Genomic DNA, 113,347 nt, shown 5'->3' on the forward strand with positions numbered 1-113,347 from the left:
CTTTTATAACCGCCAGCGACGTCACTCGCGTCTTGGCAATATATCGCCAGCCTTGTTTGCTGAAAATTTTAATCGGCAGTCACAGGCAGCTTAGAACATGAGTGTCCGCTATTGACAGTACACCTCAAACATTCTCATCAAATAATTTTTTTCCGCTGACAAGACGTTCAAAATCGCTTGCAACCTTTTGGAATTCATATCCTGCAGGTAGCAAGTAGGTGTGCATTATCTTCTTCAATCGCATGTTGATGCTATTGAAAAATTCTTCTCCAAAACCATCTAATGTAGGTTGCTTATAACCAATGTCATGCTCCATCTCGGACCACGCATGATTCAAGATAGTTTGAATTTGCAGTTCGAACCGCATATTACTAAAATGCGCATACTCAATTAAAGCAAGTCGTTCAGGTCTAAACTTAAGTACAAAATGCTGCGATATATACAGCGACCCATCGTTACTTTCATCATTCTTCGGATAATGCAATCTTGCTTCAAGCACTTCAAAATTATCTTGAATCAATCCAGAATGCACAAAACGCGTTACATCGGAATTCGTATAAAAAATTGCTCGGCATCCAGCAAGATCTTTTATTTCGTTTTCTAAATTCAGCGTATCGAAATTTTTTTTCGCAAGCAATTTCTTCTTCAAAGATTTCGAGCTCTTTGCGCGAGCCTGCACTTGCTGAAGTCTCAGACTTGGATCTGACGCAATTCCAACAGTAAGAATCTTAGATGCCATTTCTGCAAATTCAGCATACTTAAAGATCGCTTTCCGCTCATAAGTGTCAAAATCCATACGCTCCCCAGCTTTACAAAAAAAACCCACAAAAAAACCCCTGCAAGCTACTCACTTGTCAGGGGTTTTATCAATCCAATTTAAGCATTTTAAAACGGAATATCATCATCCATATCCGAGAAATTCGGTGCCGGGCGTGAGGCTGGGGCCTGGCGTTGTTGTGATGGGGCTGCCTGTGGACGTGGTGCTGGTGCACCTCCACCGCCGCCACCACCGTAGCCTCCACCATCATCCATCCCTGCGCCGCCGCCCATGCCCTGGCGGCTGCCCAGCATTTGCATGCTGTCGGCTTTGATATCGGTTGCGTATTTTTCTACGCCGTCTTTGTCGGTGTACTTGCGGGTGCGCAGGCTGCCTTCAACGTAGACTTGCGAACCTTTTTTCAGGTATTGACCGGCGATTTCTGCCAGTTTGCCGAAAAAGGTGATGCGGTGCCATTCTGTCTGTTCTTTCTTTTCACCGCTGGACTTGTCTTTCCAGCTATCGGTGGTTGCCACGGTGATGCTGGTCATTGCATCGCCTGATGGCATGTAACGGGTTTCCGGGTCTCTCCCAAGGTTGCCGACGATAATGACCTTGTTCACTGATGCCATGTAATTCTCCTCATTTTTCCTGATACAAATTAATTTATGCCTTGACCGTAGCCGCAGTTTTGCTGCGCTTGGGTATGTTGGGCATATTGATAGCGATTATAAGCCAGACCGCTGTCAGCACTGCACTTACGATGAACACCGAGTTCGATGCCATATTCTGTTTAATCCATCCGCCCAGCAAACCGCCACAGAACAGGCCCAGGGCCTGCAAGGTGTTATACACACCCAGTGCTGCACCTTTGGCGGCAGGTGGGGCGATACGCGATACCAGGGATGGCTGGCATGCCTCCAGGATATTGAAGGCGATAAAAAATGCAAACAGCAAGCCTACCAGCATGGCTGGAGATTGCAAGTATTGCCACAAACCAAGCTCTACCACCAGCAAGAGGGCGATGGCGGCAACAAAGACTTGTTTCATCTTGCCAAATTTTTCACCGATGAAAATCGCTGGCAACATGGCGATGAAAGAGGCGAACATGACTGGCAGGTAGACTTTCCAGTGCGCGGCCACGGGCAGGTCGGCATATTGCACCAGCGCCGCTGGCACGACGACGAACATGGCCATCTGTGTCAGGTGGAGGGCAAACACGCCGTAATTGAGGCGCATGAGTTCAGTATTCTTCAAGACCACCGACAGGGGCACGGGTGCGTGGCGTATGGCGGGTGCTTCTGGCGTGATGAACAAGACAACGGCGATGCCCAGCAGTGACAAGACGCCAGTCATGGCGAAAATGCCACTCATGCCTATGCTTTGATACAGCAAGGGGGCTGCCACTAGTGAAAACGCAAAAGTCAGGCCGATGGAGCCGCCGACCATGGCCATGGCCTTGGTGCGGTGCTCTTCTCTTGTTGTATCGGCAATCAGGGCGGTGATGGCGGCAGAGATCGCGCCTGCGCCCTGTATGCCGCGGCCAATGATGACGCCCACCACCGTGGTTGCGGAAGCTGCAACAAAAGCGCCGATAGCGAACAGCAGCAGACCAATGACGATGATACGCTTGCGCCCAAACTTGTCAGATGCTATCCCAAACGGGATTTGCCCAAACGCCTGGCTCAGGCCATACATACCCATGGCCAGGCCAACCAGCATGGCATTATCACCATCAGGCAGGGTCTTGGCATGAATAGCGAATACCGGCAGGATGAGGAACAGACCCAGCATGCGCAAGGCAAAGATGGAAGCAAGAGACGCGCTGGAGCTAATCTCCTCGCGGCTCATGCCAGCAGGCTCTTGCTCACTCAGTGGGGATGCATCGGAAGATGTTGCAATAGTCATATTCAAAAAACTCGTCTGATCAGTTTAGTTTGCGCAAAGCAAAGACGAGCCCGCGATAATTTTCAAAACCCGTTATAGTATCAGGTTGCACGCCTACTTCCCCCAATTCGGCCCAAATTCAGCACAGAGATTATGACCACACGCACAAAAGCAGCAAAAGCGCCCAAACCGGCAGAAATCGACTTTGATGCCAGTGATGTTCAATTGGCACAAAAGCGTGATTTGATACGCGTACGTGGCGCACGCACCCACAACCTCAAAAATATCAGCATTGATTTGCCGCGCAATAAGCTGGTGGTCATCACTGGGTTGTCTGGTTCTGGCAAGTCTTCACTGGCTTTTGATACCCTGTATGCAGAAGGCCAGCGCCGCTATGTAGAATCGCTGTCGGCCTATGCGCGCCAGTTTTTGCAGTTGATGGAAAAGCCGGATGTGGATTTGATCGAGGGTCTGTCACCTGCCATCTCCATCGAACAAAAAGCCACCTCGCACAATCCGCGTTCCACTGTTGGTACGGTCACCGAGATTCATGATTACCTGCGTTTGTTATATGCACGTGTGGGAACACCGTATTGCCCTGATCACCCGGAAAACCCACTGGCAGCGCAATCGGTATCGCAAATGGTGGATGCCGTGCTGGCCATGCCTGACGACACCAAGCTGATGATACTTGCGCCTGTGGTGGCCAACCGCAAGGGTGAGCACATGGATTTGTTTGAGCAGATGCAGGCCCAGGGCTTTATTCGCTTTCGCGTGCAGAGCGGCACGCATGAAGCAAAAATCTATGAAGTCGATGATCTGCCGAAGTTGAAGAAGACTGAAAAGCATACAATTGACGTGGTGGTAGACCGCGTCAAGGTCAAGGCTGACATCAAGCAGCGTCTGGCAGAATCATTCGAGACTTGCTTGCGTCTGGCCAATGGCCGCGCTCTGGTTGTGGACATGGATAGCAATCATGAGCAATTATTTTCGAACAAATTTGCCTGCCCTACTTGTGGCTATTCATTGCAAGAGCTGGAACCGCGCCTGTTCTCTTTCAATAACCCCATGGGTGCCTGCCCAGAATGTGATGGGCTAGGGCATATAGAATTTTTTGATCCCAAGCGCATTGTCGCCTTCCCCAACTTGTCGCTGGCCAGTGGTGCCGTCAAGGGTTGGGACAGGCGTAATCAATTCTACTTCCAGATGCTGTCCAACCTGGCGGCATTCTATGAATTTGATATTGATATGCCTTATGAACAATTACCGGAATCGGCACAGCAAATCATTTTGTATGGTTCAGGCAAACAGCAAATACCGTTTACCTATATTAATGAAAAAGGCCGTACTGTCATCAAGGAACACAGCTTTGAAGGCGTGGTCACCAACCTGCAACGCCGTTATCGCGAAACTGATTCCATGGCCGTCAAGGAAGAGCTGGCCAAGTTCATCAATGAAAAGCAATGCCCTTCTTGCAACGGCGCACGCCTGCGCATAGAAGCGCGTTATGTCAAGGTGGGCACAGGCAAGCAAGAGAAGGCGATTTACGATATCAGCGCCATGCCGCTGCGCGAAACCCTGCATTTCTTTGAGCACCTGAAACTGACAGGTTCCAAGCGCGATATCGCGGACCGCATCATCAAGGAAATCACGGCACGCCTGACTTTCCTGAACAATGTCGGCCTGGATTATCTGTCGCTGGAACGCAGTGCCGACACCCTGTCTGGTGGCGAAGCCCAGCGAATACGCCTGGCATCGCAAATCGGTTCTGGCCTGACTGGTGTCATGTATGTACTGGATGAACCATCTATCGGCCTGCACCAGCGCGACAATGACAGGCTGATCGATACGCTCAAGCATTTGCGCGATATCGGCAACAGCGTGCTGGTGGTTGAGCATGATGAAGATGCGATACGCTGTGCCGACTTTGTGGTCGACATGGGGATAGGTGCGGGTGTGCATGGTGGTGAAATTATTGCCCAGGGTACGCTGGAAGATATCATGAGCAACAAGCGCTCACTGACGGCTCAATACCTGAGTGGCGCACTGGAAATTGCAGTCCCAAAAACACGTACCAAGTTTGACCCGGCCAGGCAATTATTGATTGCTGGTGCGCGTGGCAACAACCTGAAAAAAGTGTCGATGAAATTGCCAGTAGGCTTGCTGACTTGCGTGACGGGTGTATCCGGTTCAGGCAAATCGACGCTGGTGAATGACACGCTGTACCACGTCGCTGCGCGCCACTTGTATGGTTCACAAACCGAACCGGCAACGTTTGACCATGTCAGTGGGCTTGAGCATTTTGATAAAGTCATTTCTGTCGACCAGGCACCTATCGGTCGCACACCACGCTCCAACCCGGCGACTTATACAGGCTTGTTCACGCCTATACGTGACCTGTTCGCCACCGTGCCTACAGCCAAGGAACGTGGCTATAGCGCAGGCCGTTTCTCTTTCAATGTGAAAGGTGGTCGTTGCGAAGCCTGCCAGGGTGATGGCGTGATCAAGGTGGAGATGCACTTTTTGCCCGACGTCTATGTGCCATGCGATGTCTGCCACGGCAAGCGTTATAACCGCGAAACCCTGGAAGTGCATTACAAGGGCAAGAACATCAATGAAGTGCTGGGCATGACGGTGGAAGATGCGTTTGAATTCTTCAAGGTCGTCCCTATCATTGCGCGCAAACTGCAAACCCTGCTGGACGTGGGCCTGGGCTATATACGTCTGGGGCAAAGTGCCACTACCCTGTCGGGTGGTGAAGCGCAACGCGTCAAGCTGTCGCTGGAATTATCCAAACGCGACACTGGCCGCACCCTGTACATCCTGGATGAACCTACCACTGGCTTGCATTTCCATGATATCGCGCTGTTGTTGAAGGTGATACACAGGCTGCGTGACCAGGGCAACACCCTGGTCATCATCGAGCATAATCTGGATGTGATCAAGACTGCCGACTGGTTGATTGATCTTGGCCCAGAAGGTGGCGCTGGTGGCGGCAAGATAATTGCGACTGGCACACCGGAAGAAGTGGCAGCCAATCCTGAAAGTGTGACGGGCAAGTATCTCGCACCGTTGCTGAAGAAATCCAAATAAGCCTTTGAAATAATTGGAGCGCTATTTCCTTCTTGGGAGTAGCGCTTTTTTATTTACGTTGTATAGGACATTGTTGATTTTCATGACAGCACTTTCGGCTTGGTTATAATAGCCTTCAATCCGCAGAACAGTGGTTCTGCAAAAATATCAAGATATACACTTAGCAATGACCATACGCCTGATCGTTGGCCTGGGTAACCCCGGCCCTGAATATGAACAAACCCGCCACAATGCTGGCTTCTGGCTGGTAGACCAATTGCCAGCCAGCCTGCAAAGAGATAAGAATTTTAATGCTCTGGTTGGCAAGACCCGTATAGCCAACCAAGAGGTGTGGCTGCTGGAGCCACAAACTTTCATGAACCGCTCCGGGCAATCAGTCGGGGCGATCTGCCGCTTCTACAAGATCACGCCGGATCAGGTGCTGGTGGTGCATGATGAACTTGATATCATGCCTGGAATTGCCAAGCTCAAACTGGGTGGCTCATCTGGCGGGCATAATGGTCTCAAGGATATTACTGCTGCGCTGGGCACCCAGGATTACTGGCGTTTGCGTATAGGCATAGGCCACCCGCGTAGCCTGAATTTAAACCAGGGTGTTGCCGACTTTGTCTTGCACAGACCACGCAAGGAGGAACAGGGGCCGATAGACGAGGCCATCGCCAATAGCCTGGCCGTGTTACCCTTGCTGGTTGAAGGTAAATTCCCTGAAGCGATGATGCAACTCCACACAACAAAATGAGTTCAGCCATACAAATCCATGCTGGTCGCAAAGCCTATGCGCATCTGCGCGAGCATGGCTTGCGTGCGCAGGATGTGGCCATCATCCCGGCAGCGGCTGGTGGCCCCAAGGGTTTGATATTGCAGGCGCTGGATCAATGGATATTTGGTGAATGGTTGCCAACAGCACCGCGTGAACGCACGCTGATCGGTGCCTCTATCGGTGCCTGGCGCATGGCGGCTGCCAGCCATGCCGACCCGGTTGCAGCCTTCCAGCGGCTGGGTGATTTGTATTGTGAACAGCGCTACCCTGAAAAACCTTCTGCTCTATATGTCACGCGGGAGATCCAGAATCTCTTGCATGATTTCATCGGTGGGCATGAAGCAGAGATCGTGAACCAGCCTTTGCACAGGCTGCATTTATTGGCTGTGCGTGGCCGTGGCTTGTTGAGCGCGCCAAAATCCGTGAGCAAGGCCAAGGCTGGTTTTGTGGCTGCGACATTTGCCAACCTGGCTTCGCGTTCGCGCCTGGCGAAACATATGGACCGTGTGGTGGTTGGCGATGCACGTGACCCGCTGTTCTGGCTGAAAGCCAAGTTCGATGGTTTTGATACCCACTTTTGCCCGTTGAAAACAGATAACCTGGGCTGGTCCTTGCTGGCATCTGGCACCTTGCCATTGATCATGGAACCAGTCGCGCATATCCCGCATACGCCCTCAGGCACTTACTGGGATGGCGGCATCATTGATTATCACCTGGCCCTGCCCTATTCACGCGTGGCCGGCAGCAAGGATGGCGACCTGGTGCTGTACCCACATTTTACCGATCACATCGTACCGGGCTGGCTGGACAAGCCCCTGCCCTGGCGCAGGGCTGGCATGGGTGTCAATCGTGAGTGGCTGGACAATGTCGTCATGGTGTCACCGTCGCCGTCTTTTCTGAAGACGCTAAGCCGTGGCAAGCTGCCTGACCGTAAAGACTTTTTTTACTACGGCACGAATCATGACTTTCGCATCCAGAACTGGAAGCTGGCGATCAGCGAAAGCGGGCGCATGCGTGACGATTTTGCGGCGTTTGTTGAAAAACCAAATCTTGATCTGGTGCAGGCACTAAATTTCTGAGTTGGCTAGCCTGGCATTTGCCTGCGTTGCTCAGCAACGTAGTGTATGAGTTCTGGAAAAAATTCCTGAAATCCCTCTGACAAAGCCACATAGTTACTTTGCAAATCATCCAGACCTGAGCGCAACAAATCACCATTCTTTGACAGCCTTTGCGAAGTGCGCTCTACCGCAATTCTAACGCCATCAAATTCATGATAAGACCCCAGCCAGTCCTGGCTGAGCATGCGTGGCAAGGCGGCCTGCAGATTGTCGGGCAAGACTATTTTTGATTGTTCTTGCAGGGCGGCATAAAAGCGCGCTATCAATTCCTGGCGATGAGCCGTGCTATGTTGTGGCCAATGCTGACTCAGGACATGATCATAGAAAATATCCAGCAAGATACCTGAATAACGGCGATGCTGATCCTGGAATAAAGCCTTCGCCTGCAACACGATGGGGTGGCTGTCGGTATAGCTATCCACCAGTCTGTGCATGTGGATATCGGCCTGGATTTCAGGATGGTAGAGTGCGGTGTCTTTCAGTTTGACAAAGTCACCGAGCAAGGCACCCAGCATGGCTTTATCGCTATGCTGGGCCAGGTAAATGTGGGCAAGGTAATTCATAAGTAAGGCCAGTATAGCTGGCTTTGTAATGGCTTGCTGCCAGCTTCAAATTCCCTTAGCTTTGCCCGTCTGGCAAAATGTCGTCCTTAATTTCGGCATCTGCAACTGACTTTGCCGGTGGCACATGCCGCCCTTGCTGCTTCAATGCCTGCCTGAGCAGGTATTCTACCTGGGCATTGGCACTGCGCAGCTCTTGTGCCGCCATGCGTTCGATCTCGTTCCATAGCAAAGGATCGATGCGCAACGGGAAGGATTTTTTTCCTGGGCTGGCCATTATCTGGCATTCAAACGTGGAGTGATGTAACTGAGCAAACGCTGCGGTTCTTGCGAGCCCAGACGCAAAGTTTGGCCATTGCGCAGCGTGAGACGTATAGCTCCATAACCATGCACGTTATACAGCATGCCTTGTGCAGAACTCTTGATACCCCATCCATCAATAAAACGAGTTCTTACTACTTCGCCAGTCTGGATATCCGTCAGTGCGAACTTCCACGCAGGCCAGCCCAGCCATCCAAAACTCCAGGACAGATGGGTAGCATCAATACGTATGGTAAGGCTGCCAAGGAAGACCAGGACCAGAGTATTCACCGTCAGTATGAGGAGTGCAACCCAGGATGCCAGTGGCACACCTCCAAAAAACTGCGCTCCAAAGGAAAAGATAGTCACCAGCGGCATGAATATCCACAAAAACTTGAACCACTGCTTTTCTATATAGACTGGATGTTCCATTTTCTTGTCTCACTACACAATCAATTATACAAAGTGCCAGCATTGATGACAGGCTGGGTTTCCTTGTCTGAACACAGCACCACCAGCAAATTGCTGACCATGGCCGCTTTTCTTTCGTCATCGAGCTCACATATCTTGCGTTCGGACAAACCTTGCAAGGCAGCTTCCACCATGCTGACTGCGCCATGCACGATTTTCTTGCGGGCGCTGATGATGGCTTCTGCCTGCTGGCGACGCAACATGACCTGTGCAATTTCCGCGGCATAGGCCAGATGCGTGAGCTTGGCGTCTTCAACATCAATACCGGCAGCGGTAAAGCGATTGTGCAATTCATCACGCATGGCACAGGCGACCACATCCATGCCTGCCCGCAAGGTAGTCTCACCTTCCCCCAGGTCTTCACCATCGTCATAAGCATACTGGGTTGCCAGATGACGTATCGCGGCTTCTGCCTGGATGTGCACAAAACGTTCAAAATCATCGACATTGTAAATTGCCAGGGCCGTGTCCTGCACACGCCAGACAATGGCAGCCCCAATTTCTACAGGGTTACCGCGCTTGTCATTGACTTTCAGTGCTGCTGTATTGAGGGTGCGCGCGCGCAGGCTGAGCTTGCGCTTGGCATACAGGGGATTTACCCAGCGCAAACCTTCACTGCGGTCGGTGCCCTTGTATTGACCAAACAGGGACAACAAGGCGGCCTCGTTCGGTTGCAGCATGTACAAACCCGTCAGGAGAAAAATGCCCAGCGCAACAATCGCCAGACGCACCAGCACTGCTAGCAGGCTTGGCTGACCTGAACCTACCAGATCGATAAAGCTATAGGCTCCGCCTGCTACAAACAGCAGGCCAACAATAATCATGAAATAACCGTCCAGCGACGTAAGTGAACGTTCTTGTATTAATTTTTTGCCAGTCGCCGACACTGAGGTAGTACTCATACTTTCTCCTGATAGATGTCACTTTGAAATCAAAGTGATATCACTTTAGGATGAGCAGAGTAAAATGTCAAGAAAGATTGAAAATCAATGCTGATGGACGGAAACGACCCAAGAATGTCAAACAGCTTGCCCACGCTGGGCAAGCTTTGCAAGGCAAGATGAGGCCAGTATAAGGTCAGTAAAAGGGATACAAATTCTTCACGCGGTTACCAGCAAACTGCTTGCTGGCAGCTAACACTGAAAGACAAGTCTGCGGTTTGCAAACTGCAGGCACAGGTTCAGTCTCACTCGCCTCACTTACATGCTCCTCTGCAGGCTTGCTGCGCGTGCCTGCAAAATACAAGAGTACCCCCAACAAGGCTGCCGAGATCAAAACCCAGAACATGACATCGCTATGAAAATGCACCAACAGGTAACCGCAGATAACGGGGTTCAGTGCGGCACCAAACATGGCCAGGCTTTGCGCCCCATAGTAACTGCCGCGCTTGTCAGCCGGTGCAATCATGTCGATGAACATGTATTCGCAGGGGATCACGATGACCTCCCCCACAGTGAAGACCAGCGTAGCCACTACCCAGCTCACGGCGCTGCTGGCATGCATGAAGCCCAGCAGACCTGCGGCATATAACATGGCACCCAGACTCACCCAGCGAAACAGGTATTTTTGTTGCATGAGTTTGCCAACAGGATATTGCAAGACCACCACGGTCACCGCATTGGTGATGAGGATGAATGGCAGCAATTGCGCTGTGGCTTGCGTGCCCTGGCTGACGATCAGGTATTGCGATAAATAGCCAGAGACAAAACGGCCAAACACGAAAGAAGTCAACACGCTGCCCAAGGTAAACAAGATCAGCCGGCTGTCACTTCTGAGCACGCGCATGGTTGCCATGAAACCGGCGGGACTGGATTTAATTTCTGATGTCGCCGCCTTGACTATCGCTGCGGGCCTGCCCAGCACCTGCGATGCCAATAGCGAGAAACCCGCAGCCAGCCATAATGGGCCAGAAACCTTAATGGCAAACAACCATGCGCCCAACACCGGCCCAAGGGCAAATGCCACATTGATCAATGTATAGTTGAGAGAGAAGGCTTTTGGCCTCTGCTCAGGCGGCAACAGATCAGCCAGAGTGGCCTTCAACGAAATGCCGCGCAAGGTCAACGCAGATTCTATACACATCAGGGCCAGCAAAGCTGTCCATGCATTCGGTGCTATCGTCAGTGACACCGTGCAGACAGCAACCACGACGCCCGCCAGTTTCATCAGCAGATTTTTGCTGAGCCGGTCTGCCAGGTAACCGGCATACAAACTGAACAGGGTAGAAAAGAAAATACTGCCGCCGAGAACCCAGCCTATGGTTTGCTGGTTGATACCCAGATGTTCATGCAGATACAGTGCCATGAAAGGCAGGGCAACTGCGCGCCCCATGACAAAAACAAAAGAACTGAATAAAAGTCGTATCACGGGTGCGGGAAAGCGGGACATCATCTTCCTTTTTTTGGTCCATTCAATGCAGGCAGGTACTGATGTCTGACAGTATGGTAAAAAAAGCAGAAAGGAAAAATGGATATAATTTAAAAAAATTTTTCCCCTTTTATCGATTTGATAGGCGAGTAGACTCTCCACCATGAAACTGCTTGATCACTACCGCAAACTATATACTTTCCTTCAGCATCAAGAGCAGCAGCCAGGCCTGCCTGCACTGGCGCTCGCCATGCATTGCAGCGAACGAAATATGCGCAACCTGTTGGCGAAAATGCAGCAACATGGCTGGTTGAACTGGCAGGCAGGACGCGGACGCGGCAATCATTCGCAGCTGGAGTTTTTGCAAACCCCAGATAGCCTGGCGCTTGATCACCTGTCGCAATTTTTAGCGCGCGGCGATCTGGAACAGGCCTTTGCCAGCCTGGATGATCACCAGCGCCAGCAACTGGCAAGCCGCCTGCCTGATTATCTGGGCATGCCGGACAGTGCCTGCCGCAGCTTGCGTATGCCCCTGTTTCGCACCGTAGAAAGCCTGGATCCCTTGAAGGTCTATGGCCGCCTAGAAGCACATCTTGTGCGGCAGATTTTTTCTCGCCTGACAACTTTTGACCATCAGCAAAATGCCTTGCGCCCGGCAATTGCCCATCACTGGGAAAGCGAAAAGAATGGCAGTGTCTGGCATTTCTGGCTGCGTCCCGGATTAAGTTTTCATGATGGCACTGAGCTTGGTGTAGAAGATGTCAAAGCCAGCTTCTTGCGCCTGCGCGATGAATCTGCCATTTACCAGCGACTGTACCGCCACTTGCAATATGTAGAGACCGGGCCTAGCCAGCGCGTGAGTTTTTATCTGGAGCATTCTGATCAATTATGGCCCAATTGCCTTGCTACGGCCAACTCTTCCATCGTACCGCGCCAGCGTGCGGCAGACTTTGAGCGCTTCCCGGTTGGCAGCGGTGCATTTCGCGTGATACGCAACAATACGTATCAACTGACCTTGCAGGCCTTCAAGGATTATTACCGAGAACGCCCTTTACTTGATGAGATAGATTTGTGGATGTTGCCGCCACCATCCGGCCCTTCAGGCTTTGATTTGCAGTTTGGTTATGCCAACCAGGATTGCTCGAAAAAACAAACTATTGCGGGTGCAGAATCTGGCTGCACTTACATCATCTGTAATTCTTCGCGCATTTTTTTTAAAACTGCAGAACAAAGACTGGCATTGGCCGACTGGCTGGCACCGGAGACCCTTTTTGATCCGCAAGAGCGCAGCAGGAAACCGGCCTCTGGCTTGCTGGCGATCTGGAAACACCGCGTCGCAAAAAAACCGAAATGCTGCAGCTTTAAGGCTGGCAGCAAATTACGCATGGTCAGTGGCCAGACAACGGAAATGTTGAGCCTGGCGCAAGCGGTCAAGCAAAGACTGGAAGCAGGTGGCATCACCGTCCAATGGACCAGCCTGCCCTATGACCAACTGCTGGCACGCGAATGGATGAAAGATGCCGACCTCGTCGTCACCCGTGAAGTCATGCATGATGACCAGGATTTTGGTTGTTATGAATGGTTCGTGGCCGACAGCGTATTCCGCCGCTGGATGCCTGCAAGTGCACTGAAAGCCCTGGATACAGACTTAATGAAAATCAAGGAACTGGCAGATAGCAAGCGCCGCATGCTGGCTTATGCGCGCATAGGAAAACGCCTGGTGCAAGAAGGCTGGCTGATTCCCATTTCGCATGAAAACCAGCAAGTCAGCATAGCCCCGCATGTGGCAGGTGTGAGGATGACGCCGTTTGGTTTTGTGTCGTTCAACGAGCTATGGTTGAAGCGATAAATAAAAACCAAATTTTGGTGATAGCAGGAAATTTACTTTCTACGGTAAGATGCTGGTCCACTCCCTCTTTGTTTGCCCTGCATGAAAACCCGTATCCGCACTGAAGCCGCCATTCTCTGGACCATTGCCTGGCCTGTCTTAATTGGTCAGCTTGCCACAGTAGGCATGAGTGTGGCCGACGTCGCCATGACCGGCCACCTGAGTGCCGACGACCTTGCCTCTGTATCACTGGGCGCGAATGTCTGGGTGATCATCCTGGTCAGCGTGATGGGCATCATGATGGCAGTCAATACCATGATAGCCCATGAAGTTGGTGCAGAAAATCATCAACGTGTGCCGCATATGGTGCGCCAGTCCTTGTGGCTGGGCCTGGGCGTGGGTTTGATAGGCTGCCTGCTATTGAATATCTCCACCCTGATCTTCAATTACCTGCAACTTGACCCCGCCATCAATGCCAAGGCTTCAGAGTTCGTGCATGTCATCAGCCTGGGCATGCCCGCCTTTGCCATGTATCGCGCCCTGTATGGTTACACCACCAGCCTGAACCAGACCAAGCCCGTCATGATGATCGCACTGGGTGGCTTGCTGTTCAATATCGTGATGAACTGGTTATTCATTTATGGCCACCTGGGCTTTCCCAAACTGGGATCAACCGGCTGCGCGCTGGCAACAGGCTCCGGATTGTGGCTGATGCTGGGTGCAATGATATTCTGGATACGTCGTGCTGAGGCCTATCGCGAAACTTTCCCCTTCCATCAATATGAAGGACCGAACTGGGCCGAAATCCGCTCCACCCTGCGTCTTGGCTTACCGATAGGCGTCACTTATTTTGCTGAAGTCTCAGCCTTTGGTGCAGTTGGATTGCTGATTGCACGCTTTGGCGTAATACCGGTAGCAGCAAACCAGATCGCCTTGAATTTTTCCTCACTGGTGTTCATGGTGCCCCTGAGCCTGGGCATCGCCCTGACCACACGCGTAGGGCAAACCCTGGGCGAAGGCGATGCAGAGCGAGCGCGCTTTATTTCCTGGACGGGCTATGCGCTGTCCACCAGCTTTGCGGTGATATCAGCGCTGGGCATCATGATCTTTCGTGACCTGGTGGCAGCGGCCTATACCTCCGACCCGGCTGTGCAGGCCATGGCGTCTGAGTTGCTGTTGTATGCGGCGATCTTCCAGTTATCTGATGCGGCCCAGGTAACCGCATCCTGTGCCATACGCGGCTACAAAGTCACACGTACGCCAATGCTGATACACCTGATGGCCTTTTATGGCTTTGCCTTGCCGATAGGTTGCTTATTGGGCCTGGCTCCCTCATGGATGCCGTGGCATCCAGAGCAAGCCATGGAAGCGCGTGGTTTCTGGATAGGGCTGGTGCTGGGACTCACTGTCGCCGGGATCATGTTGACAGGCTTGCTGCATAAACTCAGCAAGGGCAGGATCAAGCAAGCTGGAGGCTTGAGCAATGCCACTGCCTGAACCAGACAAACCGGGAAAGTGCCATAAACGCAAGATGACAATATCAAATTAACCAGTTAATGGGCATTATTTTGTCATTGTCTGCTGTATTTATCGGCAAGATTTACTGCAATTCAGACCAGAAACGGTCTGGAGGGCAGGCTTTCCGGTAAAATAGCGGGTTAATCAAATCCAACTGGCAAAACATCATGAGTCTCAAATGCGGCATCGTCGGCCTGCCTAACGTCGGCAAATCCACTCTGTTCAATGCGCTGACCAAAGCGGGCATCCCGGCAGAAAATTATCCTTTCTGCACGATAGAGCCGAATGTGGGCGTGGTTGAAGTGCCTGATCCACGACTGAAGCAATTGTCTGACATCGTCAAGCCTGAGCGTATCCAGAACGCCATCGTTGAATTTGTTGATATCGCCGGTCTGGTTGCCGGTGCCTCCAAAGGTGAGGGTCTGGGCAACCAGTTCCTCGCTCACATTCGCGAAACTGACGCCATCGTCAACGTCGTGCGTTGCTTTGAAGATGACAATGTGATCCACGTGGCTGGCAAAGTCAGCCCGCTGGATGATATCGAAGTCATCCAGACAGAACTGGCACTGGCCGACATGGGCACAGTAGAAAAAGCCATCCATCGCGAAAACAAGAAAGCCCGTTCTGGCGACAAAGACGCAGCCAAGCTGGTCGCCGTGCTGGAACGCATCATGCCTGCGTTGAATGATGCCAAACCTGTGCGTGCACTGGGCCTGGACGCTGAAGAAATGCTGCTGATCAAGCCGCTGTGCCTGATCACTGCCAAGCCAGCCATGTATGTTGCCAACGTCTCAGACAGCGGCTTCACCAACAACCCCTTGCTGGACCAACTGACCTCGTATGCAGCATCCCAGAATGCACCTATCGTCGCGATCTGCGCCTCGATAGAATCTGAAATCGCTGACCTCGACGATGCTGACAAAGCCGAGTTCCTGGCCGACATGGGCATGCAGGAGCCTGGCCTGGACCGCCTGATACGCGCCGGTTTCAAACTACTGGGCCTGCAAACCTACTTCACCGCAGGCGTCAAAGAAGTACGCGCCTGGACTATCCATGTAGGTGATACAGCACCGCAAGCAGCAGGCGTGATCCACACCGACTTCGAACGCGGCTTCATCCGCGCCCAGACCATCGCATTTGATGACTACATCAATTTCAAAGGTGAATCCGGTGCCAAGGAAGCAGGCAAGATGCGCGCCGAAGGCAAGGAATATGTGGTTAAGGATGGCGATGTGTTGAATTTCTTGTTTAACGTCTAAGTACTGGTCAGTTTCAACAAAGAGCCGCAAATTGAGCGGCTCTTTTGCTTTGCGGTTCCTATCTTCCCTGCCTGAGTCTGCCAGTTAATTTCACCTTTGGCATATGTGGTGAAAATACCGACATTACTCAGTGGCGGATTCCATGCTAACTGCCCAGGGCATTTGCCTGCGATATAATGCCTTGCAGCCCAACATTCCATCCAGCAACACTCACCCACCTTGCGGAGAGCATTTGGCTTATCAGTATTTCCCCCCTGTCATTCGAGCGAGTCAGTCATGAATCTTGATGTCCGCACCATCATGCTGATATGGAGCGGTATAAATCTGCTGGGTGCTGGCATGATGGCGCTCATCAGTTTTCATGCGGACAATGTCAGGGGTGCGCGTCAGTGGGCGCTGGGGCATTGCTGTATGGGCATAGGTATTTTTACCAGCACCCAGATGTCCCCCGAATGGCCTCTGTGGATTATTGCCAGTGTGCCTTTCATCGCGGGTTGTGGCTTTGGTCTTCTCTTTAACGGGATTGAAGCTTTTAAGGGGAAACGCTGCCATTACTGGGTCCCGGTGTGGGTAGGCGGGCAAATGATGCTGCAAAGTCTGTGGCTGGGCATGGTGCATGACAATATCCGCATGGTGGTCGCCACCAATTCCCTGCTGGTCAGCGCCATATTTGCTGCCTGCGCACTGAGCCTGATCGTCAAAGCCACGCAACCACTGAAAACTGCCTACAACCTGGCTGCAGCATCCTTCTCATTTATTGCCTTGATGAGTTTGCTCAGGGCTTTGAATATCTTGCTGAAACCGGCTGAAGAGATTTCTCTGTTTGCGCAAGGCAATGTCAATCCGGTGCTCCTGGTGCTCGGTGGTTTGTCACAATTATCCATCTCACTGGCGCTGGTGCTGCTGATCACTTTTCGCCTGGTTAGTGATTTGCGTGAACAAGCCACGCATGACAGCCTGACTGGCGCGCTGAACCGGCGCAGCTTTGAAGATGAATCGCGGCGTTTACTGGCACGCGCGACCCGCACAGGCGATGCCATGTCCATCATCATGATTGATGTGGATTTCTTTAAACGTGTCAATGACATGTACGGTCACCAGGCTGGTGATGAAGTGCTGCGCCGCCTTGCTGCTTTGTTACAAACTATCATCCGCAGTGAGGATTACCTGGCCCGCTACGGTGGTGAAGAATTTTGTATTTTACTCACCGGCACCAATGAGCAGGGCGCAGCCCTGCTGGCTGAGCGCGTGCGCCTGCTATATGCAGATCTGCGCGTAGACTGGAAAGGCGACAGCTTGCAATGCACGCTCAGTGCAGGCGTGGCAGATTCATCGAGCGTGGGGACAGAGCTGGCTGCGCTGATTGACGCTGCCGACCAGGCACTCTACCGCGCCAAAAATGCAGGGCGCAATTGCATCGCCCTGCATTCTGACTCGGTTTGAGCTATTGACTCAGACAACCTTGCGCTGGCGTCCTGCCAGATGCGATTCCAGCACATTGCTGACTGGCAGTGCCACACCATCTCTTACCGCAGCCAACCAGTTGTCGGTAGAAGCGACAGCCGCGAAATTGGAATGAAATACTACGCTGTAGGCACGATGGATTTCTTCTGCACTGACATAGCCTGCCGCGTTGGCATATGGCAGCGAACCTGTGGCATCGCTCAGGGTTTCGACTTGATAGCCATTATGCGCAGCTTCGTAGATGGTGCTGGCATTGCAGTTATGCGTCATATAACCAACGATGCTGAGGGTATTGATTTCATTTTTTTGCAACCAGGCAGCTGCATCAGTGCCTGTGAATACGCTGGCCATGTTTTTTTCTATACTGTGATCAGCATGGCGGCTGGCGACCACATCATGTAATTCCCAGGATTTGGAACCGCGCGCAAAAATCGGCGAGCTTTCTGATGCCGAATGCTGCACCACCAGAACAGGGATGCCAGCAGCTTTTGCGGCATCCATGGCGCGCCCGATATTGTGCAGGGATACTTTTGGGTCAGGATATTCAATCAGCATATTGCCGATGAAGTATTCATTTTGTACATCGATAACGATGAGGGCGCGTTTGACAGTGTTGGTGGTCGTGTTGCTCATGGCAGTTTCCTTTTGTGTGGATGATCGAATCAACAGTTTGAATTAGCTTTTGCTCTGTTCATGGACTGTATGATGGGCCATCTGGTACAGGAATATAAGTGACCCGATTGCCAATATTCGATACAATCAGGCCATGCAGATATCCATACCTGAAAAGATAGTCAATATTGCGGTGCTGGCCTTTGACGGCATCAGCCCCTTTCATTTGTCCGTGCCTTGCATGGTGTTTGGTGAGCATCATGGCGGGCTGGCGATGCCGGAATTTGATCTCAAGGTTTGTCTGGATCAAACCGGAAAAATTCACAAAGAGGTGCGCACCAATGCTGGCTTTGGCATACTGGTACGGCATGGTCTGACTACGCTTGCCAGGGCCGACATGGTGGTCGTGCCTTCCTGGCATGATGACTTGCGCCCTGCCCCACCTGCCTTGCTGAAAGCCCTGCGTCAGGCCCACCAGCGGGGAGCCAGGTTAATAGGATTGTGCCTGGGCGCTTTTGTGCTGGCTGAGGCTGGCTTGCTGGATGGCCGCAGTGCCACGACGCACTGGGCTTTGGCGAAAGCATTCTCTGAACGTTATCCGCAAATCAGCCTGGACCCGAATGTCTTGTATGTCGATCATGGTGATGTGATTACTTCGGCGGGTACGGCTGCTGGCATCGATTGTTGCTTGCATGTCTTGCGCACCGGCTATGGCGCTGATGTCGCGGCCCATGTGGCCAGGCGCCTAGTAGTGGCACCACACAGACAGGGTGGGCAGGCGCAGTATATTGAGCAACCTCTGGCTGTGCTGGCCACTGATGAGCGCCTGGTCAAAGTGCTTGAATGGATGCTGGCGCACCTGGCGGAGCCTCAGCAACTGGATCACCTGGCGCAAAGAGCCCTGATGAGCAGGCGCAGTTTTACCCGCCACTTCCAGCAACAAACTGGCACAACGGTAGGTAAATGGCTCTTGAACCAGCGACTGGCACTGGCGCAACGGCAACTGGAAACCAGCAAGCGTGGCATTGATGATATTGCTGCGGATACTGGTTTTGGTACGGGTTTATTACTGCGGCGTTACTTCGCCCGGGAATTTGGCATATCACCATCAGCTTATCGACGTGAATTCCAGGGCAATGCCTGAAAGCTCAGCGTGAATGCATGATAGCCATTAAAATAGCTGATACTGAATTTGCTCACTTATTTTGCACCATGCCCAGCATACTTTCTATCACTCTCTATCCCATCAAATCCTGTGCCGGTATCGCACTGGAAGCGGCTACCCTGAATGAAACCGGCCTCAGCTTTGAAGGCGTACATGACAGGGAGTGGATGCTGGTAGACCATCAGGGCCTGTTCCTGACGCAAAGAGAATTCCCACGGATGGCCTTGATACGCCCCGAACTCCGCAGCGATGGCCTGTACATCCATGCCCCCAACATGCCTGTATTGTCCCTGAACCCGCAAGAAGATACCAGCACAGCCAGCGTTACCATCTGGGAAGAAAGTTTCAGCGCCCTGGATTGCGGGCAAGCAATGGCTGACTGGTTCAGCAAGGCACTGGACACTCCCTGCCGTCTGGTACGCAGTACAGCACAAACCCAACGTTTTGCAAATCAGAAATGGACAGGCGACAGACTGGTGGCCACACGTTTTTCTGATGGCTACCCGATTTTACTGACGGCTACTGCCTCGCTTGATGATCTCAATCAGCGCCTGGAAAAGCAGGGACGCAGTGGCCTGCCCATGAACCGCTTCCGCCCGAATATCGTGCTGGCTGGCATAGAGGCTTTTGAAGAAGACTATGCCGCAAATTTTGAAGTGGGCAGCAAGATAAAGTTACGCCCGGTAAAACCTTGTCCGCGCTGCCCCATGCCGTCGATAGACCAGAGTACCGGTGAATTTGGCCCAGACCCGATGGATATTTTGCAGACTTATCGTGCCAATCCACTGGTCGATGGCGGCATCACTTTTGGCATGAATGTCATCGTCGAACAAGGTGTGGGACAGTTATTACGTGTCGGTGATGTCATGGATATGAATATTGCCTTTTAACGCAAAAAATACAGACAGATACCAACAGCAATGGAAAGCATGATGCCAGCACCTATAGATGAAGAGCCAGACCAGGCTCAGTCTGCGTTGCTGGAATTGCAAATCGAAAACCAAGCTTTGCGGGCCAGACTCGATAGCTTGCTGGAACTGGCGCACCGCAATCAAAACATCATGGCGCGCCACCAGAGTTTCGATTTGAAGATTATTGGTGCGAATAGCTTTCGTGAACTGATCACGAATATTTTCAGCGCCCTGGCCGTCACTTCTGAACTGGATGTAGTGTCGCTGGTGCTGTTTGACAAACTGGGCGACTTGCAACAAATGCTGGCTGACCTGAAGATAGATTTGAGTGAATTTCCACATCTGATTTTCTTGCGGCATGAAGTCGAACTCAGCCAACCAGAAACTGCCTTGCGCAAGCCGCAACTGGGTCTCTATCAAAGCCTGGCATATGCCTCTTATTTCAGCAGTTTCAACAAGAAGCCTGCCAGTATCGCCATCATCCCTATGCGCAGGCAAGGCCGCCTGATAGGTTGTCTGAATCTGGGCAGTTTCAAGGCCGACCGTTTCCAGCCCAACATGGCGACTGATTTTATTGAGCGTCTGGGCTCCATCATTGCAATCTGTCTGGAAAACGTCATTAACAATGAGCGCCTGACTTATATAGGCCTGACTGATCCCTTGACGAATGTCAGCAACCGGCGCTACGTAGAGCAGCGCATGCTGGAAGAAATTGCCCGCGCGCGCAGGCAGAGATACAGCATTGCCTGTATGTATCTGGACATCGATTTCTTCAAGCAAATCAATGACCGCTACGGGCATCAGGGTGGTGACGATGTGTTGAAGGAAGTAGCAAAACGCATCAAGGATGAACTGCGTCTCAGCGATACCCTGGGCCGTTTTGGTGGTGAGGAATTTGTGGTGGTGCTGGTCAACACCAATTTGCATGATGCAATACAGGTGGCGGAACGCATACGCAAAAGTATCGCCAGCCATGAATTCATCTTGAGTGAGTCTGGCACTTGCCAGGCGACAATATCAATCGGCCTCACGACCATAGATGAGAACAGCAATTGCGAAGACGCCAGCAGTATCGCCCGCGATCTGGTGTTGCGCGCCGACCGGGCCTTGTACCAGGCCAAGAACGGCGGACGCAACCAGGTACGCTGTTTTTAGACTGGTCTTATTGTTGCGCAGGCTTTTTGTCTGCCTGCAATTGCTCGTATTTGGCGTTCAACTGTTCTGGCGTTTCGCGCCATTCAGGATTGAAAGGAATGCAGCTGACAGGGCAAACCTGCTGGCATTGCGGTTCCTTGTAATGGCCCACGCACTCGGTGCATTTATGCGGGTCTATCTCATAAATTTCCGGCCCCATGTAAATCGCATCATTGGGGCATTCGGGTTCGCAGACATCACAATTGATGCAATCGTCTGTAATCATCAGGGCCATGTTGTCGCTTTCATGTGCTGCTCAGTCACTACATCAGCAGCACCTACTTATATAGGGCTTACGCAAATTGTCCCAGCAAGGCGCAGCGCCAAAGACAGTACTTTAGTACGGTTAGGAGCTGCGACGCAGCTGAGGGCGTTTTTGCGTAAGTACTATTATATTTACTTTAAGACTTGTTCTCAGCCAGCAAAGCAACTTTCTTCTTCAACCAGCGGTCTACCGACGGGAACACAAATTTTGACACATCACCGCCAAACATGGCGATCTCACGCACGATAGTGCCTGAAATAAATTGATATTGATCAGAAGGGGTCAGGAACAGGGTTTCTACATCTGGCAACAAATAACGGTTCATACCTGCCATCTGGAATTCATATTCAAAATCAGACACCGCACGCAAACCGCGCACGATGACGCGCGCGTCATTTTTGCGCACAAAGTCTTTCAGCAGTCCCGAAAAACTTTCTACTTTGACATTCGGATAATGTCCCAGCACTTCATTGGCAATTTCCAGTCGCTCATCCAGGGAAAAAAATGGATTCTTGCTTTTGCTATCCGCCACACCCACCACCAAAGTATCAAAAAGACCGGATGCGCGACGCACCAGATCTTCATGACCGCGTGTTAGCGGATCAAATGTTCCCGGATAAACGGCTGTGACCATCTTCACTCCCTTTTTTCGCAATCTGCATAAGGATATGCACCAAGTTGAGCAGGCATTATGCCTGATTTTCGTGCGCCTCATGCGGTAAAATGTTGCGTTGCAGTATGTGGAAAAAGACACTACCAGCTTTATCGGCGCGGATAAGCTGCCATCCGCTTAATAATTTAGCTATTTTTTCATTTGCAGCTTCATCACTTGCTGATTCAGCCAAAGAAAACTCGGATTCTACGTAGATACAGCCTTTTGGGCTGAGCAATTGCGCGCAGGCTGGCAAAATGCGGTCCAGCCAGTCCTGTTCAAACGGTGGGTCTAGGAAGATCACGTCCATTTTTTGTGGCTGGGCAGCCAAACTTTCAAGTGCCTTGAGTGCATCTGCCCTGAGCAGCTTGCACTGGCTGGCTTGCAATTTGTCCTTTACTTGCTCCAGTTGCTTGTAAGCCGGGGTATGCGCCTCCACCATGATGACTTGCGCCGCGCCACGACTGGCTGCTTCAAAACCCAGGGCACCACTACCGGCGAACAGGTCCAGGCAATGCACGCCAGTCCAGTTGCTGTGAAGCAAATGGTTGAGCCAGTTGAACAGGGTTTCCCTGACACGGTCTGGCGTAGGGCGCAAACCCTCTGCATCGACCACGCTGAGGAGGCTGCGCTTCCAGACTCCGCCTATGATGCGGACTTGATGGCTTTGACGTTTTACGACTGTCGTTTTTACTGGCTTTTTTTTACTATTTGTTTTCATTGCATGCTTGCTACGGCTAAATCTGTTTACATTGCGCTGTCTGTTAAAATGGCAGCATTCTAATATCAGGGCTGGCATTTTTTGCCGCCCGCACTCCGAAATATATCCCGATGTTTAGTTTTTTCAAAAAAAAGCCCAAAGAAGAGGCGCCAGTTGTTGTGGCTGAGCCGGCATCCGTTATTACGGAGCCAGCCAGCCCTGCACCTGTCGCGCCTGCCACTATAGCAGCCACTGTCGCTGCGGCTCCCGTGGCGGAAGTTGTCGCTCCCAAGGCGGCGGAACCTGAGCAAAAACGCTCTTGGTTAAGCCGCCTGAAAGCCGGGCTCGCCAAAACTTCCTCGAATCTTACCACCCTCTTCATCGGCGCCCGCATTGATGATGATCTGTATGAAGAGCTGGAAGCTGCCCTGCTGACCTCGGATGCCGGTGTGGAAGCTACCCAATTCCTGCTGGATGGTCTAAAGAAAAAGGTCAAGGAAGACAAGCTGACGGATGCCGAGCAAGTCAAGGCTGCATTGAAAGTCTTGCTACTGGAACTGCTGACGCCTTTGCAAAAACCACTGGAACTGGGTCGTTATCAACCTTTGGTCATGATGATCACAGGCGTGAATGGTGCCGGCAAAACAACGACCATAGGCAAGCTGGCCAAACATATGCAGACCCACCAGCAGTCTGTTTTGCTGGCAGCTGGTGATACTTTCCGTGCAGCAGCGCGTGAGCAATTGACGATCTGGGGTGAGCGTAATAATGTCACGGTCATTTCACAAGAATCAGGTGACCCTGCCGCTGTGGCTTTTGATGCAGTCGCGTCGGCCCGTGCCCGTGGCACCGATGTGGTGATGGTGGATACTGCCGGTCGCCTGCCTACCCAGCTGCATTTGATGGAAGAACTCAAGAAAATCAAGCGCGTCATTGGCAAGGGCATGGATGGTGCACCACAAGAAGTCTTGCTCATTATCGACGGCAACACTGGTCAGAATGCGCTGACACAGGTCAAGGCCTTTGATGATGCCCTGCAATTGACTGGCCTGGTCATCACCAAGCTGGATGGCACGGCTAAAGGCGGTGTGCTGGCAGCGATTGCCAAGAACCGCCCTGTGCCTGTCTACTTCATCGGCATAGGCGAACAGATTGAAGATTTACAACCATTTAATGCCCAGGAATTTGTTGACGCCCTGCTTAGCTAAGTTTGGCCAAGGGCGGCACAGTAACCAGCACACAATGAAGCTCACAAAGACCAGACGCGACCATGATTGAATTTGAACACGTCAGCAAACAATATTCGCAAGATGCCTACGCGCTCAACGATGTTTCCTTGTCGATTGCCGCTGGTGAACTGATCTTCCTGGCCGGCCCCTCAGGCGCGGGCAAATCCACCTTGCTGAAAATGATCGCAGGCATAGAAAAACCGACTGCTGGCCAGGTAAAGGTGAATGGCCAGGACATAGGCAAACTGAAAAGTAGCAGCCTGCCCTATCTGCGCCGCAAGCTGGGCCTGATCTTGCAGGATCAAAAACTCCTGACTGACCGCCATGTGCTGGCCAATGTCATGCTGCCTATCATCGTCACTGGTGCCTCGCAGGCAGAAGCCGAAACTCGCGCACGCATTGCGTTGGAAAAAGTCGGCTTGCCAGACAAGACATACTCAATGCCGTTGGCTTTGTCAGGTGGTGAACAACAGCGCGTGGCGATTGCTCGTGCCATCGTCAACCGGCCTCAGATCATTCTGGCGGATGAACCGACTGCATTTCTCGACCGCGATAATGCCAACAAAGTTATCACTGCACTCAAGGCTTTCCAGAGTGCTGGTGTGACCTGCATTATTTCCAGCCATGATGAACAATTTCTCGATCAGGCAAGCCGCGTGATATATCTGAGCCACGGCCGTTTAGTCGATACCTGGAAATCCTCGCTGGCAGCCTGATCCTGCATCATTAAATATCAAGGACAAATTCATGACCAACTGGTTACGCCAGCACTTGTTTGCCATCAAGACTGCGCTCACCCATGTGCGCGGCAGTCCCGGCAATTTCCTGTTCAATGTACTGGTAGTCGCAATTGCGCTGGCCTTGCCCATCGCTGGCCTGACCCTGATAGAAAACATACGTCCAATTTCCTCGCAACTGTCGATAGAACCGGAAATCAGCATCTTTGTCAGCCCTGACACCCCCAGGGCGACTGCCACGGCCTTGTCGATACCGCTGAAGAAATTGCTGAAAGAGAAAAGCATTACGGCAAATTTGAGTTTTATCCCCAAAGACAAGGCACTCGCCAGTCTGGAGCAATCATCCAATCTGGCCGAGGTTTTGTCCACCCTGGGCGGTAATCCTCTGCCAGACGCTTATATATTAGCAATGTCGAACAATGATGCTGGCAAGATAGAGGCGCTGGTAGAAGAAATCAAACAGATGCCGGATGTCGATGTGGTGCAGCTTGACTCTGCCTGGGTCAAGCGCCTGGCTGCACTGGTGCAGATCATGCAATTGGGTCTGTTATTCCTTGCCACGACGCTGGGAGTCGTTGTCGTGGTTGTAGTGTTTAATGCCACCCGCCTGCAAGTTATTTCGCACAGAGCGGAAATTTCCCTCACCCGCTTGCTGGGTGCCACCAATAGCTTTATTCACAAGCCGTATTACTATACCGGTGCGTTGTTAGGATTGCTGGCGGGCGCATTGGCACTGGGCATGATCGCAGCCTCCCTGCAGCCTTTGAACAAGGCGATTGCCGAATTTGCTAAATTATATGCTTCTGAGTTCCACCTGGCTCCGTTGGGTATCGCACAGAGCGCCATCCTGTTAGCTGTTAGCATGTTGCTTGGACTGGTGGGAGTTTTTCTCTCGGTCAGAAGGCAGTTGGCAAAAGCCAGCTAATAGCAATTTCATAAGGCCAATGTGGTTTTGCAACAGCCTCTTACAATTTGCATCGATTTGACTGCAACTTTCAGACTCAGCCAGCGTCTAAGAAATATAAAAACCTTCAATGAATGCTTGTTTTTCAATAGATTTATTTGATGAAGTTCATAGAATCTGAGTATTAGCACTCTTCTCAAGAGAGTGCTAATATAGGAACTTGATAGTGCCGAAAAGAGTAATTGATACTCTTAAGGCAGCAATAAGGAGGAAAAATGGCAACTACATCGACACAATTGATCCCTGCAACTGACAGCACAGCTCTGGCCTTGGGCTTTAGTGGCACGCTGGGTAATATTGATGCCTATATCTCTGCAGTTAATCGCCTGCCTATGCTTACGCATCAGGAAGAGATCGACTTTGCAAACAAATTGCGCAATGAAAATGATCTGGCTGCTGCGCAGCAACTGGTTATGTCGCATCTGCGTCTGGTCGTGTCCATCGCCCGTGGTTACCTCGGCTATGGCTTGCCACATGCCGACTTGATTCAAGAAGGCAATATTGGCCTGATGAAAGCCGTTAAACGTTTCGACCCTGACCAGGGCGTGCGTCTGGTGTCCTATGCCATGCACTGGATCAAGGCTGAAATGCATGAGTACATCCTGAAAAACTGGCGTTTGGTCAAAGTAGCAACGACCAAAGCTCAGCGCAAATTGTTCTTTAATCTGCGCAGCCATAAAGAAGGCCTGGACGCGATGACACCCAAGCAAATTGATGCCCTGGCATCAACGCTGGATGTCAAACGCGAAGAAGTCATCGAAATGGAAATGCGTTTGTCCGGCCACGATATCGCCCTGGATGCACCGACGGATGATGACGATGAAAAATTCGCTCCCATCGCTTATCTGAAAACTGAGTCCGACGAGCCTACCCGTGTTCTGGAAACACGCCAGTATGACCGTCTGCAAAGCGAAGGGCTGGAATCGGCACTTGCCAAGCTGGATGCGCGTTCACGCCACATCATAGAGTCACGCTGGTTGAAAAACGATGATGGTACAGGTGCAACCCTGCACGAACTGGCGGATGAGTATGGCGTTTCTGCCGAACGCATACGCCAGATCGAAAGCGCAGCCCTGAAAAAAATGAAGGGCAGCCTCAGCAGTTTTGCTTAATCAAAATATGCTGCAGTAATGACAAAGGCACTCGCGAGAGTGCCTTTTGTTTTTGCTGATCCACCTACCGTTAATGCTCCAGAATGTATTGCCAGCATGAAAATCCACGCAGAAACCTGATTTTCCATATTAAATTGCCGAAAATAAATAGTGTCACTTAACTAATTTCTCTGGCGGTGCTACATTGATCCTGCGCAGCTAACAAACTATTTTCGATGAACAGCAGGAAAGATCATCTCACAGATGCTGCGCATCTTCATGCTCATGCAAACCAGTAGAACTTAGCGTAGCAAGGCTCATCACCTGCTTTGCTCACACTGAGAGTCTGGCTATTTTATACACGATACAGACCATGGATTCTCACCAAGGAGAAAACTTATGCTGACGTTCAAACAGCTTTCAATGCAAGGCAAAGTGATGAAAAAGAAAACATCAATTTTACTGATTACTATCCTCATGTCATTTAACTGCGGAGCGCAAGTAAAAACACTCCCGGCCAATGTCAGTTTTGTGGGCGACTGGAGTGCCAAGACCGAGCGGCCTGGCCGTGGCGTATGGCGTGATTTACAGGCATGGGAAAAAGATCGCATTGTGCCTCGTGACAATGAACGGTTTTCACCTGATATTGCTGTGGCACAAATTCAGGTCAAGCCCGGTGATCAGGTCGGGGGATGGTCCGGCGAGCGTGCTGAAGTATCGACCATGCAATCACTCAATGCTTCGCCATTATCAGTCAATACAGGTTCCGGGAAAGAGTTTTATGGAATTTCTGTCAAATTACCAGCTGACTGGCAACCTCCGGTTGCCACTTCTGTTGATCCTTATCCCTGGGGCATTATTTTCCAGTTGCACGGCCCGGATAACTTGGGAACCAATCCGGCATTTGCCTTATGTGCAGAAAGCGACTTTCATATTAACCTGCAAACAGGAGATATCCTCGAAGGCGGAACACGTACCAAGCCCAAAAATGCAGTTCGCGCCCAGTTCAGTAATGGGCAATTGAGCAAGGGTAAATGGGTCAAGTTCATGATAGAAGTCACATGGGCAGCAGATAGCAGTGGTTATCTGGCCATTTCCAGACTTGACGAAGACCCGTCAGCTCAGTGGACCAAAGTCTATGAAGGCAAGAATATACCTACGCTGCAATATGCTTATGGCCGGGCTGTTGGCGACCACTATTGGAAAACGGGCTATTATCGCAACCGTGGTTTGACATTTACCAGCAAGCTGTTGCTGGGGCCCGCGGTGCGGGGAACAAGTTTCGCTGATGTTGCGAAGGCAGCGTTTGGCAGTTAATGCAAGAACTCGATATTCATAACGAGGTCCGCGCTGCACTCAGGCAGCTGGCACCATGAATACTTCCCGGCCTGGAGGTCTCAGGCTGGCCGGGAATTGCCTTCACTTCAGGAGTATCTTCAGATCATGTGCAACTGGCTCAGGCCCCTGGCCATGGCGCAAGAATAAACGTATGCGTCCCTGGGGATCAAATACATAACTGCCAGCAGTATGGTCTACGGTATAACTGCCTGGCGTTTTACCAGCCACCTTTTGATAAAACACCTTGAATTCCTTGGCGACCTTGGCAGTTGCCTCTGCATTGCCATACAGGCCCAGGAAGCGTTTGTCGAAGTTGGGCACATAATTGGACAATAAAGCCTGGGTATCACGCTCAGGATCGAGCGTCACGAACAAGACTTGCACCTTGTCGGCATCGGCTCCCAGCAATTTCATGACCCCTGCCATTTCCACCATGGTGGTCGGGCAAACATCAGGACACTGGGTATAACCAAAGAAGATCACCACAGCCTTGCCCTTGAAGTCAGCCAGGGTGCGCGGCTTGCCATTGTGATCGGTCAGGGAAAAATCCTTGGCATAATCCAGGCCGGTCAGATCCGTGTTGTTGAATTTTTCTTGCGCAGGCATGCAGCCAGATAAGCCCAGCAAACTCAGCGCCATTAACAGACTGGCCAGATGCCTCAAAATTTTCATAGCTTGATATAGTGATCAATCAACAAGGCTGCGAATAGCAGGGAGAGGTAGATGATGGAAAATGTAAAGGTCTTGCGCGCCAGCACGTCATCGTAGTGCTTATAAATACGCCATGCATACCAGAGGAAGATCAGGCCGAGGATGATGGCACTGACCAGGTAAATCAGCCCGCTCATATGTACCGCGTAAGGCAGCATGGTGGTTGCAAACAAGGCGATCGTATAGAGCCAGATATGGAAGCGGGTAAATTCCAGGCCATGGGTGATTGGTAACATCGGCAGGCCAGAACGGGCATAGTCATCCCGTCTGTACATCGCCAGCGCCCAGAAATGCGGCGGCGTCCAGACAAAGATAATCAGGACTAGCAACCATGCCTGCATTGGCACATCATTTGCCACGGCTGCCCAGCCCAGCGCCGGTGGCATGGCACCAGACAAACCACCGATGACGATATTTTGCGGTGTCGCCGGTTTCAGGATGATGGTGTATACCACGGCATAGCCGACGAAGGTAATGAAAGTCAGCCACATGGTCAGGGGATTGACCATGGTATACAAGATCCACATACCCATGCCGCCAATGACACCTGAAAACACCAGGGTTTGCGGTACCGTGATTTCACCCTGGGCCGTCGCGCGGCGCGCGGTTCTTGCCATGCGTGAATCAATTTCTTTTTCCACCAGGCAATTTACGGCAAAAGCTGCGCCAGCCAGCAGCCAGATACCCGCAGTAGCGGCCACCACGACACGCCAGTCAGGCAAATCTGGCGTCGCCAGAAACATGCCAATAACGGCGCAAAACACGGCGAGCTGGGTAACACGGGGCTTGGTCAACGCCCAGTACTGAGCCAGTCGGTTGGAAGGCAAACTTAAAGTGGTCATGATCTATCTTTGGCAGCGGCAAGGCTCACATGCCTTATGCGGTAGTTTAACATGGTCAGCAAGAGCACGAGCATGGCGGCCATCCCATTATGCAAAACTGCCAGCAACAAGGGCCAGGAAAAAAATACGGTAGAAACACCGATGATGAATTGGACAACGATGGCCAGCAAGAGCTGGCTACCCAGCTTTTCCAATCCGGCAATCTTGCGTGCTCTCAACGCCGCCCACAGGCAGACAGCAACCACCAGCAGGGCGAAGTTCCTGTGCACCCAGTGTATGGCAACCAGGGCATTGAATGGCAGGTAATTGCCATCGACGGTCTGGCCTAGCTGACGCCAGAGGCTGAAACCATGCTCAAAGTCCATCGCTGGCATCAGCTTGCCGTTGCACATGGGGTAGTCATGACAAGCCAGTGCAGCATAGTTAGTGCTTACCCAACCGCCCAGTGCAATCTGCAAGAAAACTAGCAGCAAAGCCAGGCTGGCTGGCCACAACATGCGCCTGGCATCAGTAGCGGCGATATTTACAGTTATCAAAGAAGAACTTTGTTGTTCCAGACTTGCACTCAGTAGTGAAAGCAAGCCCATGCCCAGTATCAAATGGATGGTGACGATGATGGGTTGCAGCTTGAGAGTCACTGTCCAGGCACCAAAAGCACCTTGCAGGCAAACAAAAAACAGGAGAAAGGTCGACAGCCAGGGGCTGGCATTGAGTTGATGGCGACGCGACCAGGCGATGACCATCTGGGCAATAATAAGTATGCCTACACCCATGGCCATGTAACGATGCACCATTTCTATCCAGGCTTTTTGCAAAGTCACGGGGCCAGTAGGCATGGCGATTTCTGCTGCCTTTATAGCTGCGTGGGACTGCAGCGGGTTGGCCTGGCCATAACAACCAGGCCAGTCAGGACAGCCCAGACCAGAATCTGTCAGGCGCGTGAATGCACCAAACATGATGAGTTCAAAAGTCAGTGTCACGGTAACTGCGATAAGTTTGCGGTATTTATTCTTTTCTTTGGACAAGAAAATAATACTCGCTGGTATCACCGCGACCATTAGTGCTGTTAACGCAAGCTGCAACCACATGACGATTAACCTATCGCAGACGCACGCAATAATTTGCTGAGGTCTTTTTTAATCTTGTTGGCATCCGCATCTTTTGGAAAGCGCATCATTAGATTGCCGAGCGGGTCTATCAGGTAAATATGGTCAGTGATCTGGCTATCGCTTTCTGTCGGCAACCAGGCTTTCAATGCCGCAGCATCCACTTTCAGCATGCGCACTCCGTCATGCTGGCGTATCAGCGAGGTATCTATTGGGGTATCATCAGTAATCAACCAGACGCGTTCTATCCTGTCCATTGCCTTGCCCTGGGCAGTGCGCAACTGACGGATGTCATACATCCTCTTTTGGCAAACTTCGGCGCAAGCGCCGCTATCTATCTGCACCATCAGCCACTTGCCTGCATAGGCTTCCAGGCCGATCGCCGGATCGGTGGCAGCAGCTCCCAGCAAATGACCTTGCAGTTTAGGCATGGGGTAATTGCGTGGGTCAAGTATGGTCCCGTAATTGGTGCGGCCGCTGGGCTTGACAACATAATAGGTAAAGTAGGAAAAAATCATGGGAGCAGCACAAACTGCCACCACCAATAGTAGTTTCCAGCGACCACGCAAAGTTTGCTTATCAGTTTTTTCCACGACGAATTCCAGTAACAACAAAAAATAAGAAGGCCATCAAGGCGAGCGCATACCATTGAAAAGCATAGCCCCTGTGCTTGTCAGCTCCCAGTGAGGGCTGGGGCCAGTCACGCAACAAGCCATCTTCAAAAACCGATGTCTGCTCAAGTACAAAGGGGTAAAAGTCCCAGCCCGTCTGTTTTGCAAGTGCTTCTACATCAACATTTTGCAAGAGGCTGCCAGGCTTGACTATTTCAGCCTGGCCAAGTTGCATTACCCTGTCGAGCTTGTCCCGCATCATACCCTGCAGCACGATCTGACCTGCGGGCACAGGGACATCCGGCATCTGCATCCTGTCACGTCCATTACGTGGATGCCAGCCACGCGCAATCAATACATATTTACTGCTGCCAGCCAGCTTGAATGGCATCAGCACATATAAACCTGCCTTGCCTTGCAATGGGCGGTTATCCACATACAAAGGCCATTCGCGTATCAATTGCCCGGTGAGCTGCAATTTTCGAAATGGTAGTATCTGCTCTGGCAAAGTCTGCGCATTCAAGGCCAGGGCAGGCATCTGCTGGCGCTCAGTCAATTGCGCTGCCAGACTTTCTTTTACCTGCGCACGGTTAGTCTGCCATTGCGCCAAAGCAATACCCAGGCTGATCAACAGCAGGCTGGCGATAAATGGAATCAGACGGAAGCGGAAGGAAATAGGCATTCAAGTAGTAAGGTATTACAATGCAGAAATCGATCAATCAAAAGCACCAACAATAAACAGCATGAAAATTCTTGTCGCTATCGCTTTTTTCCTTATTATCTTCAGCATGGGATCAGCCTTGGTCTACTTAATGAAAGACAAGGGAAAAAGCAATCGCACGGTGAAAGCCCTGGCGTTCCGGGTCGGTTTTTCCATTACCCTGTTTTTGCTGATCTTGCTGGCCAATCATTATGGCCTGATTCAGCCTACCGGCATCAGATAGATTTACTGGTAGCGCAATATCTGCAGGGCCAGCCATCCACACACTTTCATATATGTAAAAAAGCCGCACTAACTGTGCGGCTTTTTTCATGCTACTGAAGCTTGCTATTACAGCCAGTAGACAACAACGTACAGACCCAGCCAGACCACGTCAACAAAGTGCCAGTACCAGGCAGCGCCTTCAAATGCGAAGTGATGCTCTGCGGTGAAATGGCCTTTCATGAGACGATACAAAACAACCGACAACATGATCGCACCCATGGTCACATGGAAACCATGGAAACCGGTCAGCATGAAGAAAGTCGAACCATAGATACCAGAAGTCAGTTTCAGGTTCAATTCGCTGTAGGCATGCATGTATTCATAGACCTGGAAGCCCATGAACACGGCACCCAGCAAGACTGTAGCAAACAACCAGAATGCGGTCTTGGCACGATGACCTTCACGCAGAGCGTGATGAGAAATCGTCAGCGTCACACCAGAAGTCAGCAACAAGGCAGTATTGATGGTAGGGATAGGGAAAGGACCCATGGTTCTGAAGGCTTCCACTGTACCAGCCGGGCCTACGTTACCCCAGGTGGCAGCAAAATCAGGCCACAAGACTTTGTGATCCAGATCAGCCAGCCAGGGCATGCTGATGGCGCGTGCATAGAACAATGCACCAAAGAAAGCAGCAAAGAACATCACTTCAGAGAAGATGAACCAGCTCATGCTCCAACGGAAAGAGACGTCGATACGGGCGCTGTACTTGCCACCTTCAGACTCTGCAATGGCGTCACCAAACCATTTATACAAAACCACCAGGGTCAGGATGATACCGGCAAAATTCAGGTAGGAACCCCAGGCCAGTCCATTCACCCAGGCAGAAGCGCCTATCATGGTCAGCAATAAGGTGGTGCCACCGAGTACCGGCCATTTGGATGGGCCAGGCACAAAATAGTATGGCGCATTAGCGTGTTGAGAACTCATTTCCATCTCCCGATGCAATTTAATGTACTACTTGAATTATTATTTCGCGACTACATGTTTGACTATCATGATCAGCACGGAGATGAAAATCAGTGCGCCTATGATGCCAGCAATAATCACATGAACAGGATTCAACTGTGCTGCATCCTGCTCGTAATCATTTTTCTTGCGTATTCCCAAAAATGACCAGAATACGGCTTTCATTGTTGCCAAAAACGAAGCCTTACGCTTACTTGCTTCTTTCAAATCTGTCATGACTTACCCGGCTCTTTACTGGCAGCAGCTTGAGACTTGCCACCCACTTCAAAGAAAGTATAAGACAAAGTAATCGTCTTAACGTCTTTCGGCAAGGCCGGATCCAGATAAAACATCACTGGCATTTGGCGTGCTTCATTCGGTTCCAGTGTCTGTTGCTTGAAACAAAAGCATTCCATTTTCTTGAAGTAGCTGGCAGCCTGTTGTGGAGCATAGCTAGGAATCGCCTGCGCATCCATTTTATAAGACTGCTTGTTGACTACTTCATAAACGATTTGTGTCATTTCACCGGGATGCACTTTCATGCTCGCCACAGTAGGACGAAAACGCCACGGGCCTTGCGTGTTTGCATCAAATTCAACCGTCACTACACGACTTCTGTCGATCTGGGAGTTGGATAGCTCTTCGACTGAAATATCCTTGGGTGTCAGAATATTCACACCTGTCAACTCACATATCTGTTTGTAGATGGGTACCAAGGCGTAACCGAATCCAAACATCAAAACAGTGATCACCAGCAACTTGCCCATCATGTTCGCGTTCAGTTTGCGCTTATTGCCTGCACCCTGCTCTTCTTGCGACATTTTTTACACCTTTTCAGCGTAACCAGGTTTGCTTGATGAAGACACCAGCAAAAAACACCAGTGCGACAGAAAACAAGATAATGGCTGTTTTGAAGTTATTCGGTTTGTTTTGCTTACTCATTTTTTGTCTTGCCCCGGCAAAACCGGGGCGAGCCTAAGCCGTACTACTATTATTTGAATACTGGTGGTTCTTCAAAAGTATGGAAAGGAGCAGGGCTAGGCACTGTCCATTCCAGGCCTTCAGCACCATCCCATGGTTTTGCAGGTGCTGGCTTGCCGCCTTTGATGGACGGGATCACCACAGCCAGGATGAAGTACACCTGCATCAAACCAAAACCAAACGCACCGATCGTGGCAATCTGATTAAAATCAGTAAACTGCGCAGGGTAGTCGGCATAACGACGTGGCATGCCAGCCAGACCCAGGAAGTGCATAGGGAAGAAGGTGATGTTAAACAAAATCAGCGAACCCCAGAAGTGAATCTGGCCGCGTGTTTCGTTGTACATGAAACCTGTCCATTTTGGACCCCAGTAGTAGAAACCGGCGAACAGTGCAAACAGGGAACCTGCCACCAATACATAGTGGAAGTGAGCAACCACGTAGTAAGTATCCTGCAACTGGATATCAATTGGTGTTACCGCCAGGATCAGGCCTGTGAAACCACCCATGGTGAACACGAAGATAAAGCCAACTGCAAACAACATAGGCGTCTCGAAAGTCATCGAGCCTTTCCACATTGTCGCTACCCAGTTAAACACTTTCACGCCGGTAGGTACCGAGATCAGCATGGTGGCATACATGAAGAACAACTGTGCCGTGACTGGCATACCGGTTGTAAACATGTGATGTGCCCAAACGATGAAGGAAAGGATCGCGATGGATGCTGTTGCATACACCATCGATGCATAACCAAACAAGGGCTTGCGGGAGAACGCAGGAACAATCTGGGAAACAATACCAAACGCTGGCAAAATCATGATGTACACCTCTGGATGTCCGAAGAACCAGAAAATGTGTTGATACATGACAGGGTCACCACCACCTGCAGCATTGAAGAAGGAAGTACCAAAGTGACGGTCAGTCAGCGTCATGGTGATCGCACCAGCCAGAACCGGCATAACAGCGATCAGTAGGTAAGCGGTAATCAGCCAGGTCCAGCAGAACATCGGCATCTTCATCAAAGTCATGCCAGGAGCGCGCATGTTCAGGATGGTCGTGATGATGTTGATGGAACCCATGATGGATGACGCACCCATGATGTGGACAGCGAAAATCGCCATATCCATACCAGGGCCCATTTGCGTGGACAATGGTGCATACAGTGTCCAGCCAGCAGCAGTGGCGCCGCCAGGTACCCAGAAGGAACCCATCAGCAACAGCGCTGCCGGAGGCATCAGCCAGAACGAGAAGTTGTTCATGCGGGCAAATGCCATATCGGATGCACCGATTTGCAGAGGAACCATCCAGTTAGCAAAGCCAACGAAAGCCGGCATGATGGCGCCGAAAACCATGATCAGACCATGCATGGTCGTCAACTGGTTGAAAAACTCCGGTTGCATGAGTTGCAGACCAGGCTGGAACAATTCACTACGAATGCCCAGAGCCATGACACCACCGGCCAGCAACATCGTGAATGCGAACCACAGATACAGACTACCAATATCTTTATGGTTGGTGGCAAATAACCAGCGCTGCCAACCATGTGGATGGTCATGCGCGTGGTCGTGAGAGTGATCGTGAGCGTGATCAGCTGAGGTAGTGCTCATCTTTTCTCCTGTTCTTCCTGTTTATTACTTGCGCGCAGCCAAAACTTCAGCCGGTTGGACGATGTTTTCAGCAGCCTTGTTAGACCAGCTATTGCGTGTGTAGGTAATGACTGCCGCAATTTCTGTGTCAGACAAAACACCTTTCCATGCAGGCATGCCTGGTGCTTTACCATTCAACAAGATATTGATCTGAGGTGCTTTTGGACCAGTTACCATGGCAGAAGCATCCAGCGCAGGGAATGCACCGGGCACACCCTTACCAGTTGCCTGGTGACAGGCTACGCAGTGTTGAGTGTAAACTTTTTCACCGCGTTGTTTCAACTCATCCACAGTCCAGACCTTGCTAGGATCGTCTGCCTTGGCAGCCATTTCCCTCTTCTTGCCATCTACCCATTTTTTGTAGTCTGCATCAGAGACGACAGTAACAACGATAGGCATGAAGGCATGTTCTTTACCGCACAGCTCTACGCACTGACCACGGTAAGTACCGATTTTCTCAGCCTTGAACCAGGTATCGCGTACGAAACCAGGAATCGCATCCTGTTTCACGCCGAAAGCCGGAACAGTCCAGCCATGGATAACGTCATTGGCAGTCGTGATCACGCGGATTTTCTTGTTGACCGGAACCACAACTTCATTGTCAACTTCAATCAGGTAGTTATCGCCGCGTTTTTCTGTTGGCTCTACACCAGGCGCACCAACTTGTGTGCGTGGTGTGGAAAGGGTGGACAGGAAGGAAATGCCTTCGCCCTCACCCTTGAGGTAATCGTAGCCCCATTTCCATTGCATGCCAGTGGCTTTAATGGTGATGTCGGCGTTCGAGGTATCTTTCATCGCCACAACAGTTTTTGTTGCTGGCAAGGCCATGACGATAACAATGATAAACGGTACGACTGTCCATGCGATTTCTACCGCTGTACTTTCATGGAACGTCGCAGGTTTGTGACCTACAGATTTGCGGTGTTTCAGTATGGAGTAAAACATCACACCGAAAACTGCCACAAAAATGACCAGACAGATAACCAGCATCAGGTTATGAATGGAATAAATTTGCTCCGCAATTTGTGTAACAGGTGGTTGCAGATTCAACTGCTTTATCGCCGGACCGCCCTTCATATCTACCGCTGGTCCATTGACCACCGCCCACGTTGGCAAACTTGCAGCCAAGAGCGAGGCACCCAGCATGAACGACTTTAATCGCTTAGCATGTTTCATGTCTTTCCCCAAAACCCGATTAGAATTCTTTTAACAGAGCGCCAGGGACACATATCTAAAAATCACAAATGCGTACCGGCAACGTCCACAACTGCGAGAGTATAAGGCGTAAAGCTGGGTGATATCAAGCAGAATACATTTCTTCCAGCCATGATCTGGCTCAAATGTCACAAAGATTTATGCGGTGATTTTGCAGTTTTTGCGCATTTTTTGATTCGGGCTTGATCTGGATTAAGAAGACTTTTTAGGCAAATCAAAGCGAACTATGGATTCACCAGCCGCAGTTTTTCGGTTAACCGGACGGAAGGCATGACCATAAACCACTTCCAGAGTCAGTGTCAGGCGACCATCTGCATTTCTGTTTTTCTCGAGTGCCACCAGCAATCGCTCATAGGCTTTGCGGCCCAGCAAACCTTGTTGGCGTGTCATCAGGGGGTTACCACCGAGTGCACGTACATCTTCCAGTAGTTTTTCAGGCTCGCCATAGGTCAGGGTGATTTTTTCCATATCCATAACGGGTGTTGAAAAGCCTGCATTAACCAGCATATCGCCAAAATCATGCATATCGACAAAGGGCAACACATGCGGCAAATCATCGACATCAGCAAAGGCTTGCCGCAATTCCATCATGGTATCAGGGCCAAAGCAGGAAAACATCAGCAAGCCCTCAGTGCGTAACACCCTGCGCCATTCAGCAAACACCAGGTCGGGCTGGGGATGCCAGTGCAGGGCCAGATTTGACCAGATCAGATCGACAGATGAATTCGCCATGGGCAAACGGGCAAAATCGGCACATAGCAAATGCTGCCCACCATCCTGGCGCAAGGCTGCGGGCGTCCACTTTGCCAACAAGCGTCCCATAGCACTTTTTGCTGCCAGTTGCTTGTCCCTGCCTGCCGTCAACATGGACAAAGAGGCATCAACACCGTAAGCCTGGGCTGAAGGATAGTTTTTTTGCAACTCTGCTATATCATCCGTCTCGCCGCAACCAGCATCCAGAAAGCCAGTGGGCTCGATTTTGACCAGTTCCAGCTTTTCACGCATGCGCGTGGCAATTTCACGACGCAAAAAGTCGGAAGCACGGATTTTTTCAGCGTCGGCAAACAGGCGGCGTACCAATTGCAAACTGATGGGGGCACTCAACATAGGCAAAATTGCAATAAACTGCGATTATAAGTTAAGCTGGCAGTTTACACTGATGTGCCCACGCTTTAGCCAATGATCACAGATAAACTCAAACAAGCCTGGCAAAATTCTATTGCGGCCCTGATACCCAATTCGTGTGCCCTCTGCCATCTTGACAGCAGCGATGTGGTTTGTAGCGCGTGTCAACTAGCCTATTTCCAGACTGAGCAACATAGGTGTCTGCAATGCGCCCTGCCCTTGCCGCCTGCCAGCGCCAGCCCGCGTTGTGGTGATTGCCTGAGTAATCCGCCTGCTTTTGACAGAACCGTGACTGTTTGTGATTACGCAGCGCCACAAGACCAACTGGTGCTGTCTCTCAAGTTTGGCCATCAACTGGCCCTGGCACCGTGGTTTGCCCGTATGCTCAGGGATAGCATCTTGCAGCAGCAAGGCAGTGAACTACCGGATTTGCTTTGTGCCGTGCCTCTGGGGGCCAAGCGATTGGCTGAGCGCGGTTTTAACCAGGCCTGGGAAATCACTCGCACGCTCTCCAAACACCTGGGCGTTCCTGGCGATGTACACATTTTGCAACGCAGTCGGGAAACCGCCATGCAAAGTGGCCTGCCAACGGCAGCCAGGGCCCGCAATGTCAAGCACGCCTTCTGCCTTTGTCAACATGACATGGACAGTGTCAGAGATTTGAACCTGGGCATCGTTGACGATGTGATGACTACTGGCATGACCATGCATGAAATCGCTACAATGCTGAAGCGACACGGCGCAGCCAAAGTGACTGCTTATGTTTTCGCCCGCACTCTCCCCCACATTCATTAAGGAATCACCTTGTTTCACGTTGTTTTGGTCGAACCAGAAATACCGCCAAATACTGGCAATATCATCCGTCTGTGTGCCAATACGGGTGTACAACTGCACCTGATAGAACCCTTGGGCTTTCCACTGGACGACTCCAAAATGAAGCGCGCGGGTCTTGATTATCATGACTATGCGAGCATGAAGGTGCATAAAAACTGGGCAGTTTTTTGTGCCAGTGAGCAACCCGATACCGGCCGCATGTTTGCCATGACCACTCATGGCTCCACGCCTTTTGCGTCTATGGCTTTTCAGCCTGGGGACTACTTTGTATTTGGTGCAGAAACCCGCGGCCTGGCACCTGAATTGCGTGAATCCTTCCCCGCCAGCCAGCGCATACGCCTGCCAATGAGGCCAGACAACCGCAGCCTGAACTTGTCGAATACCGTTGCCGTCGTCGTCTATGAGGCCTGGCGGCAACATGGTTACGCAGGCGGCAACTGAAGTGCGGCATTGACATTTTCATTGCCGCACAGCAATTATCCTATTTACCACAAGGTATTTGAAAATTTGCTGCACTTTATGAAAAATCCTTTAGCATGGTCACTTGAGACAATATCCAGACAGCCGCTACTACTGTGATTGCCCCCAGGCCAGGACCAGAACGTGCAAAACCCAGTAATTGAGCAATTCGAAGATGACCTTCAGCAGCTACGGCATCTGATAGATGCTTTACCTGTCTGCATTTCTTATGTAGATGCAGACTACCGCTATCAATTCATTAACCAGATGTATCACCACTGGTTTGGTATCCCCAGTTCTGCCATTATCAATAAGCATATGGCTGAAGTGATAGGCGATGCAGCTTTTCAACATATCCGCCCCAAAGTCGAGCTAGCCCTGAGTGGAAAATCCGTGACTTATGAAGCCACGGTCCCCTATCTGCATGGTGGCACTCGCCATATTTCTGCTCAGCTATTACCCGTCTTTGACCTCAATGGCAAAGTCAGGGGCTGCTATGCAATGATCGTTGATATCAGCCACAACAAACAAAGTGAAGAACAACTGCATCTGCACGAAGAACGGTGGCAACTGGCGCTGGAAGGTGCGGGCGATGGTGTCTGGGACTGGTATCCACAAACTGGCATAGAAATATTGTCAGACCGCCTGCGCGAAATCTATGGTTACGAAAAGGATGAGATAGAAGACTTGTCTGAAGAACTCGACAAGCGCACTCATCCAGACGACCTGAAGCAGATGTATCAGGACAGGCAAGACCATTTTGATGGCAAGACGGCGATCTACATCAATGAGCATCGAGTGCAATGCAAGGATGGCCGCTGGAAATGGATACTGACACGCGGCACCGTCATACAACGCGATGCCGAGGGCAGACCAACCCGCGTGGTCGGCACCCACACTGACATTTCAGAAAGAAAGCAGGCTGAAAGTGCGTTGCGTGAAAGTGAAGAGCGCCTGCGCATGGCGCTGTCTGCTACCCATCAGGGTTTGTATGATTTGAATGTACAAACCGGAGATGCCATCGTCAATCCGGAATATGCGCTTATGCTGGGCTATGCACATGACAGTTTTCAAGAGAATAAAAAGAACTGGGCAGCCAGGGTACATCCTGACGATTTCCCCATAGCTGCCCGCGCTTTCACGGAGCATCTGGAAGGCAAGACCAATGAATATCGCGTCGAATTCCGGCAAAAAAAAGCCAGTGGAGAATGGGGCTGGATACTATCTGTCGGTGCTGTCGTCGAATGGGATAGAGATGGTCGCCCACAACGCATGCTCGGTACAGTACTCGACATCACCGAAAAGAAAAAAACCGAAGCTCTGGTCTGGCAGCAGGCGAATATTGATACTCTGACCGGTTTGCCTAACCGTCGCATGTTTTATGACAGGCTGGACCACGATATCAAGCGCAGCAAGCGTCATCATCTGGCTTTGGCGGTACTGTTCATCGATCTGGATTTTTTCAAGGAAGTGAATGACACCCTGGGCCATGCAACCGGCGATGCTTTACTGATAGAAGCGGCACACCGCCTGCGCCACTGCGTCAGGGAAAGTGATACCGTGGCACGCCTGGGCGGTGATGAGTTTACCGTCTCACTACCGGAGATGCATGAGCAAAACCGTGCAGAGACGATAGCGCAAAACATCATACGCAGCATGTCCAAGCCCTTCCAGCTGGCTGGTGAAGAAATCTATTTATCTGCCAGCGTGGGCATTACCATTTATCCGCGTGATGCGGACAATCTGGATGACCTGATCAAGCATGCAGACCAGGCAATGTATGCGGCCAAAGCTCAAGGCAGGAATCGCTTCAGTTACTTCACACCTGGACTGCAAACAGCGGCGCTGACACGTCTGCGCCTGACCAATGATTTGCGTGCCGCCATTGCCGACAACAGCCTGCGCGTCTATTTTCAGCCCATCGTCGATATTCATACAGGAAGAATACAGAAAGCTGAAGCCCTGGTGCGCTGGCCCCATGCGCAACTGGGCTTCGTCAGCCCTATGGAATTCATCCCAATTGCCGAGACCAGCGGTTTGATCGTCGCCATTGGGGATCTGGTTTTCCGCGAAGCAGTGATCTGGGTCAAGAAATGGCGCGAACTGTATCATCCAGACTTCCAGATCAGTGTCAACCAGTCGCCCATAGAGTTCCAGGGCGACCAGGAACGCTATGTTAACTGGATACATCATCTGGCATTGCAAAACCTGCCTGGCCAGGCAATTACTGTGGAAATCACCGAGGGATTATTACTTGATGCCAGCCAGAAAATTGCCAGCAAGCTTTTGCAATTCCGCGATGCCGGGATACAGGTTGCGCTCGATGATTTTGGTACCGGTTATTCTTCACTTTCCTATCTGAAGAAATTTGATATCGATTATCTCAAGATAGACCAATCCTTCATCCGCAACCTGGCATCTGATAAAAGTGATATCGCACTGTCTGAAGCCATCATCATGATGGCGCACAAACTGGATTTGAAGGTCGTGGCCGAAGGGGTGGAAACCCAGCAGCAGCATGACTTGCTGAAGCAGGCAGGCTGCGATTTTGCGCAAGGTTATCTATTCTCGAAACCCGTGCCACCAGAAGAATTTGAAATCCTGCTACAGCAACAAAACAACTCATCTGCCTAAACTCATCCGCCTAAACTTAGCTACCTGAACGTACCTTGGCCAGCAATTTGCTAGTCGAGCGGTCATGTTCAAAATCGATCGCCGCCACCGTACCACCGTAAGCCAGCACGGCCTGGCCTTCAGGGATAGACGTCATATCGTAATCGCCACCTTTGACATATACATCCGGGTGCGCTGCCAGCACGGCTTGCAAAGCCGTGTCTTCATCAAACTCCACTACCAGGCTAACTGCCTCCAGCGCGGCCAGCACAGCCATGCGATCCTCACAGCCATTAAGCGGCCTGTCATCGCCCTTGCCCAGACGTTTGACCGAAGCATCGGTATTCACTGCGACCACCAGCGAAGCCCCAAATTCACGCGCATCAGCAAGGTAGCTGACATGACCTCGATGCAGGATGTCGAACACGCCGTTGGTCATGACCACGGGCTTGGGAAGTGCTAGTACGCGTTCAGCTAGCTCGCTGCGGGTGGTTAATTTTTTTTCGAATTCTGGCATGGTTATTTATGGATATTTTTTCAAAACCGCTCAACACAGAGACACAGAGGGAGCACAAAGGTGGCACGGAGAAACCTCAAGACTCGGCACAAGAGCGCTATTTACCATCCCATTCCATCAAGCTGTTCTCTTGCTCTTCTCTGTGTCTCCGTGTCTCTGCGTCTCTGTGTTGAGAGGTCTTGCATTTATAAAATAAATCGCCGCTGATATCAGCGGCGATTGTAGCTTGCAATTAAACAAGCAGGTTCATGCAGCACTAGGCATGCTGCCAGGCAGAATAACCAGCCTTTGTGCAACTTCCTTGCGATAGCGGTTCAAGTCTTGCACAGTTTCAAAAGTGCGTTCAAACAGCAGAGACATATTGTGCAAGATGCGGTCAACGACTTTCTTTTCCCATACGCCATCAAACTTGATCTGGCCATCCAGCCAGCGTTCCAGCCAGTCCGGATCGGGCAGGCGTGACTGTATGGTATCGTTCGGGAACAACGCCTGATTGACATGCAGGTTGGTCGGGTGCAGCGGCTTTTCCGTACGTCTGGCGGATGCCATCAGGACACCAATTTTGGAAAATGCAGCGCGGGCCACATCGCCAGCTTCTGTCAAGGATTTTTTCATGTAGCGCAGATAAGCACCGCCATGGCGTGCCTCATCCTGGCTGATGATTTTGTAGATATGTTTGATCACAGGCTCGGTATGCCAGTCAGAGGCGCAGCGATACCAGTGGTTCAGGCGGATTTCACCACAGAAGTGCAGCATCAGTGTTTCCAGCGGAGGTGCTGGATCAAACTCGAAGCGTACATTGTCGAGCTCTTTTTCCGTCGGCACCAACTCAGGATGGAAGCGGCGCAAGTATTCCATCAAGACCAGAGAATGCTTTTGCTCTTCAAAAAACCAGATGGACATGAAGGCGCAAAAGTCACTGTCTCCACGATTATCACGCAAGAACATTTCGGTCGCTGGCAGGGCAGACCATTCAGTGATGGCATTCATCTTGATGGTTTGCGCCTGCTCTGGTGTCAATTTGCTGGCGTCATACTTATCCCAGGGGATGTCGGACTCCATATTCCAGCGTACTTGCTCCAAAGACTTAAACAATTCAGGGTAAAGCATGGTCAACCTCTGATAAAAATTGCGGAAATTAGAATAATTTGCCTAATTTTACCAGAGAGATGTGACGCCTTCACGACAGCGCCTGAATTGCTTAAAATTTAGGCTGCAACGCAACAAAAATATGAATTTTTAAACTACTTCGTTTTCACTAACCGCCTGCCTGACCTCATCCCTATCAAGGTTTGGTGCAAACTGCTGTATAAATTCATAAGTATAAGCACGCAGATAAGCACCACGGCGCACTGCCAGACGCGTGACATTCGATGCAAACAAATGGCTGGCTGAAATAGTTCTCAGACCATGTGCACGTTGCACTTCAATTGCCATCGACGCCACCAGGCCCACACCCAGACCCAGTGCCACATATTGCTGGATAACGTCAGAATCCATGGCGGTCAGCACGATATCCGTGCGCAAACCAGCCAGACGGAAAGCATCATCAATATGACCACGGCCAGTGAAGCCTACATCATAGGTAATCAATGGATAAGTCGACAAGTCTTCCAGTGTCAATTCTTCTTTTTCCAGCAAAGGATGGCCTTCAGGTACGACGACAACGTGATTCCATTCATAGCAGGCGAAAGATGCCAGGTCCTTGAACTGCGACAGACCTTCGGTAGCGATACCAATATCAGCCTTGCCGGACAATACCCATTCGGCAATATGTTCAGGGGAACTTTGTTGCAAGGCGATGCGCACATCCGGAAATGCCTGGCGGAAACCTTGCACTACCTTGGGCAAGACATAACGCGCCTGGGTATGGGTGGTGGCTATCGTCAAGGTGCCTTTGGATTGATCGGAATAATCTTCACCAGCCTGGCGCAGATTTTCTGCCTCCAGCAATAATCTTTCTATGATGGGCAAAATATCCTTGCCCGGCTCGGTCAGGCCGGTCAGGCGTTTGCCATTGCGCTCAAAAATATCGACGCCAAGCTCTTCTTCGAGTTCACGTATCTGGCGACTGACGCCTGGCTGCGAAGTGAACAGCACATTCGCCACTTCTGTCAGGTTATAACCGCGGCGTGACGCTTCACGGATGGAGCGTAGTTGTTGGAAATTCATAGGACACCTTGTTTTTTTATTTATTATTTATTGGGAATCAACGAAGACATGCAGGCGCTTGGGACGTACGACGAGCGCTTCACCGACTTTGAGTTTCAATTGTTCATAGCGTTCTGTCGAAATCATGGCTTCGACCAGTTCGCCGTTGTCATCTCTTTCCAGTTCCAGTTGAGCCAGCGGGCCTATGCTGTGGACACGGCGCAATTGCACATTCAAGCCGGTAGCGCCAGGGGAATAACGGTCGATTTCCAGCTCATGTGGGCGCACATAGCCTGTGCCAAAAGCGTCACGGGTTTCGGCATGGCCAGGTGCCTCAAAAGGAACGCCACCCGCATCGAGTATGCCTTCATGGATGCGGCCACGGAACAGGTTCACATTACCCAGGAAGCCGTAAACAAAAGGCGTGGCCGGATGATGATATACCTCAGCCGGTGCACCTACCTGTTCCACTTTGCCATGATTCATCAGCACAATCTTGTCAGCCACTTCCAGCGCTTCTTCCTGGTCATGCGTGACAAAGATGCTGGTGACATGCAATTCATCATGAAGGCGACGCAACCAGCGGCGCAATTCCTTGCGCACCTTGGCATCAAGTGCCCCGAAAGGCTCATCCAGCAAGAGCACACGCGGTTCCACCGCCAATGCTCGTGCCAGCGCGATACGCTGACGCTGGCCGCCAGATAATTGCGGTGGATAGCGGTCAGCAAGCCAGTCTAGTTGCACCAGTTCCAGCAACTTGGTGACTTTCTCCTTGATCTCGCTTTCTGATGGACGCACATGGCGTGGCTTGACACGCAAGCCAAAAGCAATGTTTTCAAAAATCGTCATATGCTTGAACAAGGCATAGTGCTGAAATACAAAGCCAACCTGGCGTTCACGCACATGTTGTGCCGAGGCATCTTGCCCATCCAGCAAAACCTGACCACTGTCGGCATATTCCAGACCAGCGATAATGCGCAGCAAGGTAGTCTTGCCACAGCCTGATGGTCCTAATAAAGCGGTCAATTCACCATTCGGAAAATCCAGCGAGACATTATCCAGTGCAGTGAAACTACCAAAGCGCTTTTGTAATTGATTAACAGCGATACTCACGGTGAACTCCTATCTCTCTTTATTCTTGTGGTACTTGGCGGTTTTCATTGGTACGCCATTCGACTAATGTTTTAAGCGCGAGTGTCAGCAAGGCCAGCAAGGTCAGCAATGAGGCGACGGCAAATGCGGCAGTGAAGTTGTACTCGTTATATAAAATCTCGACTTGCAGCGGCATGGTATTGGTCTCACCACGGATATGGCCAGACACGACAGACACAGCACCAAACTCACCCATGGCACGCGCATTACACAGGATCACGCCATACAGCAAACCCCATTTGATATTTGGCAGGGTCACGTACCAGAAAGTCTTCCAGCCAGATGCGCCGAGTACCAGTGCAGCCTCTTCTTCTTCACTGCCTTGTGCCTGCATCAGCGGTATCAGTTCACGCGCAACGAAGGGGAAAGTCACGAAGATGGTCGCCAGCACGATGCCGGGTACAGCAAACAAAATCTTGATGTCATGTTCACGCAACCATTCACCAAACCAACCCTGCGCGCCGAACAACAAAACATAGATCAGGCCAGAAATAACCGGTGACACCGAGAACGGTAAATCGATCAATGTCAGCAAAACATTCTTGCCACGGAACTCAAACTTGGCGATAGCCCATGCAGCAGCCACACCAAATACCAGGTTCAAAGGCACGGATATGGCAGCGGCAATCAGGGTCAGTTTGATGGCCGACAAGGCATCTGCTTCTATGATGGCCGCCAGATAAACTTCCCAGCCTTTTTTCAATGCCTCAGAAAAAACGGCTGCCAGTGGTACAAATAAAAACAGGGTCAAAAAAGCCAGTGCTATCGTAGTCAAGACTATGCGTACCCATAGCGGCTCCAGCGTTGCTGCCGGGGTAATCACTGGCTCATGCCTGCGGGTAGCGACTGGTGCCTTGACAGGCGTAGTGATGGTGGCGCTCGTCATGATCAATCCCTCCCTGCATTTTGGCGGCTGCGCGTCCAGGCTTGCAGGGCATTGATCGCCAGCAGCAGGCTAAATGACAGTAGAAGCATGACCACGGCAATCGCCGTCGCCCCGGCATAATCATATTGTTCGAGTTTGGTGATCATGAATAGCGGTGTAATTTCAGAAATCATGGGCATGTTGCCAGCGATAAAGATCACCGAACCATATTCGCCAGTAGCACGGGCAAAAGCCAGTGCAAAACCAGTCAGCAAGGCAGGCAAAATACTGGGCAAAATGACGCGCAAGAAAGTTTGCAGATGGCTGGCACCGAGGCTGACTGCCGCTTCTTCCAGTTCTTTTTCTGCTTCTTCCAGCACAGGTTGTACGGTGCGTACCACAAAAGGCAGACCGATAAAAGTCAGGGCGATCAAAATACCAAGAGGCGTGTAGGCAACCTTAATACCTAGTGGTGTCAGCAATTTGCCTATCCAGCCATTTGGTGCATACAGAGTCGCCAGGGTAATACCCGCCACCGCAGTGGGCAGGGCAAATGGCAGATCCACCAGTGCATCGATCAGTCGTTTGCCTGGGAACTTGTAGCGCACCAATACCCAGGCAACGATGCCGCCAAAGAAGACATTGATCAGCGCAGCCAGCAGGGATGCGCCAAAAGTCAGGCGGTAAGAAGCCATCACACGGTCAGAAGTGACAGTATTCCAGAACGCTTCCCAGGTCATGGTGAAGGTTTTCAGGAAGACGGCAGAAAGCGGTATCAGGACGATCAAGCCCAAATAAAACACCGTAAAACCCAAAGACAAGTGAAAGCCGGGTATGACCCGTCTTGACTTTTTATTTGATCCTGGAAACTGCGCCATGCTTAGCCTTTATTACAGATATGACTATCGATGAGCAATCTTCCCAGTATTTCGTTATATAGAAAACGAATTTTTTCTTATGCTTAAATACGTTTTTCGCATATGGATTGCTATATAAAAAAGCAAATATAGGCAAAAATTATGAAAACATCAATGAATGGGGATCAGTTTATTCATTTTTTCGCCAAACACTGGGGATAAATATGCGTCTGGCCCCTTATGCGCGATCAGCATAAGGGGCCAGATAATGAGATCAACGGGTGAATAAGGTATGTATTCTGGCTTGTCCCGTCAGATTGAGCGGAATTCAAGCCAGCTTGAATTTTTCCTGATAGTCGAAGACCAGGTGACCTTCATCCCTGCTCAGCAAAGTTGCCTTGGGCAAATCAAATAAAAAGCCCTGCAAAAGATAAGGACTAGCAGTCTGATTGGCCTCACGCAATGCCAGCAGGCGCTTCTGGTTTTCTATACGACGGAAGATGATATGGCATTGCGCGCGGTCAGCCTGCTCCAGCAAACGCACCTGGGCGTCCCCGTCATTGGCTAGACTGATATCCACCTTGATGGACGCGGGACGTATGCGTTCCAGCAAGTCTGCTGCCTGTTCCAGGCTGGCAGCATGCAAGCCTATGCGAAAACCATTGCGCCTGTAATTCTCGGCAACATGGGTCAAGACCCAGCGCTGGCTGGGCGTGATCAGCGGCAATTGCAGGACGATGTCAGGATGCGGCAATTCCAGCACATCAAGTATGCGGCGGAAAGCCATGCCATGATTGCCCTCGACTGCAGCCAGCAAGCGGCTATGCACACTGAGGTATAAATCCAGGTTGGCACTTTCTGGCTGTCGGTAAAAATTCAGAGTATGCAAGAGCCGGCACAATCTATCCAACTCAACCGACTCATCATCATTGGCGGCATTTTCCAGCAGCTTCCAGATATTCAGCCCCTGGTCGTCACTGGCATAACTGCGCGCATACGCCTCATAGGCTACAATGCGGCCATCGTCACCTGCCCGTATGGCCTGGAAGGCGCTGGTCAGGGTGGAATTAAAATAACGTCCACGCGCACGCCCTTGTTCATCCAGCCATAAGTTGGTGGTGGCCAGCGTACTTTGCAGACGACTCAGGTAGTTTTGCAATGCGGGATAATGCATGCCTGCCTCAGTTCCAAATTTTTTATAAACGAAGCTTATTTTTTGCCTGGCTGATAAATCTGGTCAAATACACCACCGTCAGCAAAATGCACTTTTTGTGCCTTGGTCCAGCCACCGAAAGCTTCATCGATAGTGAACAGTTTCACTTTAGGGTATTGCGCCGCGTATTTCTTCGAAGCTTTTTCTGTCGTCGGACGGTAGTAATGTTTGGCGATGATATCCTGACCTTCATCGGTGTACAGGAAGTTCAGATAAGCTTCTGCCACCTTGCGGGTGCCCTTGCGGTCTACCACTTTGTCGACCACGGCAACCGAAGGTTCAGCAAGGATACTGGTAGCTGGTGCAACAATCTCGACCTTGTCCGGGCCAAGTTCTTTAATAGCCAGCAAGGCTTCGTTTTCCCACGCCAGCAAGACATCACCTATGCCACGCTCAACAAAGGTAGTGGTGGAACCGCGCGCACCGGAATCAAGTACTGGGACGTTTTTATACAGCTTGGACAAAAATTCTTTTGCCGTGGCTTCGCTACCGCCTGGCAATTTCAGGGCATAGCCCCAGGCTGCCAGATGATTCCAGCGTGCGCCGCCAGAAGTTTTTGGATTGGGTGTAATCACGGCAACGCCAGGTTTGACGATATCGCCCCAGTCCTTGATGCCTTTGGGATTACCCTTGCGCACCAGGAATACAATCGTCGAAGAATATGGTGAGGCATTGTGTGGCAAACGCTTTTGCCAGGCTTTGTCGACCAGGCCTTTTTCTGCAAGGGCATCGGTGTCATAGGCCAGTGCCAGGGTGGCTACGTCTGCATCCAGTCCATCTATGATGGCACGCGCCTGCTTGCCAGAGCCGCCATGGGATTGCTTGATAGTGACATTGTCACCGGTTTTGGCTTTCCATTGCTTGGCAAAAGCTTGGTTCACATCCTGATATAACTCACGGGTAGGGTCATAGGAAACATTGAGCAGGCTGATATCCGCTGCCATTGCGACAGACGAAAAAGCCGTGGCAAAGCTTGCTGCAAGAATAAGTTTTTTGATCATCATCTCTAGTCCTGGTAAGTAATAATTTTTATGAGGAGTACAGGATAAAACGGTGCCATATAAATTAAAACGAAGTGTTTCGATGTTTTATATGCGATTTAGGCATATAGAGATGTAGATGCCCTAAAACCAGAATCTCACAACAGAGGTACCCAGCGGGCACAGAAGCGCACAGAGGCATCCGATGTCAATATAGTACGATTTCCATCACGCTGTCGGTTTATCGACAGAAACGCGCTGTCTGTGCTCAACTTAATCACTTAGCCTTCAATCCACATATTTCCTCAAGACTGCGCTAAGATGACATCCTCTTCTTTTGGAGTTAACCATGCTGCGACGCACACCAATACAAGCTGCTCTTTTTCTGAGTTTGATCACTTGCTCCTTGGGAGCATGGGCAGATACCGGTGATGCCTGCCCGGCCGTGCTGAACCATAAATTCAAGCGTCTGCAAGATGAAACCCCGCAAGATCTTTGCCAGTACAAGGGCAAGGTTGCACTGGTCGTCAATACTGCGAGTTATTGCGGGTTCACCAAGCAGTACGAAGGCCTGGAAGCCATGTACGCCAAATACAATGACAAGGGTCTGGTGGTACTGGGCTTCCCATCCAATGATTTTGGCAGGCAGGAGCCAGGCAATGACAAGCAAATTGCCGATTTTTGCTTTAATACCTATGGTGTGAAGTTCCCCATGTTCAGCAAATCTGCAGTCAGAGGCAAAGACGTCAATCCCATGTACGCGCAGATGATCAAGGCGACGGGCACGACACCGAAATGGAATTTTTACAAATATCTGATAGACCGCAAAGGCAATGTCGTGGCCGCCTATTCCAGCGACACAACTCCAGATGACAAGAAGCTGGTGGCAGACGTAGAGAAAGCCCTGGCAGCGCAATAAAGTATAAAGCTTTCTCTTCTACAGCTTGGGCATATGACCCAGCTGACGCGACAAGGAACTGGCACTGGCTCGCAAAGCTTGTGCCAGTTCGCCATTCCAGTCGGTATCAAAACTGCCCTTGGGGCCAGTAGCTGTAATCACCAGACTTAAGGTGCAGGCATGGTTGAATACCGGCGCGCTGAGGGCATTGATGCCCGGTATGGGCAGGCCCTGTGCCCTCGCCAGACCCTGCACACGTACTTCTGCCAGTACGCTGGCAATATCCCTGCTTGTCAACTGTACACCCGCCTGCCCTATCACCAATTCATCTTCGACTTCCCTGGCGATCACCTTGTCGACTAGCGCTTGTGGCAAGAAGGCAGAAAACACTAGTCCCGTTGCAGTACCCAGCATGGACATGACAGAGCCCGCATGCATATTCACATGGATGGGGCGGCTTGATTCTGCGATATACACCACGGTAGGGCCATGGCTGCCCCACACCGCCAGCGCGATGGTTTGATCTGTGGTTGCTGCGAGGCGGGTAATCTCAGGTATTGCCAGTTTGACGGGTGACATTTGCTGCAGGCTGACCAAACCCATTTGCAAGGCAAAGGGGCCCAGCTGGTAAGCACCAGTCGCCGCATCCTGTTCCACCAGACCGAGTTTGCCAAAACTGACCAGATAGGCGTGAGCCTTCGAAGCAGGCATGCCGCTCTCACGAGCCAGATCCCCCAAGGACATGGCACGGCCAGAACTGACCAGTGCATTCAGGATAAGACCGCCGACTTCTATTGCACCTATGCCGCGTCTTTCCTTGTTTTTTTCAGTCATGGCTGCCTCTTATTTAATATGAATTCATTTTACTATTAACAAATGCATTTACAAATAACGAATTAATGCTTATTCTTGTTTTCTGTTGCATGCTTCAATTTTAAGCATGCACTGCACTGATTAAAGGATGTTGCCATGACTACCAAACAATTCGCCTCACACGCTGACCTGGAAGAAAAGAAAGTCAGCTTCCAGCAATTATCCGAACATGCCTACGCCTATACCGCTGAGGGTGACCCGAATACTGGCATCATCATCGGTGACGATGCCGTCATGGTCATCGATACTCAGGCCACGCCCATCATGGCTCAGGATGTAGTACGCCGCATCCGTGAGGTCACTGACAAACCAATCAAATATGTGGTGATGTCACACTACCATGCGGTGCGCGTACTTGGTGCCAGTGGCTATGTGGCTGAAGGTTTGGAACATATTATTGCCAGCCGCGATACTTTCGACCTGATTGTCGAACGTGGTGATGCGGATATGAAGAGTGAAATAGGCCGCTTCCCGCGCCTGTTCCGTAATGTTGAAAGCGTGCCTGGACTGACCTGGCCGACGATTACCTTCAAGGGTGAAATGTCGATCTGGCTGGGCAAGCTGGAGGTAAAGCTCATGCAGGTGGGCCGTGGTCATACCAAGGGAGACACCATCGTCTGGCTGCCACAGGAAAAAGTTTTGTTCTCTGGTGACCTGGTTGAATTTGGCGCGACACCGTATGCAGGCGATGCCTATTATTCAGACTGGCCGCAAACCCTGAGTAATCTGGAAGCGATGAAAGCCGAGAAACTGGTGCCTGGCCGTGGTGCTGCCCTGACTACGCCAGAACTGGTGGCGGCAGGTCTCAGCGAAACCCGTTCTTTCATCAGCGATTTATTCACCAGCGTCAAAGCGGGGCAGCAACAACAGCATGACCTCAATACCATCTACAAGAATACCTACGCCGCTTTGAAACCCAAGTATGGTCACTGGGTGATCTTTGACCATTGCCTGCCGTTTGATGTTACACGTGCTTTTGATGAAGCATCTGGGCATGTTGATCCACGTGTGTGGACGGCAGAGCGTGATGTGGAGATGTGGAAGAGTTTGGAGGGTTAGCATTAAGAGCGTCAAGACCTCTCAACCCAGAGACACGGAGGGAGGAAAGACTGCTTGCAGGCAGACTTCGTTACGCAGGCGAGCGGCATGCTACTCGAATTCCCTGCTACACCACAGAGAAAAACAAGAGAAATTCTTTTGCTGTCATGAACCTTCAAATATCTCTGGGTCTTTCGCTTTAATCGCGCCGCAGGAGCCGCATTTTGCTTAGCACTTATCAATATCAAAAATTCCCTTTCGTGACTCCACCGGAGTTGCAGACCAAGGAAATCACGCGTCGCAAAGTTGTGATAGTCGGTGCTGGTCCCGTGGGTTTGACGGCGGCGATAGATTGCAAGTTACAGGGACTAGATGTGCTGGTGCTTGATGACGATGATACGGTGTCGGTAGGTTCGCGCGGCTTGTGCTATGCCAAGCGCACGCTGGAGATACTTGACAGACTGGGCGTGGCAGTGGCGGTACGTAACAAGGGCGTAGAGTGGAATGTAGGGCGTACTTTTTTTCGCAAGGAAGAAGTATTCAATTTTAATCTCTTGCCTGCGCCGGATCACAAGCATCCGGGCATGGTGAATTTGCAGCAATACTATCTGGAAGAATTTCTAGTTCAGCGTGCGGTGGAATTAGGCGTTGAGTTGCGCTGGAAAAACCGTGTCACTGCGATTGAGCGAGATGAAGAATTTTCCACCTTGCAGATAGCCACACCAGAAGGCGATTACAGCTTGCAAGCCGATTGGCTGATCGCCTGCGATGGTGCGCGCAGCCCCTTGCGCCAGATGCTGGGGCTGGAAGTCGAAGGCAAGGTTTTCATGGATCGTTTCCTGATTGCCGATGTCGTCATGAAGGCCGACTTTCCGGCAGAGCGCTGGTTCTGGTTTGATCCACCTTTCCACCCAAATCAATCTGTGCTGCTACACCGTGAAGCCGACAATGTCTGGCGCATCGATTTTCAACTGGGCTGGGATGCCGACCCGGTGGAAGAACGCAAACCAGAAAACGTGATTCCCCGCATCAAGGCCATGCTTGGCGATGACAGGGAATTTGAACTCGAATGGGTCAGTGTCTACACCTTCCAGTGCAGGCGCATGGAAAAGTTCCGCCATGGCCGCGTGTTGTTTGCTGGCGATGCTGCCCATCAGGTGTCACCCTTCGGCGCGCGTGGTGCCAATTCCGGCATACAGGATGCGGATAATCTGGTGTGGAAATTGAAGCTCGTCGTTGATGGCAAGGCACCAGCCAAATTGCTGGACACTTATTCAGATGAACGCGTATTTGCAGCCGATGAGAATCTGCTGAACTCGACACGCTCTACTGATTTCATCACGCCTAAAAGTGCGATCAGCAAGTGCTTTCGCAATGCAGTGTTGAGTCTGGCGCAAGAACATGCGTTTGCCCGCAAGCTGGTGAATTCAGGGCGACTATCTGTGCCGTCAACTTTATCAACTACTATTTTAAACACACCAGACCACGCCAGCTTTGATACTGCCCTACAAATTGGCGCACCATTTGAAGATGGGCCAGTCAGTACTCAAAGTGGAACAGGTTTCCTGATCGATTACTTGCAGCCTGTTTTTCATGGCCTGTATTTCTGTGATGCCGTATCTGACATACCAGCTGCACATCTGGCTGCGATAAAGACTTTGGAACACGAAGCAATTCCAGTAGTCACGCTCATCATTTGCAAACAGGAAGGCGCGCTTGATGCCCACCTGATCCTGACTGATACCAAGGGCTTGCTGCACCAGCGCTATGGCGCAGAAAATGGCAGCTATCACTTGTTGAGGCCAGATCAACATCTGACTGCACGCTGGCAGAAATTTGAAGTGAATCACATCCTTCGTGCAGTACAAACTGCATGCGGCAACTCATCAGGAGTGGCATGATGCCTTTGAACCTGCAAGCGAATTTCCATTACCCCGCCAAATCTGCGCAGCGCGATTACAGCGCTGGTGATGATTTTTATCAGCTATTGATAGACTCCCATCGCGAGCTTAGTGATGAAGCCAGTGCGGCCCTGAATGCCAGACTGATCTTGCTATTGGCAAATCACATCGGCGACATCAGCATCTTGCAGGAAGCCTTGCGCCTTTCAAAAGAAAACAATTCATCAAGCTGACTGCTTTAGGTTTTTCTCGCATCATTTGACAAAAAACCACCTATGGTTGCATGTACCATGGCATCGACTATCTGTTCATGTGTCAGGCGCTTGTCGCGCATGAGAAATTCCATGGTCGGGTCACAAGCGCGTGAATACAGGGTATAGACCAGCACATCATCCGGCACCAGCGGCGTCAATGCGCCCTGCTCTCTGGCTTGCGCCACCAGCGCATAAAAACGTTTATTGACACGCAGGGCCACCATCACATAATCGAGATTCAGCATCAGGCTGCGCTGCAAGGCCAGGCTGGTGGACGGCAGGTGTGGCACGCCCCCCTGCAGGCGCAAGCGCAAGGACCAGGCCAGGATGTGCCTGATCTTGTCTATCGCTGGCATGTCGACCGCCAAGGTATCCAGTTCAGCCTGGGTTGCTTTCAGCAGCCGCGTCATGGCCGCACCCGCCAGCTTTTCCTTGGATGAAAAATGCTTGTACAGGCTGCCCTTGGCTATGCCCACCGCATCGGCGACATCATCCATGGTCATCAAGTCATAACCTTTTTCTGATAAAAGGCGATTGACAGCATCAATGATGGCTTCTTCACGCGCATCAAACTGTTGTTTTTTAAAAGGAATACGGATTTCCATTATTTTTTCTGCACAAATAAAAACTTTGTAGTATATTTTGTGACTGATGAGTCACAAAATGAAATTGACGGTCATATTTTAACCCAAGACGACATTTTTACCAGGTAAATTATTGAGCGAAGCAGATTGAGTGTGGCTAATCGATAAGGCGCATGAATCCAATCAGCCCTTATTTGCGTATCTATAGATGTGCATGGATGACACCCAAGGCACTGCCGGGACGATTCCGCTAATAGATTCATCAATATGTGTTACTTTTACTAATATTCTGAACAGATACAGATTATGAAAATCGCAGTCATCGGTTCCGGCATCTCCGGCCTGTCTTGCGCCTACGAGCTTTCTAAAGCTGGGCATGAAATCAGCCTGTTTGAGGCCAATGATTACTTTGGCGGGCATACGCATACCGTCGATGTCAGCCTGGAAGGCAAGACCTATGGCGTTGATACCGGCTTCCTGGTGTTCAACCACAAGACCTATCCAAACCTGGTCAATTTATTCAAGGAGCTTGACATCGCGACTGTTGCGACCGACATGTCTTTCTCTGTCAAAATGCCAGTGAGCAATAATAGGGGCCGCCTGCTGGAATGGGCTGGAGCCAATCTGGATACGGTGTTTGCCCAGCGCCGCAATCTGCTCAACCCGGCGTTTATACGCATGTTGCGCGATATCCTGCGCTTTAATAAACAGACTACTGCGCTGGCAACGACGAAAAATCATCCCGACTTCATGCAGCCTCTGGGCAGCTTTCTCGACCAGCATGGCTACAGTAAAGAATTCCGCGCATGGTATTTGTTGCCGATGGCAGCCTGTATCTGGTCCTGCCCTACCGAGACCATGATGGCATTTCCGCTATCTTCTTTCGTGAATTTCTGCCACAACCATGGCTTGCTGCAAGTAAATGACAGGCCACAGTGGCAAACCGTTCAAGGTGGCGCGAGGCAGTATGTGGAAAAGATCCTGCCTCGGATTGCACACAGGCATTTGCAAACGCCGGTGTTAAGTGTGCAAGAAAAAGCACCAGGCGCAATCACAGTCCAGACCGCACATGGCACGCAAACGTTTGAGCATGTAGTGTTAGCCAGCCATAGCGACCAAAGCCTGAAATTGCTGATTGATGCCGACCTGGCTGAGCGTCAGATTCTGTCGGCGGTCAAGTACCAGCCCAATCGCGCAGTGCTGCATACCGATGCCAGTGTCTTGCCTGAACATAAAAAAGCCTGGTCGGCCTGGAATTACCAAAGTGAAAGCGGTAACGAGCCACGTGTCTGCGTGCATTACCTGATTAATCAATTGCAACCCCTGCCATTCAAGACACCCGTAATTGTCACCTTGAATCCAATTCAAGAACCGGCAGCGGCCAGTATTATCAATAGCTTTGACTATTCTCATCCTGTATTTGACGCGCTGGCAATCAATGCACAAAACCAGTTGGTCAATATTCAGGGCAGGAGAAATATCTGGTTCGCCGGTGCCTGGACAGGCTATGGCTTCCATGAAGATGGCTTGAAATCTGGCCTGCGTGTCGCAGAGTGCATACTCGCGCGTGCAGAAGCAGCCTACGAACGTATGACGCGTGCGGCATGAACACGCCAGCCACCAAATCTGCTGTCACCTTATGTACAGGCGAAGTCATGCACAAGCGCTTGCGCCCGGCAAAAAACGCATTTCGCTATGGCGTGTTTTTCATCCGAGTGCCTGTGCGTGACATCGGTCATATGAGCACACCCGCACTGTTTTCCGTGAACCGCTTTAATGCCCTGTCTTTCCATGAACGTGACCATGGTGATGCTCGCCAGCCGCTGGCACTATGGATAGATGGATTGTTGCGAAGCGAGGGCATCACAGATGCCGACGGCGAGATTTGCTTGCAATGCTTCCCCAGGGTGTTTGGCTTTGTGTTTAATCCAGTGTCTTTCTGGTTTTGTCATCACCAGGATGGCAGCTTGCGTGCCGTGGTGTGCGAAGTACGCAATACCTTTGGTGAGAAGCATTTATACCTGCTAGAGAATGGTGGCAGGCTGGCCAATGGCGAAGAGTTGCAAGCCAGGAAAATCTTCCATGTTTCGCCCTTCTGCAAGGTGGAAGGTAACTATCGCTTCCGTTTCATGCAAGCCCAGCAAGAGACGGCAGAGACAACTGCAGAACACACGCAGAAAAAATACCTGGCCAGAATTGACTATGCCGATGCTGAAGGTCCGCTATTACTCACCAGCGTTTCTGGCCGAGAACAGCACATGAGTAACACTCACATAGCCAAGGTCATGTTGCGCTACCCCTTCATGACTATCGGCGTGGTGCTACGCATTCACCTACAAGCACTGCGCCTGTGGATCAAGCGAGTACCCTTTATTTCCAAACCTATTCCTCCTTCTGAAGAGTTAAGCCGATGAGCAGCCTACATCCCACTTTTGCCTCTGGCACTGCAAGCGCTGACAACAACGCCACAGTCAACACCCAACTGAATAGCAAGCATTTTCCAGCGCAAGCGAGGTTCGTCCTCAGCCTGCTGAACAAACTTGAGCATGGCTGCCTGACCATACAGTTCCCGGATGGACAAACTGCCAGCTTTGGCCGCGCGTCAGAAGGATGGCAGCACGTTAGCCTGCATTTGAAAGACTGGGAGCTGTATCGTGCGGTACTCAAGTCAGGTGACATCGGCTTTGCCGAAAGTTATATCGCCGGCCACTGGAGCACCAGCAGCCTGGCTGGCTTGATAGAACTAATCTCACATAATCGCCAGCAACTGGAAAGCGTGATTTATGGCAGTTGGTGGGGCAACCTTGTCTATAGGCTAAAGCATCTGCTGAACCGCAATTCCCGCACAGGCAGCAAGAAAAATATTCACGCTCATTACGACATAGGCAATGAATTCTACAAGCTGTGGCTGGACCCATCGATGACTTACTCCAGTGCGATTTATGCTGGCGAGCAAGACCAATCACTGGAAGAAGCACAACAGGCAAAATATCGCCGCATACTGGAGCAACTGGCATTACCAAAAAACGCCAGGGTGCTGGAAATTGGTTGTGGCTGGGGCGGCTTTGCTGAGATGGCGATACGGGATGCAGGTGCCCACGTCACTGGTCTGACGCTCTCTACCGAACAATTGCAATATGCCCAAGCGCGCCTGCACAATGCTGGCCTGCATGCAAAGAGTGATTTGAAGATAGAGGATTATCGAGACGCGAATGGCAACTATGACGCAATCGCTTCCATAGAAATGTTTGAAGCAGTTGGTGAAGCTTACTGGCCAGGTTATTTTGAATGCCTGCACCGCAACCTGAAACAGGACGGCCGTGCATGCGTGCAAAGCATCGTCATTGCAGATGAGTTATTCGACCGTTACCGCAAGGGTACGGACTTTATACAGCAATACATCTTCCCCGGCGGCATGCTGCCATCCATAGAAAAATTTCACGCCATGGCAGCAAACTACGGCATGGAAGTACTTGATACCTTCAATTTTGGCCTCGACTATGCACGCACCCTGCTGCACTGGCGTCATGCCTTCATGGAAAAACTGGCGCAGGTCAAGACGCAGAACTTTGATGATGAATTCTTGCGTACCTGGGAATTTTATCTGGCTTATTGCGAAGCAGGTTTCCGTGCTGGCAGCATCAATGTCACTCAATTCACACTGAGGAAAAAATGACTACCCTGCCATTGATACGTAGCTTGTGTTTGTCGCTGTTGCTTGCAGCGACAGCGATGACTGTGCATGCCGAAGACAAGCCGACAAACTCAGCACCTGCACATATCAGTGAGGAAATTCCGCAAGCCAGCTTGCAGGGAACAGGCAGTTTTCGCTGGTTTGGCCTGCATATTTACGACGCAAGCTTGTGGTCTGTACCTGAAGGCTATAAGCCGGAAAGTGAGAAGCCACAAAAGTTTGCATTGGACCTGGCCTATGCCCGCACTTTGTATGGCAGCAAAATCGCCGATGCCAGCATAGATGAAATAGAAAAGCTCAAGCTAGGCACAGTCGAAAAGCGGGAGCGCTGGCTAGCACAGATGAAGAAAATTTTCCCGGACGTAAAACAGGGTACACACATCACCGGCATTCATATACCGAATGAAGCAGCCAGATTTTATCTGAATGGAAAATTGCTGGGTGAGATACGCGATGCTGAATTTGCCCATGCTTTCTTTGCGATATGGCTGGACAAAAAAACCACGGCACAGAGTTTACGTAACAAGCTGCTAGGCAGCAAATCCGCAGGCAATTAAGCACTCCGCCAAAACGAACACTCACATCAGGAAAGCATATGTTCAAGCAAACTTACCGATTATTTTTCTGCAGCCTGATAATGCTACTGACATCCTGTGCCAGCCAGTATGAGCCCGGCCGCTACCGCAACGAAGTCCCCAAATTGGACATGCAAAGCTATTTCAATGGCAAGCTTGATGCCTGGGGCATATTCCAGGACAGGTCAGGTGCCATCGTCAAACGCTTTACCGTAGTCATGGATTGCCAGTGGTCAGGTGATATTGGCACGCTCAATGAAGACTTTACTTACTCAGATGGGAGCAAGCAAAAACGCATCTGGACTTTGAAAAAAGTAGGGAATGATCAATTTACCGGCACCGCCTCAGATGTCATAGGCGAAGCCAAAGGACAGGTGTCCGGCAACACCCTGCACTGGAATTATGTGCTGGCCTTGCCTGTCGATGGCAGCGTCTATAACGTGGATTTTGACGACACCATGGTCTTGATGGATGACAAAGTAATGCTGAACCGTGCCATCATGCGCAAATTTGGAGTTGAGCTCGGCAGCGTGACTCTCTCTTTCACCAAACGTAGTAACACCACACCATGAACCCCGTCATCCGCGACTGGCAGGGTAAACGCATCTGGATCATCGGTGCATCCAGCGGCATAGGGGAAGAAACTGCCAGGCTGTTGCTGACGCTGGGTGCCAGGGTCGCACTGTCAGCCCGAAAACTGGTGCAACTGAAAAAAATTGCGGCTGACTACCCGATGGCCGAAGCCATGGCAGTAGATATTTGCGATCACGCCAGCTTGGTCGCTTGTCATGCGCACTTGATTGAAAAATGGGGCAGCATAGACTTGGTACTTGTCGTTGCCGGTAGCTACAATGAAATGCGGGCAGACAGCCTTGATCTTGCCGCAGTCAACAGGCTGATAGATATTAATGTGCGCGGGGTTTACCAATGCCTGGATGCCGTCTTGCCTGCGCTGCTAAAGCAGGGTTGCGGTGGTATCGGTATAGTTGGATCAGTAGCTGGCCTCTCTGGATTGCCCAAGGCACTGGTATACGGGCCAACCAAGGCCGCCATCATCAATTTGTGTGAATGTCTGTATCTGGATTTACGTCCTAAAAATATTGCGGTGTATATGATTAATCCAGGCTTTGTTGAAACACCGATGACAGCAGGGAATGATTTCAAGATGCCCGCCCTGATGAGCGCGCCAGCAGCGGCTCTGGCCATCGTCAAGGGTATGCAGCGAGGCGACTTTCACATACACTTTCCCCATCGCTTTACCAACTGGTTGAGGTTGGCGCGCCTGCTACCTTACCGCAGCTATTTTTATCTGGTTCATAAGGTGACAGGTTTATAAATGTCGACTACTCTTGATCATCAAGCCAGCCTGGACAAGCTGATAGTTTTCTTTGAAACCATTTCACTGAAGACTTGCCAGAACTTGTCTGGCATCTATACAGAAGATGCCTATTTCAAAGACCCCTTCAACGAACTGCGCGGGCTGCCTGCCATCAACCATGTATTCCAGCACATGTTTGTGCAAGTTCGTGAACCGCGTTTTCGCGTTACTTCATCGGTTTTGCAAAACGATACTGCCTTTCTGGTCTGGGAGTTTTTGTTTACGATGAAAAACTTCAATGCTGCGCCACAATGCATACGGGGAGCTACACATATACGCTTTGCTGCTGATGGTCGGGTGAATTTTCACCGCGATTATTGGGATGCGGCGGAAGAGTTGTACGAGAAGCTGCCCTTGCTGGGCAGCCTCATGCGCTTTTTGAAAAGGCAGGCACGCAAATAAAAAGCAACTGGCAGGAAATTCTTCAGCCGCCTATTTAGATGCTTTATAGGCTGGCAGATACTGCGCCAATCTCGCACCCATTTCCTGCCCAAGCGCTTGTAAGCCGCTCATGGGCCTGACCATGACTTCAAAATCAACAATCTTGCCATCGGCATCAAAGCGTATCATGTCTATGCCTTTGAGTTGCTTGTCACCGACATTGGCACTGAATTCCAGGACGATATTCAAGCCATCATCAGAAGACAACTCGCGATGATAAGTAAAATTTTCAAACACCTGGGCCACCGTACTGAGTATCAGCACGACAGCCTGGGCACTGGTATAGGGCTGGTGCGCCATGGGAGAACGAAACACAGCATTAGCATGCACGATGGATGGCAAGGAACTCAGGTCTTTATTGGCAATCATCTCATGCCAGGTTTGCAGGGAAGCGGCGACAGTTGCAGGTACATTGTTCATCATCATCCTTTCGGTATTGCATTTAACATTGATCAAACGGGGTCTGAATAAAGTGAGTTCATCCTGAATGGCGATTTGCTATCTTCAGATTGTTGCTGCCAGACGTGTGCCCTGATTGATGGCACGTTTCGCATCGAGTTCGGCAGCCACATCTGCACCGCCAATCAAGTGCACAGGTTTTCCTTCGGCTTCCAGTGCAGCTTGCAAATCGCGCCTAGGTTCCTGACCTGCACACAGAATCACATTATCGACAGGCAGCAGCTTTTGCTCGCCACCGATGGTGACATGCAAACCAGCATCGTCTATCTTGTCATAGCTGACACCAGCGATCATTTGCACTTCGCGGTTTTTCAAACCTGTACGGTGTATCCAGCCCGTGGTTTTACCGAGGCCATCACCAACCTTGGAGGTCTTGCGTTGCAACAGGAAAATCTGGCGTGCTGGTTTTTCCAGCTGTGCGGCGCGCAAGCCACCGACGTTTTTATAGTCGGTATCAATACCCCATTCTGCGTAGAATTTTTCTGGGTCCAGACTCGGGCTGGTGCCGCTATGGCTCAGGTATTCTGCAACGTCAAAACCTATGCCGCCTGCGCCTATGATGGCGACGGATTTGCCTACTGTTTTCTTATCACGCAAAACATCCAGATAACTCAGGACTTTGGCATGTTCTATGCCTTCGATAGGAGGAACACGTGGGGTGATGCCCGTTGCCAGCACGACTTCATCAAAGTCTGCCAGGTCAGCCACATCGACCTTGGTATTCAACTTGAGCGTGACGCCGGTTAGCTCTATCTGTTTTCCGAAATAGCGCAGAGTTTCATAAAACTCTTCTTTGCCCGGCACTTGCTTGGCAATATTGAACTGGCCGCCAATTTCAGAACCGGCATCAAACAGTGTCACGGCATGGCCGCGATTGGCTGCGGTCGTGGCAAAGCTCAAACCGGCTGGGCCAGCACCAACTACAGCAATGCGCTTGGCTTTTTCCAGAGGCGCATCAACCAGTTCTGTCTCATGGCAGGCGCGTGGATTGACCAGGCAGGACGTCACCTTGCCGCCAAAAGTGTGATCCAGGCAGGCCTGGTTGCAACCTATGCAGGTATTGATCTCGTCTGCCCTGCCCTCTTGCGCCTTGCGCATGAACAGCGGGTCTGCCAGCAGTGGGCGTGCCATTGAGACCATGTCGCAATAATCTCCTGCCAGTAACTGCTCGGCAATTTCAGGAGTATTGATGCGGTTGGTAGCGATCAGGGGAATATTCACCTGGCCTTTGAGCTTTTTCGTCACCCAGGCAAAAGCTGCGCGCGGCACCTTGGTGGCAATGGTTGGGATACGTGCTTCATGCCAGCCTATGCCAGTATTGATAATCGTCGCACCGGCTGCTTCTATGGCTTTGGCCAGTTGCGTGACTTCTTCCAGGGTAGAACCACCATCGACCAGATCCAGCATGGACAGGCGGTAGATGATGATGAAGTTGGCACCCACTTTTTCGCGTATGCGGCGTACGATTTCTATAGGGAAGCGGATACGGTTTTCATAGGCACCGCCCCATTCATCATCGCGCTGGTTTGTGCAGGCGGCGATGAATTCATTGATCAGGTAACCTTCCGAGCCCATGACTTCGACACCATCATAGCCAGCTGATTGCGCCAGTGCGGCACAGCGGACAAAATCAGAGATGGTTTCTTCGACTTCTTCTGTCGTCAGTGCATGCGGTTTGAAAGGATTGATCGGTGCCTTGATAGCGCTGGGTGCGACCAGAGTAGGCTGGTAAGAATAACGGCCAAAATGCAAAATCTGCATGGCGATCTTGCCACCTTCATCGTGTACGGCCTTGGTGACTATCTTATGGTGTTCTGCTTCTGCTTCAGTAGTGAGCATGGCACCGCCATGCATGGGACGCGCTCTTTCATTCGGCGCGATGCCACCCGTCACAATCAGGCCTACGCCACCACGGGCGCGCTCTGCATAAAATGCCGCCATGCGCTCAAAGCCATTATCGACTTCTTCCAGTCCCACGTGCATGGAACCCATTAACAGGCGATTTGGTAGAGTAGTGAAACCCAGATCGAGTGGCTTTGTCAGGTGGGGATAAAAAGACATGGCGTTTTCCTAAATATAAAGGGTTCAATCAAGCAACAAATGTTTTGTTTTAGATTTTATGCAACTGAGTGCATAAGAATATAACGAAACTGCTTTATTTATGCAACCAGTTGCATATAAAATGTCTGAAAACCACACCGACTATTTACTCTAAAACATGTCTCTGCCTCACGCCTTGCTGACTTCGATTGCCGAAAAGCCATGTTCAGGCTATGACCTGGCGCGGCGTTTTGACAAGTCCATAGGCTATTTCTGGCATGCAACGCACCAGCAAATCTACCGGGAACTGGGGCGCATGGAGAGCCAGGGCTGGGTTATTTCGACCGAGGTTGAAGGTGGGCGCGCGGGTAAAAAATTGATAGACATCCTGCCCGCTGGCCGGGATGAATTGCGGCGCTGGGCCAGCGAAACCAGTGCACCGATGCGATTGCGTGATGACATGATGGTCAAACTACGCGCTGATGCCGCCATAGGCCCGCTGGGCCTGGCGGAAGAATTTGAGCGTCGTTTGCAAATGCATGAGCAAGAGCTACAGACCTATAGAGAAATTGAACAACGCGACTTCAGTACTGCAAAGCTGTCGCATGAGCAGCAACTGCGCTACCTGATACTGAAAGCTGGTATCACTTTTGAGGAAAGCCGTGTGCAGTGGACCAAAGAGGCTTTGCAAGTGCTGAGCAAAAAATCGGCCACAGACTGAAGATTAAGCCAAAGTAGCATTCTAATTGAGCGCTATTTCTGCTTGTAGGTCGCACTCAGCATGAGTGACCACTATCTCCTATGGAGCAAAAAAAAGGGGCAACGTATGAGCCATCTTCTTGGCCTGTCCCCCAACGAATTTGAGCTCGTCGTCAAATAAAATGCGCTAACATGGCACTCGAGTTGGGCTGCCCAAAAAGGGTACAGTTCATTTTATTTCTCTGGGCGGCCAGCCGTTCAGTTCAACGTTAAGCTCTCACTACTATGCTGCCATTACTTTCTGAAGAACTCCTGCAAAATGCCATCGCCGTGCTTGGACGTGATGGTATTTCTGATGATGAAATAAATGTTGAAATTGCTGCGCTTGCGCAAGACCAAATGTTGGCAAGACGCCTGATAGATTGGCTTCCAGAAGTATTTGGCATAGTTCTAATTTCCCACATGGGAGATATAGGCTTGCCGAATACTTTTAGTGCGCAGGATAAACATGGCAATTGGTTTCAATTGGAGTTTAAGCTTGAGCCTATCATTCAAATTGCGACTAAAGTAGCAACTGAAATGTATCATGCTGGGCCACGCAATATCTTCAGCAACATCGCACTTCGCAGTGCTCTGCTTGGTGTTGTAGGTCGTGTTCTCAACGAATCAGGGTCCTTAGATGGAGGATACTTATCCGGGCCTGCACTCATAGGTATTCCTGCTGAGATTTATCTATCACCGGCAAAGCCAGTTTGACAGAGCTTTTTCGATTGAGCGTTATTGAGGCTAACAGGATGGTCGATAGGACTGGCCGCGATGATGCTCTGTATTTTGGCGCGCCGGGAGACAGCGCTACGTAATGCCATAATCGCGAGTGACAGACAAGTAAAACTCCATAGCGCCGCAAAATCCGTCCGCATAGCACAATTGAATGTCACTAAGGCCAAATTGGCTGCTTTCCGCGATCGCGGAGGGCTTCATACAAAAATCGAACCTGGCGCGACAATTGATCGGGAATTAAAATAGTGGAGCGAAGTTTCGCCAGCCGAAATCGTGTCCATCTATCAGGAGGTCAAGTCGCTTGTCGCAGATGATGCTCCTCAATATGACAATCGATCGGACTGGCCGCGATGCGGCTGTGTTCTTTATTAATTTGTGGGAGGCTATCCGCTCATTTCGACGTTAGCCATATGAAACTATTCTTCATCTTTCTCTTCGTATTATTCGCTAAAACCGCAACGGCAACTGAACCTTTATGCACCTGCAATCCTGAACGGGGCTGTAGAGAAGAGAATGGTCCTAGCTACGACATTGGGCGTGGAGTAATGCTATCGCTTCCATCTGGTTGGCGATTTTTTCATACCCAACTGCCCCGGATCCTATAATGGCCAGTCTGCGTGAAATTCGTGCAATCAAGAATGGTATTATTTTTGCAATTACACCATTTCCAAACATTGATAAGCGAGTTTTAACTGAAAATCAGATGTACGAGTTTGTCGCCAAGTCGGGCGGTCAATATGTCAAGCAATCAAAAGAACAGACAATAGCACCAGTACCGATATCTAACGGCGAAATTGTGGATTGCAATGTATCCTTTACGTCCCCCAACTACAGTCGTTAAATCCATTCAACAGATTCAATAGCATGTTCACAGTCGTGTGGCTAACTGATCAAGATGTTACTAAGTTTGGATTCTGGCTTTGCCCGATGTGCAATGGAAAAGCTAGTATCTGCATTGAAACGCCGGCTTGTTTGCAGGCTTAAATCAGGCGATGCTGTCATCTTTGTAAACACCAACTGATGCTTCAATCACTTCCTGTGCTATGGCTGTCTCTTGCTCAGTGTTTGTTTGCACTACCAGCACAAACTGCCCGCTGGTAATCGCATCGTCGATCAAGCTGGATAACCAGCCTTGCTTGTCAGCACCAGCCTTATCCGCTTCACTTGCGTCAGCGGTATTTTTCTTGAACGCGCCTTGCGTGGCACCCAGCAAACCACCGATGCTGGCGCCCCATCCCATCATGACCAGAGGTGCAACCAGGGGACTGGCGATAAATAGACTGACATTGGCGGCGACCAGGGCCACTTCTGCCAGGGCACCCAGTCCTGTACCCACAGCGGTCCCGATAGCACCACTGACCAGAATATCTTTCAAGGCCTTGTCGCTACCCGCCACAGGACCGGGCTGGGGTGGCAATGCAGCAGTTGGAGGTGCTGCAAGGGTATTGTCAAAAATCTGCATGCGCCCGGACGGTATGCCTCTCAAAAGCAGGCTGCTCAGAGTAGCTTCGGCCTCGCCGCGTTCAGCGAAAAAGCCGGATACATGGTGAAGATAAGGATTCATTTTTTTCTTTCACATCGACAAAGGCTGTTCATACTTCAAAGAATTTATTTTGGTCGCGGTCTTTTTACGTCAGCCTGCACGGCCTGCAATCGACCCGCACGTAATTCAATCACTGCCTTGGCTACCGCAGTAGCCACATTACGTGACTCCTGCTGCATGTCCATATCTGCATCCAGCGCTTCATGACTATTGGCATAGGGTTCGTAGTAACCTATATACCGCCCCAGTCGTGCCTGTGTTCCTGCATCGATAAAGGCCATCCAGTCCAGCCAGTCAGACAATGCGCGACGTGAATCATCTACACCAGCCACGTCGCCATGGACAATCAGGCCATAGGCTCGGCCAGCCAGATGCTGGGGATAATTCCAGCCTGCCATTTCCAGCTCCTTGGCCTTGGCGGCTTTTTTTCCTGAGGTGGAGGTAGGATCGGGATTACCACCATCAGCACAGACCAGGCGGTCTATCATCAGCTTCAGGGGACTGGGACTTTGGTACCAATAGACTGGAGTGACGATGATGACAGCATGCGCTGCGACCCAGCGTTCATAGATTTCTGCCATCCAGTCATTGGTCTGGTTCAGCGCATGGTTGGGGTAGCAACTGCAAGGCCAGTGACACAAGGGCATGGCCGTTGAGGCGCAGCCTTTGCAGGGGAAAATATTCTTGCCATACTCTGAAGTCAGTAAACTCAGGTCGAGTACATCGGGCTGAATATTTGCTTGTTCCAATTCCTTTTTGGCGATTTGCAGCAGGCGAAAACTCTTGGACATTTCACCGGGACAGGTACCGTCATTGCGCGCTGAACCGCAGATCAACAAGACACGAGATGGTGTGGCTGCTTCCCCCCAATGTGTTTGCGCTGCATCCAGACGGTCTTTGGTTGCTTGCCACTCCACAGACAGATCGTAATCCGGGTCTGCATAGCCAGCACCTGCTTTTTGCGTGAACGGTGCTTTGCGTCCTTCGTCATAAGCATGCCAGGCAATTTCTTCCAGCCTGGCTATCGCGGATTCTTCAGCGCCAAAAGCCGGATCAATAAATCTGGCGCGATAACGTTGGCCAAATTCCTCGCGACTGAGTTGAGCCCCTGCCTGACCTGTGTGTATTTTTATCATGATCATCTAATTCCAGTAGGAAAACGCATGCTGCATATACGCATGCAGACTAAGGGAATGACAGAAGATGATCTGTGCGCTGACTCACATATAACAGGTCAATAAAGTCACAAATTGTATAAGTATCCTTGCGTGTGTTAGCGAACAGATGCCTTTAAAGCAAAGGCATAGGCTACGGCTAAATGACAAATTCTGATCAGGGAAACTGATGCGCATACTAGCGCAATGATGAACCTGGCCTACTTTGCTGCACTCACAGAAAAGGATCTACCATGACCAAAAAAACTGCCAGCGTCCATTGGGAAGGCTCAGGCAAAACAGCTGTCGGTAATATCAGCACTGAAACCGGCGCGCTGAAGGATTATCCCTATGGCTTTGCCAGTCGCTTTGAAGACGACCGGCGCGGTAGCAACCCAGAAGAATTATTGGGTGCCGCCCATGCTGCCTGTTTCACCATGGCATTTTCATTTGCCTGCGAAAAAGCAGGATTGAAAACCACCGATGTTGATACCAAGGCCAGCGTCAGCTTATCCAAGCAGGGTGAGGGTTTCGTGATCGACCGTATTGCGCTGGCAATGGAAGCGACTGTCGCTGGCATAAGCGATGCGCAATTCCAGGAAATCGCGGCGGCAGCAAAACGTGACTGCCCACTGTCAAAAGCACTTGCAAGTGTCCCTGAAATAACATTGCAAGCGACACTGCGTGTGGACACCACTCCGTAACCTTGCTCACCGGAAGGACTGACATGCTGCATACCCTACCCGAACTACCTTATGCAATGGATGCATTGCAACCACATATCTCCAGGGAAACCCTGGAATTTCATTATGGCAAACATCATCAGGCCTATGTGACGAATTTGAATGCCCTGATCAAGGACACAGAATTTGCCGAAGAGTCTCTGGAAAATATCATCAAGAAATCCACCGGCAGCATATTCAATAATGCCGCACAGGTGTGGAACCATAATTTTTATTGGCAAAGCCTGACTCCCAACGGCGGCGGCGTTGCCACTGGCGCATTGGGTGACGCGATTACGGCTCAATGGGGTTCGTTTGACACATTCAGGCAAGAATTTACTCAGTCCTGCATCAGTAATTTTGGGTCTGGCTGGACTTGGTTACTGAAGCGTTTTGACGATACGCTGGCAATTGTCAATACTTCAAACGCTGCCACGCCTTTGATCGGTGTCGACAAGCCTTTGCTGACCTGCGATGTGTGGGAACATGCTTATTACATTGACTACCGCAACCAGCGACCTGCTTATATGGAAGCTTACTGGAGTTTAGTGAATTGGGATTTTGTTGCCGCTAATTTTACTGAAGCAAAAATAGCGAGCTGACAGCTAGTGCTGTAAAAATCCGCCTCTCGGCTTTGTATCCCACACAATCTATATCTTGTGCGAAGCCGATTCCAGCTTCAGCGCAGGGCCAGAGGAAATCGCAAGCAGTCTGGATGAAGGAGTATCGTTTACCAGCAGCAAACCTGTCGTATCCATCCCTCGTTTCCTGTCTGCCAGATTCTTTTGTTCTATATTTTCCAGGTGTAATTTTCCCTCGTCAATATTGGCTTTGAATTTTGCTTCAGGTATGGAGGCAATCGATAAATTTGCTTCTCCTTTAGCGAGGCTGCTGCCCTTATACGACGAAGTTTCAAACAGGCTTTTTGAACCAACTTTTTCTGCGATCTTTTTCTCGCTACCGTCTGCATTGATATGGGTGGAAGCCTTGACCTCCATATTGCGCATCAACTCATAAGATGAAGCTGAAACCGCCTTGAACACCTCAGCCAGCGAACCTGTCTCATCGTAGATCGCCTGAAATACATCCTTGGGCTTGCCATTGATATGCGTGACCTCAGTGTTTTTCAATATGGCAGGCAACTCCACCAGGCCCAGGGTGCGGTCTGCACCGGCATAACCGCTGAGCGTCATGACCTCGCCTTTGGTGGTGGCAGCAAACCGGGCCGAAGCATCTGCCCAGCGGCCATCTGTGGCGGCGAACATGAATTGATTGGCCGGATGATCACGCTTGCTCAGTACTTCATCGACTGACTTACAATGATGCGCTCTGGCGACAGCCTCAAGGTAATCTTCTGACTGCAGAAAAGCCGCTATCGGTGTCTTGTTAATCGCGCGTATATTTTCTTGATTGGCGACCATGAGCTCAACCAGGTCATTACTGGAAATGTCCTTGTGCACCATACCGCCATAGAGCAGGGTGACTTGTCCGTCAGAATAGACGGACACCTGATTGGCGAGGTCTTTCAATGAACCCGGCGTGCGGTAATCTTCTGGATGATCTTGCAGCAACGCTATGGCTTGCAGATGACTGAGACCTGACATAAGTCCTCCGTCTAAAAGTCAAATTCTGCTATGTGGGCTGAATAGGCTGGCGACAAGGAACCATCGCGGTAAGCCCGCAAGGCATCTTTGATATCTGTCATGAAAGCGGTGCGGTTCGCTTCAAACTCTGCCCTGGCGTCTGCTTCTGGTTCACGCATGCCCAGCCAGCTCCAGCTGGTTTTCCATTTATCGTCCGGCATGTCCTGTCCTTCGCTGCGCAGGCGCAAGCTATACAGATTACCGTTCCAAAAGTAGCTGAAATTTTTGTGTGATGGCTGTTCGCGGTCGTAGGTCAAGTAGCGCAAATAGAAATTGCGCTCGCGGTCTATCACCCATCTGGACGCCACAGCCATGGGAAACTGCTTATCAATCTCGCGCAAGCCAAAAGCAACAATATCTGCTTCGGGAATTCTCTCGTAGATGAAAGCCACTGTTAGTTCTCCTGATAGGTCAGTCATGACAACATAAATATACGAATATTTTCGCATTGCAGTTAATAGCAAAATACTACCTGTTATGCAAACCTGCTTACACATTGTTGCGCTTTAATATAAAACACACAATTACTTGATTGACACACCTACGTCTCTCATGCACCATCTATTTACATTAATGCATCATGCATCCTGATCTGACAGGCTGGTTCAGGAACTGCCATTCTGACTTTTTTCTAACTTCACACTGTAACCACATGAAAAACTCTCCCTCCTTCAAAAAGATCAGTCTTCTTGCTGCAAGCCTCGCATCCATGACCGCACCTGTTCTGGCCGCTGACTACAATCCTTTTCCCAAGGCTGGTGTCTATGATGCCAGCGACAACAGTTTTGAACGTCAGTTAACAGTAAAACCAGATGGCAAATTCACGCTGGAAGTAGCAGAAAAAGGCAAGCCCGGCAATTTGCGTAGTGGCGCAGGAGAAGGAAAGTTATCAGATGCGCCTGGCGGCTGGGATTTTAGCCAAGGTCGATGCAATATGACATTAAAACGTGCATCCGGCGGCATGCAGTTGCATGTAGAAAACTGCGCCAGCGCATGGGGTGACGTGCCATTCGACGGCAAATACAAATACCAGGGTGAAGAAGTTGCAGCAGCACCTGTCAAGGCTGCACCTGCAGCAGCAACACCAAAAGCGGCAGCAACTGTAGCAACTGCTTCACCGCTACCCGTTGCCCAGACCACATCTGCCCCGGCAGCAAATGGCTTGCCGTCGCGCAAGGAAATCAATGAAAAATGGCAAGGGATAAGTGGAGATAATATTGGCAATAAACATGTGGCCTTTGTCGCCAAACCCATAGAAACAAAATCAAGCACGCCAAACCCAATTGAGCAGTTTTCCAAAGCTGCATTCGTTATCGATACAAACATACGGTATGGGGAAATGTCAGCAGCAGAGTTGGCAAAATTTCCCTTACAACTGATAGAAGTCCCGCTACCTGCTGTCGGCCCCAAGGAAGGTTTGGAATTTAAAAGCGATTGCGTCTATGGCAAATCCGATAAAGTAATCGTCATCAATAGGACGGGCCAGCCAACCATCAAGCGCATGGCTGCCTGGATGATGGATAATAATTTGAAAGTCGTGGAAATCAAGCAAGTCAACAAGGTCAACTGCACTTCCCCGTTCTATTGAAATTCAGGGCTTCATGATAGTCGATGCTGATCATTCAGCATCGACATTTTATTTTTACTTGCTTGTTCTTGCAGCCTTGCTGACAGCTTTCACCGCAGGCTTGACTGCCACCCCGCTACTCGCTTTGGCTGGCTTGCTGCCAGTTGCAGACGTAGCTTTGCTTGATGGCTTGGCAGTTTTCGTCGCTGACGACTTTGCTGTGGATGTGGTTGTGGGCTTAGTTGTGGGCTTGGTTGTGGGCTTAGTTGCAGCTTTGTTAGCTGCTTTCTTTGCAGGGGCCTTTTTTTCTGGCGTTGTATCTTTTGCAGTCTCGGTCTGCTCCCCTTCCATGGCCTTGCTGACTGCCTGCTTGAATTGCTCTTGCAGCAGCCCCCACCAGGCCGCAGGATTGACGAAAGGTGTACTGGTGTCTGTTGCATCTGCAGCTTTTTCAGCACCGGGAGATTGAGCAGTTTCGTCTACCGGCACTTCTACTTTAGCAGGGCTTGCACCGGCTTCAGGCGGCATGTCTGCACTATCTTCGTCAAGCTCTTCATCGGGATCGGGCTCTGCGGCCTTTGCCTTGGCTGCATTTGGATGCATGGGCCAGTCCGCATTGCTACCGGGATTGCTTGCTGGCGCATTTGCTGCTGCAGTAGCCGCAGTGGTAGCTGATACGGCCTGCTCCGCCATCGCACCCGCCTGCTGCGCATGCTGGGCGAAACTTTCACCGAGAGATTGCAAGGCTGCCAGCGTCGCGCGCTGCACTTCCAGTGCCTGTATGGTCCCGCGCAGCATGTTCATGTTAACGGTGAGCCAGGATTCCACCGTCTTCAAGTCCTGAATTTTCTTGTCGAGCTCGTCCACCGACATTGGTGGCGCGACCATGCCCGGCACTTGCATATTGCCCCAGAGTTTTTTAACGAAAGACAGGGTATCACCCATGGCATTCATGCCGGGGATTTCGGAACCAGAAAACGGATTACTCATACGATGCTTCCTTTATATTTTCAGGGTTACAGATACTAGGGCTTACGCAAAATTGTCCCAGCAAGACTGTCGCTTCATGAAACCACCCTTGCAAGGGTGGTTCGTCACGTCGGCAGACAACATCTTGTCTGAAACTCCGACTACACCGTAGCGACGACAGTACTTTATAGTACGGCTGGGCGCTGCAACGTAGCTGGGGCGGTTTTGCGTAAGACTGTTATTTCAATTTAAGCATCTTGCATGAGCTGGGCAAAGCAGTCAATCGCGCATCAAAATAACGTTCGGTTTTAAAGCCATAACCACTGCCTTCGTTATCAAAGCGCACCCCGTTCTCCCCCTTCTTTTGCATGACCGAGACATACAATGGCTGTATCAATTGGTGATCTTCCGCACGCATGACGGCATCATGAAAAGCATTCTTGTAGTGTGCGCCTTCCAGTGCGCGGGCAACAGCGGCGGCTTCTGTGTTTTTGGCTTTTTCTATCGCGGCAACCAGCATTTCCACCATGGCTTGCATGCGCAAATGCACATAGTCATCCCTAGGGTCAGGATAACGCTGGCGGAATTCCTGGTAAAAGGCATCGCTATCGGCACCACCGGCATTGGGATGCCATTCAGCCACGGCACGCACCCTGCCCAAGCCAGCATCACCCAGGGCGGCAGGTGCGCCCAGGCCATTGCCATAAAAGGTATAAAACTTGGTTGTCATACCAGCGTCCCTGGAGGCTTTGACCAACAAGCTCAAGTCATTGCCCCAATTGCCCGTGATGACGGCATCAGCTCCGCTGGCCTTGATCTTGGCGGCATAGGGCGAGAAGTCCTTGATCTTGCCTATGGGATGCAAGTCCTCACCGACGATGCGGATATCGGGCCGTTTTTCTGCCAGCATGGCGCGGGCAGATTTATTCACCTGGCGGCCAAAACTATAATCTTGGCCTATCAAATAAATCTTACTCGCGCGACTATCTGTCTTGATGACTTCGGTCAGTGCATGCATGCGCATGTCGGCGTGGGCATCGAAACGGAAATGCCAGTAACTGCATTTTTCATTGGTCAGCGTGGTATCCACTGCGGAATAATTGAGAAAGAGCACCCTATGGTCGGGTACCCGCTGGTTATGCTTATTAATGGCATCCACCAATGCCAGCGCCACGGCTGAGCTATTGCCTTGCACCACAAAGGGTATCTGCTGGTCGGTCACATGTCTGAGCGCAGTCAGCGACTCTTCCACTCCCTGTTTATTATCAAAACTGCTCAGTTGCAGAGGATGCAGGCCATCCGGCAGGCGCACTCCACCGCGAGCGTTGACACGCTCTATGGCGATTTGCAAATTTCTTTGCACCGCCTCGCCAGCATTGCTGAAAGCACCACTCAAGCCATCTATCATGCCTATGCGTATTGCGCTGCCCGGTTTGACAGGATTGGTGACAGCAGGGGCGGCAATTGCAGTATTGAGTAACGATATTGCCAATAAGCACGTTATGCCTGGCCCCAGATATTTTTTTATTGTTGTTAACATCAGATTTATCCTGTGATTGCCGGCGAACAGCAAATTGCCAAAAAATGCCATTTTACTCTCAGGCAAAATAGCCAGGTCATCCAAAATGGGGCAACTGCGTTTACACTAGCAGGATGAAGACCACAACCCCTACATTTGATAACAATTTACTAAAGCGTCAGAATTTGCTGTTCCTGGTAGCAGCGGTATTGCTGCATTTGTTCGCCTTGCATGGATTTAAGCCGGATAGCGCGCCTGCCAAGGCCAGAATGCAGGAAAACTCTATCGCTGTGCAATTCCGCGATGCTCCTGACGAGGCAGAAACAAGACTGGCTGGCGTCAGCGCCAAACCCGGCCCACTGGCTGCACCACCGTCAGCTTCCACAGTAAAGAAAACTGTCGCAGCTGTGCCCACCAAGCAGATAGAACCAGAGGCAGTACCAAAGGTGGAGCCACCAAGCGAGCCTGTGGAACAAACTCCGGTGCCATCAGAGAAAGCCGAAACTGAGCTGAAAGCAGAAGACACCAGCAGCCCTGCCAGCAATGACAGTGTGAGCAGTGATGGTCCGCAAACTTATCCTGTACACTTGCCGCCAGCAGGGACGATCAAGATGCGTATTGTCAGGACAGAGCCAAATCGTCACCCTGTCTATGGTGACAGCGCAATCAACTGGAGCTATGACAATAGAAATTACAAGCTCAGCATAGAGGCATCTCTGGACTTGTTGCTGACTTCCGTCAATTTGTATCAAATCAATAGTGAAGGCGGCATCACTGCATCCGGCCTTGCACCCTCCATCAGTACAGAAAAACGACGTAGCCGAAGCGAGACAGCGACCCATTTTGATCATGAAAACAAGCTTGTCAGCTTTTCTTCTTCCAATAAAACGGCGGGAATGCAAGAGGGGACACAAGACAAGGCCAGTATCATCATGCAGTTAGCAGGCATTGCGCGCGCAGAACCTGGCAAGGTTCAAGCTGGACGGGAAATACGCCTGCAAGTTGCAGAAGAGCGTGATCTGGCCATGTTCTCGTTTGTAGTAGTAGGTTTAGAGGAGATTGACACAAAAATAGGCAAGATCATGGCTTGGCATTTAGTGCGTCCGCCTCGTCCAGGTTCCTACAATTCGAAACTAGAGGTCTGGTTGGCACCAGATCAATATTGGTATCCCGTACAAATACAGAATACTGAAAGTAACGGCGCAGTCACGACACAAACTGTCACCAGTGTTTTCAGTGTTCCTGGAAATTAAACATGCTAAAACCTATCTCCGTTTGTTTAGTAATTCTGGCTCTCTCAGCGCCCTGTAAGACAATATTTGCGCAAACCAATGAAGCAACGGCCAGGCAGGCTTTCAAGTTGCCGCCGGGCGCTGAACTGCAATACAGCATCAAAGCCAAGCAGAGCGGTTTGCCTCTGAGTGGCTCGGCTACGGTCAAATGGCAAATTGCTGATCAGAAATACAACATTATTACAGAAACCCATGCCATGCTGGTTGGTAAAATCCTCGATGCCAGCAGCCACGGGAATATCGACGAGTATGGCCTGGCTCCCGACAAATTTGTCGAGAAGCGCTTTCGCAAACCCGCTACTACCACCAGTTTTGAGCGCGACAGCAAAACCTTGCGATTTAGTGCGTCGACGGAAACCTATGTCCTGAAAGGCGGCGAACAGGACAGAACCAGCGCGACCTGGCAACTGATTGCCATCGCCCGTGCTGCAGGTGAAGCTTTCAAGACAGGCACGGAATGGAAGATGCTGGTTGCTGGACGGCGCGATGCCGATCCCTGGACTTTTAAAGTGCTGGGGCAGGAAAACATCAAGACCCCTATGGGCGAGATGCTCGCCATCCATGTCAGCAAGGCACCCCCAGCCGATTCCAAAGACCAGCAACTGGATCTATGGCTGGCGCCGGGCCTGGAATGGTATCCGGTACGCCTGAAGTTCAGCGATGCTGACGGCGACTATGTTGATCAGGTTTTGGAAAGTGTGAAAAAGTAGAACGGCTTATTTGTCGTGCGCTTTGACGACGGTCACCGTACATTCAGCCTCGGCCACGACTTGTGCCGACACACTGCCCAGATAGCGCCGCAAGGCAGAACTGCCGCGTGAACCAATGATGATGTGATCCACCCGGTTGTTGTGGGCGTAATCAATAATGGCGGCGGCCGGGTCAGGTGCTTCCAGCACATGGAAGGTGATCTTGTCAGGGTTCAGGCTCAAAGGCCTGGCCCAGTGCTTTAGATCAACCAGTTGCTTGACGTGGATGTTTTCACCTTGCTGTATCAGGCTGTCATCCATACCCAGACGACTGACCTTGCGTATGGTCAGGCAAGCCAGGCGCGCGCCTGGCTCTGTTTGCAACATCCGTCTGGTGATATTGCGCAAGCTTTCTGCCAGCACCTCTGAGCCGCCCGTCAAATCCAGTGCCACTACAATGATGGGGGCCCTGGATAATTGGTCTGATGCGCTCTGGGACAAGGCAGGCTCTGCACCAGCGGCCTGGAAACGCCGCTTTAGTACAGCCATATAGCCATCCTGCGCCTGTTTTTCAGCTCTTGCCGTCAATTGCAATTGATCGGGATGCTGCAATAAAAAGGCCAGTTGCGCCGCAGTATCAAAACGCGCTTTCGGTTCCACCTCCAGGCAACGCAAGATGATTTCTTGCAACCAGGGCGGCAAGTCACTGCGATGGCTGCGCGGTGGGATGGGGTCACGATACAGGCGTTTTTTCAAGCCTGCGACTGAAGTTGGATGACCAAAAGGCCGCTGTCCGGTAGCCAGGTGATACAGCAGCACCCCAAGAGAAAACAGGTCGCTACGTGGTTCATTACGCACACCCAGCACCTGTTCGGGTGCAATATAAGGGCCAGTGCCCATGGGAAGGCGGAATTCTTCATCCAGCAAATCCGGCAAGCGATCATGGCGCGACAAACCAAAATCTATCAGCACCGCACTACCATCGGGACGGAACATGATGTTACTGGGCTTGATGTCGAGATGAATGACATGTTGCCTGTGCAAATCCTGCAAGGCATGGGCGACTTTTATGCCGATATCCACCACGTCTGCAATTGGCAGCGGCGCCTCTTCAAAGCGGCTGCGCAAGGAAGCACCAGCGATTTGCTCCATGACAATATACGGCTGGGCATCAAAATCACCCGCACCAAAATAATGCGGCACATGCCTGCCCTTGAGCTTGGGCATGATCATTTGCTCGACTTCGAAAGCGACGATGGCAGTAGGGTCATCTGTGGAATACAACAGTGGCACTTTCATGATCAGCGCAAACTGAGCACCGCTCTCTTGTCCTGGTGGGTGCCGGTCCTGCAAGTCAGTGACACGCCACAGGGCAGCCATGCCACCGGTATGGAGTTTTTCTTCAAGGCGATAGCCATCGAATTCCATGCCACTTTGCAGCTTGTGATGTGCAGGGCCGCTCATGTTTGTCCCTGGCTAATTGCCGTGCAGAAGTCTGTGGCCGAGGACAGCTGGCAAACCGGCAGAGATGATTTTCTGACAGGCCGTTTCAGCATCATAGGGCACCCGGTAATAGGTCAGTACCTGGCTCTCGGTATCAAAGGTCGCATAGCAGGCAGCCGGATTGCCATCACGCGGCTGCCCTGCCGAGCCCGGTATGACCAGCCAGCGTCTTTGCTTGCTCAGCGGTATGCCTTCTTCGGGCGTGGGTACAAACTCACCGGTTTTGCCAGTCAGGCTGATATGGAACAGGGTGGGCATATGCACATGACCGCAAAATGTAATACTGGCCTTGGTCGCATGCATGCTGCGCGTCGCCTCCATGACGCCGTCTATATATTCCCAGTTCTCTGGTGCCCAGGCATTGGCATGGACGAACAGTATGTCTTGCCATTCTATGCGATAAGGCAATTTGGCAATGAAATCGAGTTGTCCGGCATTTAATTGCGCACGTGTCCATTCCACCACATTTCGGGCGGTCGGATTCATCCCCTGGCGCTCATTCTGTAGCAAGCCGGCATCGTGGTTACCTATCAGAGCCCAGGCTCCCTGCCTGACATATTCCATCACTTTATCAAGCACCCAGCCAGGATCTGCCCCATAACCGACAAGATCACCCAGAAATGCGTAGCGCGTCACCTTGCGCTCCTCAGCATGTGCCAGGCAAGCCTCAAGGGCTTCGCGATTGGCATGTAAATCTGTGATAACGGCGATCAGCATTGAGAGGGTTCTATCATGGTTCGTGTTGCTATTCTAGGCGCATAAGCTAACGTAAGGCTTACAAATTAACATTGCCTGCACGATATTGTTCATAACCTCTGGCGCGCAAAGTACACGCTGGGCAAGTGCCACAACCGTGCCCCCAGGGGTGCATGTCACCACGCTGACCAAGATAACAGGTGTGCGTATCTTCTCGCACCAGATCAACCAAGGCAGAGCCGCCCAATTGTTCTGCCAGTTGCCAGGTTTGTGCCTTGTTGATCCACATCAGCGGCGTTTCCAGCTTCAGGCGGGTATTCATGCCCAGGTTCAGCGCCACTTGCAGGGCCTTCATGGTGTCGTCACGACAATCGGGATAACCAGAAAAGTCAGTTTCACACATGCCGCCGACCAGCACATTCAATCCCCGGCGATAAGCCAGCGTGGCTGCCGTCATCATGAACATCAGGTTACGGCCAGGCACAAAGGTATTCGGCAAACCATTCTCTTGCATTTCTATGGCAATATCTTCTGTCATTGCCGTATGCGAGAGCTGGGAAATCAGGGACAGGTCTATCATGTGATCTTCACCCAGGCGGCTTTGCCATTCAGGTGAGAACTCGCGCATTTTTTCTATCAGCACAGGTCTGACGCTGAGTTCTATGGCATGGCGCTGACCATAATCGAAGCCTATCGTCTCCACATGGGCATAGCGTGACAATGCCCAGGCCAGGCAGGTGGCAGAATCCTGACCGCCACTGAAAAGCACCAGGGCGCGGTCGTTCGTAGTCAAATTATTCATAAATTTTTGAAAATGAAGGTAAGGCCATTGTAAAAGAATGAAATACTTTTTGTATCAACTCATCTTGATGTTATGTTTCTATAGCAAAATATGCTCGAATCAGATTTGTCCTTGCTTTGCAATCCCGCATAGTAAGTCAGGACCATCTCGTGCACGCTCATGAGTTTTTATAAAAAATTTCTTTCGTCTTCCATAGTATCGGTCATAGATCAGGGCATGCTAAGCGCCTTGAATTTTGTCATTGGCATTTTGCTCATGAACCTGGTGTCCAAGGATGACTATGGTTTGTATGGGCAATTGTACGCTGGTGGCTTGCTGGTTGGCCTGATCGTCGATTCCTGGATAGCTGGTCCGCTGACCACGGTCGCCTCTTCTGTTCAAGGTGATACCCGCAAATCGCTATTGCGTCACTACTGGTACAAACAGATCGCCTGGACCCTGGCAATAGGCTCACTGGCTTTCGTCATTGTCGAATTTGTGCCTGCGGCGACGCATTACAGCGACAAGAGCTGGTTGCTGGGGGCAGTATTTGCCACCTATCTGTTCGGCAATGGTATACGCGAATATGGCCGTACCGTAGGTTTTATCCAGTCCGACATTATCTCGGTATTGCGGCAAGACGTTTTATATGTGGGTCTGGTGTCCATCGGCCTGGTTACCCTGTATTTCAACCAGCTTTTTGACCTGGTGACAGTGTTTGTTTTGCTGGCCTTGTCTTCTTTCCTGTGCACCCTGGCCAGTCGTCAACACTTTCTGGCACATACCTCTATTGATGTCGAAGCCCATGCGGAAGAAGAAATCCGCCAGGCCATCAACGCCCATCAGGAAACCATAGCCGGTCACGGGCGCTGGGCCGTATCTGGCACTATCGTCGGCTGGTTGTCGAATTACAGCTATGTGTATCTGTCTGGTGCCTGGCTGGGTGTAGTCGCGATTGCTGATTTGAATGCTTCACGCCTGATGCTCATGCCCATCCCTCTGGCAGTAGCGGCATGGTCCAGGGTCGCCAGGCCAGAAGCCAGCCGCCTGATGGCAAAAAAAAACTGGCATGGCCTAAAACGCCTGACCCTGTATTCCATCGCTGGTATAGAACTGGGAGTGTTGGCCTATGTCTCCCTGCTCTTGTTTTCCCTGCCCTGGCTGGAAAACAATGTCATCAGCGCCAAGTACAGTGGGCTTGACCCCCTGGTCATGATGTGGGGAGCCTATTTCGCCATCAATGCGGCCCGCTGGGTAGGCACATCCTGGTTGTCCAGTGGTGGCGCTTACAAGCAAATGTTCTTCCTTGGCAGTGTGACACTCAGCATGGTGCTGCTGATTACCGCTTTCAGCATCCCGCGCATGGGAGCACCAGGTGCCATCCTGGCCCTGATCGTGGTGGAAGTGTTTGAGCTGATCGTGGTCTGGCGTTTTATTTTGCCGCGTCTGCAGAAACAGGCTCCTCTTCAAGACGCACCCTGACTGGCGCTATACTGGCAGTAGTCTGGTCAGGCAGACGATGGCTAAAACGATGCAGCAATTGCTTGCCGATGAAATCAACCAAGGCCAACTGTGACCAGCGTGGCGTAAAGGTATGATCTGCTCCATTAAAAAATTTGAGGCAGATGCGTTCGCTCTTGCCCAATAATTTGGCATGCCTGCCGAATTGCTCGGTCATGACATCGACTGCCGTATCACTGGCTTCATAGATCAGTACCAGCTCGGTGCCGCGTGCTTCCAGGTCCTGGAAATTGCGTACGACATGACCTAGGAAAAGATTATTGTGCATCAAATAGGTGCTCAGCAATTGCCAGTGGGTACGCAGGCGTTTGCCCACGCGTCGCAGTAAATTGCCGCCTATCTGACGAAAATCCACTTGGCCCTTGATAACCCGTTTCCATGTGTCGCCTTTGGCTAGCGCCTGCACATAAAAATGGGTAGATTTAATGGTGGCTTTCTTGCGAGCCTCGATGGTGTCGCCTTCACGCCAGCGATAGGTCAACTGGTTTATCAGGACCAGGCCAGTGACGCGCTCATCCCTGAGCGCACTTAAGTAAGCCATGTAGGCACCTGAGCACAAACCCGTCATGACAAAAGAGGGGCTGTGGTATTTACCTTGCATGAAATACATGGCGCTGCTCAGGTCATCCACCCCTGAGTCTGCATGGACATCGTTTTCTTTCTCATCCGGTGTTGCCCTGCTATACCCTATCCCCGATTTGTCAAAACGCAAAACATAGAAACCCTGACTTGCCAGGTTGCGTGCCAGTGTGACATACAAACGGTGATTACCTACCCGGTGATTGGCGCCGATATTGCACAGAATCACACAAGGCAAGGCGCGCGCATCTGCACTTGAAGGATGGCTGACTATGCCGTTCATGCCTTCAAATTCGACCAGTTCTTCCACTACCACAGCATTGCCAAGATGGATGCTGGCACTGTGCCTGTTCACTGGCAGCACGCGACTACCAGTTTCGTGCAAAGGAAAATATCTCCCCAGCCAGCCTGACATCGCTTGCCAGATTGCAGCAGGCACGACAGTATCATGCGCATCTTCGCGCATCATTGCAGAATAGCCAGGCAATGCCGACAGATGCAGGGCATGGTCGTGATGGTGCCAGGCTTGTACCAGCTTGTCATCCTGACCTGTAATATCGTCGCGCTGCTGTAAAAAAACGGGCATGGCTGGCGCAGGCAGCTTGCTCAAATCCAGCTTGCCCAGGCTGCTGCGGGTTGCTGCGGTGAATTCATAGCCCGTTAGCTCATCATCTGTTGTGACATGATTGGGGTCTATGGTCTGGTCAGGGTCAACTTCTGCCTTCAATGAACTCATGCTACGCAGTACCAGCATTTCACGGGCATAAGCACGTCCGGAAATAACCGGAGCCATCAGCATGAGAGCCTTGGCATCAATCTCTGCCGCTACTGTCCCTGCCAACAACGCACCCAGACGCAAACCAAACAGGGCGATATGCTCCACCCCTGCCATCTGGCGCAATTGCCTGGCGGCCTGGCGTATATTTTCCTGCCACAATGCGACCCTGTCACCACCATCAACATCCACGGCATCGCCACTATTGTTATAGTCAAAAAAGCAGACATCGAAACCGGCTTTTGCCAGATGAATGGCCAGATGCTTATACGACAGATAGGACACCATGTATTCATGGCCAAACGGAGGGCAAAGCACCACGCCACACTGGCGACTGCCACCAGCATCACGTACCCTGGCAGGGTGATACCAGCCCAGCATGGGCGCAGCCGCATCGCCAAACCAGAAGGCTTGCGGTGTAAATAAAATGTCTTTGCTTGGATACTGTTGTGTTGCCAAATCTGCCCCGCTAAGTCACCGTCTTATTTGCAATATCATTTGCAATACTATTTGCCGTACTATTCACGATCGCCACCCGGACACTCGCCAATCCATTTTGCGCTTGCACATGGCCTGGTTTGATGGCCGTGCCAGGCAAGACAGTCAATGGGACTTGCCTGCTGCTGCCGGGTGCCATGTGGAAGTAATTATCCTCGGGCAGCAAGCCCGGAATTTGTATGGACACGGCCTGCGCCAGTTTTTGCGTGCTTAGGTGCAGGATGTGCTTTCCATCTGCATCCACGCTGCAATGTGCCTGCAAACCCAGATCCGCATGCATGACCAGCTGATGGCCTTGCGGGAAATGGAAGTCCGCGGCAATTGCCCGCTCATGTCCTTGTTGATATAAGGCTGCCTCCACTACATCATGTCCTGCGGGACCAAATCTGTAGGCATAACTGGTATCGATAAAATGCGGCAAGAGGGCATAATCCTGTACTTTGATAGCGGCATGTGCCGCCACCTGCACGGCAATACGGCCATGGGCGACGCGGGTTTCAGCATGGCGATAAAGATTCAGTTCCAGCTCCCCCTTGAATTCTTCAGGGCCGTCATTGATGACATGCAGGGCCAGACCATTCAAGCCTTCATCCGTAATCAGAACCGTCAGCACTGCCATGGCACGCTTCAGATAATAATAGGCAGCCTTGGGCTTGCCATTGGCATCGATAATACCCCAGCCTGCACCTGGCCTTAAATCACGCCAGAACCAGATCAGGGCACCATGGCAGCTTGATCCGGCGCGACGCCATTCAGCCATGGTGCTGGCCATCACTTCGCCAGTCGTGGTGCGTGCCAGAGAGAGGTAGCGTTCACGATATGCATAACGCAGGCTGGCAGGGTTTACCTTGTACAGCTCCGCCATATAATGATCGCGCACATCTTCAAAATCCCATCCTGTGCCATTGTCACGCGGTATGCCCTGCTTCCAGGCTGGATGCGGGCCTGGCGTTTCGCCGTTCTTCAGCATACTGTCAATTAGATCATCGTCAGGCATATTCGAGAAACCCAGGCATTCCGAAGTAAAACGCAGTGCGCTACGGCGTGCATCATCGAGTGGCCGCAAATAAGCACCGACGCCAAAATAATGGGCAACGCCACTGTCCAGCTGGAAAGGCATGACACCGCCGCTAGGGCTGGATGGCCAGTACTGCACATCAGGACGATATTGCTGACATAACTCTGGCAGCGCCTGCGCAAAAAATATATTGCGCCAGAGTTCGGCTGGCTGACCCAGCATGGCTGCCTGTTGTTCCACTTCGCTGTTGCCGCAGACGACGGCGATGCAGGGTGAGATCTGAGTACGCTGCAAGAATTGCTGCACTTCTATCTTGATGCTGGCTGCAAATGCGGCATCGGTCACCGGGTAATCCATATTGGCAAACATGCAGTCTTGCCAGATCAGGATACCGAGTTCATCACACAGACCATAAAACCCATCCGTCTCGTACACCATGGTGCCAACGACGCGCAGCATATTCATGCCGGCATCGCGTGCCAGCGTCAGCATCTGGTGTAAATCATTTCCCTCATTTTGCAGGGAAATCACATCGACCGGCGTCCAGCAAGCACCACGGCAAAACACGGGAACATCATTCACGTGCAGATTGAAATCACCGTCGCGCTGATCGACTTTTATCTGCCGGAAACCGGTACGACCCAGGTCCACAATGTGATCACAATCAGCGCATGCAATATACAATTCCAGCGTATACAGTGCAGCATCGCCATGTGTATGTGGCCACCATTTTTTGACATCAGGAAGGTGACACAGACCTAGGATACGATATTGCTGGTCACCCAGGCTTTGCCAGTTCAAGTCAAATTCTTGTTCACCAACTTTTATAGTGATGGCAGTCAATGCCTGCACACTTTGCACCGTCAATTCGATTTCCAGTCGTCCAGCTGCGCAATCAAGTCTGCTTGTGATGTCCTTGCTAATAATGCGGACTGGGCTTTTCAATTCCAGCATGATGGGGCGGTACGGCCCTACCGGCGCTACCGATGGTGACCAACCCGGCATGCGGCCCAGCAGGCTGGTACGTATCCAGCGCAACTGCTGTTGCTCTACCAGTCGGGTTTTCCAGCGCGGGCGGGGTCGGCGTTGTTCCAGCAGGGTATGCAATGCCAGGAAACGCAGGCTCAAGCGACCTTTGCCATTAATTGCCTGTGCAGTCAGATCAATACTGTGGGCGACAAACATGTTGTCGCTATGCAGAATGGCACGATCATTCCAGTAGACTTCGACATGAGTGGCAAGTCCATCAAAGTGCAGGTAAGCAGCATTTTCTGGCAAATCCAGCTCGCAAAAATACCATACATCTAGCGCATCGAGATTGTCTTTGCCATATTCGAATTGAGCGGCGGCGCGAAGCGCGCCGGCGATGGTGCCTGGCACTTGCGCCGTAAATATTGCAGACTTTGCCTCATGCAATGTCGATGGTAAGGTATAACTGCCACCATGCACTTGCATGACTTGCCAGTCGGCAGAGAGTGGAATAAGCTGATTTTTTATATCCACAAAATCACTCACTGACCGGGCTAGCTAAGCTGACATCAAGCGCATCCATGCCCTGTTGCCAATGCAGGGAAATCTGTTCCAGCAAAGGAGCCAGGTCCACCGCTTTTTTTCCCATGACGGCTCTGGCGGTTTTCAGCAGCAAGGTCTTGGTAACCTCAGAGATGCTCTCAAATTCTATCGCCGCCACTTCAAACTGCACGGGCTGGTGTTGTTGCAACCAGCGCAGATAATGCGCACCCAGGCTGAAGCCTGCACCGAGTTGACGCAGGCTGGCAAAGGCATAGGCATGAAAGGCCGACATACCCTCCTCCTTCAATTGCTCTACATCGCGGATGAAGACTGGCAGAAACAGGCTGACAGGATTATTGCGCGGACGTCTGGCCAGGTATTTTCTCAAGAGTGGCAAAGAGATCACTGCAAGTTCTGCATCTGTTTTATGTTGCACATGATCGAGGCGTACGAACTCGGCAAACAGCGGCATGAATGCAGGGTCATGAGGTTTGCCTACCCTGAAAGTTTCGACAAAATCTTCACCCTGTAACTCATGGTAGCTGCTATTGTGAAAATAGCCGAGCTTCTGCCGCTCCAGGTCGATTTCCTGTAAGGCTATGGTGGTCTTGACGTGATTCGCGCGGTAGTCTGTACCTTCGGTATCGGGCAAGTAAAATGAATCTGCCTCTGTCAGCACCAGGCGGCCCCGACCAAGCTGTATGCTGGCATTGCTGAGCAAGCCGCGCCAGACATTGAGCTCTTGCACATCGATGCCATACAGGGCAAACAAGTCTTCATGCGGCGGCTTGTAAAACGTCCACTGGTCGCCATCAAAATCATTGGCAAACACCATGGGCAGGCAAGCCAGCGGATTCAGTCCTTGCGCATGCAAGACTTCTATCCAGACATCGATATAGCAATTGGTCTCTGCCCAGGAGCGGTCAGCACCATGCAAGGCATGTGGCTGATAGGTACTGGCAATGATCGGCTTTAAAGCGTGCAGGCTCATGACCACATCATGACCATAATAAGTCGCGGGTAGCCTGAGGCCAGTTCTCTGGCTGCATGCCATGGGTCTTGAACAATGCCATGACGATACGTTCCAGGCCAAAGCCCAGGCAGGCGGTATGGGCCAGCTCACCATTTTGCTGATAAATCTCAAACAGTTTGCCGAAATGATCCTGGTGATAATTGAAGGAACAAACCGCCGTCGGTTTGGCTTCGGAAATCACAGGCACAAGCACTTCAAACTTCAATTGCTGTTCACGCTGGTTGGCGGCCAGCATGCGGCCACCACGACCAAAGAAAGGATCAGAAGCGACATCTGAATGTGCAGGCAAACCCAGGGACTTCAAAATATCCAGACCACGTTGCAGCCAGATATCTCGCCATGCCACCACCATGTCGGGTGTGCCAACACGAACGAATTCACGCACACGGAATGACTGCATGCGAGTCGGCTCTGGCGAAGGCTCATTCCTGAACACCCAGTTTTGCATGTCTACCAGACGTCCCTCGGGAGGAACAGTACCACTGAAACTGGGGTAAACCGGATAGCAGGCCGCTGGCGTCAAACACACTGCCGTCATGGTTTGAAGATGCGTCCAGGGGCGGCCTTCATGGACGTTTTCTATTAGTTCTTTATGCTGGGCTTCATTGCCGGTAAAACTGAAAATAGTTCCCGCCAGTTGCGGGAAGGAGTCGAGGTATTCACTGCGCTCCAGCACCTTGCGGTCAAGGCAGGGCGGGAAAGACATTTTGACCGCACCGTCATTGGCAGCCACGCGGCTGACATAATCGTCGAAGCGACGCAGCACATCTTCAAATACTGGGCCACGGCCAAAAATACCTTGCACGCCAACGGGGATGATATGACCAGCAGCGATCAGGTCATCGGTCAGGCCTTCGGGGGAAAAATCGATAGACATGTCAGCCTTTCCTAATCGTCTTTGAGTACCAGCAGCAAATTCGCATTGGTGGCCAGAATGCGGTCGTTGCCCACCATGATGGCCGCCGAATGTGCATCACGCAGATGGCGGCTCATGCTGAACTTGCTATCGTTTTTATAACCCAGTATGCCGCAAATGGATAAGGCCTTGGTGACGATTTGCGGTAGCGCCTGGGTCGCATCTATCTTCAGGTTATTCATCTTCAGCGAATAGCCCATGGAAGTCAGGATACCGACTGCCGCATCATCGGCTACTGACAGGGCTTCATATTCAGTCAGGCAGGCTTGTACGGACGTACGCAGGCTTTGCATCATGCTGACCAGCTCCGCCAGGCGCAGGGCTGTTGGCGGCACGGTGCCGGGATTGGCGCGCGCCTGGCCACGGACAAAGGCCCTGGCCTTGTTCACAGCTGCAGCGGCGCAACCCATCCAGCATCCACCCCAGAGCAGATGTGATACCGGCACCACGGTTTGCGCCGACATATCACCAAACGGCACATCGATAATCTGTGCCACATCGCCAGTAGCTGTCATGAGGAAGGGCGGGCTGCATGTGCCACGCATACCCATGGTATCCCAGCCGCCTTTTTGCTCCAGCGTGTAGTCAGCCTTGCGCACCAGCACCAGGGACTGATCACTATTGGCTGCATCGGGATTACGTCTGGCAGTGACCAACAGATCATCTGCCTGAGCACCGTAAGAAATCGTGGTGGCGTCCTTGACCAGTTTGAAGTGTTGCCCATCCATTTTGACTGCACAGCTACTGCGACGCATTTCACCACCGACACCGACCTCGGAAGTCACAGAAGCGATCAAGTATTGATGGGCGACCAGCTCGCGCAAATAATTCTGGTACCAGAGATTATCCATGGCATGCCGGACTATGCTGATGACCTGTATCTGGTGCATGGCATAGATCATCGCCGTGGCTGCGCATTCACGCGCCAGGATTTCCACGACTTGCACCAGCTCAGTCAAACTGAGGCCCGCACCACCCATTGCCACCGGCACGTAGGCACTTAAGAGTTTCTCCCGCTTGAGAGCCGAGACGGCTTCAAGAGGGAAGCGCGCCTCCTGATCAACTGCGTTCGCGTGCGGCGCGGCAAATTCCCTGGCGACCAGCCTGGCCGCCAATATCATGGGTGAAGAGGCTGAGGTATCCATGGCGTCCATATCATGCCGTCAATTCTTCTATCGCTGCATGAATGGCATCGATGCTTTCAAACACACTGCGTTTCAGCATGCGGTCAGGAAATTCCAGATCAAAAGCATCTTCCAGGGCCAGCATAACATTCACACTGGCATGCGATGTCATGCCCGCTTCATACAGGTCGGCATCATCAGCCAGGCTATCGATATTGGCAGAAAATTTGCCATGATCCTTCAATACCTGGCGTATCTGTTGTTTGCTCATATTGACCTTTCTTATGGTTTTTCTGGATGGACAAATTCTTGTTTCGGGATGACGCTGCCGCATTAAAAAATACTTGCGCGCAGTTGCAGAAAAACTGTCCATGCAAGTGGACAGCGTCATGCTTTAAGATTAATAGCATAGCCGAATGGCTATGCTACCGAAGTTAAATTTAGTTACGTTTTGATTGCCACGAAGCAATTAAATACGCGATGAAAATTGCGATGGACATGCTGCTCACCAACTGAAGTTTTCAGTCAGTGAGCAGATAAAATTGGAAGGAGGGAGACTTGCGGAAAAGAATTATTTGGTGCGTACGATCAAGCCACTATTGGCATCTTCCTTATAGGCATAGGCAACCTTGCCGCGCCGGATTTCCCCTATGAAAAGCATGTTTCTGGCGATAGCTTCATGGTCGTTTTTGGAGAAGGGTTTTTTGTACCGCGAGATCACGGTAGAGGTAGCATCATACTTCATGTCTTCCAATGCCAGTTTGATCTTGTCACCGTCAGTCGAATTCGCCTGCATCAATGCCAACGTCAGGATTCTGAGGGCATCATAGGTTTGCGCTGCAGCCACTGCCGAAGGTATGGATTTAACATTATTTATGCGAAAGTAGTTAAGCACAAATTCATTACTGCGGTTGCTGGCATCATTTTCTATAAAGGTCACAGGCATGCGTGCGCCTTCTGCATTGCCGCCTGCCAGCTCGGTAAAACTACGCTGTGACAAAGTCCAGGAACCTGCCAGAGGCACGTTCAATTTGATCTTGCTCATGCTGTTGGCAACCATGGCGCCCTCCGTACTCAGGCAATACACTACGACCACTTGCGCCCCAGCCTGCTTGGCCTTGCTCAGTTGCGCAGTCATATCCTGGTCACCGACCTTGAAGCTTTCCAGTGCCACAGGCGTGATTTTGCGGTGCTGCAATTCAGTCATCAGGTTTTCCTTGCCGTACATGCCGTAAGGACTATCGTCATGCAAAATGGCAATCTGGGTGAGCTTGCGTTTGTCGATGACATCACTCAGGATGACTGAGGGTTGCAGATTATCGCTGGCAGCCAGGCGAAACACATAACTGTCCGGCACGGCTGGTGGCATATATTGCTTGGTGATTGCCGCCCCGGTGGCAGCACTGATGATCAGTGGCTTTTTACTATCCTGGAATACTTTGGCAGCTTGCAAAGCCACACCCGTATTGGCGAAACCAATCACGGCCACGACTTTTTCCTTGTCCACCAGCTCTTTTGCCATGGCCACGCCCAACTCAGGCTTGGCCTGATCATCGCGTTCGACCAATTCTATGCGCCGCCCCATGACGCCGCCGATCTGGTTGATATCCTGCAGGAACACCTTGGCTCCACCACGTATGCTCTCCCCCATGTCCGAGGAAGATTTGCCAGTAAAAGGTCCGATGATGCCTATGCGTATCGTGCCCTCCTCAGCATAAGATGAGAGTGGCAGGCTCAGGCTCAGCAGGAGTCCGGCAAAAAGTCGCGGAAAAGCTCGCATGTATTTGTCTCCAAAATAATATTGTTAGTAAGCAATAGTTTGCACTAGCTTAAGCTGCTGATATGCGAATTTCACGCTTACTTACACTTTCGTTACACTTTTATTACAATTTTCCAGGCAGGCTTGCCTGAATACAAGAGAAATGGCACAGTGATGCTGGTGAATACCTGCTCCCTTCTATAAGGACATTCTTCGTGTTCCCTACTCATCTCATCCATCACGCAGCAGAATTGATAGACCAGGCAGACAGCCTGGTGATAGCGGCTGGTGCGGGCATGGGTGTAGATTCGGGTTTGCCTGATTTTCGCGGCAGTGAAGGTTTCTGGAAAGCCTATCCTGCCCTGTGCCAGCAAGCCATACCCTTTTATGAAATCGCCAACCCGGCGGCTTTTCGCCGCCACCCGCAACTCGCCTGGGGCTTCTATGGCCATAGACTGCGGCTGTACCGCAATACCCTGCCACATGCCGGTTTTGACATACTCAGACGTTGGGGAGCTGCCAAGACCCATGGCCTGAATGTCTACACCAGCAATGTTGACGGGCATTTCCAGCAAGCGGGAATGCAGGACACGCACATCCATGAATGCCATGGTTCCATTCATTATCTTCAATGCCTGTTACCTTGCCGTGACAGCATCTGGCAGGCAGACCCATTTATTCCTGAAGTTGACGAAATGCAGTGCCAGCTCTTGAATGCTGCCCCCACTTGCCCGCATTGTGGCGGCATGGCCAGGCCAAATATTCTTATGTTTGGAGATGCCGACTGGCTGGAGCAAAGGGCACAGCAACAGGCCGCCCGCCAGGCCAACTGGTTAAGCCGGGCGAGCCGACCTTTGGTGATAGAACTGGGGGCGGGCACAGCCATCCCGAGTGTGCGCAATTTCAGCCATCGTGTGATGCTGGAATATGGCGGTCGCCTGCTGCGTATAAACTTACGCGAATCCCAGGTTCCCTTTGCTCAGGATGTAGGACTGGCCATGGGCGCGCTGGAGGCTCTCACGGCCATCCAGGCTGTATTGGATCATTAAGTTCAAGCGACTTGTATGCCGTCGCGCCAGGCTGCAATGACAACGGGCAGTGTGCCAAGCATACGTACACGGATAAAGTCGGCCTTCAAGCCGACGGCGATTTCACCTCTGTCATGCAGCCCCACTGCCCTTGCCGGTGCCTGGCTGACGGTTGCGATCGCCTTGGGCAAGTCATAGCCATCTTCCTGCAACATGAAAGCTGCCTGCAACAAGCTGGAGGGCACGTAGTCAGAAGATAGTATATCCAGCAAATCATGTCTGGCCAATTCACTGGCTGAGACATTGCCCGAATGCGAGCCACCGCGCACACGGTTGGGTGCCCCCATGACGATGGACAGCCCCTGTTGCCTGGCCGTTTGTGCTGCCAGCAAGCTGGTAGGAAATTCTGACATGCTGACACCACCGGCCACGCCTTCGTGTACATGCTCGGCAGTAGTATCGTCATGCGAAGCCAGCGGGATGGGTTGGCTATGTTGCTGGCACGCCTGTATCACCAATTGACGATTCTCCGCCACATGGCGCTGCTGGCGCTCCAGCAAAATACCCAGCATCTTGTCGACCTTTTGCTCACTCCAGCCGCGCTTGCCTGTCACATAGACACGGTAATGCGATAAATCTGTCCACTGACGCTGGCCAGGTGTATGGTCCATCAGCGAAACCAGCTTCAGTCTTTCATCTTGCAGGAAGGGTGAAAACATTTGCAACAAATCCGGCTCAGCCAGTTCCAGGCGCATGTGCAGGAAGTGTTCGGCACGCAACAAGCCTGCCTCTGAGGCAATACGCAAGCCATCTGCGCAGGGCTGCAGGGTTTGCATACGCACACTGTCCGGGTCTATATCACCAACTGAGACGGCATCGAGCACGGTAGTGATACCCGCCGCTGCAATCTGTGCATCATGCGCCAGTATGGCAGGCATGACAGGCCAGTTTACCTTGGGGCGCGGCATCAGGTGTTTTTCCAGATTATCGGTATGCACTTCAACCAGACCCGGCAAGAGATAATCACCATGCCAATCGTCTCCGGCCAGCCCGGCTACGCCGCTGGCTAATTCAGTGACTTTGCCCTGCCTAACTACCATGGAGCCAGAAATAACACTGTCGGCGCTGACGATGTTGGCGTTGCGAATTGTTAACAATGACGGGGACAGTGGGCTGGCGCTTGAAGAAAAATTCATGACGATGAAAAAACTGTAGGAATGTCGTCACCTTAGCATGATTTGCCAATGAGTTAGCGAGTAAGGAGAGACTGTCTTGATGACCAGCAAAGATGGCAAAAAAACAGTTTATTAACTTAGATGTTGCGATCAAGCAATATGATTTTAACTTTTTTACTAAATCTTGTTTTGTTGCGAAGCTTGAATTTCATACTTTGTCTTGTACCATGACTGTTAGAGTCGTTTAGCAATAGGCGTAAGCTCACAAGGTTTATCACATAATTACAGGTGGAAAATATGATGCGAAAAGCAATTAGTGGCATGACTGCCGTGATGTGTCTGGCCCTGCCTTTACTGGCAGAAGCAGGCGATACCATAGGCAAGATACGCAAGACTCAGACCCTGGTGATAGGCATACGTGAAACCGCCCCTTTTTCCTATACGGATGAAAACAAGCAGCCCCTGGGTTATTCGGTGGACTTGTGCCTGAAAGTGGCCGAGGCCATCAAAAAAGAATTGAAAATGCCGGCCATGAAAATACAGTTCTTCCCCGTCGATTCGGCAACGCGCTTTAGTGCCCTGCTGGAGGACAAGATAGATCTGGAATGCGGTAGCACCACCAATAATGCAGAAAGACGCAAGAAAGTAGCGTTCACCATCCCGCATTTCTTTTCCAGCGTACGCGCACTGGTCAAAGCGGACAGCGGCATCAAAAACTGGCCACAACTACGCAACCGCACCGTTGTGACTACCAAGAGCACTACCACCGTCAAATTATTGAATGACAGGAATGACACCAGCTCACTCAACATTAAACTGGTGGAAGGCAATAGCGACCAGGATTCTTTCAAGATGGTCGAAGATGGCAGGGCGGATGCCTTCCCTATGGATGACGTATTGCTGTACAGCCTGAGGGCAGAGTCCAAAGCACCGGCATCCTTCGCCATAGTCGGCGATCCATTGTCGATTGAGCCTTACTCCATCATGCTGCGCAAGGATGACCCTGCCTTCAAGAAAATCGTCGACAACGAGATGCTCAGACTCATCCATGACAATGAAATTTACCGCATTTACGAAAAGTGGTTTACTAAACCGATACCACCCAAGAACGTCAACATGAATATGTCCATGGGCTTCTTGCTCAGGGACTCCTTGCGCTTCCCTACTGATCAGGTTGCCGATTAATCCCCAATCAAAAAACGCGGCATGACCAGGTATGCGCTGTACTTCGCCCCAGATGCTGAGTGGTGGCGGCGAGGTTCGTTGTGGCTGGGCCGTGATGCAGCCAGCGGCCAGCAACTACCCCAGCCCGCCATCACCGGGCTGGATGCGGACGTGCAGTGGCAACTGACGCGGGATGCACGCCGTTACGGTTTTCATGCCACGCTGAAAGCCCCTTTCCAGCTTGCTGATGGTTTGACTGAGGCAAACTTGCACCAAGCCTTACAAGAATTTTGCAAGGAGCAAAACAATATCCAGATACATGCGCCAGAAGTGCAATGGATGGGAAAATTCCTGGCCATGCGACCAACCGGTGACCAGACCGCGCTGAACGAATTTGCCTTTGCCTGCGTCAGCCACTTCGATCATTTCCGCGCACCCATGAGCCGGGCTGAACTGGCGCGCCGCCAGCAGATGCCATCAAGTCCCCGTCAAAACGACTTGCTGCTGGAATGGGGTTACCCCTATACGGCAGAAGAATTCCGCTTCCATATAACGCTGACTGACAGGCTGGATGCGGGAGCAGTTGCAGATAGCCTGCATGCTGCCGCCATCCAGTATTTCACTTTGCCTGAACCGCTAATCATCAACAGCATTGCCTTGTTTACCGAACATCAGGCTGGTGCAGATTTTGAGTTGCTGGAGCGCTTTTCTTTCCGCTGAATCACAGAGCCCAGCACTTTTCAGGTTGCATAATTGGTAAGGTGATCCGCGAGCAAAGCGAGGGCATGGCGTACCTTGGCCGGCTGTTCGTCACGACGCGGTGTAATCGCATGCAAGACCATATCTGGCAGTTTCCAATCAGGCAAGACCGGAGCAAGGCTGCCATTAGCCAAGGCTTTGTGATCATCCTCACTCACCGCGACACTGATACCCCAGCCAGCAAGACACAGTGCATGCAGAGCCGTGACTTGAGTTGCCCTTACCCTGACTGGCACCTTCACATCCACCGTGACCTTGCCTGGCCCAGTCAACTGCAGATTGCGCGTAGCGGCGCCACCCAGCCAGACATGGTGTTCCAGATCCTGGGGATGTTGCGGCCAGCCATGCTCATTCAGGTAGGATGGTGCTGCACATATCTGGGCAGGCATGACACCCAGCCTGCGCGCCACCAGACTGGAATCAGGCAGGTTACCTACCCGTAGCGCGATATCTATGCGTTCATCAATCAGGTCAACCACGGAATCATCCACCAGCAGGCACAAACTCAGCTTGGGATTTTTTTGCAGCGGCGCCAGCGCTTGCGCCAGCATGCAGCCAAAACCTATAGGCGCGGCGATACGCAATTCACCCTGCGGCTCATCTCTGTGACGGGCCAGTGCCTGTTCGGCAGAGCGTGCCGCCACCACCATGGCGGCGCAGCCTTCAAAGTAGCGCGCACCAGCCTCTGTCAGTGTCAGTTTGCGTGTCGAACGATGTAGTAACGACAAACCAAGGTCAGATTCCAGCGCCCGCAAATGCTGGCTGACGGCAGACGGCGTCATGCCCAGCTTGCGGGCGGCACTCGTCAAAGAACCTGCGGTGACTACCTCGGCAAACAGGGCCATGCGTTTGTACTGTTCCATTCCCACTCCAGATAAATCATTAATTTATTAGTACAGCTTCATAGTGTTAGTTATTTTGACTATCTATTCAAGAAATCATTAAGAATTCAAACTATGCATCACAAACTAAGCATACACACAAAGGAGTTTCAATTGAAAATTGCATTAATTGGCGGCACCGGTTTTGTAGGCACATCCGTATTGGCAGAACTGTTGAGCCGCGGGCATGAAGTCACCTTGCTGGCACGCACCCCATCCAAAGTAGCGGCGCAAGCCGGGCTTGTTGTGGTGCTGGCAGATGTCCTGGATGCTACACAGGTCGCACAAACAGTGGCTGGGCAAGATGCCGTAGTCAGTGCCTACAACCCAGGTTGGGGCGAAGCGCAAATCCATGATCTGTTTTTGCAAGGTACACAAGCCATCTTTAGCGGCATCAAACAGGCAGGTATCAAACGCCTGCTGGTCGTCGGTGGCGCAGGCAGTTTGTTCGTGGCACCTGGGGTGCAACTGGTGGATACACCGGGATTCCCTGCCGAATACCAGCAAGGCGCACTGGCGGCAAGAGAAGCGCTGAATCTCATCAAGAAGGAAGACACGCTGGAATGGACTTTCCTGTCGCCACCTATAGCCTTGGCGCCCGGCGAGCGTAGCGGGTCATACCGGTTAGGTGCAGACAATCTGCTGTCCGGTGTCGCCGATGCACCTGCGGGCATTTCTGTACAGGATCTGGCAGTCGCTATCGTGGATGAACTGGAAACGCCCAGGCATATCCAGAAGCGTTTCACCGTTGCAAATTAATCTCTCTTTCTGATTGCCCATCATGCCCAATACCATGTCGACTACTCCAGCATCATTGAATGCCTATGCTACTGAAAATACCCAGCGCAGATTTCTATATGCAGTCACGGCATTGGGCCTGGGTGCATTTGCCATAGGTACGGGCGAATTTGCCATGATGGGTTTGCTGCCGGAAGTGGCGAAGGACATGGTGGTATCCATACCAGAGGCAGGCCATGTCATCAGTGCTTACGCCTTTGGTGTGGTCATAGGCGCACCCATGTTTGCCGTGTTGACAGCCAGCTGGCCGCGCAGGACTTTGCTGATCGCGCTCATATTACTGTTCGCTGCCGGTAATTTCGCCGGGACGCTGACCACTGATTTCCTGTCACTGAATGTCGTGCGCTTTATAGCTGGCCTGCCACACGGTGCCTACTTTGGTGTCGCCACGCTGGTTGCAGCCAATATGGTAGCACCGCAAAAACGCGCCACGGCGGTGGGACTGGTCATCCTGGGCCTGACCAGTTCTACCCTGCTTGGTGTACCTGCCGCAACGTGGCTGGGACAGACATGGGGCTGGCAGGCTGCTTATGTTTTTGTCGCCTCCCTGGCTGTACTCAGCAGCGTGGCTGTGTATTTCGCTGTACCGGATGTAGCCGCAACAAAAAACGCAAATCCCAGAAGTGAACTCAGTGCGCTGGCCAACAAACAGGTCTGGCTCACACTGGGCATAGGTGCAGTGGGATTTGGCGGCATGTTTGCTGTGTTCAGCTACATCAAACCCATACTCACAGAAGTCACCCAAATGTCTGCTGGTGTCATCCCTTTGATACTGTCACTGTTTGGTGTGGGCATGGTGGCAGGCAGCATGCTGGGAGCGCATCTGGCTGACAAAAATCTGCTGCGTTCCATCGCTGGCCTGTTGCTGTGGAATGCACTGGTTTTGGGTGGTGTCTCTTTCGCGATGACATACACAATATCAGCAATCATCTGGGTATTTTTACTCGGCACCCTGGTCGCCATCGGGCCAGCATTGCAGATACGCCTCATGGATGTGGCGGGTGATGCACAGACCCTGGCTGCGGCTTTGAATCACTCTTCATTCAATGTCGCAAATGCACTCGGTGCCTGGCTAGGTGGTGCGGTCATCACGATGGGATATGGCTGGACATCAACCGGCTGGCTGGGTGCATTACTGGCACTGGGTGGACTGGCTGTCTTTGGACTGTCGATTAGAAAATAATGTCAGTATTCAGTCACCTCAAAAGCAGTCTACAATGAGAATAGAGAAATGGCATAAAGTCAGTTTCACTATTTTCAGGGGCGCATATGTCCATCACACCAGAGCAACTGCAAGAACTGATGAAGGAAGTGGAGAAGGAAGATCCGATAGATTTTGCTGACCTGCCCTTTGAAGAAGATGAGTTGCGCGCCATTACCGCAAAGCACCTGTGCGACATGGCCGATGCCATGGAAAACTTCAGCAATGAAGACAAGCAGGTCACTTTGCTGGCGGTGGCGGCCAAACTGGTGCTGGAGAACCTGGTCTTGCATGTACAATTATTGCGTCAGCATGACATACCACTAGGCCAGCAAGTGAGTAATCTTTTGCAAAACATCAAGAAAAAATAATCATCCACCTTCAAGCTGCATGTCTGAATTCACCATATCTGATACAGGGCCGGCACGCCAGTTCCTGCTCATCCCCGGTTTCATGTGCGATACCAGCTTATGGAAATTCATGCTGCCAGGACTGGAGCAACTGGGACAAGTGCATTTTGCTGATTTGGACCAGGGTGCCAGCATAGAAGGTATGGCGCAAGGCTTGCTCACTGCATTGCCTGACAATGGCATCATCATCGGCTTTTCTCTGGGCGGCTATGTGGCGCGCCATCTGGCGTGGCTGGCTCATCAAAAAAACAAATCCATACGCGGCCTGGTCTTGCTGAATACTTCAGCACGCGCAAGCACAGCAGATGAAGACAATAAAAACCGCCAGCAAATCAAACTGCTGGAACATTATCCCTACAAGGGCCAGACCATGACGGCCCTGCGCCGTGCGCTGCATCCACAACGCCAGGATGATGCTGTCATGCTGGCGCATTTGCAGGCCATGTCACTGGCACTCGGCAAACAAGTCTTCTTGCAGCAACTGTCTATCGTGCGCGCTGACGGACATCATGAATTGCCGCAGATTACTTGCCCTTCCCTGGTCGTCGCCAGCAGAAATGACCAGATGCGCAGCCTTTCAGAATCAGAAAAACTGGCGAGCGGATTGCCAAACGCCAAACTACATGTCTTCGAAGATTGCGGCCATATGTCGCCCCTGGAAAAAGCGCCGGGGCTTATCACTGCGCTGGAAAACTGGCTGCGCAAATAACCGAACCACAGTCTGCTTTAACTCACCGAACTGGCCTTGATGGCAATCACCTTCTTCTTTTTCTTGGCCAGCGCTTCTTCATTTTCATGCAGGGATGCACCCCAGAACTTGGCCAGGCTGGGGCCGTTCTTGATTTGCCTGGTACCAAACAGGTATTCGGCAACTTCATGGAACCAGACCCGCCTGCCTATCTTGGTATACCAGCGCATGGCATAGGCAAAGGCCGGATCACGGCCACTGAGTATGCGCCAGATGGCTTTTGGCCTGGTCTGCATGATGACTTCCATGGTTTTTACCCACAGTATCACGCGCCAGGGAGGTACTTTATTGGTGGCCAATACCTGATGCTTGTAATCCCATTTGCGGGTATCGGTTTGTATGACGCGGCGGTTTGCCACTGTAGGGAAGTAAGGTGTCCAGCGGTGCGGCGTCACATACAACATCTGTATCTGGTCGGGGTCGTAGCACAATAAATGCTTGAGTGAGCGCCAGTAATCGGCATCAGTTTCCTCTTCAAATCCCACCACATAAGTCGCCATCGAGACTATGCCATGCTGGCGCAGCAGGCGTATCGCTTCCTGGTCTTCACTGGTAGTAGCACCCTTCTTGATGTTTTTCAGCACCGCCTCATCATAGCTTTCGATACCCAGCAAAAAGCGTATGACACCGGCTTTTTTGTAAAGATGCAGGATATCAGCATCCCGCACGATGTCACCAGTGCGTGTCGAGCCTACCAGTGTCAATGGTACGTTCTCGGCAATCAGGGCTTCGAGAAAAGCCTTCCAGGCTTTGCGAGATCCAGTCGGCAACTCATCGGCAAAATTGATCAGTTCCACTCCCTGTTCGCGATAGAGACGTGCCAACTCCTGAGCAAACTTGACAGGATCACGGTGACGCCATTGTGTCCAGAAACCACGCTGTCCACAATAGCTGCACAGGTAGGGGCAACCACGGGAAAATTGCACGACCACGGCACGCATATTGCCCCAGTAGGAATAACGGCTGTGGTCTATGAGTTCCCAGCCCACCCGATAATCATCAAGCTTTTCTATCATGGCCGCAGCAGGCGTGGCAAAGGGTGCGCCATCCACGCGCAGGGCGATGCCATCCACCTCCAGCAAGCCACTGCCTGTGCTAAGCGCTTGCATCAGCAAGGTGGTCGTCCGCTCTCCCTCTCCCTTGACGATGTAGTCGATGGCTGCACATTCGTTGAGTACATCTTCCCAGTGATAGGTAGGAAAGACGCCACCATAAATCAGCGTGACATCCGGCATGCGCTGTTTCAACATGCCTGCCAGTTCAACGATAGTGACATGTACGGAAGTGGAACCGGAATGCCCCATCATGACAATGTCTGGCTGAGCGGCCACGGCATGTTCAATGATCGCTGATAGCGCCATGGGACCAAATTCAGCATCCAGCAATTCCACCTCAAATCCCGCATCTATCAGCGGCCCTCCCACGCTGAGTAAGCCCAGCGGCGGCAATTGTTCATGTGGCATGCGGCTGCCTATCGCCGTATGTGGAGGATTGATCAGCAGTATTTTCTTTCCCAACGGCTGTCTGACTTTGAATTGCAGGATATTGGTGTTCACCGTGATGTCTGTAGCTTATTGGTCATGCGCTACATTCTACATCCACACTGCTGCATGTTGCCCCAATACTGGTGCGGGCAATTCGAAACGTGCTGGTGTCAGACTCATTTTCTCAACCGGCGCAATCGTCTGTATCTGGCCAAAACCTGAGTTTGAAGTCTGCAAAAAACCGGCAATTTCTTCAGCACGCAATTCCGCAGCATCTTCATGCAAACCACGCCTGGGCATGGCTTGCAGCCAGCGTCCTGTCTGCGCCAGCGAGACCCTGACTTGCCAGCTACCACCTTCAATGGCGCGTTTTTGCAAGGCCAGCATGGTTGCATAGGCCAGCAAATAACCTGTTGCATGATCGAGTGCCTGGAAAGGCAGTTTACCTGGCGCTGCACTACATACAGCCTGCCCTTCTGCATCTGCAATGCCGCTGGCCGATTGGACCAGGCTGTCAAAGCCACGCCGGTTGGCCCAGGGGCCGACATGGCCATAGGCAGACAGGCTGACGTGTATCAAGCCGGGGCGCAAGGCACACAATTCTTCTGCCGAATAGCCTAATCGAGACAGCGAACCGGGCCGGTATGCCTGCAAGAAGACGTCGGCACCGCCTATCAATTCATGCAATTGCTGCCTCCCACCTGCATCACGCAAATCCAGTTGTGCCGAACGTTTCCCACGTCCGGTATCCATCACCAGCGGCATAATATTCGGCAGATGCGCCGCGCTGATAGCCAGTACATCAGCGCCATGCTGAGCCAGCGTGCGCGCGCCTACGGGTGCTGCAATCACCCTGGACAAGTCCAACACCCTCACACCGCTTAATGGACGCAAGGGAGTTCGTCCGCCGCCTTGGTTCAATGGTACGACAGGGCCATCGCCTATGCGTCTGACTTCAAACAATGGCAAGTCAGCAATGGCCTGTGCCTGCGGATGCGCCTTCCACTCCTGCTCTGTCCGTATCATGGAGGCGCACATGTCTGCATCGGCGAGTACCTGCTCCAGCTCAGCCGCTTTCCAGCCAACGATGGCTTTGGCAACTTCTGTGCGCTCATCTGCACATTGCAATATTGCCAGTACGCCATCACGGTGATGCGGAAAATTAGTATGCAATTGTATCCAGCGACCATCGCCGGCCTGGTAGTATCCGGCTATCTTGCTCCAGGGGTCATCGGCAGGTTTGCCATTAACGCTGAGATAACGGTCGCTCTTGAACATGGCCAGGGCATGACGTCTGTCCACCGTGATTTTTTGTTCAGCTCCATCTCGATCCTGCCATAACTGTGCTGCCATCAGGGCTTGCACTGCAATACTGGCAGAGGCCACATCACCCACCTGGAATGTCGATGGTAATTGCGCGCTTTCGCCGCTGAATCTTAGCTGCTGCAAAGCCTCAGGCTTTCCACCGCCCATTCCCCATAAGGATGCCAATAATGCTGCTGCCGACATGATGCGCTCCTGAATAAAATCAAACTGGCACACATCTGATCTGATGTGTATGCTTGCAGTCTAGAATCTGCATCACCTTGTGGTCAATCTTGATTCAGCCTATCAATATAAATTAATCGTGGATAACACTCTCACCGCCAGACAAGCCGCCGAATTGCTCGGCGTTAGCCTGCCGACCTTGTATTCTTACGTCAGCCGAGGCTTGCTGCAATCGCAGCAGCAACAGGGACAAAGAGCGAAACGGTACTTGAAAGAAGAAGTATTGCGCCTGCTGGCACGCACTAGCGACAACAAGCGGGCAGGCGGCGCTGCCGAATCAGCGATAGACTGGGGAGTGCCTGTCCTCGAATCCAAAATCACCCAGGTAAAGAATGGCAAATTGTATTACCGTGGTCATGGAGTCGATGAACTCGCAGGCACACATACGCTGGAACAAACTGCATGGATTTTGTGGGATTGCGAAGCAAATCCTGATCTTCCACAGACTTGCCTGACTGCCCTGATTACGCTATGGCCCCGGTTTCTGGACTTGACGGCTCATCTTCCGCCCTACGAAAGAGCCGTCAGCATATTGCCCCTGCTGGCTAACACAGTAGAAGAAATGCCAGACATCCATACTCACCAAAAGGCTATGCTATGGATGCACCTGATGGCTGCAGCACTATTAGGGGTTGCACCCGACTACCAGACATTTCACCAAAAACTTGCTGCAGCATGGCAGTTGGACGAGGAACAAGCAGCACTGATACGCGCAGCTCTGGTGGCCAGCGCTGATCATGAATTGAATGTCTCGACGTTTACCGTGCGCTGCGTCGCCTCTGCAGGTGCGAACATGGGTATGGCCTTGGTAGCTGGACTGGCTGCGCTCTCAGGCCCCAAACACGGTGGAGAAAGCCTGCGTGTCAGCCACATGCTGCGTGCCGCACTGGCGACACCTCGATGTGATGTGAGCAGCTTCTTATCAAAACGCCTGCACAACCATGATGCGCATGAGCATTTCTCACCCAGGCTGCCGGGTTTCTCTCATCCGCTTTACCCGGATGGCGACGCACGCGGCGCCCTGCTGATGAAGACGCTGGACAGGAAAAAGCATGCAGACTTGTTTGCCGTGGCGGATTTGGCAGAACACCTGACAGGGCAAAAACTGAATATAGACTTTGGCCTGGTGGCAGTTGAAATTGCCTGTCAATTACCACCGGGTGCCGCGCAAATCCTGTTTGCATTGGGCCGCACGGCGGGCTGGATAGCCCACGCAATGGAGCAGGTAGACACTGGCCAGCTCATACGTCCGCGTGCCAGGTATGTGGGCAAGTTTCCTGATAGTGCATCAGTCTGATTCAGTGTCAGGCGTGTATGCCAGAATATCACCCGGCTGACATGCCAATACTTCGCAGATTTTTTCCAGCGTATCAAAACGTATCGCCTTGGCCTTGCCGGTCTTTAGCACAGATAAATTTTGTGGTGTGATATCGACGAGCTCAGCCAGGGTATTCAAACGCATCTTGCGCTGGGCGAGGACGACATCAAGATTAACAGTAATAGGCATAGCGTCCTCAGATGGTCAGTTCAGCTTCTTCATTGAGGTCTACGCCGATTTCCAGCGACCAGAGCAAGAGCAGGAAAAAACCTATCCATGTCAGGTGATCAAATATGCGAGCAATAAAGTGGCCTACATCACCCGTATTGCCATTGCTTGGATAGATATGACTCAAAAGGATGGAGAGGAAATCCACGCCCACCATTGAAGCAACGACTATCAAGTTGATGTTGAACGCTCGTCTGGCATGAAAGATGGCCTTCTTGTTAAAAATTTCTCCTTCATGGAAGCAAGTCAATAATTGATTAATATGGACGAGTACCAGCCCAATCACAGCACTCCAAACGACCCAGGCAAGTCCTGCAACAACTTTTAACTGCAAACTCAAGCCCTCTTTCAGCAGCGAGAAATAGCCATCGTCCATTATTGCTGCTCGCGCCAGGTATTCGGCCACCGTCAAGTCGCCAGAAGATACCGTCATCAAGAAAATAGGAAAACCAATGCCGCCAATAGCAATGATGACCATAGTAAGCACGGTCAGAAAGAGAAAATATCTGCTCAACTTGCGAATATTGGCAATCCTGGCATGTTTCTGAACTTGCATTTGGAACTCCTGATTGAATTGATGAAGTGAATTCTAAATCAATAATTTCGAAATACAAGATTTATTTATCGTTTAACGGTAAATAAATGCCACAATTTAATAATTACCCCAAGTACAGAGATACAATAGAAAAAGGGCTGCATCAAGCAGCCCTTAGTAAAGCAAATGTTCAAATCACATCATTACCATGCGTAAGCAGCCTTCGCGTAGTAGTAACGACCATTGAAACCATATGGCGAGAATGTGGAATAAGGCAGGGTTCCGCCAGAATTCAAATTACCTGCCGATGTCACCTGGTCCGGGTATTTGTCAGTCAGGTTATCGACACCGGCACTGATAGTCCATTTACCGAGTTTGACGCTGGCAGCCAGGTCCAGCACCAAGTTGGCGCTATATGTCTGGTCCAGCGTAACGCTGTTTTGTGGTGAGACAAAGCTGCCATAGCGCGTGGCCAGGCCATGGATATTCCAGTTGGCAAAAGTATAGTCAGCAGCAATACTGAACTTGTCCTTTGGCGTCGCCTCGGTGGCTCGGTTGATGGTTTGTCTGTCTATCAGCAAGAGATTGTTTTTCGTCAAAATCGCCGGATTGGCTGCGACATTTTTTACTGTCGTGTCGTTGTGGTTATATGCCACGGTGAAGCCCAGCTTGTCTGTTCCAGACAAGGGGATCTGATAAGAGCCAACGATATCAACACCACGGGTTTTGGCATCCAGCGCATTGGTAAAATAACGGGCTGCACCTACCAGTACACCCTGCTGCGCCAACACACTTTGCAAAGCCGCAGGCAAGACCAGATTGCCAGAATACAGGATGCGTTTATCAATATCGATCTGGTAAGCATCAATACTGAGAGTTGCATTCTTACTGGGCTGTATGACTGCACCAAGGCTGTAGTTGCGAGACTTTTCTGCTTGCAGTGGTACAGCACCCAGAGCTTTGGCCGCAGCCGTGGCAACACCAAAAGTACCGGTATCCACCAATTGAGAACTGCCATTGATGGTGATCAGATTAGTGGTTGAGATGGTGTAATTCTGCTGCGCCAGTGAAGGTGCACGGAAGCCATTCGACGCTGCAGCACGCAAGGCAAATTCTTTAGTGAACTCAAATCGCCCAGACAATTTGCCAGAAGTGACACTGCCAAAATCGCTGTAATTCTCATGACGCAAAGCCAGCGAAGCGCTCAGTTGCTTGCTCAGTTCAGCTTCGACGTTGGCATAGATAGCTGCGCTGTGGCGGCTGAAGCTGCCTGCATTTGAAGGCTGAAAACCAGAGAAGCCCTGGGCACCGCTACCGAAATAAGAATTTGCTTCACCCGCGCCGATTTCATATTGGTCACGGCGGTATTCTGCACCAAGCGCCAGCGTCAGCGGATTTGCCAGGCCAACGAATTCTATCTCCCTGGCCGCATCAAAATTTGCCAGGGTCTGGGTATTTTTCAACTTGCCCGCATAGAATTTTGTTGGGCTGGCGGCCCCCAGACTCAGGTTGACCGTATTGTTGACATCCAGGCTGAATTCGCTGGACCCGTAATTGATACTGGCATCCCAGCGCCAGCCATGGCTACGGCCTTTGACACCACCTACGACAGACACGTCCGTATTCGTTCCTGCTTCATTCGGCAGAAAACCATTTGGGTACAGCGGGGTGCGCAAGGTCGTGCCTGAGATGTAGGCTGCACGCCAGGTCGCGGCTGCATCGGTGCTGCGGCGGCTGTAATTGGCAAAGCCGTACAGCTCTATATCTGTTGCCAGCACCAGCGACGCATTGGCTCCCAGATTGGTCTGTTGCAGCTTGGGGTCGCCCTGCAATTGATTGACTCTGCCGTACAAGGGTTCCAGCGGATTACGGAAATCAGCACCAGCACGGTTGGTTTCATTCTGATTGCGCTGTTCTGCGGTAAAACGCACCCAGCCCTTGTCGCCCAATGCAGTGCCAAAGTTGGCACTCAGGCTGGCTTGTGTACCATCACGTTTGCTGTATTGGCCGCCACCCACTTGCAATTCACCGCCTTCTGCCCCTTTTTTGAGGATGATGTTGATGACACCAGCGATCGCATCTGAACCATATTGCGCTGCTGCGCCATCACGCAAGACTTCTATCTTGTCGATGGAACTGATGGGGATGGTATTCAAATCCGCCGGTGAAGAACCACGCCCTGCCGTGCCATTCACATTCACGACAGCCGATGTATGCCAGCGTTTGCCATTCACAAGAACCAGTGTCTGGTCAGGTGACAGACCACGCAATTGCGCCGGGCGGCTGGCAGAAGTACCGTCTGCCACGGCAGGACGCGGGAAGTTCAAAGAAGGCAGCAAACGGCTCAACACCGTTGCCAGCTCGCCGGAACCTGTCGATTGCAACTCTTTGGAAGTTAATACATCGACCGGTGCTTCAGAGTCAGACACAGTACGTTTGATGCTGCGCGTACCAGTCACGATCACGGTATCTGCTTGCGACGGGATGATCTCCTGAGCCTGTGCGGCCATGGCAGAAAAGGCAGCAAGCAAGGCAGTTACCAGTAAGGCATTTCGTCGCTGTGGCAGGGCTAAGGCTAAATTTGAAGTTATATTCATACGGTATCACTTTCCATGCTAATGAGCTTTAAGTTCAACCGATATTACTTCCTTGCCCATAGACGACAAACGATTGTTTTCAGTTAAAAGAATTAAAAAATCATATAAGGAAAAACTGCTTACCTGATTTGCCACTTACCTGGCAAAACGCACAGGTATTCTTTCCAGCAAACCGCTGCCATACACTTCATGCGATTTCATGTCATCGAGATGGATGTAACCTATGTGGCAATGACAAGTCGCTTTACTGCAAACTTCCTTCTTGAGCAGACTTGCCAGTGGGTCCGTGAAGATATTGCCTTTGCGGGTTTTGATGAAGTGGCAGCGGAACAGGTCGCCATTACCTTCGATAGACACTACCTCACTGCCAGCTTTGCAAGCTTTACCCATGCTTTCATACCAGGGCAGGTTCAAGCTGAACAGATAATCGATGTTCTCCAGAAAAGCGATTTCCTCTTCGGAGTAATAATCAACTTCGCGCTTGTAGGCATTGATCCACATATACACATCTTGTGGCAAGCGCTGGCGCAGTGAAGTAATCTGCTGGAAGTGTTGTTTCAAGCCCACTACACCTACGCTGTGGCGTATTTGCAGTACGGCCAGTTCTTGGCATTTGCTGAGGAATTTTTCTTCTGTCACAAAGTCGGGATGATAGGTCGTCCACAAAGCTGTAGTCTGGATATTGCAACGCGAGAGCCATTGTGTATTCCAGGCCAGATTGGTTTGCGCCGCCACCTTGCTCACGTGAGGCAGATGCGACAGACGTATCACAGCTTCCTGATACCATTTACGCACCAGGGCTTCACCATAAGGTGTAATAAAGACTTCCATGGGCTGGGCTGCGCTGCTGTTTTGCTCTACCCAATCGACAAATCTGTCCAGATCTTTTTTATCCAGCGCTTGCAGTTCGCGGCTGTTTTTCTCTTTGGCAAACGGGCAGTATTCGCAACTGTAATTGCAATCTGTCAGGTGTCCGCGATAAATGACTTTCAGGCTCATTTGACGACATACTCCTGCATTTTGCTTTTTACTGCGGGCGAAATAAACCAGTGGCCAATGAGGTCGGAATAAGCCATACCCTCACCCTGCAATTGCATCCGACCTGCGTTTTCTTGTGCCAGATTCATTTCCAGCAGGATTTGAAGTTCCGGAAAATCAGTATAGACATCCGTGCCATAAATGCTTTGGTAATGCGCACCATCCAGTCCTTGCGCCTTCAGCAAAGACTTGATCAGGTAGCGCCGCTTTCTGTCATCCTCAGACAGGCGTATACCATAATTTGCCGTCATGAAGTCAGCGCGCTCCTTAGCCACATAGTCGTCGATGATCGCTGCGACATTAGGTTTGGACACTGCATATTCTGTCGAATAATGCACATCTGTAGTGTAAGACCTTGCATTCGTGCCCAGACCTATCATGCCATCTTCCTGACATGAATATTCTGAACTCTCACACAGGCCAACTACTGGCTTGCGGAACAGGCGCATGGAGTCTTGCACATAACCGTTTGCCTGCAAGAAGTCCCGTCCTATGCGATAGAGCGTGCTGCGTATGTCTTCGTTTTGTATACTGATATGCTTCTTGAATAGCGAGGTCAGTGGGCGCACATACAAGGGATACAGAAAGATTTCAGTCGGCTGAAACTGTACCGCTTTTTGCAGCGATTCCAGCCAGGTTTCCGCAGTTTGCCTTGGGATGCCATAAATCAGATCCAGATTAAAAACAGGGAACTGATAACTGCTTATTTTATCCAACAGTGGTTCCATCATAGTCTCTGGCTGTACCCGCCCTACCGAACGCGCTTCGGATTCGATGAAACTTTGTATGCCTATGCTGAGTCGTTGCACGCCATGTTGCGACAGGAAAGTCAGTTTTTCATCATTGATGGTATCAGGTGATATCTCGAAGGAGCCTGGTGTGTTTTTCAAATCTAGGCCCAATACATCGGTGTACACATTGAACAATTGCTCCAACTGGCTGACTTCCAGATGACTGGGTGTACCACCACCGATGGCATAACCGGCAAAGTTGAAATCACCCAGCGCGTCACGCACGACTTCTGCTTCCAACTGGATTTTTTTCAGGTACAGACTGACCAGGTCTACTTTGGGATGCGAGACCGTAAACAAATTACAGAACGAGCATTTCATGCGGCAAAAAGGAATATGCGTGTAGAGATACAGCGCATGCTTTTTCTCTGTTGCCCACAATTCTTTCAAATCCAGTTTTTCTTCAAAAGCCCTGTACGCTGTTTTATGCGGGTAAGAATACAGATAGCTTTGAAAACGATTGGTCTCTTCCAGATAGCGGCGAAACGTATTACCAACATCTGTCATGACAGACTCCCTTTGCGCATATGAAAATCAGCATAGGGAATAGTCCAAACCTTCTCATGTCCCAGACGGTGCCCGGTATAGCCGTCTTCGCCATAGGTGGTGCCATGATCAGAACTGAGAATCACGAAGGTATCGCCCATTTGATTGAGCGTCTGAAACAAGGGCCGCAACTGGCTGTCGATATAACGCAATGCCGCAGCATGAGTGGCAAGGCTGTCACCGGCGGCAGCATCAGCACCCGGTAGGTAATGACAGTTGGGTTGATGTAGTGCAGATAAATTCATAAATAAAAATACTTTTTGATCAGGTTTTTCTTGCAGCAGTTCTTGAGCAAATTCAACTTGATGCCTGGTTGATTCAGGATCGGTGACGCCAAACTCAGGCCGCCAGTAACTTTCCTGGAACAGATTGGGCAAGACGCAAGACAGTGGATTTTGCTTCTTGAAAAAGCCGACCCCACCGATGCAGATAGTGCGGTAACCAATGCCAGAAAAACCGCTGACGATGTCTGGCGTATCGAAACAATAGCTGGATGTACCTGTGGTTTCACTGCCTGCAAACTTCAATGAGAACAGGCGTTCATGCACACCAGGTCTGGCCGGAGTAGGAAGAAATCCAGCAAAGAAAGCACAATGCGATGCATAAGTAAAAGAACCGGGAGCATGGCGCTCTTCCCAGCCTGCTGGCAACAAACTGGCAAAAAAAGGCGTGCGCCCTGCCGCAAGCTCCTGTTGTGCAACATCGAAACGCAATGTATCAAGAGTAATGAAGAGAATATTGCTCTTGCCTACGATCTGGTTCATATCATGCATGCCAGGGCCTCCTCAAGTTGATGGATGCTGGACAACTCAAAGTCTGGCCTGATAGCGACGGTTTCATTTTCAGGATTGATGAAAACTGTTTTCAAATGCATGGACATAGCTGGCTGCATATCATTGATGTAGTCATCACCTATCATCACTACACTGGTATGGCGACAGTGGCTTAAGACATGTGAAAACAAGCGATGATCAGGTTTGGCACAACCCACCTCAGCAGAAATAAAGATATGCTCAAAATAATCGGCGAGACCCGCCTGATGCAGTTTTCGACGCTGCATATTTGCAGAACCGTTGGAAAGAATCATGAGCTGGTAATCAGCAGACAAGCGTTCCAGCATCTCATTGAGTACCTTATCTGGATTCACAAAATCTGGTAGTGACATGTGATCTTCCCACAAGCTTTCTACGGTGTAAGGAAGTCCTGGGAAACTCTGCAATACCTCATGACAAAAAAGCTTGCGGTCTTTTCTGCCATGGCAGTCCAGTGCCATCATTTCTGCATGCACCTGCGACATATCTTCTTCATCCAATGCTGCCTGATTCCTGCTGATGAAATTCTGCATATACGCATGGAAGGCTGTGTCCCTGTCTACCAGGGTATTGTCGATATCAAAAAGCAGGCTGGCTTTTTTTTTACTAAGCATAAGCCAGCCTCTGCCTTTCCAGGAATGCATTGATTTCTGCCAGATAGGTATTCTCTGCATTGTGCAGCAAGTTAGGCAGCAAATCGCCAAAGGCATTGGCTTCCAGCAGCACGGGACTTTTACCATTCCTGGGTAACAGGATATCCAGCCCGGCATATAGCGAGCGCGGAAAAGCCTGCATGGTCTTTTCTACCAAGGTATCGATCTCTTGCCAGGTCGATGTGGACAACTCCAACTCATCAACAGCACAGCGCTGGTTGCCCAGATGCAGATTGGTCATGGGGCCACGACTGAGTCTGGCAATTGCATGCCTGCGCTGGCCAGCGATGCCCATTACCCGCAAATCATAAGAGCTGTCCTCATGCTTTGCTTTGGGTATCCAGCTTTCTACCATAGCACCTTCCGTAAATAAAAAATTCAAGATATTTCTTATCTCTTTTTTCGCGGTATATTTTTTTATTTTCAGTGAATTGTAGTAACGCTCACCATCGAGACCGTGCACGATCTCTACAGTAGAGTAAGCCTGCTCTTTGCCATTTCTCTTATTGCATTCATAAGCAACGATGCCCGATGCAGATGAACTGGAATTCAGTTTGATGAAGAAGCGGCTGTATGCCTGCGTTTCTGCGTAAGCAAAGAACTCATCATAGCTGGAAAAGACCGGCAGTCTGGGTAGCGTATAGTCTGGTAATATTTGTTTGCACAAGGGCTTGTTAAACATGCTGACAATATCGTCAGGGTGATTGAACCAGCTCACATGCCCAGCCTGCTGCGCTATAAATGTCATCAATTTGGAAAAACCCTGGAACCATAATCGCGGATGATAAATCCTGCCGCGTTCATCTTTCAAGCCGCTGGCATTTTCAAGGCCTCCAAGGGCGAGTATTTTCTTTTCCGCGGCAAAGTTTTCACCGGGCGATTCTATCCTTAGCGTGTCACCCTCACTGAGTACATCAGGCAGTTCGCACTCAGCATTCAAGATACTCAGGTACGGGATGATCAGGGCAGCATCCTGCCCTGCTTGCTGCAATGCTTCCTGAAAAAAATGTACACGCCGGTTTTCAGGGTTACCTATCAGTACAAAGCGGGATTTCTGCATCTGACTTTATTCGGTGACAGCAGGATAACGCCATTCGTCTTCAAGATCTTGCTGGTCAGTGACATCGACGAGGATAGATAATTTTTTGAATTCCTTGATCATGTCATTCGACAGATAATGGTAATGCAAGTCCAGTTTCTTGAGCCCGGCTATCTTGCTGCTTTCCAGCAATGCACGGCCACCGTCGTCACTGAGTGTGCCCATGGACAAATCCAGGGTTTCCAGTTGCTCCAGCACCGATGCCTGTGCAATTTCAGTTGCAATCTCGTTCGCAATTTCACTATCCACCAAGCCCAGATGTTTCAGCTTAGGGAACAGTCCTTTTTGCATGAAAGGACGCAAATCGTCGATCTTGCCATCAAAGCCGTATTCGTCAACACCGATATACAGTTGCAGATATTCAAGATTGGGCAATTGCGCCGTCGCAATTTTTTCTATGACCTCTTTGGGCAGGCCACCACATTCTATGGTCAATGCTTTGAGATGCTCATGTGTTAGGGGATGAGAGGACAGGATCAGGTCTTTGGAACCCTTGATATGCAAGCGTTCCAGTGAAGGAAAGGCTGCAAACAATTTGGTGTAATCTGCCTGTGTGATCCAGGATATCTCGCACTCTTCTGAATCCATGTCACCAACAAACAATTCTTTCAATTGCGGCAGTTTTCCTGGATTGGCTATCATGAGGTCCAGGGATTCTTGCGGGCCGCAATCATAGGCTTCTTCCCAGGCAGCAATCACCAGTGACTCCACTTCTGTAGCCTGGGCACTGTCCAGAAAAGCGGTGACCTTTTCCAGCAAGGTCTTGCCTTCTTCTGCTTCGTCGTAACTAACGCCTATGCGTCGAGCCACTTTTTTTGCGCTGGCATCGGTTTTTTCTACATAACCTTTTTTGGTTTTTTCACTGATCAGCTTTTCCATTTCTTTTTGTGCTTTTTCTGGCGTATCAAAGCTGCTGATTTTTTCCTGGCCTGCGGTGCCTATCTTGCCGTATTTCACATTCAAGGTATTCGCTTCTATTTCAACTTGCCAAAATTTGTAAGACTTGGAATCCTGGTATTCAAAATAATGTTTCATTGCCTGTCACTTTCATAAATGCGGTTAATTTTGGACTGAATGGGACTGAAAACATCTTGTTTTTAACTTGCCTTTAACACTAGATAATCACTTTCACCCACCCCCTTGTCAAGCAAGAAAATCAATTGTTACACTGCACAGTTTTACTATTTGCTTTCCTATGAAGATGAGCAATTTTTTCAGACACAATTATCTGGGAGGACCTGCTTCTATCCGTTGGCGCAGCAAAGTAATTAGTTGCCGCTGTTCATATACCTTCAAAAATATTTTTAAATAAAATTAGGCACTTCCAAAGTAAACGTGTATATTCCGTCCTGTACTTGCATCAAGTCCTTAATTTGTTGGTCCCAATTCCGCATAGCTTTATCTCTCTGGCTGTTCTGTCTTTTTTCCACTGGTTTTATCACTTGCTTACAAGTCCATTTTGGGCGATTTTGCCCATGCTTTTATCAAAAGGAAAAAAACATGAGTACTCAAACAGGTATAGTTAAATGGTTCAACGATGCTAAGGGCTTCGGCTTTATCGCTCCTGATGCAGGTGGTGCAGATTTGTTCGCCCACTTCCAGGACATACAGTCCAGCGGTTTCAAAAGCCTGAGCGAAAACCAGCGTGTGTCTTTCGAGCGCACAGCCGGTCCTAAAGGCGACAAAGCCAGCAACATCCAAGTTCTGTCCTAATATCAGACCAAGGTCTTTATTGACCTTGTCGGGCGAATTGAATTTGCCCGGTCGCACCGCTTTTGACTAGTTTAGTAATACCGGCCAGTGACACCACGCAGATAGCATGGGTTGCTGGGGATTAGTCAATCGCATGGCGACACCCTTCATCTGTCAGTGTTTATGTCTAGTACAAAATGCTGATGCGCAGAATGATACTTACCGGCCCTTGGTACCACGCAGATAGCATGGATTTAGGGAAAATGGTATTGTCATTAGAACTCATATCATTGGTATGAGTCCTCTGGATGCATAGTGCATCTTGTGAACAAGACCGCAGAGTAAGCTCAGCCTACTCCAAAGCGCCT

At 51.0% G+C, this 113,347-nt stretch carries 114 protein-coding genes; 48 read left to right on the forward strand and 66 right to left on the reverse strand.

The annotated features are described in order from the left end of the window. Window positions 1-124 precede the first annotated feature (124 nt). The 3 genes from H8L47_RS17550 to H8L47_RS17560 form a co-directional block, all read right to left on the reverse strand. A complete protein-coding gene (locus H8L47_RS17550; protein ID WP_186954902.1) occupies window positions 125-796 on the reverse strand; it encodes a RelA/SpoT domain-containing protein in 672 nt (223 codons plus the stop codon). A gap of 89 nt (window positions 797-885) precedes the next feature. Beyond that, window positions 886-1,389: a single-stranded DNA-binding protein gene (gene ssb / locus H8L47_RS17555; protein ID WP_186954903.1), complete on the reverse strand. Its 504-nt coding sequence runs from the start codon at window positions 1,387-1,389 to the stop codon at window positions 886-888. Window positions 1,390-1,423: 34 nt separating this feature from the next. Then, window positions 1,424-2,608 carry an MFS transporter gene (locus H8L47_RS17560; RefSeq protein WP_186955086.1) on the reverse strand — a complete coding sequence of 395 codons (1,185 nt, stop codon included), beginning with the start codon at window positions 2,606-2,608 and terminating at the stop codon, window positions 1,424-1,426. Between the two features lie 189 nt (window positions 2,609-2,797). On the opposite strand from H8L47_RS17560, the gene uvrA reads away from it, so the two are divergent. The 3 genes from uvrA to H8L47_RS17575 all read left to right on the forward strand — a co-directional run bounded on the left by uvrA (window position 2,798) and on the right by H8L47_RS17575 (window position 7,576). Then, window positions 2,798-5,737: an excinuclease ABC subunit UvrA gene (gene uvrA / locus H8L47_RS17565; RefSeq protein WP_186954904.1), complete on the forward strand. Its 2,940-nt coding sequence runs from the start codon at window positions 2,798-2,800 to the stop codon at window positions 5,735-5,737. 166 nt (window positions 5,738-5,903) lie between these two features. Then, window positions 5,904-6,476, forward strand: coding sequence for an aminoacyl-tRNA hydrolase (gene pth, locus H8L47_RS17570; protein WP_186954905.1), 573 nt, complete (start codon window positions 5,904-5,906; stop codon window positions 6,474-6,476). After that, window positions 6,473-7,576, forward strand: coding sequence for a patatin-like phospholipase family protein (locus tag H8L47_RS17575; protein WP_186954906.1), 1,104 nt, complete (start codon window positions 6,473-6,475; stop codon window positions 7,574-7,576). The genes pth and H8L47_RS17575 overlap by 4 nt, the downstream gene beginning before the upstream one ends. 5 nt (window positions 7,577-7,581) lie before the next feature. Here the strand turns inward: H8L47_RS17575 and H8L47_RS17580 are convergent, their stop codons facing one another. The 5 genes from H8L47_RS17580 to H8L47_RS17600 all read right to left on the reverse strand — a co-directional run bounded on the left by H8L47_RS17580 (window position 7,582) and on the right by H8L47_RS17600 (window position 11,334). Continuing rightward, window positions 7,582-8,178 (reverse strand): acyl carrier protein phosphodiesterase, encoded by a 597-nt coding sequence (locus H8L47_RS17580; protein ID WP_186954907.1) that lies wholly within the window; start codon window positions 8,176-8,178, stop codon window positions 7,582-7,584. A gap of 55 nt (window positions 8,179-8,233) precedes the next feature. Beyond that, window positions 8,234-8,452 carry a hypothetical protein gene (locus H8L47_RS17585; protein WP_186954908.1) on the reverse strand — a complete coding sequence of 73 codons (219 nt, stop codon included), beginning with the start codon at window positions 8,450-8,452 and terminating at the stop codon, window positions 8,234-8,236. Beyond that, a complete protein-coding gene (locus H8L47_RS17590; protein WP_186954909.1) occupies window positions 8,452-8,907 on the reverse strand; it encodes a hypothetical protein in 456 nt (151 codons plus the stop codon). Before H8L47_RS17590 ends, H8L47_RS17585 begins: the two co-directional genes overlap by 1 nt. A gap of 20 nt (window positions 8,908-8,927) precedes the next feature. Next, window positions 8,928-9,848 (reverse strand): SPFH domain-containing protein, encoded by a 921-nt coding sequence (locus H8L47_RS17595; protein ID WP_230413807.1) that lies wholly within the window; start codon window positions 9,846-9,848, stop codon window positions 8,928-8,930. 175 nt (window positions 9,849-10,023) lie between these two features. After that, on the reverse strand, window positions 10,024-11,334 hold the full coding sequence (locus tag H8L47_RS17600) for an MFS transporter (protein WP_186954910.1): 1,311 nt from the start codon (window positions 11,332-11,334) through the stop codon (window positions 10,024-10,026). 142 nt (window positions 11,335-11,476) lie between these two features. On the opposite strand from H8L47_RS17600, the gene H8L47_RS17605 reads away from it, so the two are divergent. From H8L47_RS17605 to H8L47_RS17620, 4 genes are all read left to right on the forward strand, one after another. Continuing rightward, window positions 11,477-13,162, forward strand: coding sequence for an SgrR family transcriptional regulator (locus H8L47_RS17605; RefSeq protein ID WP_186954911.1), 1,686 nt, complete (start codon window positions 11,477-11,479; stop codon window positions 13,160-13,162). Between the two features lie 81 nt (window positions 13,163-13,243). Further along, complete coding sequence (locus tag H8L47_RS17610) at window positions 13,244-14,638, forward strand: MATE family efflux transporter (RefSeq protein ID WP_186954912.1); 1,395 nt, start codon at window positions 13,244-13,246, stop codon at window positions 14,636-14,638. Window positions 14,639-14,826: 188 nt separating this feature from the next. Next, window positions 14,827-15,918: a redox-regulated ATPase YchF gene (ychF, locus tag H8L47_RS17615; RefSeq protein WP_186954913.1), complete on the forward strand. Its 1,092-nt coding sequence runs from the start codon at window positions 14,827-14,829 to the stop codon at window positions 15,916-15,918. A 276-nt stretch (window positions 15,919-16,194) separates the two neighbouring features. Then, on the forward strand, window positions 16,195-17,361 hold the full coding sequence (locus H8L47_RS17620) for a GGDEF domain-containing protein (protein WP_186954914.1): 1,167 nt from the start codon (window positions 16,195-16,197) through the stop codon (window positions 17,359-17,361). Window positions 17,362-17,370: 9 nt separating this feature from the next. Here H8L47_RS17620 and H8L47_RS17625 read toward each other — a convergent pair whose 3' ends face one another. Continuing rightward, window positions 17,371-18,015 carry a cysteine hydrolase family protein gene (locus H8L47_RS17625; RefSeq protein ID WP_186954915.1) on the reverse strand — a complete coding sequence of 215 codons (645 nt, stop codon included), beginning with the start codon at window positions 18,013-18,015 and terminating at the stop codon, window positions 17,371-17,373. A gap of 133 nt (window positions 18,016-18,148) precedes the next feature. On the opposite strand from H8L47_RS17625, the gene H8L47_RS17630 reads away from it, so the two are divergent. The 3 genes from H8L47_RS17630 to H8L47_RS17640 are packed head-to-tail and all read left to right on the forward strand — an operon-like array spanning window position 18,149 to window position 21,225. After that, window positions 18,149-19,138 carry a GlxA family transcriptional regulator gene (locus H8L47_RS17630; protein WP_186954916.1) on the forward strand — a complete coding sequence of 330 codons (990 nt, stop codon included), beginning with the start codon at window positions 18,149-18,151 and terminating at the stop codon, window positions 19,136-19,138. Between the two features lie 17 nt (window positions 19,139-19,155). Further along, complete coding sequence (locus H8L47_RS17635) at window positions 19,156-20,049, forward strand: MOSC domain-containing protein (RefSeq protein ID WP_329605464.1); 894 nt, start codon at window positions 19,156-19,158, stop codon at window positions 20,047-20,049. A gap of 42 nt (window positions 20,050-20,091) precedes the next feature. Continuing rightward, entirely contained in the window at window positions 20,092-21,225 is a 1,134-nt protein-coding gene (locus tag H8L47_RS17640; protein ID WP_186954918.1) for a GGDEF domain-containing protein, read from the forward strand. Between the two features lie 7 nt (window positions 21,226-21,232). On the opposite strand, the gene H8L47_RS17645 is transcribed toward H8L47_RS17640, so the two are convergent. The 3 genes from H8L47_RS17645 to rsmD all read right to left on the reverse strand — a co-directional run bounded on the left by H8L47_RS17645 (window position 21,233) and on the right by rsmD (window position 22,902). Beyond that, complete coding sequence (locus H8L47_RS17645; protein ID WP_186954919.1) at window positions 21,233-21,499, reverse strand: YfhL family 4Fe-4S dicluster ferredoxin; 267 nt, start codon at window positions 21,497-21,499, stop codon at window positions 21,233-21,235. Between the two features lie 166 nt (window positions 21,500-21,665). After that, a complete protein-coding gene (gene coaD / locus H8L47_RS17650; RefSeq protein WP_110256449.1) occupies window positions 21,666-22,163 on the reverse strand; it encodes a pantetheine-phosphate adenylyltransferase in 498 nt (165 codons plus the stop codon). 55 nt (window positions 22,164-22,218) lie between these two features. Then, complete coding sequence (gene rsmD / locus H8L47_RS17655) at window positions 22,219-22,902, reverse strand: 16S rRNA (guanine(966)-N(2))-methyltransferase RsmD (protein WP_186954920.1); 684 nt, start codon at window positions 22,900-22,902, stop codon at window positions 22,219-22,221. Between the two features lie 110 nt (window positions 22,903-23,012). Here rsmD and ftsY point away from each other — a divergent pair, with 110 nt between their 5' ends. The 4 genes from ftsY to rpoH all read left to right on the forward strand — a co-directional run bounded on the left by ftsY (window position 23,013) and on the right by rpoH (window position 26,923). Next, complete coding sequence (ftsY, locus tag H8L47_RS17660; RefSeq protein WP_186954921.1) at window positions 23,013-24,089, forward strand: signal recognition particle-docking protein FtsY; 1,077 nt, start codon at window positions 23,013-23,015, stop codon at window positions 24,087-24,089. A gap of 62 nt (window positions 24,090-24,151) precedes the next feature. Then, window positions 24,152-24,826: a cell division ATP-binding protein FtsE gene (locus H8L47_RS17665; RefSeq protein ID WP_186954922.1), complete on the forward strand. Its 675-nt coding sequence runs from the start codon at window positions 24,152-24,154 to the stop codon at window positions 24,824-24,826. Window positions 24,827-24,857: 31 nt separating this feature from the next. Next, the gene (locus H8L47_RS17670; protein ID WP_186954923.1) at window positions 24,858-25,772 is read left to right on the forward strand and encodes a cell division protein FtsX; all 915 of its coding nucleotides are present in this window, start codon (window positions 24,858-24,860) and stop codon (window positions 25,770-25,772) included. 254 nt (window positions 25,773-26,026) lie between these two features. Beyond that, window positions 26,027-26,923, forward strand: a complete 897-nt coding sequence (gene rpoH, locus H8L47_RS17675) for an RNA polymerase sigma factor RpoH (protein WP_186954924.1) — start codon at window positions 26,027-26,029, stop codon at window positions 26,921-26,923. Here the strand turns inward: rpoH and H8L47_RS30095 are convergent. Beyond that, entirely contained in the window at window positions 26,920-27,051 is a 132-nt protein-coding gene (locus tag H8L47_RS30095; RefSeq protein ID WP_268978073.1) for a hypothetical protein, read from the reverse strand. The genes rpoH and H8L47_RS30095 overlap by 4 nt on opposite strands. Window positions 27,052-27,301: 250 nt before the next feature. Between H8L47_RS30095 and H8L47_RS17680 the strand changes: the two genes are divergently transcribed. Next, the gene (locus tag H8L47_RS17680) at window positions 27,302-28,219 is read left to right on the forward strand and encodes a heparin lyase I family protein (protein ID WP_222616585.1); all 918 of its coding nucleotides are present in this window, start codon (window positions 27,302-27,304) and stop codon (window positions 28,217-28,219) included. Window positions 28,220-28,321: 102 nt separating this feature from the next. Here the strand turns inward: H8L47_RS17680 and H8L47_RS17685 are convergent, their stop codons facing one another. From H8L47_RS17685 to H8L47_RS17705, 5 genes are all read right to left on the reverse strand, one after another. Continuing rightward, window positions 28,322-28,912, reverse strand: a complete 591-nt coding sequence (locus H8L47_RS17685) for an SCO family protein (RefSeq protein ID WP_186954926.1) — start codon at window positions 28,910-28,912, stop codon at window positions 28,322-28,324. After that, on the reverse strand, window positions 28,909-29,793 hold the full coding sequence (gene cyoE, locus H8L47_RS17690) for a heme o synthase (protein WP_186954927.1): 885 nt from the start codon (window positions 29,791-29,793) through the stop codon (window positions 28,909-28,911). The genes H8L47_RS17685 and cyoE overlap by 4 nt, the downstream gene beginning before the upstream one ends. Further along, window positions 29,790-30,881 (reverse strand): COX15/CtaA family protein, encoded by a 1,092-nt coding sequence (locus H8L47_RS17695; RefSeq protein WP_186954928.1) that lies wholly within the window; start codon window positions 30,879-30,881, stop codon window positions 29,790-29,792. The genes cyoE and H8L47_RS17695 overlap by 4 nt, the downstream gene beginning before the upstream one ends. Window positions 30,882-30,886: 5 nt before the next feature. Beyond that, window positions 30,887-31,417: an SCO family protein gene (locus H8L47_RS17700; protein ID WP_230413813.1), complete on the reverse strand. Its 531-nt coding sequence runs from the start codon at window positions 31,415-31,417 to the stop codon at window positions 30,887-30,889. A 61-nt stretch (window positions 31,418-31,478) separates the two neighbouring features. Continuing rightward, on the reverse strand, window positions 31,479-32,192 hold the full coding sequence (locus H8L47_RS17705; RefSeq protein ID WP_186954930.1) for an SURF1 family protein: 714 nt from the start codon (window positions 32,190-32,192) through the stop codon (window positions 31,479-31,481). A gap of 61 nt (window positions 32,193-32,253) precedes the next feature. On the opposite strand from H8L47_RS17705, the gene H8L47_RS17710 reads away from it, so the two are divergent. Next, window positions 32,254-32,454 carry a twin transmembrane helix small protein gene (locus H8L47_RS17710; RefSeq protein WP_186954931.1) on the forward strand — a complete coding sequence of 67 codons (201 nt, stop codon included), beginning with the start codon at window positions 32,254-32,256 and terminating at the stop codon, window positions 32,452-32,454. Between the two features lie 107 nt (window positions 32,455-32,561). Here H8L47_RS17710 and H8L47_RS17715 read toward each other — a convergent pair whose 3' ends face one another. The 7 genes from H8L47_RS17715 to H8L47_RS17740 form a co-directional block, all read right to left on the reverse strand. Continuing rightward, window positions 32,562-33,422, reverse strand: a complete 861-nt coding sequence (locus H8L47_RS17715; protein WP_186954932.1) for a cytochrome c oxidase subunit 3 — start codon at window positions 33,420-33,422, stop codon at window positions 32,562-32,564. A gap of 39 nt (window positions 33,423-33,461) precedes the next feature. Then, complete coding sequence (locus H8L47_RS17720; protein WP_110256436.1) at window positions 33,462-33,677, reverse strand: DUF2970 domain-containing protein; 216 nt, start codon at window positions 33,675-33,677, stop codon at window positions 33,462-33,464. Next, on the reverse strand, window positions 33,674-34,261 hold the full coding sequence (locus H8L47_RS17725; RefSeq protein WP_186954933.1) for a cytochrome c oxidase assembly protein: 588 nt from the start codon (window positions 34,259-34,261) through the stop codon (window positions 33,674-33,676). The genes H8L47_RS17720 and H8L47_RS17725 overlap by 4 nt, the downstream gene beginning before the upstream one ends. Before the next feature lie 13 nt (window positions 34,262-34,274). Beyond that, window positions 34,275-34,382, reverse strand: coding sequence for a cytochrome oxidase small assembly protein (locus H8L47_RS29455; protein WP_211324343.1), 108 nt, complete (start codon window positions 34,380-34,382; stop codon window positions 34,275-34,277). A gap of 49 nt (window positions 34,383-34,431) precedes the next feature. Further along, window positions 34,432-36,027 (reverse strand): cytochrome c oxidase subunit I, encoded by a 1,596-nt coding sequence (gene ctaD, locus H8L47_RS17730; protein WP_186954934.1) that lies wholly within the window; start codon window positions 36,025-36,027, stop codon window positions 34,432-34,434. 24 nt (window positions 36,028-36,051) lie between these two features. Further along, window positions 36,052-37,242, reverse strand: coding sequence for a cytochrome c oxidase subunit II (gene coxB / locus H8L47_RS17735; RefSeq protein ID WP_186954935.1), 1,191 nt, complete (start codon window positions 37,240-37,242; stop codon window positions 36,052-36,054). Window positions 37,243-37,473: 231 nt separating this feature from the next. Next, entirely contained in the window at window positions 37,474-38,388 is a 915-nt protein-coding gene (locus tag H8L47_RS17740) for a methyltransferase domain-containing protein (RefSeq protein WP_186954936.1), read from the reverse strand. A gap of 72 nt (window positions 38,389-38,460) precedes the next feature. On the opposite strand from H8L47_RS17740, the gene H8L47_RS17745 reads away from it, so the two are divergent. The 3 genes from H8L47_RS17745 (at window position 38,461) to H8L47_RS17755 (ending at window position 42,333) form a co-directional block, all read left to right on the forward strand. Next, window positions 38,461-39,201: a phosphoribosyltransferase family protein gene (locus tag H8L47_RS17745; protein ID WP_186954937.1), complete on the forward strand. Its 741-nt coding sequence runs from the start codon at window positions 38,461-38,463 to the stop codon at window positions 39,199-39,201. A gap of 9 nt (window positions 39,202-39,210) precedes the next feature. Then, the gene (trmL, locus tag H8L47_RS17750; RefSeq protein ID WP_186954938.1) at window positions 39,211-39,681 is read left to right on the forward strand and encodes a tRNA (uridine(34)/cytosine(34)/5-carboxymethylaminomethyluridine(34)-2'-O)-methyltransferase TrmL; all 471 of its coding nucleotides are present in this window, start codon (window positions 39,211-39,213) and stop codon (window positions 39,679-39,681) included. A 162-nt stretch (window positions 39,682-39,843) separates the two neighbouring features. After that, the gene (locus H8L47_RS17755; protein ID WP_186954939.1) at window positions 39,844-42,333 is read left to right on the forward strand and encodes a sensor domain-containing protein; all 2,490 of its coding nucleotides are present in this window, start codon (window positions 39,844-39,846) and stop codon (window positions 42,331-42,333) included. A gap of 16 nt (window positions 42,334-42,349) precedes the next feature. Here the strand turns inward: H8L47_RS17755 and rfaE2 are convergent, their stop codons facing one another. From rfaE2 to H8L47_RS17795, 8 genes are all read right to left on the reverse strand, one after another. Beyond that, on the reverse strand, window positions 42,350-42,829 hold the full coding sequence (gene rfaE2 / locus H8L47_RS17760; RefSeq protein ID WP_186954940.1) for a D-glycero-beta-D-manno-heptose 1-phosphate adenylyltransferase: 480 nt from the start codon (window positions 42,827-42,829) through the stop codon (window positions 42,350-42,352). A gap of 246 nt (window positions 42,830-43,075) precedes the next feature. Continuing rightward, window positions 43,076-43,939, reverse strand: a complete 864-nt coding sequence (locus tag H8L47_RS17765) for a ferritin-like domain-containing protein (protein WP_186954941.1) — start codon at window positions 43,937-43,939, stop codon at window positions 43,076-43,078. A gap of 129 nt (window positions 43,940-44,068) precedes the next feature. Next, window positions 44,069-45,001, reverse strand: coding sequence for a CysB family HTH-type transcriptional regulator (locus tag H8L47_RS17770; protein WP_186954942.1), 933 nt, complete (start codon window positions 44,999-45,001; stop codon window positions 44,069-44,071). Window positions 45,002-45,028: 27 nt separating this feature from the next. Then, complete coding sequence (locus tag H8L47_RS17775) at window positions 45,029-46,093, reverse strand: sulfate/molybdate ABC transporter ATP-binding protein (RefSeq protein ID WP_186954943.1); 1,065 nt, start codon at window positions 46,091-46,093, stop codon at window positions 45,029-45,031. A gap of 19 nt (window positions 46,094-46,112) precedes the next feature. Next, complete coding sequence (gene cysW, locus H8L47_RS17780) at window positions 46,113-47,018, reverse strand: sulfate ABC transporter permease subunit CysW (protein ID WP_186954944.1); 906 nt, start codon at window positions 47,016-47,018, stop codon at window positions 46,113-46,115. A gap of 2 nt (window positions 47,019-47,020) precedes the next feature. Next, the gene (cysT, locus tag H8L47_RS17785; protein WP_186954945.1) at window positions 47,021-47,875 is read right to left on the reverse strand and encodes a sulfate ABC transporter permease subunit CysT; all 855 of its coding nucleotides are present in this window, start codon (window positions 47,873-47,875) and stop codon (window positions 47,021-47,023) included. Between the two features lie 307 nt (window positions 47,876-48,182). Continuing rightward, on the reverse strand, window positions 48,183-49,028 hold the full coding sequence (locus tag H8L47_RS17790; protein WP_186954946.1) for an EAL domain-containing protein: 846 nt from the start codon (window positions 49,026-49,028) through the stop codon (window positions 48,183-48,185). A 35-nt stretch (window positions 49,029-49,063) separates the two neighbouring features. Then, window positions 49,064-50,071 carry a sulfate ABC transporter substrate-binding protein gene (locus H8L47_RS17795; protein ID WP_186954947.1) on the reverse strand — a complete coding sequence of 336 codons (1,008 nt, stop codon included), beginning with the start codon at window positions 50,069-50,071 and terminating at the stop codon, window positions 49,064-49,066. Between the two features lie 325 nt (window positions 50,072-50,396). On the opposite strand from H8L47_RS17795, the gene H8L47_RS17800 reads away from it, so the two are divergent. Next, window positions 50,397-50,966: a glutathione peroxidase gene (locus tag H8L47_RS17800; protein WP_186954948.1), complete on the forward strand. Its 570-nt coding sequence runs from the start codon at window positions 50,397-50,399 to the stop codon at window positions 50,964-50,966. A gap of 18 nt (window positions 50,967-50,984) precedes the next feature. Here H8L47_RS17800 and H8L47_RS17805 read toward each other — a convergent pair whose 3' ends face one another. Next, entirely contained in the window at window positions 50,985-51,779 is a 795-nt protein-coding gene (locus H8L47_RS17805; RefSeq protein WP_186954949.1) for an IclR family transcriptional regulator, read from the reverse strand. Between the two features lie 135 nt (window positions 51,780-51,914). Between H8L47_RS17805 and H8L47_RS17810 the strand changes: the two genes are divergently transcribed. From H8L47_RS17810 to H8L47_RS17820, 3 genes are all read left to right on the forward strand, one after another. Continuing rightward, window positions 51,915-52,877 carry an MBL fold metallo-hydrolase gene (locus tag H8L47_RS17810; RefSeq protein ID WP_186954950.1) on the forward strand — a complete coding sequence of 321 codons (963 nt, stop codon included), beginning with the start codon at window positions 51,915-51,917 and terminating at the stop codon, window positions 52,875-52,877. A gap of 203 nt (window positions 52,878-53,080) precedes the next feature. Then, on the forward strand, window positions 53,081-54,757 hold the full coding sequence (locus H8L47_RS17815; protein WP_186954951.1) for an FAD-dependent oxidoreductase: 1,677 nt from the start codon (window positions 53,081-53,083) through the stop codon (window positions 54,755-54,757). Then, complete coding sequence (locus H8L47_RS17820) at window positions 54,757-54,990, forward strand: DUF2783 domain-containing protein (RefSeq protein WP_186954952.1); 234 nt, start codon at window positions 54,757-54,759, stop codon at window positions 54,988-54,990. Before H8L47_RS17815 ends, H8L47_RS17820 begins: the two co-directional genes overlap by 1 nt. 5 nt (window positions 54,991-54,995) lie before the next feature. Here H8L47_RS17820 and H8L47_RS17825 read toward each other — a convergent pair whose 3' ends face one another. Further along, window positions 54,996-55,616, reverse strand: coding sequence for a TetR/AcrR family transcriptional regulator (locus H8L47_RS17825; RefSeq protein WP_186954953.1), 621 nt, complete (start codon window positions 55,614-55,616; stop codon window positions 54,996-54,998). Between the two features lie 285 nt (window positions 55,617-55,901). Between H8L47_RS17825 and H8L47_RS17830 the strand changes: the two genes are divergently transcribed. The 7 genes from H8L47_RS17830 to H8L47_RS17860 all read left to right on the forward strand — a co-directional run bounded on the left by H8L47_RS17830 (window position 55,902) and on the right by H8L47_RS17860 (window position 61,644). Further along, window positions 55,902-57,203 carry an NAD(P)/FAD-dependent oxidoreductase gene (locus H8L47_RS17830; protein ID WP_186954954.1) on the forward strand — a complete coding sequence of 434 codons (1,302 nt, stop codon included), beginning with the start codon at window positions 55,902-55,904 and terminating at the stop codon, window positions 57,201-57,203. Beyond that, window positions 57,200-58,009, forward strand: a complete 810-nt coding sequence (locus H8L47_RS17835) for a DUF1365 domain-containing protein (protein ID WP_186954955.1) — start codon at window positions 57,200-57,202, stop codon at window positions 58,007-58,009. Before H8L47_RS17830 ends, H8L47_RS17835 begins: the two co-directional genes overlap by 4 nt. Beyond that, on the forward strand, window positions 58,006-59,271 hold the full coding sequence (locus tag H8L47_RS17840; RefSeq protein WP_186954956.1) for an SAM-dependent methyltransferase: 1,266 nt from the start codon (window positions 58,006-58,008) through the stop codon (window positions 59,269-59,271). The genes H8L47_RS17835 and H8L47_RS17840 overlap by 4 nt, the downstream gene beginning before the upstream one ends. Continuing rightward, window positions 59,268-59,846 (forward strand): chalcone isomerase family protein, encoded by a 579-nt coding sequence (locus H8L47_RS17845; RefSeq protein WP_186954957.1) that lies wholly within the window; start codon window positions 59,268-59,270, stop codon window positions 59,844-59,846. Before H8L47_RS17840 ends, H8L47_RS17845 begins: the two co-directional genes overlap by 4 nt. 80 nt (window positions 59,847-59,926) lie before the next feature. Then, the gene (locus H8L47_RS17850; protein ID WP_186954958.1) at window positions 59,927-60,436 is read left to right on the forward strand and encodes a DUF3833 domain-containing protein; all 510 of its coding nucleotides are present in this window, start codon (window positions 59,927-59,929) and stop codon (window positions 60,434-60,436) included. Continuing rightward, window positions 60,433-61,200: an SDR family NAD(P)-dependent oxidoreductase gene (locus tag H8L47_RS17855; RefSeq protein WP_186954959.1), complete on the forward strand. Its 768-nt coding sequence runs from the start codon at window positions 60,433-60,435 to the stop codon at window positions 61,198-61,200. The genes H8L47_RS17850 and H8L47_RS17855 overlap by 4 nt, the downstream gene beginning before the upstream one ends. Then, complete coding sequence (locus H8L47_RS17860; protein WP_186954960.1) at window positions 61,201-61,644, forward strand: nuclear transport factor 2 family protein; 444 nt, start codon at window positions 61,201-61,203, stop codon at window positions 61,642-61,644. Between the two features lie 30 nt (window positions 61,645-61,674). On the opposite strand, the gene H8L47_RS17865 is transcribed toward H8L47_RS17860, so the two are convergent. Continuing rightward, window positions 61,675-62,103 (reverse strand): nuclear transport factor 2 family protein, encoded by a 429-nt coding sequence (locus tag H8L47_RS17865; RefSeq protein WP_186954961.1) that lies wholly within the window; start codon window positions 62,101-62,103, stop codon window positions 61,675-61,677. A gap of 84 nt (window positions 62,104-62,187) precedes the next feature. After that, a complete protein-coding gene (locus tag H8L47_RS17870; RefSeq protein WP_186954962.1) occupies window positions 62,188-64,203 on the reverse strand; it encodes an NADPH-dependent 2,4-dienoyl-CoA reductase in 2,016 nt (671 codons plus the stop codon). Between the two features lie 157 nt (window positions 64,204-64,360). Between H8L47_RS17870 and H8L47_RS17875 the strand changes: the two genes are divergently transcribed. From H8L47_RS17875 to H8L47_RS17885, 3 genes are all read left to right on the forward strand, one after another. After that, complete coding sequence (locus H8L47_RS17875; protein ID WP_186954963.1) at window positions 64,361-64,903, forward strand: PadR family transcriptional regulator; 543 nt, start codon at window positions 64,361-64,363, stop codon at window positions 64,901-64,903. 263 nt (window positions 64,904-65,166) lie between these two features. Further along, window positions 65,167-65,637: a hypothetical protein gene (locus H8L47_RS17880; RefSeq protein WP_186954964.1), complete on the forward strand. Its 471-nt coding sequence runs from the start codon at window positions 65,167-65,169 to the stop codon at window positions 65,635-65,637. Window positions 65,638-66,265: 628 nt separating this feature from the next. Next, window positions 66,266-66,502 (forward strand): hypothetical protein, encoded by a 237-nt coding sequence (locus H8L47_RS17885; RefSeq protein ID WP_186954965.1) that lies wholly within the window; start codon window positions 66,266-66,268, stop codon window positions 66,500-66,502. A 144-nt stretch (window positions 66,503-66,646) separates the two neighbouring features. Here the strand turns inward: H8L47_RS17885 and H8L47_RS17890 are convergent, their stop codons facing one another. Continuing rightward, complete coding sequence (locus H8L47_RS17890; protein ID WP_186954966.1) at window positions 66,647-67,225, reverse strand: hypothetical protein; 579 nt, start codon at window positions 67,223-67,225, stop codon at window positions 66,647-66,649. A 44-nt stretch (window positions 67,226-67,269) separates the two neighbouring features. Next, entirely contained in the window at window positions 67,270-68,340 is a 1,071-nt protein-coding gene (locus H8L47_RS17895) for a flavodoxin family protein (RefSeq protein WP_186954967.1), read from the reverse strand. A 272-nt stretch (window positions 68,341-68,612) separates the two neighbouring features. On the opposite strand from H8L47_RS17895, the gene H8L47_RS17900 reads away from it, so the two are divergent. Continuing rightward, window positions 68,613-69,062, forward strand: coding sequence for an OsmC family protein (locus H8L47_RS17900; RefSeq protein ID WP_186954968.1), 450 nt, complete (start codon window positions 68,613-68,615; stop codon window positions 69,060-69,062). A 23-nt stretch (window positions 69,063-69,085) separates the two neighbouring features. Beyond that, window positions 69,086-69,682: a superoxide dismutase gene (locus tag H8L47_RS17905; RefSeq protein ID WP_186954969.1), complete on the forward strand. Its 597-nt coding sequence runs from the start codon at window positions 69,086-69,088 to the stop codon at window positions 69,680-69,682. Window positions 69,683-69,730: 48 nt separating this feature from the next. Here H8L47_RS17905 and H8L47_RS17910 read toward each other — a convergent pair whose 3' ends face one another. Both H8L47_RS17910 and H8L47_RS17915 read right to left on the reverse strand, forming a co-directional pair. Beyond that, entirely contained in the window at window positions 69,731-70,684 is a 954-nt protein-coding gene (locus H8L47_RS17910; RefSeq protein ID WP_186954970.1) for a hypothetical protein, read from the reverse strand. A gap of 11 nt (window positions 70,685-70,695) precedes the next feature. Beyond that, window positions 70,696-71,142 carry a hypothetical protein gene (locus H8L47_RS17915; RefSeq protein WP_222616586.1) on the reverse strand — a complete coding sequence of 149 codons (447 nt, stop codon included), beginning with the start codon at window positions 71,140-71,142 and terminating at the stop codon, window positions 70,696-70,698. 233 nt (window positions 71,143-71,375) lie between these two features. Here H8L47_RS17915 and H8L47_RS17920 point away from each other — a divergent pair, with 233 nt between their 5' ends. Then, window positions 71,376-72,311, forward strand: a complete 936-nt coding sequence (locus tag H8L47_RS17920; RefSeq protein WP_186954972.1) for a hypothetical protein — start codon at window positions 71,376-71,378, stop codon at window positions 72,309-72,311. A gap of 54 nt (window positions 72,312-72,365) precedes the next feature. Here H8L47_RS17920 and H8L47_RS17925 read toward each other — a convergent pair whose 3' ends face one another. Together H8L47_RS17925 and H8L47_RS17930 are read right to left on the reverse strand one after the other, a co-directional pair. Next, window positions 72,366-73,280: a PhaM family polyhydroxyalkanoate granule multifunctional regulatory protein gene (locus tag H8L47_RS17925; RefSeq protein WP_186954973.1), complete on the reverse strand. Its 915-nt coding sequence runs from the start codon at window positions 73,278-73,280 to the stop codon at window positions 72,366-72,368. A gap of 217 nt (window positions 73,281-73,497) precedes the next feature. Next, a complete protein-coding gene (locus tag H8L47_RS17930) occupies window positions 73,498-74,799 on the reverse strand; it encodes a branched-chain amino acid ABC transporter substrate-binding protein (RefSeq protein WP_186954974.1) in 1,302 nt (433 codons plus the stop codon). Window positions 74,800-74,912: 113 nt separating this feature from the next. On the opposite strand from H8L47_RS17930, the gene H8L47_RS17935 reads away from it, so the two are divergent. After that, window positions 74,913-76,031 (forward strand): DUF3108 domain-containing protein, encoded by a 1,119-nt coding sequence (locus tag H8L47_RS17935; protein WP_186954975.1) that lies wholly within the window; start codon window positions 74,913-74,915, stop codon window positions 76,029-76,031. Window positions 76,032-76,033: 2 nt separating this feature from the next. Continuing rightward, window positions 76,034-76,780 carry a DUF3108 domain-containing protein gene (locus tag H8L47_RS17940; RefSeq protein ID WP_186954976.1) on the forward strand — a complete coding sequence of 249 codons (747 nt, stop codon included), beginning with the start codon at window positions 76,034-76,036 and terminating at the stop codon, window positions 76,778-76,780. A gap of 6 nt (window positions 76,781-76,786) precedes the next feature. On the opposite strand, the gene H8L47_RS17945 is transcribed toward H8L47_RS17940, so the two are convergent. From H8L47_RS17945 to queC, 3 genes are read right to left on the reverse strand one after another with little or no spacing between them, the layout of a single operon-like run. Further along, window positions 76,787-78,223 (reverse strand): bifunctional serine/threonine-protein kinase/universal stress protein, encoded by a 1,437-nt coding sequence (locus H8L47_RS17945; RefSeq protein ID WP_186954977.1) that lies wholly within the window; start codon window positions 78,221-78,223, stop codon window positions 76,787-76,789. A 12-nt stretch (window positions 78,224-78,235) separates the two neighbouring features. After that, window positions 78,236-78,979: a metallophosphoesterase family protein gene (locus H8L47_RS17950; protein WP_186954978.1), complete on the reverse strand. Its 744-nt coding sequence runs from the start codon at window positions 78,977-78,979 to the stop codon at window positions 78,236-78,238. A gap of 58 nt (window positions 78,980-79,037) precedes the next feature. Beyond that, window positions 79,038-79,760: a 7-cyano-7-deazaguanine synthase QueC gene (gene queC, locus H8L47_RS17955; RefSeq protein WP_186954979.1), complete on the reverse strand. Its 723-nt coding sequence runs from the start codon at window positions 79,758-79,760 to the stop codon at window positions 79,038-79,040. A gap of 159 nt (window positions 79,761-79,919) precedes the next feature. Between queC and H8L47_RS17960 the strand changes: the two genes are divergently transcribed. Next, on the forward strand, window positions 79,920-81,221 hold the full coding sequence (locus tag H8L47_RS17960; RefSeq protein ID WP_186954980.1) for a lipopolysaccharide biosynthesis protein: 1,302 nt from the start codon (window positions 79,920-79,922) through the stop codon (window positions 81,219-81,221). On the opposite strand, the gene H8L47_RS17965 is transcribed toward H8L47_RS17960, so the two are convergent. From H8L47_RS17965 to H8L47_RS17995, 7 genes are all read right to left on the reverse strand, one after another. After that, window positions 81,172-83,073, reverse strand: a complete 1,902-nt coding sequence (locus H8L47_RS17965; protein WP_186954981.1) for a serine aminopeptidase domain-containing protein — start codon at window positions 83,071-83,073, stop codon at window positions 81,172-81,174. The genes H8L47_RS17960 and H8L47_RS17965 overlap by 50 nt on opposite strands. A gap of 10 nt (window positions 83,074-83,083) precedes the next feature. Further along, window positions 83,084-85,633 (reverse strand): glycoside hydrolase family 2 protein, encoded by a 2,550-nt coding sequence (locus tag H8L47_RS17970; RefSeq protein ID WP_186954982.1) that lies wholly within the window; start codon window positions 85,631-85,633, stop codon window positions 83,084-83,086. Window positions 85,634-85,637: 4 nt separating this feature from the next. Then, window positions 85,638-86,633 (reverse strand): DUF1839 family protein, encoded by a 996-nt coding sequence (locus H8L47_RS17975; protein ID WP_186954983.1) that lies wholly within the window; start codon window positions 86,631-86,633, stop codon window positions 85,638-85,640. A gap of 7 nt (window positions 86,634-86,640) precedes the next feature. Then, window positions 86,641-87,552, reverse strand: coding sequence for an amino acid--[acyl-carrier-protein] ligase (locus tag H8L47_RS17980; RefSeq protein WP_186954984.1), 912 nt, complete (start codon window positions 87,550-87,552; stop codon window positions 86,641-86,643). A gap of 11 nt (window positions 87,553-87,563) precedes the next feature. After that, window positions 87,564-88,736, reverse strand: coding sequence for an acyl-CoA dehydrogenase family protein (locus H8L47_RS17985; RefSeq protein ID WP_186954985.1), 1,173 nt, complete (start codon window positions 88,734-88,736; stop codon window positions 87,564-87,566). Window positions 88,737-88,746: 10 nt separating this feature from the next. Further along, window positions 88,747-88,986, reverse strand: a complete 240-nt coding sequence (locus H8L47_RS17990; protein ID WP_186954986.1) for an acyl carrier protein — start codon at window positions 88,984-88,986, stop codon at window positions 88,747-88,749. Window positions 88,987-89,286: 300 nt separating this feature from the next. Continuing rightward, complete coding sequence (locus H8L47_RS17995) at window positions 89,287-90,495, reverse strand: ABC transporter substrate-binding protein (RefSeq protein ID WP_186954987.1); 1,209 nt, start codon at window positions 90,493-90,495, stop codon at window positions 89,287-89,289. Between the two features lie 194 nt (window positions 90,496-90,689). Between H8L47_RS17995 and H8L47_RS18000 the strand changes: the two genes are divergently transcribed. Further along, window positions 90,690-91,523: an SIR2 family NAD-dependent protein deacylase gene (locus tag H8L47_RS18000; protein WP_329605465.1), complete on the forward strand. Its 834-nt coding sequence runs from the start codon at window positions 90,690-90,692 to the stop codon at window positions 91,521-91,523. Window positions 91,524-91,525: 2 nt separating this feature from the next. Here H8L47_RS18000 and H8L47_RS18005 read toward each other — a convergent pair whose 3' ends face one another. Further along, window positions 91,526-92,698 carry an alpha-D-ribose 1-methylphosphonate 5-triphosphate diphosphatase gene (locus tag H8L47_RS18005; RefSeq protein WP_186954988.1) on the reverse strand — a complete coding sequence of 391 codons (1,173 nt, stop codon included), beginning with the start codon at window positions 92,696-92,698 and terminating at the stop codon, window positions 91,526-91,528. Window positions 92,699-92,977: 279 nt separating this feature from the next. On the opposite strand from H8L47_RS18005, the gene H8L47_RS18010 reads away from it, so the two are divergent. Further along, window positions 92,978-93,862, forward strand: coding sequence for an amino acid ABC transporter substrate-binding protein (locus H8L47_RS18010; RefSeq protein WP_230413809.1), 885 nt, complete (start codon window positions 92,978-92,980; stop codon window positions 93,860-93,862). 21 nt (window positions 93,863-93,883) lie between these two features. Continuing rightward, complete coding sequence (locus tag H8L47_RS18015) at window positions 93,884-94,561, forward strand: DUF1045 domain-containing protein (protein WP_186954989.1); 678 nt, start codon at window positions 93,884-93,886, stop codon at window positions 94,559-94,561. Between the two features lie 20 nt (window positions 94,562-94,581). On the opposite strand, the gene H8L47_RS18020 is transcribed toward H8L47_RS18015, so the two are convergent. Beyond that, a complete protein-coding gene (locus H8L47_RS18020; RefSeq protein WP_186954990.1) occupies window positions 94,582-95,463 on the reverse strand; it encodes a LysR family transcriptional regulator in 882 nt (293 codons plus the stop codon). A gap of 132 nt (window positions 95,464-95,595) precedes the next feature. On the opposite strand from H8L47_RS18020, the gene H8L47_RS18025 reads away from it, so the two are divergent. The 4 genes from H8L47_RS18025 to H8L47_RS18040 all read left to right on the forward strand — a co-directional run bounded on the left by H8L47_RS18025 (window position 95,596) and on the right by H8L47_RS18040 (window position 98,599). Then, a complete protein-coding gene (locus H8L47_RS18025) occupies window positions 95,596-96,240 on the forward strand; it encodes an NAD(P)-dependent oxidoreductase (RefSeq protein ID WP_186954991.1) in 645 nt (214 codons plus the stop codon). 34 nt (window positions 96,241-96,274) lie between these two features. After that, entirely contained in the window at window positions 96,275-97,462 is a 1,188-nt protein-coding gene (locus H8L47_RS18030; protein ID WP_186954992.1) for an MFS transporter, read from the forward strand. An 86-nt stretch (window positions 97,463-97,548) separates the two neighbouring features. Continuing rightward, the gene (locus H8L47_RS18035; RefSeq protein WP_186954993.1) at window positions 97,549-97,851 is read left to right on the forward strand and encodes a hypothetical protein; all 303 of its coding nucleotides are present in this window, start codon (window positions 97,549-97,551) and stop codon (window positions 97,849-97,851) included. A 19-nt stretch (window positions 97,852-97,870) separates the two neighbouring features. After that, window positions 97,871-98,599, forward strand: a complete 729-nt coding sequence (locus H8L47_RS18040; protein ID WP_186954994.1) for an alpha/beta fold hydrolase — start codon at window positions 97,871-97,873, stop codon at window positions 98,597-98,599. Between the two features lie 17 nt (window positions 98,600-98,616). On the opposite strand, the gene bchE is transcribed toward H8L47_RS18040, so the two are convergent. Further along, the gene (gene bchE / locus H8L47_RS18045) at window positions 98,617-100,194 is read right to left on the reverse strand and encodes a magnesium-protoporphyrin IX monomethyl ester anaerobic oxidative cyclase (RefSeq protein ID WP_222616587.1); all 1,578 of its coding nucleotides are present in this window, start codon (window positions 100,192-100,194) and stop codon (window positions 98,617-98,619) included. Between the two features lie 36 nt (window positions 100,195-100,230). Further along, window positions 100,231-101,631, reverse strand: a complete 1,401-nt coding sequence (locus tag H8L47_RS18050; RefSeq protein WP_186954995.1) for a CoA transferase — start codon at window positions 101,629-101,631, stop codon at window positions 100,231-100,233. A 118-nt stretch (window positions 101,632-101,749) separates the two neighbouring features. On the opposite strand from H8L47_RS18050, the gene H8L47_RS18055 reads away from it, so the two are divergent. Beyond that, the gene (locus tag H8L47_RS18055; RefSeq protein WP_186954996.1) at window positions 101,750-102,967 is read left to right on the forward strand and encodes a citrate synthase family protein; all 1,218 of its coding nucleotides are present in this window, start codon (window positions 101,750-101,752) and stop codon (window positions 102,965-102,967) included. Here H8L47_RS18055 and H8L47_RS18060 read toward each other — a convergent pair. From H8L47_RS18060 to H8L47_RS18100, 9 genes are all read right to left on the reverse strand, one after another. Continuing rightward, complete coding sequence (locus H8L47_RS18060; protein WP_186954997.1) at window positions 102,959-103,177, reverse strand: helix-turn-helix domain-containing protein; 219 nt, start codon at window positions 103,175-103,177, stop codon at window positions 102,959-102,961. The genes H8L47_RS18055 and H8L47_RS18060 overlap by 9 nt on opposite strands. A gap of 7 nt (window positions 103,178-103,184) precedes the next feature. Continuing rightward, the gene (locus H8L47_RS18065) at window positions 103,185-103,772 is read right to left on the reverse strand and encodes a hypothetical protein (RefSeq protein ID WP_186954998.1); all 588 of its coding nucleotides are present in this window, start codon (window positions 103,770-103,772) and stop codon (window positions 103,185-103,187) included. Window positions 103,773-103,954: 182 nt separating this feature from the next. Then, on the reverse strand, window positions 103,955-106,348 hold the full coding sequence (locus tag H8L47_RS18070) for a TonB-dependent receptor plug domain-containing protein (protein WP_186954999.1): 2,394 nt from the start codon (window positions 106,346-106,348) through the stop codon (window positions 103,955-103,957). 135 nt (window positions 106,349-106,483) lie between these two features. Beyond that, entirely contained in the window at window positions 106,484-107,347 is an 864-nt protein-coding gene (locus H8L47_RS18075; RefSeq protein WP_186955000.1) for an STM4011 family radical SAM protein, read from the reverse strand. Continuing rightward, a complete protein-coding gene (locus H8L47_RS18080; RefSeq protein WP_186955001.1) occupies window positions 107,344-108,684 on the reverse strand; it encodes an STM4012 family radical SAM protein in 1,341 nt (446 codons plus the stop codon). Before H8L47_RS18080 ends, H8L47_RS18075 begins: the two co-directional genes overlap by 4 nt. Further along, window positions 108,681-109,496 (reverse strand): STM4013/SEN3800 family hydrolase, encoded by an 816-nt coding sequence (locus tag H8L47_RS18085; protein ID WP_222616588.1) that lies wholly within the window; start codon window positions 109,494-109,496, stop codon window positions 108,681-108,683. Before H8L47_RS18085 ends, H8L47_RS18080 begins: the two co-directional genes overlap by 4 nt. Then, window positions 109,484-110,149: an HAD family hydrolase gene (locus H8L47_RS18090; RefSeq protein ID WP_186955002.1), complete on the reverse strand. Its 666-nt coding sequence runs from the start codon at window positions 110,147-110,149 to the stop codon at window positions 109,484-109,486. The genes H8L47_RS18085 and H8L47_RS18090 overlap by 13 nt, the downstream gene beginning before the upstream one ends. After that, window positions 110,142-111,248 carry an STM4014 family protein gene (locus H8L47_RS18095; RefSeq protein WP_186955003.1) on the reverse strand — a complete coding sequence of 369 codons (1,107 nt, stop codon included), beginning with the start codon at window positions 111,246-111,248 and terminating at the stop codon, window positions 110,142-110,144. Before H8L47_RS18095 ends, H8L47_RS18090 begins: the two co-directional genes overlap by 8 nt. A 6-nt stretch (window positions 111,249-111,254) precedes the next feature. Further along, window positions 111,255-112,322, reverse strand: coding sequence for an STM4015 family protein (locus H8L47_RS18100; protein ID WP_186955004.1), 1,068 nt, complete (start codon window positions 112,320-112,322; stop codon window positions 111,255-111,257). A gap of 465 nt (window positions 112,323-112,787) precedes the next feature. Between H8L47_RS18100 and H8L47_RS18105 the strand changes: the two genes are divergently transcribed. Further along, window positions 112,788-113,000 (forward strand): cold-shock protein, encoded by a 213-nt coding sequence (locus H8L47_RS18105; RefSeq protein WP_162043691.1) that lies wholly within the window; start codon window positions 112,788-112,790, stop codon window positions 112,998-113,000. The last annotated feature ends 347 nt before the right edge of the window (window positions 113,001-113,347 follow it).

The sequence above is a fragment of the Undibacterium umbellatum genome (assembly GCF_014284125.1).
In the GTDB taxonomy this organism is placed as follows: Bacteria; Pseudomonadota; Gammaproteobacteria; order Burkholderiales; family Burkholderiaceae_D; genus Undibacterium; species Undibacterium umbellatum.

Bases quoted from the DNA above. Each gene is read 5' to 3' on its own strand.
- H8L47_RS17550 (WP_186954902.1), bottom strand. From the start codon at position 796: ATGGATTTTGACACTTATGAGCGGAAAGCGATCTTTAAGTATGCTGAA.
- ssb (WP_186954903.1), bottom strand. From the start codon at position 1,389: ATGGCATCAGTGAACAAGGTCATTATCGTCGGCAACCTTGGGAGAGAC.
- H8L47_RS17560 (WP_186955086.1), bottom strand. From the start codon at position 2,608: ATGAGCCGCGAGGAGATTAGCTCCAGCGCGTCTCTTGCTTCCATCTTT.
- uvrA (WP_186954904.1), top strand. From the start codon at position 2,798: ATGACCACACGCACAAAAGCAGCAAAAGCGCCCAAACCGGCAGAAATC.
- pth (WP_186954905.1), top strand. From the start codon at position 5,904: ATGACCATACGCCTGATCGTTGGCCTGGGTAACCCCGGCCCTGAATAT.
- H8L47_RS17575 (WP_186954906.1), top strand. From the start codon at position 6,473: ATGAGTTCAGCCATACAAATCCATGCTGGTCGCAAAGCCTATGCGCAT.
- H8L47_RS17580 (WP_186954907.1), bottom strand. From the start codon at position 8,178: ATGAATTACCTTGCCCACATTTACCTGGCCCAGCATAGCGATAAAGCC.
- H8L47_RS17585 (WP_186954908.1), bottom strand. From the start codon at position 8,452: ATGGCCAGCCCAGGAAAAAAATCCTTCCCGTTGCGCATCGATCCTTTG.
- H8L47_RS17590 (WP_186954909.1), bottom strand. From the start codon at position 8,907: ATGGAACATCCAGTCTATATAGAAAAGCAGTGGTTCAAGTTTTTGTGG.
- H8L47_RS17595 (WP_230413807.1), bottom strand. From the start codon at position 9,848: ATGAGTACTACCTCAGTGTCGGCGACTGGCAAAAAATTAATACAAGAA.
- H8L47_RS17600 (WP_186954910.1), bottom strand. From the start codon at position 11,334: ATGTCCCGCTTTCCCGCACCCGTGATACGACTTTTATTCAGTTCTTTT.
- H8L47_RS17605 (WP_186954911.1), top strand. From the start codon at position 11,477: ATGAAACTGCTTGATCACTACCGCAAACTATATACTTTCCTTCAGCAT.
- H8L47_RS17610 (WP_186954912.1), top strand. From the start codon at position 13,244: ATGAAAACCCGTATCCGCACTGAAGCCGCCATTCTCTGGACCATTGCC.
- ychF (WP_186954913.1), top strand. From the start codon at position 14,827: ATGAGTCTCAAATGCGGCATCGTCGGCCTGCCTAACGTCGGCAAATCC.
- H8L47_RS17620 (WP_186954914.1), top strand. From the start codon at position 16,195: ATGAATCTTGATGTCCGCACCATCATGCTGATATGGAGCGGTATAAAT.
- H8L47_RS17625 (WP_186954915.1), bottom strand. From the start codon at position 18,015: ATGAGCAACACGACCACCAACACTGTCAAACGCGCCCTCATCGTTATC.
- H8L47_RS17630 (WP_186954916.1), top strand. From the start codon at position 18,149: ATGCAGATATCCATACCTGAAAAGATAGTCAATATTGCGGTGCTGGCC.
- H8L47_RS17635 (WP_329605464.1), top strand. From the start codon at position 19,156: ATGATAGCCATTAAAATAGCTGATACTGAATTTGCTCACTTATTTTGC.
- H8L47_RS17640 (WP_186954918.1), top strand. From the start codon at position 20,092: ATGCCAGCACCTATAGATGAAGAGCCAGACCAGGCTCAGTCTGCGTTG.
- H8L47_RS17645 (WP_186954919.1), bottom strand. From the start codon at position 21,499: ATGGCCCTGATGATTACAGACGATTGCATCAATTGTGATGTCTGCGAA.
- coaD (WP_110256449.1), bottom strand. From the start codon at position 22,163: ATGGTCACAGCCGTTTATCCGGGAACATTTGATCCGCTAACACGCGGT.
- rsmD (WP_186954920.1), bottom strand. From the start codon at position 22,902: ATGAAAACAAATAGTAAAAAAAAGCCAGTAAAAACGACAGTCGTAAAA.
- ftsY (WP_186954921.1), top strand. From the start codon at position 23,013: ATGTTTAGTTTTTTCAAAAAAAAGCCCAAAGAAGAGGCGCCAGTTGTT.
- H8L47_RS17665 (WP_186954922.1), top strand. From the start codon at position 24,152: ATGATTGAATTTGAACACGTCAGCAAACAATATTCGCAAGATGCCTAC.
- H8L47_RS17670 (WP_186954923.1), top strand. From the start codon at position 24,858: ATGACCAACTGGTTACGCCAGCACTTGTTTGCCATCAAGACTGCGCTC.
- rpoH (WP_186954924.1), top strand. From the start codon at position 26,027: ATGGCAACTACATCGACACAATTGATCCCTGCAACTGACAGCACAGCT.
- H8L47_RS30095 (WP_268978073.1), bottom strand. From the start codon at position 27,051: ATGGAAAATCAGGTTTCTGCGTGGATTTTCATGCTGGCAATACATTCT.
- H8L47_RS17680 (WP_222616585.1), top strand. From the start codon at position 27,302: ATGCTGACGTTCAAACAGCTTTCAATGCAAGGCAAAGTGATGAAAAAG.
- H8L47_RS17685 (WP_186954926.1), bottom strand. From the start codon at position 28,912: ATGAAAATTTTGAGGCATCTGGCCAGTCTGTTAATGGCGCTGAGTTTG.
- cyoE (WP_186954927.1), bottom strand. From the start codon at position 29,793: ATGACCACTTTAAGTTTGCCTTCCAACCGACTGGCTCAGTACTGGGCG.
- H8L47_RS17695 (WP_186954928.1), bottom strand. From the start codon at position 30,881: ATGTGGTTGCAGCTTGCGTTAACAGCACTAATGGTCGCGGTGATACCA.
- H8L47_RS17700 (WP_230413813.1), bottom strand. From the start codon at position 31,417: ATGATTTTTTCCTACTTTACCTATTATGTTGTCAAGCCCAGCGGCCGC.
- H8L47_RS17705 (WP_186954930.1), bottom strand. From the start codon at position 32,192: ATGCCTATTTCCTTCCGCTTCCGTCTGATTCCATTTATCGCCAGCCTG.
- H8L47_RS17710 (WP_186954931.1), top strand. From the start codon at position 32,254: ATGAAAATTCTTGTCGCTATCGCTTTTTTCCTTATTATCTTCAGCATG.
- H8L47_RS17715 (WP_186954932.1), bottom strand. From the start codon at position 33,422: ATGAGTTCTCAACACGCTAATGCGCCATACTATTTTGTGCCTGGCCCA.
- H8L47_RS17720 (WP_110256436.1), bottom strand. From the start codon at position 33,677: ATGACAGATTTGAAAGAAGCAAGTAAGCGTAAGGCTTCGTTTTTGGCA.
- H8L47_RS17725 (WP_186954933.1), bottom strand. From the start codon at position 34,261: ATGTCGCAAGAAGAGCAGGGTGCAGGCAATAAGCGCAAACTGAACGCG.
- H8L47_RS29455 (WP_211324343.1), bottom strand. From the start codon at position 34,382: ATGAGTAAGCAAAACAAACCGAATAACTTCAAAACAGCCATTATCTTG.
- ctaD (WP_186954934.1), bottom strand. From the start codon at position 36,027: ATGAGCACTACCTCAGCTGATCACGCTCACGATCACTCTCACGACCAC.
- coxB (WP_186954935.1), bottom strand. From the start codon at position 37,242: ATGAAACATGCTAAGCGATTAAAGTCGTTCATGCTGGGTGCCTCGCTC.
- H8L47_RS17740 (WP_186954936.1), bottom strand. From the start codon at position 38,388: ATGTTGAGTGCCCCCATCAGTTTGCAATTGGTACGCCGCCTGTTTGCC.
- H8L47_RS17745 (WP_186954937.1), top strand. From the start codon at position 38,461: ATGATCACAGATAAACTCAAACAAGCCTGGCAAAATTCTATTGCGGCC.
- rfaE2 (WP_186954940.1), bottom strand. From the start codon at position 42,829: ATGCCAGAATTCGAAAAAAAATTAACCACCCGCAGCGAGCTAGCTGAA.
- H8L47_RS17765 (WP_186954941.1), bottom strand. From the start codon at position 43,939: ATGCTTTACCCTGAATTGTTTAAGTCTTTGGAGCAAGTACGCTGGAAT.
- H8L47_RS17770 (WP_186954942.1), bottom strand. From the start codon at position 45,001: ATGAATTTCCAACAACTACGCTCCATCCGTGAAGCGTCACGCCGCGGT.
- cysW (WP_186954944.1), bottom strand. From the start codon at position 47,018: ATGACGAGCGCCACCATCACTACGCCTGTCAAGGCACCAGTCGCTACC.
- cysT (WP_186954945.1), bottom strand. From the start codon at position 47,875: ATGGCGCAGTTTCCAGGATCAAATAAAAAGTCAAGACGGGTCATACCC.
- H8L47_RS17790 (WP_186954946.1), bottom strand. From the start codon at position 49,028: ATGCATTATCCCGCATTGCAAAACTACCTGAGTCGTCTGCAAAGTACG.
- H8L47_RS17795 (WP_186954947.1), bottom strand. From the start codon at position 50,071: ATGATGATCAAAAAACTTATTCTTGCAGCAAGCTTTGCCACGGCTTTT.
- H8L47_RS17800 (WP_186954948.1), top strand. From the start codon at position 50,397: ATGCTGCGACGCACACCAATACAAGCTGCTCTTTTTCTGAGTTTGATC.
- H8L47_RS17805 (WP_186954949.1), bottom strand. From the start codon at position 51,779: ATGACTGAAAAAAACAAGGAAAGACGCGGCATAGGTGCAATAGAAGTC.
- H8L47_RS17810 (WP_186954950.1), top strand. From the start codon at position 51,915: ATGACTACCAAACAATTCGCCTCACACGCTGACCTGGAAGAAAAGAAA.
- H8L47_RS17820 (WP_186954952.1), top strand. From the start codon at position 54,757: ATGCCTTTGAACCTGCAAGCGAATTTCCATTACCCCGCCAAATCTGCG.
- H8L47_RS17825 (WP_186954953.1), bottom strand. From the start codon at position 55,616: ATGGAAATCCGTATTCCTTTTAAAAAACAACAGTTTGATGCGCGTGAA.
- H8L47_RS17830 (WP_186954954.1), top strand. From the start codon at position 55,902: ATGAAAATCGCAGTCATCGGTTCCGGCATCTCCGGCCTGTCTTGCGCC.
- H8L47_RS17835 (WP_186954955.1), top strand. From the start codon at position 57,200: ATGAACACGCCAGCCACCAAATCTGCTGTCACCTTATGTACAGGCGAA.
- H8L47_RS17840 (WP_186954956.1), top strand. From the start codon at position 58,006: ATGAGCAGCCTACATCCCACTTTTGCCTCTGGCACTGCAAGCGCTGAC.
- H8L47_RS17845 (WP_186954957.1), top strand. From the start codon at position 59,268: ATGACTACCCTGCCATTGATACGTAGCTTGTGTTTGTCGCTGTTGCTT.
- H8L47_RS17850 (WP_186954958.1), top strand. From the start codon at position 59,927: ATGCTACTGACATCCTGTGCCAGCCAGTATGAGCCCGGCCGCTACCGC.
- H8L47_RS17855 (WP_186954959.1), top strand. From the start codon at position 60,433: ATGAACCCCGTCATCCGCGACTGGCAGGGTAAACGCATCTGGATCATC.
- H8L47_RS17860 (WP_186954960.1), top strand. From the start codon at position 61,201: ATGTCGACTACTCTTGATCATCAAGCCAGCCTGGACAAGCTGATAGTT.
- H8L47_RS17865 (WP_186954961.1), bottom strand. From the start codon at position 62,103: ATGAACAATGTACCTGCAACTGTCGCCGCTTCCCTGCAAACCTGGCAT.
- H8L47_RS17870 (WP_186954962.1), bottom strand. From the start codon at position 64,203: ATGTCTTTTTATCCCCACCTGACAAAGCCACTCGATCTGGGTTTCACT.
- H8L47_RS17875 (WP_186954963.1), top strand. From the start codon at position 64,361: ATGTCTCTGCCTCACGCCTTGCTGACTTCGATTGCCGAAAAGCCATGT.
- H8L47_RS17880 (WP_186954964.1), top strand. From the start codon at position 65,167: ATGCTGCCATTACTTTCTGAAGAACTCCTGCAAAATGCCATCGCCGTG.
- H8L47_RS17885 (WP_186954965.1), top strand. From the start codon at position 66,266: ATGGCCAGTCTGCGTGAAATTCGTGCAATCAAGAATGGTATTATTTTT.
- H8L47_RS17890 (WP_186954966.1), bottom strand. From the start codon at position 67,225: ATGAATCCTTATCTTCACCATGTATCCGGCTTTTTCGCTGAACGCGGC.
- H8L47_RS17895 (WP_186954967.1), bottom strand. From the start codon at position 68,340: ATGATAAAAATACACACAGGTCAGGCAGGGGCTCAACTCAGTCGCGAG.
- H8L47_RS17900 (WP_186954968.1), top strand. From the start codon at position 68,613: ATGACCAAAAAAACTGCCAGCGTCCATTGGGAAGGCTCAGGCAAAACA.
- H8L47_RS17905 (WP_186954969.1), top strand. From the start codon at position 69,086: ATGCTGCATACCCTACCCGAACTACCTTATGCAATGGATGCATTGCAA.
- H8L47_RS17910 (WP_186954970.1), bottom strand. From the start codon at position 70,684: ATGTCAGGTCTCAGTCATCTGCAAGCCATAGCGTTGCTGCAAGATCAT.
- H8L47_RS17915 (WP_222616586.1), bottom strand. From the start codon at position 71,142: ATGACTGACCTATCAGGAGAACTAACAGTGGCTTTCATCTACGAGAGA.
- H8L47_RS17920 (WP_186954972.1), top strand. From the start codon at position 71,376: ATGAAAAACTCTCCCTCCTTCAAAAAGATCAGTCTTCTTGCTGCAAGC.
- H8L47_RS17925 (WP_186954973.1), bottom strand. From the start codon at position 73,280: ATGAGTAATCCGTTTTCTGGTTCCGAAATCCCCGGCATGAATGCCATG.
- H8L47_RS17930 (WP_186954974.1), bottom strand. From the start codon at position 74,799: ATGTTAACAACAATAAAAAAATATCTGGGGCCAGGCATAACGTGCTTA.
- H8L47_RS17935 (WP_186954975.1), top strand. From the start codon at position 74,913: ATGAAGACCACAACCCCTACATTTGATAACAATTTACTAAAGCGTCAG.
- H8L47_RS17940 (WP_186954976.1), top strand. From the start codon at position 76,034: ATGCTAAAACCTATCTCCGTTTGTTTAGTAATTCTGGCTCTCTCAGCG.
- H8L47_RS17945 (WP_186954977.1), bottom strand. From the start codon at position 78,223: ATGAGCGGCCCTGCACATCACAAGCTGCAAAGTGGCATGGAATTCGAT.
- H8L47_RS17950 (WP_186954978.1), bottom strand. From the start codon at position 78,979: ATGCTGATCGCCGTTATCACAGATTTACATGCCAATCGCGAAGCCCTT.
- queC (WP_186954979.1), bottom strand. From the start codon at position 79,760: ATGAATAATTTGACTACGAACGACCGCGCCCTGGTGCTTTTCAGTGGC.
- H8L47_RS17960 (WP_186954980.1), top strand. From the start codon at position 79,920: ATGAGTTTTTATAAAAAATTTCTTTCGTCTTCCATAGTATCGGTCATA.
- H8L47_RS17975 (WP_186954983.1), bottom strand. From the start codon at position 86,633: ATGAGCCTGCACGCTTTAAAGCCGATCATTGCCAGTACCTATCAGCCA.
- H8L47_RS17980 (WP_186954984.1), bottom strand. From the start codon at position 87,552: ATGTCTATCGATTTTTCCCCCGAAGGCCTGACCGATGACCTGATCGCT.
- H8L47_RS17985 (WP_186954985.1), bottom strand. From the start codon at position 88,736: ATGGATACCTCAGCCTCTTCACCCATGATATTGGCGGCCAGGCTGGTC.
- H8L47_RS17990 (WP_186954986.1), bottom strand. From the start codon at position 88,986: ATGAGCAAACAACAGATACGCCAGGTATTGAAGGATCATGGCAAATTT.
- H8L47_RS17995 (WP_186954987.1), bottom strand. From the start codon at position 90,495: ATGCGAGCTTTTCCGCGACTTTTTGCCGGACTCCTGCTGAGCCTGAGC.
- H8L47_RS18005 (WP_186954988.1), bottom strand. From the start codon at position 92,698: ATGAATTTTTCTTCAAGCGCCAGCCCACTGTCCCCGTCATTGTTAACA.
- H8L47_RS18010 (WP_230413809.1), top strand. From the start codon at position 92,978: ATGCGAAAAGCAATTAGTGGCATGACTGCCGTGATGTGTCTGGCCCTG.
- H8L47_RS18015 (WP_186954989.1), top strand. From the start codon at position 93,884: ATGACCAGGTATGCGCTGTACTTCGCCCCAGATGCTGAGTGGTGGCGG.
- H8L47_RS18020 (WP_186954990.1), bottom strand. From the start codon at position 95,463: ATGGAACAGTACAAACGCATGGCCCTGTTTGCCGAGGTAGTCACCGCA.
- H8L47_RS18030 (WP_186954992.1), top strand. From the start codon at position 96,275: ATGTCGACTACTCCAGCATCATTGAATGCCTATGCTACTGAAAATACC.
- H8L47_RS18035 (WP_186954993.1), top strand. From the start codon at position 97,549: ATGTCCATCACACCAGAGCAACTGCAAGAACTGATGAAGGAAGTGGAG.
- H8L47_RS18040 (WP_186954994.1), top strand. From the start codon at position 97,871: ATGTCTGAATTCACCATATCTGATACAGGGCCGGCACGCCAGTTCCTG.
- H8L47_RS18050 (WP_186954995.1), bottom strand. From the start codon at position 101,631: ATGTCGGCAGCAGCATTATTGGCATCCTTATGGGGAATGGGCGGTGGA.
- H8L47_RS18060 (WP_186954997.1), bottom strand. From the start codon at position 103,177: ATGCCTATTACTGTTAATCTTGATGTCGTCCTCGCCCAGCGCAAGATG.
- H8L47_RS18065 (WP_186954998.1), bottom strand. From the start codon at position 103,772: ATGCAAGTTCAGAAACATGCCAGGATTGCCAATATTCGCAAGTTGAGC.
- H8L47_RS18070 (WP_186954999.1), bottom strand. From the start codon at position 106,348: ATGAATATAACTTCAAATTTAGCCTTAGCCCTGCCACAGCGACGAAAT.
- H8L47_RS18075 (WP_186955000.1), bottom strand. From the start codon at position 107,347: ATGAGCCTGAAAGTCATTTATCGCGGACACCTGACAGATTGCAATTAC.
- H8L47_RS18080 (WP_186955001.1), bottom strand. From the start codon at position 108,684: ATGACAGATGTTGGTAATACGTTTCGCCGCTATCTGGAAGAGACCAAT.
- H8L47_RS18085 (WP_222616588.1), bottom strand. From the start codon at position 109,496: ATGCATGATATGAACCAGATCGTAGGCAAGAGCAATATTCTCTTCATT.
- H8L47_RS18090 (WP_186955002.1), bottom strand. From the start codon at position 110,149: ATGCTTAGTAAAAAAAAAGCCAGCCTGCTTTTTGATATCGACAATACC.
- H8L47_RS18095 (WP_186955003.1), bottom strand. From the start codon at position 111,248: ATGCAGAAATCCCGCTTTGTACTGATAGGTAACCCTGAAAACCGGCGT.
- H8L47_RS18100 (WP_186955004.1), bottom strand. From the start codon at position 112,322: ATGAAACATTATTTTGAATACCAGGATTCCAAGTCTTACAAATTTTGG.
- H8L47_RS18105 (WP_162043691.1), top strand. From the start codon at position 112,788: ATGAGTACTCAAACAGGTATAGTTAAATGGTTCAACGATGCTAAGGGC.